The organism is Pandoraea anapnoica, from assembly GCF_902459765.1.
GTDB classification, from domain to species: Bacteria; Pseudomonadota; Gammaproteobacteria; order Burkholderiales; family Burkholderiaceae; genus Pandoraea; species Pandoraea anapnoica.
Map to the genome: position 1 here is coordinate 565,222 of NZ_CABPSP010000001.1, position 112,467 is coordinate 677,688.

Below are 112,467 nucleotides of genomic sequence, written 5' to 3' on the forward strand. Positions count from 1 at the left end.
GTCGCGACGCTCAACTATCTCTCGCGTGAAGACGAAGCGGGCATCGTTCTCGCACGCGTGCCGGAACTGGATAACGACGCGGGCCGCACGCTGATCGAGTCGATGGTCAGCGTGGCGGAACTCACGCGCAAGGGTTTTGCAACGGGCGATCTGTCTACGCTCATGTCGCCGCGCACGGTCATCAGCTGGGCGGAGAACGTGGGCATCTTCCGCGACGCCGGTCTCGCGTTCCGTCTCACGTTCCTGAACAAGTGCGACGAAGCGGAGCGCGCCTTGGTGGCCGAGTACTATCAGCGCGCGTTCGGCTGCGAATTGCCGTCGACCGATGGCGGCCGCTCGCTGCTGGCCGATGCATCATGACCCTCTCGGAGCGCGAGGCGGCCCGACGCGCCGCACGCGGCGAGGCGTTGTGCGCCGCCACCGTGCGCGCGCTGACCGGCGACGCCGCACTGCATTACAGCGGGGCGCGCCTGTGCCGGAATATGCGGCCGTTGCCGTTGCATGCGCCCCATCTGCAATCGCTGCCGCCGCCCGCCGACCCTTTGGCAACGTTGCGCGGTGCAGCGGACGGCGCGGCGTTGCGGCTGCGTCACAGCGACCCGGCATTGCATCGACGTCTGCAACCGGAGGCGCCGTTGGAGCGCCTGCTCTTCGAGCTGCTGGAGCAATTGCGCTGCGAGACGTTCATTCCCGCCGGTATGCCCGGCGTGGCGAGCAATCTGCGCGAGCGCTTCGAAGCATGGTCGCGCGCGATGCACGCCTCGGGCGTTGCGGACAGTCACGTGGGGTTGTTGCTGTACGCGGTAGCGCAGATGAGCTGGTCTCGACTAACCGGCTACCCGGTCATCGAAGAGACGGAAGGACTGATCGAAGCCACGCGCATGGCCATCGCCCCGCGCATTGGCGGCGCGCTCGCGGGTATGCGTCGAACGCGTACCGATCAGGCGGCGTTCGCGGCTTACGCGCTGGAACTGGCCGCCGACATCGCGGGCCTGATCCGTGCGGCGGGTGGTGAGCAGCCGGAAGACAGCGCCAAGGACGACGAAGACGAGAAGGGCGTGCGCAACGCCTTCTCGCTATTTCTCGACTTCGACGAGCAGGAAGACGAAGGCATCACGCTCGCGCACTCGGGCGACAGCCGGGTGCTGACGGCGTCGGAGCAAGGCTATCGCGTGTTCACCAATCGCTATGACCGAGAACTGTACGCGGGCACGCTTGTGCGCCGCGCATTGCTGACCGAGTTCCGCGAACGGCTCGACGAGCGCATCGTCGCTCAGGCGATCAACGTGCCGAGGCTTGCGCGCGCGCTCAAGGCGGCGCTCGCCGTGCCGCAGCGCGACGGCTGGTCGTTCGGCGAAGAGCAGGGGCGCATCGACGGACGACGGCTCGCGCAACTCGTCAGTTCGCCTGCCGAGCGGCGTCTGTTTCGGCTGGAGAAGCACACACTCATCGCCGAATCGATGGTGACCTTTCTCATCGATTGCTCCGGGTCGATGAAGGCGCAGATCGACGCCGTCGCGATGATTGTGGACGTCCTCTCCCGCGCGCTCGACGCCGCGGGCGTCACCAACGAAATTCTGGGCTTTACCACCGGTGCGTGGAACGGCGGACGCGCCCGCACCGACTGGCTCGCTCGTGGCAAACCGCGTTTTCCCGGTCGTCTCAACGAGGTCTCGCATCTCATCTTCAAGGATGCTGTCACCAGTTGGCGCCGCGCGCGGACCGACATCGCATCGCTGTACAAGGCGGACCTGTTCCGCGAGGGCGTGGACGGCGAGGCGCTCGAGTGGGCGTGTGAACGTCTGCGTTCGCGCAGCGCTAATCGACGCCTGCTGATCGTGATTTCCGACGGTAGCCCGATGGACGCCGCCACCAATCAGGTCAACGACGAGCACTATCTCGACCATCACCTTCGGGAAGTCGTGGCGCAGCAGCAGGCGCGCGGCGATGTAGAAGTGTTGGGCCTTGGCGTCGGCCTCGATCTCAGCCCGTATTACCGGAATTCGCTTGCGCTCGATCTCACGTCGTCGCCCGACATGACGATGCTGGCGAAGCTGGTCGACTGGATCGGCAGCGGCGGACGTCGATCCGGTGACTGACGCGGCACCTCCGACGCCGGACGACATCGGCGTCAGACCATCTCCATCACGGCGCTGACCATCAGATGAACGCCGAGCAGGATCAGCGTCATGAACGCGAGACGGCGTGTGGTGACACCTGAAAGCGGCGGGGGATGGCGTCGTGCGAACAGCGTGGCGAACGTGACGACGGGAAACGCGAACGCTGCTTGCCACCACATCGATGCCGGTAGCTGCCCTGCGAAGGCGCTATAGGTGGTGCGGATCGTCGCGGTGACGGCGAACAGTAGAATCAACGCGCAGCGAATCTGGACCAGCGTGAGCGGCTGACGATAGAAGTGGAAAATCAGCGGCGGCCCGGAGATACCGAACATCCCGCTCAGCAAACCGCCGAAGATGCCGCTCAAAAAGAAGCCCGTATCGGCGGAGCGCTCGGTCTTCGGTGCGGGACGCAGGGCTGAGCCGATGCCGCCATACAGCACGACCGCGCCCAGCAGCAGATGCAGCACGTTTGACGCCGTGCCATTCAGATAATCGAACAGCAGCACGCCGACCACGACCGACGGGATGATGCCGAGCGTTGCCGCCCGCACAGCCCGCCAGTCGATGAGATGCAGCGTGCCAGGCAACGCGAGCGCGCTGTTCACAAGCGTGACCAGACTCACGAGGATGGCGACGTCGGCCACGGGCGCGAGGCCGAAGCCACTGGCCCCGCCCAGCACGATCATCCCCAGCCCGAACCCGGTCACCGTCTGGAAGTACGTGGCGAAGCCCAACAACAACATCAACGGCAGATGGGCCAGCAGCCCGGTCAGCATGACTTGCCAGGTCATACCCGCGCATGCCCGCTCATACGCGAATGGCGAGCGGCGACACGCCGGTCAGCTTGGCCCGAGCGGCCTGCGCTTGCACGCAGGTCACGCCGATCACGTAGTAGATGTCGTCGGCGCTGCACCCGCGCGACAAGTCGTTTGCCGGGCGATTCAACCCTTGCAACAGTGGGCCGATGGCCTTCGCACCGCCGATGCGTTCCGCCAGCTTGTAGCCGATGTTGCCCGCGTCCAGACTTGGGAAGATCAGCGTGTTGGCGTGCCCTTCGATCTGCGAGTGCACGACTTTGCGCTGGGCGATTTCGGAGACGATGGCGGCGTCGAGCTGAACGTCGCCGTCGATGGCCAGTTGCGGCCGAGCTTCTTTGACGCGACGTGTCGCTTCCACCACCTTGTCGACGGCCGCATGCTTGGCGCTGCCGCTGGTGGAGAACGACAGCATGGCGACACGCGGTGGCTCCATGAGTAACGCAGCGGCGCTATCGGCCGCAGCGAGTGCGATCTGCGCCAGTTGCTCAGCGTCGGGGTCGACGACGAGGGCACAGTCCGAGAAGATCAGCCCGCCCTTCATCGTGTGGAACGGCTCGCAGAGCATCATCAGGAAGAAGCTCGACACGAGTTTGAACGATGGCTGCACACCGATGATCTGAATCGCCATGCGTACCACGTCGGCCGTGGTGTTCACCGCACCCGCGACGGAACCGTCTGCGTGGCCAAGGCGCACCATCATGTTGGCGAAGCCCAGCGGCGTGCGCATTTCCGCAAGCGCCTGCTCGCGCGTCATACCTTTCTTCGAGCGGATGCCGTACCAGATGTGCGAGAAGGCTTCGGTCATGTCCGACGTCGCCGGATCGATCAGTTCCATCCCGGCGAGATCGATGCGCGCCTCACTGGCGGCGCGCTGCGTTCGGGCGATATCGCCGATGAGCACGATGCGGGCAATGCCCTCACGCGTCGCGCGCGCGGCAGCCGCGAGCACGCGCGCGTCGTCCGACTCGCACAGCACGATGCGCATCGGGGCACGGCGCGCGGTATCGATAATGCGGTTGATGGCTTTCATGATGTCGAAGAAATAAAAAAAGCGCCCCCGGCACCCACAGAGCCGGGAGCGCTGTCACACGAAGAACCGCTACCGCGTCAGACGTAGTCCTTGTACTTGTCGAGCATGCGCACCGGCTTTGAGAGCGCGTCGCGACGGAACGGATCTCCCAGTTCGCGTGTGCACATGATTTCGATGATGGTCGTCTTTCCTTGATTCATCTGCATGTCGATGGCCTTCTTGAGCGCCGGGCCGACGTCTTCCAGACGATCGACCACGATGCCTTCCGCGCCCATCGCCCGCGCGATGTTGGCGAAGCTCGGGCTGTCCAGTTCACCGGCGACGAAACGGCGGTTGTAGAAGTCGACCTGATTCTTTTTCTCGGCACCCCATTGACGGTTGTGGAAGACCACGGCCGTGACCGGAATGTTGTGACGCACGCACGTGAGCGTTTCCATCAGGCTCATGCCCCACGCGCCGTCGCCGGCGTACGACACGGCCGGGCGGTGCGGTGCGGCCACCTTCGCGCCGATGATCGTCGGGAAGGCGTAGCCGCAGTTGCCCCAGCTCATGGCCGCGAAGAAGCTGCGCGGCTTGTTAAAGCGCAGGTAGCTGTTGGCCACCGAGTTGATGTTACCGATGTCGGTCGAGACCATGACGTCTTCCGGCATCGCCTTTTCGAGTTCGCGCAGCACCTGACGCGGGTGCAGATACTCGCCGCCGTTGAACGTCTTTTCGTTCTTCTGCTCTTCGATCATGTCGAGGCTGTACTGATCGCGCTCGTGGGTCCAGTCGTCGAGTTCCTTCTCCCAGGCGGCCTTTTCCGTAGCGATCTGGTCGGCACGGGCGGCGCGCGTAGCGTCGCAGGCGAGCGTGCGCTCTGCGAGACGTTGCGACAGGGCGACGGCCGCCGCCTTCGCATCGCCGCAGATGCCCACCGAAATCTTCTTCACGAGGCCGAGCATCTTGTGGTCGGCATCGATCTGAATGATCTTGGCGTTCTTTGGCCAGTAGTCCAGACCGTGCTGCGGCAGCGTGCCGAACGGTCCGAGTCGCGAGCCGAGCGCGACGACGACGTCGGCTTGTGCGAGCAGCTTCATGGCAGCCTTCGAACCCTGATAGCCGAGCGGGCCGCACCACAGCGGATGGTTGGCCGGGAACGAGTCGTTGTGCAGGTAGCTGTTGACGACCGGCGCGCCGAGGCGCTCAGCCAGTGCCTTGCACTCTTCGACGGCGTCGGCCATGACCACACCACCGCCCGAGATGATGACCGGGAACTTGGCTTGCGCGAGCAGCTCGGCCGCTTCGTTCAGACGCTCGTCGCCGCCAGCACCGCGATCGAGACGTTGCGGACGCGGAATCTCGGCCTTGATCTGGCCGTAGAAGTAGTCGCGCGGGATGTTGAGTTGCGTCGGGCCCATTTCGGCCATGGCGCGGTCGAAGCAGCGGCCGGTGAATTCGGCCATACGCGCCGGGTGCGTTACATGACCCTGGTACTTCGTGAATTCCTGGAACATCGGCAGTTGCTTTGCTTCCTGGAAACCGCCGAGGCCGATACCCATCGTGCCCGCTTCGGGCGTGACGATCACGACCGGGCTGTGTGCCCAGTAAGCGGCGGCAATGGCCGTTACACAGTTGCTGATACCGGGGCCGTTCTGGCCGATCACGACACCGTGACGGCCCGACACGCGAGCGTAACCGTCAGCCATGTGGCCAGCGCCTTGCTCGTGCACCACCGGAATCAGACGGATACCGGCGGGCGCGAAGATGTCCATCGCGTCCATGAAGGCCGAGCCCATGATGCCGAACATCTCGCTCACGCCATTGGCGACCATCGTTTCGACGAACGCTTCCGAGGGCGTCATCGTTTGCGGACCGGCGTCTGAAGCCGTCAGTTGCTGGGTGGCCGTAGCCGGATCTTTGGCGTTCATGGGGTGTCTCCAGTGAAAAATAAACGGAACAAATAATTCCGATTTAGTTGCTTGTTTCGAAATCTAGGGGATCAAACCGCCGTCGTCAATTGGTATTTTTATTATTTGGTACGTTTTGTATTGAAAAATGAAAATTAAGCGTATGTCGAGTGACGAAGGTGACCTGTCGCTGTCGTTCAGAAAAAAACGCCCCGTCAGGCGGGGCGGGCAATCCGGGCATTCTTCAGGGCGTGATCAGAACGCCGGGCGGTCCTTGCGGAACGCATTTTTCACTTCGATCTTGCCGTCGCGCAGGGTGAACACGTCGACCATGCGCGCTTCGACGCGCGAGCCATCCGCCTTCGTGCCTCGGAACGTCGATTCCGATACGGCGCGATCGCCGTCCACGAAGTGCACGCCCTCGGTCCACGACGCGTCGGGGAAGTTTTCCCACGCGGACTGAAACGCGGCGCGCACGGCTTCACGGCCTTCGAAGGTGCGCCCGAGCATGTCGGGGCCCGCGACGGCATGGAACACGCACGTGTCAGTCATGCAGGCCATGAGTGCATCGATGTCGTGGCGGTTCCAGGCGTCGTTGAACGTGGTGAGTAACTGGATGGCGGCGGTGTCGTTCTGAGTCGTCATTGCAGATTCCAAAATTCGAGAGGTAAGCGATACAAGCGGGATCAGCGGGCTTCGTCCTGCGCGTGATATCGCTGATAGAGAAAGCGCTGGCCGATGCGGCGGAATGGCGCGAAGCCTTGCCATTGCACCGTGCCGAACACATTCGGGTATTGCAGCGCGGAGTCGTAGATCGGCAGATCCCATGACGGGTCGCGCTGCCCGGCAATGCGTTGGGCGAGGCGGCGTCCGGCGTGCGCGGAGAACGACACACCATTGCCGCCGTAGCCCACGGCATAGAACAGGTTCTGACGTGGATCGGGTTGCGTGACGCGCGGCATCATGTCGTGACTCACGTCCACCCAGCCCCACCACGAGTAGTCGATCTGAATGCCCTTGAGTGCGGGGAATTTGCGATGCAGGCCTTCGACCAGCACGGCCATATGTTTCGGATTTTGCGCATCGGCCCCGGTGATCGAACTGCGGCTGCCGATCTGCAACCGGTTATCGGGCAGCAGACGGTAGTAATAGCGCAGCGTGCGCGTATCGGTGATGACTTCGTGCGTGCGGAAGTTCGTCGCGGCGATCTCGTCCGGTGTGAGTACGCGCGTGACGAGCGAGTTCGACAGGATCGGCATGATCTTCGAGCGCAGCGCTTTCGTGACGTCGTTACGTGTGTAGCCGCCGGTGGCAAAGGCGACGGCCTTGGCACGCACGACACCGCGCGGCGTGCGCACGTGATGCACGCCGTTGATCGTCTCCACGCCCAGTACCGGTGTCGACGGATGCACGCGCGCGCCGAGCGCACGCGCCATGCGCAGATAACCGAAGGCGAGTTTGAGCGGGTGCACGCCGATACCGTCGGGTTCGTGCAGTGCGCCGCAGTTTTCCTGGTCGTCGACGTATTGTTCGCGGACTTCGTCGCGCGAGAGGATGCGTGTGTCGTAGCCGAAGACATCGCGCATGACTTTGGCTTCGTTGCGCAGGAAATCCATCTTGCGATCGCGGTGGGCGATGTAGAGATGGCCGCCCGGTTGCGGGTCGCACTCGGGCACTTCGGCGATGAGCGATTTGAACGTGTTGAAGCCTTCGCGGATTTCGGCGTCCAGACGCAGCGCGGTGTCCTTACCCCAGCGATCGATCCATTGCGAGCGATAGAGACGTCCGCTGGCGTTCTGACCCTGACCGCCGTTACGGCTGGTGCAACCCCAGCACGTCTGGTTCGCTTCGAGCACGGTGGCCCGGATGCCGTGTTCGCGAGCAAGGAACAGGGCGGTGGACAGGCCGGTGAAGCCGGCGCCGACGATGACCACGTCGACATCGGCATCGCCTGCGAGCGGGCCGTCGTCTTCCGGCGGCTCGCCGGCGGTGGCAACCCAATAGGTCGGCGCATAGTCCATGCCCAGCCCGGGGTTGGACGAGACGAGCGGATCGTAAAGCGGATCGTATGGCGCTGCGGAGCGACGATCCAGCGCGAAGGATTCAATCGTACCCACGTTTGGCTCCTGAAGAGAATGAGCCAATACTGCCAAGAACAATTTCGTGGGATTAGTACCACCGGAGACTTGTGATGGTGCCAGCGCATCGCCGCACCGCTGCGGCTTGGACTTCGTCAGGGAAGTCCCTGACTGGCTCCACATTTTTCGTGGACGTGGCGCCAGCGTAGTGAAGTGATTACGCCAGCACAGCCAGTCCGTGTTTTTCGATGACTTGAAGCAGTTTTGCTGCGGCACCACTGGGCTTCTTTGTGCCCGCCTCCCACTTTTGAACCGTCGACGCACTGGTGTTGAGATATGCCGCGAGAACGCCCTGACTCACATGAACGCCCTTGCGAATCCTGATGATCGCGGTCTTTGTGTATTTGGGAACGGCGGGAACGCACAATTCGTCATATTCGCGCATCGTCCGTTTGCTGATGCCCCCAGCGGCGTGCATGTCTTTCGCAATCTCGTGGATAGTCGTCAGCGCGTCGGACTCATTGACGGAAGACCTGTTTCGTACTCTCGCAACGCGTGTTCGGGACGCGGCATCGGTCGTCTTGACGGCGGCCTTCCGGCCGGGTTTTGCCGCAGCTTTGGATTCCACAACTGGTTTGGTCATTTTCCGCAAATCTCCACTAAGGCGCCCGTCTGCAACATCGCTTCAAATGCCTTTCTCGGCAAACTCTTGAGGTCTTTGGCCAGCTTCTTGAAGCCCTTCAGCGCTTTCGGCCCGACGTTCTTTTCATCTTGCTTATCAAACAGATATGCAAAGATGATCCATACCTCTTCCTTCTCGACGAGGAGCGCTCGGAAATCGCCATTGCGTAGTCGCGCCTTGACGACACCAGCGCCCAGCGCATTACCGCAAACCCCTTCGCTGGCCCACCTCATCGCCACACGGTACAACTCGTCGTTGGATATTTCGGCAGTCCGGGCATCGCTTGAAAACCTTCGGGTTTTGAAGACCCGCACTCTCCTCTGACAGCTTTCGCTTACTCCCTTCCTTCCTAAAGGCATGTGGATTTCATGTGTGCATTATGGTCGAAAACTGTAGCACTGAGTGCTATAGATTGTAAGCTGGCACCAAGTTGCGGATATATGGGGCGCATCGCGCATCACGCCTCACTGGCACCAAACTTTTCTGGCATGTGGCTCTAAACGGCGCGATTTTTGGCTGGGGATACTGAATCCGACAAAAGGTCCGCGCCGCGCGACCGTAACGGCACATTGCCATGTGCCGTGCGCAATGGAGATGGGACATGCTCAGATTGCTGATTGGCCTCGGGTTGCCGTATCTCGGGGTTGTAGGACTGCTGCCCTGGGCAGCTTCCGTCGAGCGCTATGTGCTCGGTGTGCCGTTTATCTACGGCTGGATCTTCCTGTGGTTCGTGCTCACGTCCGTGTGCCTGTGGCTGTGCTGGACGCTCTTCGACCGCCATATCGTCGAGGACCCCGCGTGATGCGATGCGCCGCGAGCCACGCCACGCGCGCATCCAACGTCCTTCCTTAGCAACTTCGCCTCAGGCGCGTTTTTGCGCGCATTGAATCGGTGCTGCGCTCACCCGAGCCAGCGCCCACGGCACCCCGATCCCGCGTACGTGCCGAATTACGTTCCGAATTCCGGAGATTGCGTCGATGGCAACCCTCATCTTTGCCGGCTTCATTCTGTTATCGGTCTATCTTGCGTTGCGAGCGCGCGGCGGACGCGGCCCGCAGAGCATGCACGACTTCTTCGTCGCATCGCGCCAGTTCGGCGCGTGGCTCGTATTCTTCCTCGCCGCCGGTGAGATCTACAGCATCGGCACGATGGTCGGCTTTCCCGGCGGCATCTACGCCAAGGGGCCGACCTACGGCGTGTGGTTCCTCGGCTACATTCTGCTGGCCTATCCCGTCGGTTACTTCCTCGGCCCGAAGATCTGGGACGCCGGGAAGCGCTACAACGCGATCACGCTGCCGGACCTGTTCAAGGGTCACTTCCAGAATCGCTTTCTCGAACTGGTGGTCGCGATCACGGCCATCGTCTTTCTGCTGCCTTGGGGGCAGTTGCAGTTCACCGGGCTGGTGGCGGCGCTCAAGGGACTGGGATGGAATTTCCAGCCGCTGTGGCTCATCAGCTTCTCCGCGTTGCTGGCGTTCGTCTACATCGCGATTGCCGGGGTACGGGCGTCCGCCTACATCGCGGTGCTCAAAGACGTGCTGATGGTCGCCGCTATCGTGATCACCGGTGTCGCGGTGGCGTGGGAGTCCGGCGTGACGCCCGTGTTTCAGGCCGCGAGCCAGCACGTGAGCAATGCGATGAGCACGCAGCAACTCACCTTCGCGATGACGACCATCGTGTTCCAGTCGCTCGGCATGTACGTGATGCCCTTTGGCGTGCAGAACTTCTTCACGGCGAAGAGCGCGTCCACGATCCGGCGCACGCAGGTCGCCATGCCGCTGTACATGCTGATGTACCCGTTCCTGGTGCTGGCGTCGTACTACGCGATCAGCCAGAACATCCAGCTCGCCTCGCCCAACGAAGCATTCTTCGCCGCCGTGACGCAATTGCTGCCGTCGTGGCTCGTCGGCCTCGTGGCGGCAGGAGCGGCGCTCTCGGGATTGCTCGTTCTCGCAGGCATCTGCCTTGCGCTCGGCCCCATCGTCACGCGCAACATCCTCTCGGGCATGCCTGAGCATCGTCAGAAGGCCAGCTCGAAGGTGGTGATCGTGCTCTATCTGCTGGGCTCCATCGTGCTGACGTTGCTCACGCCGAACCTCATGCTTACGCTCATCAACATGGCGTATTACGGCGTGACGCAGTTCCTGCCGGGCGTGATCGCCGTGGTGTTCCGCATGCGCGTGCGTGCCACGGCCGTCGCCGCCGGCGTGCTGGCAGGGCAGGGCCTCGCGCTCGTGCTCTACTTCAAGAATCCGGACCTCGGCGGGGTCAACCTCGGGCTGATTTGCCTGGTCGTCAACGTCGTGGTGATGTCGGTGCTCAACCTGCTCCTCGGCGGCCATCGCGCCGCACGTTCGATGGACGCAGGTGTCGGCACGCTTTCCCCCTACAAGAAGTGAAGATGACAGACAGAGACAGCAGCACAGACAGCAGCAAAGCCAGCAACCAGGACAGCACCACCGCCAGCCGTGACGACATTCGCGTGTACGTCGCCCGCAAGATCGTGACGATGAATCCGGCGCAGCCTGTGGCCACACACGTTGCGGTGTGCGATGGCCGGATTCTCGCCGTCGGCGGCGCCGACGACATGCGCCGCTGGACGGATGCTGCGCCCATCGACACGTTGCGCGACAAAGTGCTCATGCCCGGTCTGGTCGAGGGGCATTGCCACCTGATGGAAGGCGCGATGTGGGACGCCGTCTATGTCGGTTATTACGACCGGCGCGGCCCCGACGGTCATCTGTGGGAAGGATTGAAGACGCCGTCCGACGTACTGGCTCGCCTGCGCGACGCCGAGCAACGCATGACGGACGACCACAAGCCGTTGCTCGCCTGGGGATACGACCCGATCTTCTTCGAAGACGCGCCGCTGGTTGCGCGCGATATCGATGCGGTGTCGATGACGCGCCCCATCGCGATCCTGCATGCCAGCGTCCATTTGATGAACGTGAACACGCCGATGCTCGAACTCGCGGGCATCGATGGCGACGCCGACGTTGACGGCATCGTCCTCGGTGAAGACGGCGAACCGACCGGCGAGTTGCAGGAGTTCGCGGCGATGTTTCCGGTGTATCGCGTCATCGGCGAGGGGCTGTCGATCGCGGCGAGCGAGAGTCCGCGCGCGATCTGGAATTTCGGTCGTGTCGCGCAACTCGCGGGCGTGACCACGGCGACCGATCTCGTCAACGACCTGACGCCGACCGGCAACGCGAATCTTCATGATGCGACGGCCGATGCGAAGTATCCGATTCGCATCGTGCCCGCCTTCGCACCGCAACGATGCCCTGAGGGCGGGCCGCAACGCGTGCTCGATGCGCGCGAAGGCAACACGGACAAGCTGCATTACGGACCGGTGAAATTCATCGTCGACGGGTCGATTCAGGGGTTCACGGCACGTCTGCGCTGGCCGGGCTATCACAACGGCAAGCCTAACGGACTGTGGCTGATCGCGCCGTCGCAACTCGTTGAGACATTCCTGCCGTTCCACGCAGCCGGGCTGCAAATGCACATTCATACGAATGGCGACGAAGCCACGGAAGTGGTGCTCGATGCCATTGAGAAACTGCTCGAAGTGCATCCGCGTACCGACCATCGTCACACGTTGCAGCACTGCCAGATGGCCGACGTCGCACAACTCACACGCGCGCTGCGTCTCGGCATGTGCGTGAATTTCTTCGCGAATCACGTCTACTACTGGGGCGACGCGCACTACACGCAGACGATGGGGCCGGATCGCGCCAATCGCATGGATGCGGCTGAGATCGCGCGTCGGATCGGCTTGCCGTTTGCGCTGCACTCCGACGCGCCGATCACACAACTCAATCCGCTGTTCACCGCGTGGTGCGCCATCAAACGCGAGACGTCGTCGGGCCGTGTCCTCGGCGAGTCGTTGCGCTTGCCGGTTGACGACGCCTTGCGTGCCATCACGCTGGGCGCAGCATTCTCGCTGGGGATGGATCATCTGATCGGCAGCGTCGAAGTCGGCAAGTACGCGGACTTTGCGGTGCTAGACGCCGATCCTTACGAAGTGCCGGTAGACGAATTGCGTCAGATGCCGGTGTGGGGCACCGTCCTTGGCGGGGATATCTTCCGCGCGCCGACATGATGACCGTCCAGCCGCCCGACGCACGAGTACAGGCCGAAGTCGCACGGCAACCGGTGCCGATGATCGTTCTCGGTGGCTATCTCGGCGCAGGAAAAACGACCCTCGTCAACGCGTTGCTGCGCAATGCGGATGGCTTGCGCGTGACGGTGCTGGTGAACGACTTCGGCTCGGTCAACGTCGATGCATCGCTCATCCGGGAGCGTAGCGACGACGTGATCGGATTGGAAAACGGTTGCGTGTGCTGCACCATCGGTGGGCGTCTTGTGGAGACGCTCATCGCCATCGGTGAGCGGGCACAGCGCCCGGACCTGCTTGTGATCGAAGCGAGCGGGGTGTCCGATCCCATGCGCATCGCGCAGGTAGGGCTGCTGGACAAAGCGTTTCGATTACACGGCATTGTGGTCGCGGTTGACGCGTGCGGCATCGAGGAAACACTCGCCGACCGCTACGTCGGCGACATCGCCCACAAGCAGATCATGGCGGCGAGCACGCTCGTGATGACGAAGACGGATCTCGTCACGCCCCACGCGTTGCGGGCGGTGCGGCAACGGCTGACCGAACTCGGTGCGACGCAGATCGTCGTGACGGCGGATAACGGCGTGGTGCCACCGGCGATTCTGTTTCCCGACGAAGCGCTTGCACTGCCCGGCTTGCTAAGCCCGAGGCCGCTGCGCGCGTCGGGTCACACGTTGCCGAGTGGTCTGCGCAGCTTCGTCTGGACGATGGACGGCGCGTTGGATCGCAATCGATTGCGGGCGGCACTGCTGATGTTTCGGGGCAAGCTGTTGCGAGCGAAGGGGTTTGTCGTGTCTTCGACTGGGGGCATGAGCGAGATGCATGTCGTGGGGTCACGGGTGACATTCAGAGCGCGCCCGGAGCTGCCTGTGCAGCCGTCGTCGATGGTTTTCATCGGCGTGTTGTCGGACGAAGAAATCTTGCAATTCAAAGGTGCGTTGCAATCGACGCGCCTGGAATCGTTGCCCTGTTTGACCTAGCCGGGCTTGTCGAAGGATGTGCTGCGGATCTGTGCTTACCGGATCCGTGGTAGAAGGCAGACGGTGCCGCTACGGCGAAAAGTGAAAGGTGGCATCGTGCGTTCGGACGCAGACTGATAGTCTTCCCACTCGGTCTACCCGACATTCATGAATTCGACCTCATGCCTCATCGGCGGCAACTTCCCCGTACGGCGCTACCCGGAATCCAATCTTAGCGAGCGACGGATGGCGTTGCTCGACAACTTCAACCGCCGTCTGGAAGGACGTAATTGTCCCGATGACGTCGAGTTTCGGGGCTTCCTGGCGCGGTTCTCGAATCTTGGACCGATCGATACCCTACGCAATTGCTTCACCGGCGGGGACAAGGCAGACATTCTGATCTGGGCCGCGCAATGTCACGTGTCGTCGTATGGCGCCGGACGGGATTTTCTGGTGCGAGATCAAATGTTGGACCACGCCACCGATGCCTCCCAAAAGTTGCTCGATGCGCTGCAGTCCGATGCCCGGGACCACATGCTGCGGAGCGCGCGGATTGGCCCTCGTTTCCAGATCGTTCTGTCATTTCCTGAAGTTGCGCTGAACCTTCCGCTGGGGCGTTCTTGCTTCGGGACTGAGCCGGGAGCGCTGTCGTACGACGAGGCCAGAGCACTGCTTCTTGGTCGCGACGGGGGGACGCCATCGCTTCTGGAGCGATTTTCCAGTGAGATGGACCGGACCCGTACGCCGTATTCCGACATGGACGTCTGGGCGGCATGGTACGCCTGCATCGAGCGCTGCATTGGCGGCAAACCGATCAGAGAATTCAGCGCAGATCCCACCGAATTCAGAACACTCGGATTCGCCTTGCGAGCGTTGGCAAGCCGGGTATCCGAATGTTCGAACGCGAGCGACCTTCCGCTTCTCCGGATGCTTGCCAACAGCCTGGAGGCATTCGATCACGCGCAGGATGGGAAGAACGTCGCATTAGGGTGGAGCAATATCGCGGGCTACCATCTGCAGGCCGGAGATGAACAACTCGCGAGCCGCGCGTACACGCATGCCGGGGGAAGGTTCACGCAGGCAGCCGAACTATTGATGGCGGAGAGGAAGTCGGCCGAGGGGAATCAATGCATGGTGCTAGCGCATGATGCCTATGAGAAGGCGGCGGTTTATCGCGCGAATGCGGCGGTGAACGGCGGCGCTTCCGGCTCGACCGTCGCGCAGGTGCACGCCGCCCTGAACGGAACAGACGCGCCCGATGGCCGGGCAAGGCCGCAGGACGTCTCCGGCATTACAGCGCCCGTAATGTCCTCGACCGAACTTGTAAATGTCTCGGAAATCAATAACGATAACCTAAGCGACCGTTCAAGATCGCACTCGCCTTCATGACGGATTCGCTGCGCCGAAGATGGGAATGCGATGATCCCCGGCGCGGCGAATACTGAAAGAGAACGTCTGACGCTCGGGCGCAGACTTGGTGGCTCCAAGCCTCCTTCGAGACGACGTTCATGCCAGAAATCTCTGCCACCTCCAGCCCGAACTTTCCGGTCCCGAAATATCCGAGCCAAAGTCTCAGTGAGCGCCGAATCGATCGGTTGTCGGGCTTCACCCGTATGTTCGATCGCGACGTGCCCTCGGACAGCGCCATCGACGCTTTCATGAGTCATTTCGCGCACATGGGACTGCGGGACATGGTGCTTGGCTGTCTGTCCGACGGAGAGAAGAAGCGAATATTGTGTCTTGCGGCGCGTTGTCACGTGGGGACGTTCGGCCCGGGCCGCGATTTCCTTGAGCGCCGGAGGCTGCTCCACCACGTTGATCAGGATGCTGCGGACCTGTTCGGAGCGCTTCCCGCATCAATCAAAGAGGCCATGATCACCAGCGCACTTATCGGTGATCACGGGCAGATCGTCTTTACGTTCCCCGGCAACGGGTTACGTATTCCCCTCGGGCGTACCCTGTTAGGTACGGGAGAGGGCGCATTGACGATGTACGAAGTCGGCCAACTGCTGATGTATCAGGAAGGGCAATTGGAATCGCTGCTGGAGCAATTCTCTGCCGGACTCGGGCGTGTCGATGCGGAGTACCCGGACAACGAGGCGTGCCATGTCTGGAACGACTTGATTGCGCGATGCATCGACGGCAAGCCGATCGAACAGTTCAGCAATGACCGGACGATGCTGGGCGTGTTGGCATTTGCACTGAGGGAACTGGCGGGTCGGGTATCGGCGCGCGGGCTTCATGACGAATTTCCAATACTACGCATGCTCACCGATAGTGCGATAGCGTATTTTCATGCCGACGATCCCAAATCCTGTGCGGAAAGCTTGATCCAAATGGGGCATTTTCACCAACAAAGAAGCGATTTTTGCAACGCGGCATGGGCGAACAAGATTGCGGCAAATGTCCGTGCGGGTGCTGCGCTCGACCTCTGGAACGTCGGGCGATATGCCGAGGCAGAGGTGTTCCGAGAATTGGCATACGCGGCCTATGTGACCGAAACGGCGTTTGCGGCGGCCACCGGTCAAGCGAGGGCCATTGCCCCGCCTGAGGGGGAAGGATCTCCGCCGCCTCTCATGCTCGGTAAAAATATCCCTCAATCCGAATTCGACGCGTTGTGGGCCGCGCGTAGTTCTCAGCCAATGCGATCGAGCGTTCCGCCGTCACCAACATGATCATCAATCGTACCGGAGGGCGAAGACGCGAATTCGGGCGCGTCTTTCTCCGACGCGAGGTCCAGCTTCAGAACCGAATCCGGATCCAGCTTCGGATTGAATCGCCGCGACGGGATAGGAAATCGATGATGGCGAGCGTGGTGAAATCTGAAAGTGCGCGCCCGGTGCTCCAACGCAGACTGGTGGTTCCGAGATTTCGATGAGACGACCTGTATGCCAAATGTTTCTGCAACGCCCGGTCATAACCCCCCGGTATCGGCCGCTTCGCACGAAAGTCTTCGCGATAGCGCCATCGATCAACTGAAAGACTTCACTCGTCGGTTCGACGATGACAACTGTCCTGCGGACCATGTGATCGACGACTTCATGCGGAACTTCGATTTCACGGAACTGTTGGGACCTGAGCTTCGCGGCCTGTCCGAAGAAAAAAAGGAGAAGGTTTTGCGCGCCGCAGCGCGCTGCCACGTGGCCTCGTTTGGTCGGGGCCGCGAATTTCTTGCGAAATGCAACCAGCTTCATCTCGCTGACGAGGATTCCGCAGCGCTGTTTGGCGCGTTGCCCGCCGAGTCCAGAGCGGCGATGATTGCCGACGCATGGGTGGGTGATCACGGGCAGATTGTCTTTCCCTTCCCGGATATCGAGTTGCGTATCCCTCTTGGACGCACCTCGCTAGGGACCGGGGAGGGTGCATTGACGATGCCTGAGATACGGCAACTGCTCATGGAGCATGAGGGGCAGTGTCACTGGCTGTTGGAAATATTCCCCGCCAGGATCAAGGGTCTTGACGCACACATCCCGGATACCGAGACGTGTCATGTCTGGAATGATCTGATCGATCAATTCATCGATCGCAAACCGATTGCGGAATTCAGTGAAGAGCGGGGGGTGCTGGGAGCGCTGGCGTCTACCCTGAAGAAGCTGACGGACTGTGCTGACGCACGGGGGTGCGGCGAAGAATTTCCAATGGTTCGGATGCTCACCAATAGTGCCGAAGCGTATTTTCTTGCCCGGAATCATAGGTCCTGTGGCACAGCCCTATTGGATCTCGCGACTTCTCATGTGCGCAAATTGGAATGCGACGCGGCCGTAGGCGCCATCAAACTTGCGGCAAGCGTGTTCGCCAGAAATGCGCTTGCACTTTGGGAAGGCGGTCGATATGCCGAAGCCGTCGTCAACCAGCAAATGGCAGTGAGCGCGTACTTGGGGGAAGCCGTCGTCATCCAGGATTTAGCAATGAACGGGTACCTGAGGAGAATCAAGTTAGGAGGTGCCAGCAGCATGTCCCCGGGGCCAACAACTGGGGCGGACGATGAAATCGTGCCGCTCCCCAAGCTTGTCGAACACATCAGCCAGTCTGATTTTAAGGTCGCGTGGGAAAATCGACGGGTAGAGACCGTGGAAATGGGTTCGCAACTTATGTGGGACCTAACAATGGAGGGAATGACGAGAAGGCTCGGGAAATTGAGGGCCCAAAAGTTTGTCCATGACCCGTCGAACTAAGCGAGCTGCGCCTTCGGGGGACACGTTGCGCAAGAGGGGGCGTGCATCGGTCCGGTAGAAGGCCATCCAGTGACGAGGTGGATGCCGTCACTTCCCGCGAACCGGTAGCAGTCAGATATCCCACAGCGAGGACGGCGATACTTGAAAGTGAGTCAGGAAGGGCGCGCGCAGACTGAATTCAATACGTGTCTCTGGAGACTCCATGACAATTCCACCGAATTCGTTGCTCAACGGCCCGAATCTGCCGATCGCGTCGCTTCCCGGTCATCATTTCAGCGACCGACGACTGGGTGAGCTGAGCCGGTTCAATAGCACGATCGCGGAGAATGCTCGCCCACCGGACTCGGTGTTTCTCGCATTCCTGAACAACTTCACGCACATGGGGCCGGTCGACATCATCCGTGACTGCTTTTCGAGTGGTGGAAAGAAGTCCGAAGTCCTATCCAGGCTGGCGCGTTGTCATGTCGCGACATCGAGCGCCGGTCGCGATTTCCTGGTCTGCAGGGATATGCTTCGACAGGTGAATCAGGACGCATGGGAGCTATTGCGCGGGCTGACACCTGCCGCCAGAGAAACGATGCTCAAAGGCGCCACGTTGGGCGCGCGTGACCTGATCGTCCTGACCTTCCCGGACTACGAATTGCGCATGCCGTTGGAGAGCGACTGCTTCGGTGACGGCGATGGCGCGCTCTCGGAAGCCGAATCCAGGCAATTGATGATGAAACGCGACGACACTGACCGAACGCTGATCGGTAATTTCGCAAGGGAGCAGAAGCGATCGCATGCAGGGTATTACGACTCGGGTGTGCTGCGTGCCTGGAGTTCCTTTCTTGAGCGCTGTCGCGGTCAAATGCCAATCGAATCGTTTGGCGGCCGAGATACGTTTGAGGCGTTGGCGCTTGCCTATCGGGCCGTTGCGCGAGGCGCTGCCACGCAGGCAAACCACGCCGGCATACCGTTGGTCTCAGCCCTGCGCATCAGCGCCAAACTGTTTGATGCCGCCGATAAGCCCAAGGCGAGCGGACTTGTCTGGCGGGACATTGCCAAGCACCACCACGAGGCGGGCGAGACATCGTGGAAAATCGATGCCCTCAACCGTGCCGGTGCCAAATTATCTCTCGCGGCCGATTTGTTTCTCACGCTAACGCAGGAGGGAAAGGCCAAAGAATGTCTGGAAATGGCATTCGATGTCTACCGAGAATCCGGCAACTTGGCGCAAACGATTCGCACGGGAATGGCGTTGTACGAGCGTCATATCGGCAGCAATTTTCAATCGGAAGCGCGTGCTGTTGCCGCCGTTGTCGCGAATACGGCGCGTCGTATGGGAGACAGCGCGGGATTCCGTCGATGGAACGCACTGGCAACGCAAGGGTTGCCAGTGAACGACGGCGTGCTCGGCGCAACGACTTCGACGCCGCCATTCGAATCCGGAGTCGCGCCGGAGTCGCTGTGAGTGTTGCGACCGCCGACGTTCCAGAAAGCAGCTTAAGCGAAACCGACCTTCCATCCAATCTACGAGGCCGACATGCCGCCAGTACCTCCCGTTTCCGGCGCGAATCCGTTGTTGTGCACGCCCCCTGAACTCCACCTCACCGATCGTCGACTGGATGTCCTCAAGCGCTTCGACGAGCAGATTAGCGCGACGACGATCCCGGCGGATCGGATATTCGAGGATTTTCTGAGCGGATTCACGCGTACAGGGCGTCTGGGCATATTGGGCGGCAGTTGCCTCGGCAATTCGGAGAAAGCGCAGATGCTGCACCGGGCCGCCCGGTGCCACATCGCAGCCTCCAGGGGCGGTGCCAGGTTCTTGCTCGCCCGACAACTGCTCGACCGTGTCGATCAAGACGCATTGACGCTGTTGTGCGAATTTGACTGCGATCACCGCGCGGAACTGCTGGGAAGTGCGATGCTGAGTGACGACGCTCGGATTGTGGTTGCGTTGCCCGGTAGCGAACTACGTATGCCATTGGGCCTGAGTTGCTTCGAGACGCTTAGCGGCGCGTTGAGTGTTGCCGAGGCGGGCGAGCTGGTGCTGCGTCGCGATGAGGAGGGCCGAACGTTGTTGAGCCGCTTCGTCGATGGGCACAATCTGTGCGACAACGGCGCCGACGGGCTGGATGTCGTACTCGCCTGGGCGACACTGCTACGTCAGGCGACAGACGGCGTCCTATCTGGCGATTTCAAGGTGACGCCGCCGGACATCAACGATATAGGAAGTGCCTATCGCGCGCTGGGCGAATGGGTGTCGATGCAAGAGGGTCATCGGGTGTTGCGGCGGATGCCTCTGTTGATTTCCAGCGCCGCATGTTTCGGCGTTGGTGACGTGTCTGCTAACGAGGCGTTTGTGTGGCGGGATTTTGCCGCCCATCTTGCGTTGACGAGGGACGAGGCAGGTGCCAGGACCGCATATCGGGAAGCCAGCGTCCTGTTTCTCGAGCTGTACCGCAAGCGCGCGGCGCGAAACGAGAAACGGTATCTCCGTCAACTTTTGCAGCTTGGATTTGAGTCGGCAAAAGCAGCAGGAGATAAGGCGTTGACGGCGTACGCAGGGGAGAGACTCTTTACGATCGACTGGATGATCGGGGACGCTCCGGAGGCGCGTGCCGTTGGCACCGAAATGGCGAAAATATCGGACGAATCCGGCGATCAGCGTAGCGCGACGCACTGGCGGAATCGGGCCGCGAGGCAAGTAGCACCAATCGATCTTCTAGAACAATACGGCGCCAATGATTCCACTTTTAGCGTGTACGAGTCCACGATGCGTCCGATGGACATGCGGATGTTGAAATCGGTGGAGGATGATCTGGCACTCTTGAACCCGACGAAGCGCGGACCGACGCAGTAGTGCCGTCGAATCGCTGAGGTAGGTGGTGAGCGGACGGCAGCGAGTCGTTACCGTCCATTTCGCGAAGCAGGATCAGAGATCGAACTCCGGATCCGAGGATCGCAGTTTGCGCCAGATCGAGCGCACCGTGAAGGCGACCAGCAGCACCGTCAGACTCACGACACCAAGTGCGAGGGGCGTGCGTTGGTCCGGGATGAAAGCCATCGCGCCGACAATCGACATCATGCCGATGATCGCGACCCACGTGAGGTACGGAAATCCCCACATGCGAATCTTGAGCCGGGCCGGTGCTTCACGTTCGAGCCGCTTTCGCAGCTTCAACTGCGAGAACGCGATCAGCACGTACACGAAGATCGCCACGGTGCCGTACGAGTTCACGAGGAACGCGAACACGGTATCCGGCGAAACGTACGACATCACCACCGCCGCGTAGCCGAACAGTGTGCCGACGAGAATCGCCCGCACCGGCACGCCACGTGAATTCAACTTGGCGAGTGAGCGCGGCGCGTCGCCACGACGCGTCAGCGCAAAGAGCATGCGCGAGGACGCGTAGAGCCCAGAATTCAACGCCGACAGCACGGCCGTCAGCACTACCGCATTCATGATGTGCGCGGCTGCCGGGATACGCATCGCTTCGAGCGCGCTCACATACGGCGTTGCCATGCCAGCCGAATTCCAGGGCACGAGCATCACAACCAGCAGGATCGAGCCGATATAGAAGAACAGCACGCGGCCGATGACCGAGTTTGTGGCACGTGCCACCGCCTGCTGCGGCTCGGCGGCTTCGGCGGCGGCAATCGTCACGATCTCGGCACCGAAGTAGAACCCTGTGGCCGCTACCGCCCCCGACATCACCGGACCGATGCCATTCGGCATGAAGCCGCCATGCGAGAGCAGATGTCCGGTGCTGGCCACTGCGCCCGGCCACATGCCGAACACGAATAGCCCGCCGAGGAACAGGAACACCACAATCGCCGCGACCTTGATCGATGCAAACCAGAATTCGAATTCGCCGTACGACGCGACCGACACCAGATTCGTCAGCGTGAGCACCACGAGCAGCACGAGGCTGATGGCCCATGCGGGAATGTCCGGCAACCAGAACTGGATCAGGTTCGCACCGGCCACAGCCTCGACGGCGACCACGATCACCCAGAAGTACCAATACATCCAACCCGTCAGAAAACCGGCCAGCTCACCGCCGACCGGCTTGTCGTTCCATGCCAGCCGTGCGTATTCGTAGAACGATCCCACAGCGGGCATCGCGCACGCCATTTCGCCGAGCATACGCATGACCAGCACCACCAGCGCGCCGGTGATCAGAAACGACAGCACCGCTGCGGGGCCTGCCGCGTGGACGACCACGCCGCTGCCGACAAACAGACCGGCACCGATCACGCCGCCCAGCGCGATCATGCTCATGTGACGTTGCTTGAGGCTCGATTGCAGATGCGTTCCGGTATCACGATTGGCCATGACGACCTCCTGTGAGCGGGTGCGCGAAGCGGGGAATCACTGCGAGGACTGCAACGAGGGGGGAACTGCCGATGAATGTCTCAACTGCCACACAACCTCCTTAACACCTTGTCTGACGTCAGGTGCGGCGCGGTAGGTACTGGGGGGCGCGCCGCCCTGCGTCTTTTTGTGATGACCAACGAAAACCGCTTCTGCCCGGTCAGACCTTGCCTTTCCAGGGCACGAGTACGCGCTCGAGATAGCGCATGATGAGATCGAACCCGAAGGCGAAGAAGCCGATCACGATGATCCCCATGATCACGATGTCCGACGCGAGGAATTCCGCCGCGTTGAGCACCATGAAACCGAGACCGCTCGATGCAGCCACCATTTCGGCGGCCACCAGCGTGGTCCAGCCCACACCGATACCGATGCGCATGCCGGTGAAGATTTCCGGCAGTGCCGACTTCACGATCACGTGCATCACGATCTGGCGCGGCGACGCGCCCATCGAATACGCCGCGTGAATCTGCTCCATCGAGACGGAACGAACGCCCGCCCGTGCTGCAATCGCCAGCGGCGCGAAGATGGCCAGATAAATCAGGAATACTTTCGAGAACTCGCCGATGCCGAACCAGATGATCACAAGCGGCAGATAGGCCAGTGGCGGCAGAGGGCGATAGAACTCGATGGGCGGGTCGAACACGCCACGTCCGATGCGTGAGACGCCCATCAGAATGCCGACGGGAATCGCCGTCACACATGCGAGCGCAAATGCGCCGAACACGCGATACAGACTGGCGAGCGTGTGTTGCCACAGCGTCGAGCCTGCAAAGCCCTCGGTCGATACCTGAATGAATTTCTCGACGATGGCGCGCGGTCCCGGCAGGAACAGCGGCTTGATCATTCCCGACGACGTAATGGCGACCCAGATCGCCAGTAGCGCGCACACAGTCACGACGCTGATCGCCAGGCTCGGCCCCTGACCGGGTGCGCCGAACGATTCACCGGCCTTCACGGGACGCGGGGCGAACATGCGGGCGAAGAACCCCTTGCGGCGCGGTGCACGCGGCGTGTTAAGGGGGGAGGACGGACGCTGCATGCCGCTGCCATTCGTGGCGGACGGTGCCTGCGGGGTAGTGACGGGTTTGGTCATCATGATGGCTCGTCTCCGGCTTCGATCAGGCACGTCAGGCCGCGACCGCACCGGCAGACGCAGTCTGCCCGGCACGCTCGTCACCGTAGATGATGCTGAGCACCGTCTCGCGCATGGCGATGAAATCGGGGCTCGACTTGATGGCGCGCGCATCGCGGTTTTCGAGATAGCGCTTGTTGAAGTCGAGTTCGTAGGTGTGGGTGATGCGCCCAGGCCGCGGCGACATCACGATGAGGCGGCTGGCGAGAAACAACGCTTCTTCCACGCTGTGCGTGATGAAGAAAATCATCTTCTGCGTCTCGCGCCAGACGTCGAGCAACAGTTCCTGAATGGTCTCGCGGGTGAGCGCGTCGAGCGCTGCCATCGGTTCGTCCATCAGCAACATCGACGGATTGCAGGTCAGCGCCCGTGCAATCCCCACGCGCTGCTGCATGCCGCCCGAGAGCTGGTAGATCATGTGATTGTGGAAGTCCTGCAAGCCCACGAGCGCCAGATTGCGTGCGGCGCGGGCGCGTCGCTCCGTCTTGGGAATGCCTTGCAGCTTCAAACCGAATTCGGTGTTTTCCATCACGCTCAGCCACGGCAGCAGTGCGTGCTTCTGGAAGACGACGCCACGGTCGGCGCCGGGGCCTTCGATGGGGGCGTCGCCGAGTAGCAATTCTCCGGACGTAGGGGCGATGAAGCCGGCCATCAGACTGAGCAGCGTGGTCTTGCCGCAGCCCGAAGCGCCGAGCGCCACAACAAAATCGCCGGGTGCGATGGTCAGATCGACGTGGGCGAGCGCCTGCACCTGCTCACCGGGACGCCGGCCGGGATATACGACGCTGACGTCGTTGACGATAAGTTGTTCCATGAAGCCCTTCTCCAGTCGATCCAGCTAATCCAGCGATCGGGGGAGGGGATGGCGCGCCGCACAACCGGCCGGCGCGTCGGCCCCGGTGCGGCTTACTTCAGTTTGAGCGCGGCGTCGACGTAACGCGACGTGACGAACGGCGTGTAGTCCGCCTTGACGGCATTGATCTTCTGCTGGCCCTTCAGGAAGTCGGCGGTATCTTTCAGTGCCTTCGCAGCGCGGCTGTCCTTGCCGCCGCCGAGCCATTCCGCAGATGCCTGTTGCTCGGCCGATGGATAGGCGTAGAGCGACAGTGCGCCCGGCACGTCTTCCGGCTTGCCGCCGATCATCTTGACGATGGACTTCACCTGCGCAGAGCCCGGCGTCCAGGCCGCCTGATTCTGACGGTAAGCCGCATCGGCGCTGGCGATCACTTTGACGAACTTCGCCATGAACTCGGCATTCGCTTCACCCCACTTGCGGTCCACGGCGATGCCATCGAACGTCGGTTTGCCCTGCTTCGACAATTCGCCCGACGTGATCAGCACATGACCGCTTTGCTTGATCTGCGCGAGTGCCGGATCCCACACGTAAGCCGCATCGATGTCGCCGCGCTCCCATGCGGCCACGATTTGGTTCGGCTGCATATTGAGGACCTGTACTTCGGTCGGCTTGATGCCCCATTGCTGCAGCGCAAACATCGTGTGGTAGTGGGTCGTCGAGACGAACGGCACGCCGATCTTCTTGCCCTTCAGGTCGGCGGGCGTCTTGATGTTCGACGCATTGCGCACGACCATCGCTTCGGCCTGGTTGATGTCGTCCAGGATCCAGAACAGTTGCAGGTCCAGTCCTTGCGAGACGGCCGCCGCCATGGGGCTGGAGCCAAGCACGCCGATCTTGATGTCGCCCGAGGCGAGCGCCGTAGCGACCTTGGCCCCCGATTCGAACTGGCGCCAGTGGATCTTGTAACCCGTCGCCTTCTCGAACTCACCGCTCGAAATGGCAACCAGCCACGGATCGACGATCTGCTGATACGCGATCGTCACCTCTTTCTCCTGCGCCTGCGCCGTTGCGGGCGCCGCCAATCCGAGCATCAGGGTTGCGGGCAAGGCCGCAGCCGCCAGTGCCGTTGCCGCGAATACCCGTCGCAGCCGGTTCGGAAGTCCAGTCATGGTTCACCTCAGTTCGAAAGGTTTTCGGTGGAACTCTCGGGTTGACGCATCTGGCATGACAAATCGGCGTCAAGTGAGTGCATCATTGCCGCGCGCATTTTTGTTCGTTAGAGCCAGTTGGCCGCATTTGATGATGCCAACTGGTCCAGTTGCCCCGTGATCGGCCCGTAAGCCGCATGAATGCTCGAATCTCGCCTGTTTTCGCTCGTCTGCGGATAAACCCCAATTCGGAATAAACGTCACCGTCTCATGAGTAATAATTGACGTTCTAGAAGTGACAGACAAAAAGGGGACGCGATGTCGAGCCGGATTTCTGCGGCGATGTGGAACCAGTTGTTTTTGGTGTCGGCGCGAGCGGGCATGAGTTTGCAGAGCCAGATTCGCCAGATGCTCGTGTCGGCGATTCTGGACGAGCGACTGATGCGCGGCGCGGCCGTGCCGTCGTCGCGCGAGCTGGCCGAAGGGCTGGGCGTAGCGCGCAACACGGTGGTGCTGGCCTACCAGCAACTGGTCGACGAGGGCTATCTGATCGCGCGGGAGCGGCGCGGCTACTTCGTCAATGGCGATATCCTCGCGCCGCGCGTCGGGTCGCAGCCCGCAAGTGCGCGGGACGGACGCGATAGCCGTGACGGGAAGCACGCGCCGGAAGGGCGGGCGGAGACGGAATTCGCTGGCACCATCGCGCCGCTGGATCCGTCCACGCCCGACTGGGAGGGACGCTATGTCGTGCGGCCTTCAGCGCAGCGCAACATCGTGAAACCCATCGACTGGCAGCAGTACCAGTACCCGTTCATTTACGGACAGTTCGATCCGACCATGTTCCCGACCGCCGACTGGCGCGAGTGCTGCCACAAGGCGCTCACCGTCATGGAGATTCGAGACTGGGCGCCGGACATGATCGCGCGCGACGATGAAACGCTGATCCAGCAGATTCGCACGCGCGTATTGCCGCGTCGAGGCGTGTGGGCCGATGCCGATCAGATCGTGCTCACCAATGGTGCGCAGCAGGCGCTGTATCTTCTCGCCGATTTGCTGGTGGGCGCGCGTACGACGGTGGGCGTCGAAGACCCCGGTTATCCCGATGCCAGAAACATCTTCGCGATGCGCACGCCGAAGCTGGTCGGACTGCCGGTCGACGAGCACGGGGTGCCGGTGGACGAGCGGTTGTCGCACTGCGATTACGTGTACGTGACGCCGTCGCACCAATGCCCCACGACCACCACCATGCCGCTGGCGCATCGCGAGGCGCTGCTGCGTCGCGCAGAGGCCGACGACTTTGTGGTGATCGAAGACGACTACGAGAGCGAGAACAGCTATTCGGACATTCCGATTCCGGCGCTCAAGAGTCTCGACCGCAGCGACCGGGTGATCTACATCGGCAGTCTGTCGAAGTCGTTCGCGCCCGGCTTGCGGCTGGGGTATATCGTCGCGCCGGCGGCGCTGGTCAATGAGCTGCGTGCGTTGCGCCGGTTGATGATTCGTCACCCGTCGGCGTTCATCCAGCGTTCGTTCTCCATGTTTCTCGCGCTGGGTCATCACGATGCGCTGTTGCGACGTCTGGCCGACACCTACGCCAAGCGTGCCGAAGTGCTGAGCGCTGCGCTCACGACGCACATGCCGGAAGCGTCGTTCGTGCGCGTGAAGGGTGGGGCGTCGTGTTGGGTGCAGGGGCCACCGCAGTTGAACGCGAACGTGCTGGCGGCGCGGGCAAAGTCGCGCGGCATTCTGATCGAGCCGGGCGATGTGTTTTTCATGGGGGATAACCCGCCGCGCAACATGTTCCGGCTCGGCTTTTCGTCGATCCGGCTGGAGCACATCGAAGCGGGTGTCATCGCCCTGGCCGAGGTCATGCGCGAGACGATGGCCGAGGCGACGTCAACCTCGCGCTAGTTCGCCGGAGCGGGCGACGATGTCAGGCGGACGTCGAAATGCCGACCGTCTGACCTTGATGGCGCGACATGATGTCCAGCGCCTGTTGCAAGCGCTTCGCGTTGGCCGGATCGTTCAGCGAGAGAGCGCCCGCGATGCCCTCACGTGCACGCTGCGCAAAGTCGATGCGCTCCGGGTCGAGCTCTGCCGGAATCTCGGCGCTGCCATCGACCGGCACCTTCATCGTCATCGCCATGAACGGCGAGCTATCGTCGAGCGACATCTGGCCGCTGCGAATCTGATCGTTAGCCCAGTCGCGCATCTGCTGACGTGTCATGTTGCCGAAGTCGATCTGACGAGTGGTCTGTTGCGCGTCGGCGTTCGCTTTGACAGGCTGTTGCGTCTTTTCGGCGAGTACGGCACGAAACGAATCGATGTCGGTGCGGCCATGCCCTGAAGCTATGCCCGACGACGCGCGTCCGGTGAGCGCCTGTGTGATTCCGTTATCGATCTTCATGGGGGAATGTCAGTCATCCTAACGGTGAGAATTTCACAGATTCAGCACTATGTGGATGTGACGGTATCCATTCCCTCATGTTTCGTCAATTAAAACGTCACGGCGTGCCATTGCGTCCGTAAAGGCGGAAGCCTTCACGTTCGGACAAGGTTTCGTAGTAGACCGACACGGCCTCCAATTGCGGACGCTCGATCGGCACGCTGAACCAGCGATGCACCGACAGGCCGACGGGGATGTCGGCGAGCGTGAAGTTGTCGCCGCTCACGAAGGCCTGCGTCGTTTGCAACTGACGGTCGAGCACGCGCATGAAGTCGTTCCAGCGCGCAGTGTTGGTGGCGAGCGCCTGCGGATCGTCGTAGCCGGGTGAGCGACGAATCAGCGACAGGAAAGAGTACTTCCACGCCGGGTTCAGGTCGGACGACTGCCAGTCGATCCACTGATCGACGCGGGCACGTTTGCGGGGGTCGACGGGATAAAGGTCCGTGCGTTCACGCGACGCGGCGAGATAACGCAGGATGCTGTTCGACTCCCAGAGAACGAAGCCCCCGTCTTCGATCACCGGCACCATCAGATTCGGATTGAGCGCCGCAAACTCCGGGCTATCGAGCTTGCGCGAGTTGTCGCCGTTGCCCCACGGTTCGTTGGTGAATGGAATGCCAAGCTCATGAGCGAGCCACAACACCTTGCGTACGTTGATGGAAGCGGGTCTGCCGAGAATGCGGAGCACGGAAATCCTTCATCGGTGGGAGGAGTGACCAGATTCTAGTCACGCCGCCACCTCAATAACAGATACAGATTCGCCACTTCCCGGCCAGAACAGTTCGGCGTCCTGTCAGAAGGTATGACGCAGCCCCAGCGAGACCCCGACCTTGCTACCGTAGGTGCCTTGCGAGGCGATCAGCGTGTATTTGCCGCTGATGTTGTTGTGATCGACTTCCAGATAGACGTCCGTGCGCTTGCTCAACTGGTAATCGGCCATACCGTAGACGGCGGTACGTTTGCCGCCCGGTTGCGCCTGCCAGTCGACGAATCCGCCGACCCCAAGCGTCAGCGCAGGCAGCGGGTTGTAGCTCAGGCCGAGCAGCATGACATTGTTGCGCGTCTCGACTTCGGTCAGTTGGCTGTGCAGGTAGCCTGCCGTCGCCCGCCATGCGCCGAACGCCGCGCCCGTTGAGAAGCCGAACGTGTTGCGCGACTGCGTGCCGTCCGCCGATGTCAGGCGCTGGTAAAGCAGCGTGCCGTTGACTCCACCCGCCGTATAACCGGCCGTCACCCCCACCCCCGAGTTCGCATGCGTATCGCTCGCGGCGTTGCCGAACGTGTAGGCCGTGCCCAGCGAGAAGCCACCGGCGTCGAGCGTGTACTTAACGGTGTTGTCGAGTCGGCTGCCGACATAGTTGCTCGCGACGATCAGAGTATCGAGGTTCGGATTGTTGAAGATCTGTGCTGCGCCCATCGCCGTATAGCCCACGCTGTACTGACGGCCGACCGATAACGCGCCGTAGCTGCCGCGCACGCCGACGAACGCCTGGCGGCCGAACAGCCGTCCCGCGCCGTTGGACGACGCCTGTCCGAAGCCCGCGCTCTTCGTGCCTTGCAACGACGTGCCGTCGTCGAGACTGAAACCGCTCTCCAGCACGAAGAACGTCTCCAGATCCGGTGCAAGTTTCTCCGTGCCCTTGATGCCCCAGCGCGACCCGGTAAACGAGCCTTGCGAGGCACTGAACAGCTTGCCATCGCTCGCGTTGGCATTGGTCTCGTAGCGGATGGCCGTGTCGATCAAACCATAAAGAGTGACTTCGGCGTGCGCACTCGCGGAGGCAAGTAGCAGCGGCGAGGCAAAGGACAGGCAGGCCGCGGCGTACCCGAGGCGGCGTCGTGTTGCGAAAGGCATGAAACGTGTCTCCGATGTGGTTTTTGTGGTGTTGCGGTGGTGGATCAGGCGGGTGGTGCGGCAGTCCGCGTTGCGACGGCAAACACGGCGCTGGCGGTAGCGAGCGGGCGGCCTTGCGCGTCGAGCACTTCGGCCTCGCAGAACGCGAGCGTGCGGCCGCTGCGGCGCACCCGTGCGTGTGCGGTGATTCGCCCGCGTGCGGGGCGCAGGTAGTTGATCGTGAGGCTGGCGGTGCCGAGGTTGTCGAACGCACCGCTCGCACGCGTGGCCACGCCCATCGCCGTGTCCAGCAGCGCCGCAATCAGGCCGCCGTGCGCGTTGCCGTGACGATTCGTATGCCGGTCGAGCACATCGCAGGCGAGTACGGCCGTGCCGTCTCCGGCGTCGACGAGTGCGAATCCGTTATCGAGACAGAACTGCGATTCGATGCGCAGTTCGCGGTCGAGGTCGGCGGCGTCCCGGCTCATTTCGTCGTCGCCGGACTGGCGCTTAGCTTCGGACGCAACATCGGATTGAGACCGGTGCGGGCCACGCGGCTCGCCAACTGGCGACCGAGCGCCGTCTCACAGGCTTGCGAGGCCGCCATCATGGCCGTCAGATCGATGCCGGTGTCGACGCCCATCGTTTCAAGCACGTTGACGAAGTCCTCCGTGCAGACGTTGCCGGTCACTCCACCGCCGTATTGCACCTTCGCGGGATGGCCGCCCGTGCCGCCAAAGGCGACGTCGAAGTGAGTCACGCCTGCTTCGAGCGCGGCGAGGTAGTTGACGATGCCGGTGCCGCGGGTGTCGTGAAAGTGCGCGATGGCGTGGACGTCCGGGAACGACGACAGCATCTGCGCGAACAGCGCCTTCGTCGACGCCTGCGTCGCCACGCCGATGGTGTCGCCGAGCGTGATGTATTTCACACCGAGCGATGCGAAGCGCGCCACATCTTCCATGACGCTGGCCGGATCGATCACGCCTTCAAAGGGACAGCCGAACGCCACGGAAATCGTACCGACCAGACGGAAACGGCCTTGCGCCGCTTTCGCCATCGCTTCGACGCGAAGCCACTGACCCGCACGCGACTGCTTGAGGTTGCGCTCCGAGTGAGAATCGCTCGCCGAGACCAGCAGGCTGATTTCGTTGACGCCGATCCCGGCGTCGAGATCGGTCAGCGCGCGCTCGACGGCGCGCGTGTTGGCACACGTCGCCTTGTAGTGAACGCCATCGACGCGCGGCAGCACGGCGAGCAACTCGCTCGCGTCGGCAAACTGCGGCACCACGGTCGGATTGGAGTAGGACGTGGCTTCCACGCGACGAAATCCGGCGCGCGCGAACTGATCGATCAGGTCGCGTTTGGTGTCGGTGGAGAGGAACGCGGTCTCGTGCTGCAGGCCGTCGCGGGCGAAGCATTCGCACAGGATCAGATCGGACATGACATGCGGCGCTGCGCGCCAGAAGTGAGTTCGGATGGAGCGCATGAAATCATTTAATGTGATGCAATGTCAAATAATTTATAAATCGACGCACAAGGGGTTTCCCGTAAATTATTCGAATAATTGCGGTGTATTCGAAGGTTCCGAACGAATATTGGATTATTTTGTTTGACGACGTCACATTTTGTGGATTAGGCTAGCCGCGATACCTTGTCTCACCTCTGGCTGATGAATCCGATGTCCCGAACCTCCCGAAACATGCCGTATCCCGACTCCCTGTTGATCGAAGATCGCGGCGCTGTACGCGTGATCACGATGAATCGCCCCGACAAGCGCAACGCGCTGAACAACGAACTGACGCAGGCGCTGCTGGCGGCGTTGCGTGAGGCCGATGCCGATCCCGAAGTGAACGCCATCGTGCTCGCCGGTGCAGGACAGAGCTTCTGTGCCGGGGCCGACGTCAAGGAATTCGGCGGCTTCGTGGCGGGCGGCAGCGATGCCGACGCCGCGCAGGCCGCGCTCAAGCGTGCGCACCTCACCACGTCGCTGCATCGGGCGTTCGTCGAGATCGGCACGCCGGTCGTCGGTGCGGCGCAGGGCTATGCAATGGGGGGCGGCGCGGGACTGGCGCTGGCGTGCGATCTGCTCGTGGTGGGCGAGAGCCTCAAGCTCGGCTATCCGGAACTGAAGCACGGCATCGTGGCGGCCATCGTGATGGCGAATCTGGTGCGTCAGGTGGGCCGCAAGACGGCGTTCGAGCTGGTGTCGACAGGCGATACCGTCGACGCGTCGCGCGCGCTGGCGCTGGGCCTTGCCAATCGTGTCAGCCCCGACAGCGCGCTGGTCGACGACGCCGTGGCGCTTGCCGCGCGTCTGGCAGACTACGATCCGGTGTCGATGACGGCGACCAAGCGTCTGTTCCATCGCGTGGCGGATTTGCCGCTTACGCAGGCGTTCGACGTCTCGCTCGATACGAACCTGATGATGCGCAGCTTCCCCAAGCGCGCCCCGAAGCCGTGAGCGCACCGATGAAGCCGCTGGCGGGCGTGACCATCCTCGAACTGGCGCGCGTGCTGGCGTGCCCGTTCGCCGACATGATCCTGGCGGAACTGGGCGCGACGGTCATCAAGATCGAGCAACCGGGCAGCGGGGACGAGACACGTACGTTCGAGCCGAAAGTCGGCGACGAGTCGGCGTACTACTTCGCCTGCAACCGCAGCAAGCAGTCCGTGACGGCGAACATGAAGACGGAAGCGGGGCGCGCGATCATTCGCGAGCTGGCGTCGCGTGCCGATGTGCTGCTGGAGAACTTCCCCGTCGGTACCCTCAAGCGCTACGGCCTCGATCAGGCGGCGATGCGCGAGGCCAATCCGAAACTCATCTACGTCTCGTGCACGGGATTCGGTCAGTCCGGCCCGTACGCGAAACGCAAGGGCTATGACACCGTCTTTCAGGCGATGGGCGGGCTGATGAGTCTGACGGGCGAGCGAGGCGGCGGTCCGGTCAAGCCGGGGCTGCCGATCGCCGATCTGTCGTCGGGCCTGTGGATCGCGATTGCGATTCTCAGTGCCTTGCAGGGGCGCACGCAAACGGGCGCAGGCTGCCACGTCGATTTCTCGATGCTCGACGGTCAGGTCAGTCTGCTAACTCTGGCCGCTGGCCGTTACTTCGCGTTGGGTGAGGTGCCGCCGCGTCTGGGAACGGAGCATCCGGGACGTGTGCCGTCAGCCACGTTTGAGTGCAGCGACGGGGCCTACGTCCACATCACGTGCAGCGATCAACACTGGCTGCCGTTGTGCGAGTTGCTCGGCCTCGACGAGCTGGCGGCCGACACCACGCTGTCGACCAATGCGGGCCGTGTCGAGCATCGCGACCGCCTGATGGCGGTGCTGACGGCTGCCATCGCTGGCAGAACGCGTCGCGAGTTGTGCGATGCGTGCGACGCCGCCGGTGTCCCCGCAGGCCCGATCCAGCATGTTGACGAAGTGCTCGCCGATCCGCACGTGCTGGCGCGCGGCATGGTGGGCGAGTTCGAACATCCGTCCATCGGCAAGTTCGGCGCGCTGCCGGTGCCGTTCAAGTTCGACGGCTTTGCCGATCCCGAAGTGGGACGTCCGCCGTTGCTGGGTGAGCACACTGAGCAGGTGCTGGCGACGCTCGGTTATGACCCGGCGCAAATCGCGGATTTGCGTCGCGAAGGCGCCATCTGAATTCGATTCGACGTTAGGAAAGACAAGCATGAAAAGTTGGGAGACATTAGAGATCGTGCGTCAGGACGCGGTCGTCGAAGTCGTGCTGAACCGGCCGCAGCAGCGCAACGCGCTGAACGCCGCGATGTGCGACGAACTGCGCGCCACCGTTCAGGCATTGCGCGGCGACGACTCGGTACGCTGCGTGATCGTTCGCGCCAACGGGCCGGTGTTCTGCGCGGGGGCGGATCTGAAGGAGCGTCAGGGCATGAGTCTTGACGATGTGCGCGCGCGCCGTATCAAGGCGTTTGCCGCTTACGACGCCATCGAGCAGATCGGCAAGCCGTGCATCGCGCTTGTGGAAGGTCCGGCTATCGGGTCGGGCGGCGAGATCGCCATGGCATGCGACTTCATCGTCGCGACCGATGCCGCCGCATTCCGCACTCCCGAAGCGCTTTGGGGGACGGTCGGCGCCACGCAGCGCATGCCGCGCGCTGTGGGAAAGCGTCTTGCCAAAGACATGGCCTTCACCGGTCGCACGTTGTCGGCGCAGGAAGCGCGCGAGGCCGGGTTGGTGTCGCGCATCGTGCCAGCGGACGGCGCGCTGGACGCCGTGCGTGTGATGGCGCAGACGATTGCCGCTGCGCCGCCGCTGGCGATGCGTCTCACGAAGGATTGCATCGACCGTGGCGTTGAGACGGACCCCGCCGGTGCGCTCGCCATCGAGCTGCTCGCCATCGACACGTTGCTGCAAAGTCCCGATTGGGGCAGCAAGATCGCGCGCTTCGGCAGTGGCACGAGCAACGACGTCGATCATGCGGCAAACCAGGATACGAAGCAGGGAGGCGGTCATGCCTGAAGTTCATGATGTGGGCCACGAAAGCTACGCCAGCCAGTTCGGGCTCCAAGGGCCGGTCACGCTGCCCGCCGTTCTTGAGGCGCGTGCGCGTGCAACGCCGGGAGCCGAAGCGCTGGTGATCGAAGGCGAGCGTGTCGACTATCGCACCTTGAGTGAGCGCGTCGCGCAGGCGGCCGCGCGCATGGTGCATCTCGGCGTTCGGCACGGCGAGCATGTCGGCATTCTGATGGGCAACTCGGTGGATTGGGTGGTGCTGTTTTACGCGGCGGCATCGATCGGTGCGGTCGCCGTACCCGTCAACACCCGATTCAAGTCCGACGAGCTGAACTACTGCCTGAGTCAGGGTGACGTGCGCGTGCTGTTCTATGTCGACACGTTCCTCAACATCGACTACACGAGCCTGCTGCGCGGTGTTGAGCCCGCCTTCGATGCGCAATTGCCGGGCGACTCTCTGCCGCTGCTGCGTCGCGCCGTGATGGTGGGCGATAGCGCGCGAGGTTTGCCGGAAGGTGTCGAGCATTTCGACGCATTGCTGGACACGCCTGCGTTGCGTGACGAAGTCGCGCGCCGCTCGGCGGCAGTCTCGCCCGACGACGTGCTGCTGATTCAGTACACCTCTGGCACGACGTCGTTCCCGAAGGGCGTGTTGCTACGTCATCGCAACATGCTGATGAATGCCGCCGCGTCGGCGCAGCGCATCGGTGTGCGTGCCGATGACCGCTACTTCAGCGTGCGTCCGTTCTTCCATGTGGCGGGCACGACGATGTCGCTGCTCGTCTCGCTGGTGACGGGGGCATGTCTGTTGTCGGTGCCATCGTTCGATGTGGCGCGTGTGCTGACCATTCTCGATGAAGAGCGCTGCACGCTGACGTCCGGCAACGACACGATTTTCCTGATGATGATGGGCCACCCCGAATTCCGTCGCGAGCGCATTCACCTGCGTGGCGGTTGGGCGGCGGCGGGGCCGGAAATCATGCAGAAGATTCACGACGTGATGGGCGTGCCTTACATGGTCGGCGCGTATGGGCAATCGGAAGCGTCGCCCAACGTGGTGCTCAACGATTGGCGCGATCCGCTCGAATTGCGCGTGGGCGGATGGGCGAGCCCGCATCCCGGTATCGAGATTCGCACGGTGTCCCCGGAGACGGGCGACGTGCTCGGTGCGGACGAACCCGGCGAGATTCAGGTGCGCGGCTGGAGCGTGATGAAAGGCTATTACAACAAGCCGAAGGAGACGGCGCAGGCCTTCAGCGACGATGGCTGGCTGCGCACGGGCGATCTCGGTGTGATTGACGGCGAAGGGCGCATGCGCATGCTCGGCCGTCTGAAGGATGTGTTCCGCGTCGGTGGCGAGAACGTGGCGCCCGCCGAAGTGGAAGAGACCCTGTTCACGCATCCGGCGGTGCAACTGGCGCAGGTCGTGGGGGTGCCGGATGCCCGTCTGGGCGAAGTGCCTGCGGCGTTCGTGGTGCTGCGCCCCGGAGCGGACGTCACGAGCGAGGCGCTGATCGACTGGTGTCGCGCGCGTGCGGCGAATTTCAAGGTGCCGAGATACCTGCGATTCGTCGATTCGTTCGACGGCATCGGCATGACGGGTAGCTCGAAAGTGCAGAAGAACAAGCTGCGCGATTACGCGATTCGGGAGTTCGGTTTGTCCTGACACCTGACGGCGGGACGTCGATGGACACGACGTCCGCCCCACGACCGAACCTCATCAAAAAATCAAGATTGGAGGAGACATGACTTCACATACGACGACGGCGTCACAGCCGTTCGGCGGGACAGACACGCCCGTTGCAAGTGCGGCCGGTCAGGTAGTCGAGGAATCGACCTACCGCAAGATCGCCTGGCGCACGCTGCCGTTGCTGTTCGTTTGCTACATCATCAACTACATCGACCGGGCGAACATCGGCATCGCGCAGATTCAGTTCAAGGCGGATCTGCATTTCAGCGATCTTGTCTACGGCATCGGTGCGGGTTTGTTCTTCGTCGGCTTTCTGCTGTTCGAGGTGCCGAGCAACCTCATGCTCGCCCGCATGGGTGCACGCAAGACGCTGTTGCGCATCATGACGCTCTGGGGCGCGGTCTCCTGCGCCATGATGTTCGTGCGCACGCCCACGGAGTTCTACGTCGCACGCATGCTGCTCGGTGCGGCGGAGGCAGGCTTCTTTCCCGGGCTGATCCTGTATCTCAGCTACTGGTTTCCGGCGGAGCGGCGTGCACGTGTGACGGCGTTGTCGTTCGTCGCGATTCCGATTGCGACGATGATCGGTGCGCCGACGTCGGGCTGGATCATGCGCAGCTTCCATCAGATTCATGGTCTCGCGGGCTGGCAGTGGATGTTCCTGCTCGAAGGCATTCCTGCCATCGTGCTCGGTATCGTGGTGTTCTTCGCGCTGGAGGATCGGCCGGAGCAGGCCAAATGGCTGAGCGACGACGAGAAGGCGCGGCTGACGCACGTGCTCAATGAGGAGCGTCGTCAAAAGGCGGGCAAGGGCGGTGGAGGTGGTCACGGTCACGGCGGTACGCTGGCGGCGCTGGGCGACTGGCGCGTGTACGTGGCGGGACTGGTGTCGTTCTGTGCGTATGTGCTGGCGAGCACCATCGCGTTCTTCGCACCACTGGTGATTCAGTCCACCGGTGTGAAAGATCCGTTCCACGTCGGTCTGCTCTCGGCGATTCCGCCGGTGGTCGGCATCGTGTCGATGCTGATCGTGAGTCGCCATTCGGACCGTCAGCGCGAGCGTCGCTGGCATGCTTCGGTGCCGCTGATGTTTGCGGCGGCGAGCCTCATGGTCATGCCGTATCTGTCGCACAACGTCGAGCTGGCCGTGGTCTTGCTGGCGGTGGCGACGGCGGGGCACCTGTCAAGTTTGTCCGTCTTCTGGACGATTCCGTCGACCTATCTCGCGCCCGCCAGTGCGGCAGCCGGGATCGCGGTGGTGAGCAGCATCGGTGCGTTGGGCGGGTTGGTCGGGCCGAGCGTGATCGGCTACGTGAAGACGACGACAGGCAGTCTCGCGCTCGGCTTGCAGGTCGCCGGATGCTTCGTGTTGTTCGGCAGCATTCTGTTGCTCGTGGGTATTCCTGCGCGGCTGTTGCCCAAGGGTGTTTCTCGCCCGTGATTGCGCCGGCGATTGCGTTCCGAAGGCGGTGCGCAATCCGTGTGGAGTCAAGGCATGTGCGGGTTTGACCGGGCACGGGCGAGGCGATAGCATGACGCCATTCCTTTCCCCGCCTACCGGCTGACTCGTCACATGCCCAAGCCCAACTCTTCGCGCTCGGCCGAACCGGTGAGCGCAGCACCGTCCGACTTGCGGCAGCTCACGTCGTTTCAACTGCGTCAACTGACGAACATCTACACGAAGGGTTCGTCGAGCGTGTACGAACGCAACTTCGGTCTGACGCTCAACGAATGGCGCTCTATCGCGTTGCTGCACAGCAGCGACGGTATGTCGCTCAATCGGCTTGCCGAGCAGGCGCAGTTCGACCGCGGGCTGATGAGCCGTACGGTGACGGCGCTCGAAGCGCGTGGCATTCTCCAGCGCAGCACCGACAGCGCGGACGCACGCGGTGTCGTCATCTCGCTCACGGCCCACGGCCGCGATCTCGTGAAGCAGGTGTTTCCTGTCGCCGAAGAACTCAACGACCGTCTGTTGTCTGTGCTCACGCGCGCAGAGCGCGATGCGTTGCCTAAAATACTTGACAAGCTCACGTATCAGGCGAGGATCATGCTAGACCAGGAGCGTGAAGAGGCTGGAGAAGGGCTTTGATCGAGTTGTTGGTTTTGCGGTAAATTGTTTGACAATGCATCATATGTCCCTTAGATTGACGAGCATCGTCAATGCGCGTCCGCGCGGTATTTCGAGGGACTTTTCATGCTTCAGACCCGCCTCACTCGGCTGTTGAATATCAAATATCCCATCATCCAGGCCGGGATGAGCTGGGCGTCGTCCAACGCGGCGCTGCCGATTGCCGTCTCGAATGCGGGCGGGCTCGGCGTGATCGCCGCAGGTCCGATGTATCTCGATGCCTTTCGCGACACCGTGCGCGAAGTAAAGTCCGCCACCGACGGTGCGTTCGCCGTCAACATTCCCTTGTACCGCCCGCAGGCCGAGCAGTTTCTCGACGTCATCGAAGAGGAAGGCGTGCCGGTGGTGATTGCGTCGCAGGGCGGCCCGAAAGCGCATCTCGAACGCTTTCAGTCGCGCGGCGTTCGCTGGATTCACGTGGTCTCGACCATGCCCCACGCGCGCAAAGCAGCGGATGCGGGCGTGGACGCCCTCGTCGTCGTGGGCGCAGAGGCAGGTGGGCATCCGCCGGTGAACGGTGTGAGCACGCTTGTGGCCGTACGTCGGGCGATCGTCGAATTCGATCTGCCGATCGTGGCTGGCGGTGGCGTGGCGGATGGCTATGGTGTGGCGGCGTTGCTGGCACTCGGTGCGGATGCCGTGCAACTCGGCACGCGGTTTCTTGCGACGCGCGAGGCGGGCGTGCATGAGAACTACAAGCGCGTGGTGCTCGATACCGATATCGACGGTACGACACTCGTCGGCGTGCGTGGCCTTCCCGTTCGCATGACGCGCAATCAATTCGCAGAGCGCGTGTTGCTGGCCGACAAGGAAGAGCCGGACGCGGCTGCGTACGATGCGCTGTTCAAGTCCAGTTCGCTCAAACAGGCGGCGCTCGATGGCGACGTTGAGTGGGGCAAGGTCGAACTCGGTCAGTCGGCCGGGCTGATCGGCGATCTGCCTGCAGCGGCGGATGTCTTGGCGCGGCTGGTGGAGGAGTGCGAGAGCGCGGTACGTCGGTTGGTGGGGTGAGCGTCGCACGACGCCATGCGTTTCGTATAATCCTGCGCTGGCCACTTACCTTCCATCGACGCAGGCAACCGCATGAACAGCAGGAACAAGGCGACACTCATTGGACTGAGCGCGGTGGTGCTCTGGGCGTCGATTGTGGCGCTGATTCGCGGCGTGAGCGAAAGCTTGGGTGCGACGGGTGGCGCTGCGGCGATCTACTCGGTGGCGTCGCTGTTCCTCGTTCTGACGGTCGGCTTCCCGAAACTCAGCACGTTCCCGCGTCGCTATCTGGTGTGGGGCGGTTTGCTGTTCGTCGCGTATGAACTGTGTCTGTCGCTGTCCATCGGCTACGCGAATACGGCGCGTCAGGCGATTGAGGTCGGTATGGTGAATTACCTGTGGCCGACGTTCACACTCGTTTGCGCCATTCTCTTCAACAAGCAGCGCGCGAACTGGCTGGTCGTGCCCGGTTTTGTGTTGTCTATGCTTGGCATCTGCTGGGTGCTTGGCGGCGATCAGGGGCTCGATCTGCCCGGCATGCTCGTCAACATTGCCGATAACCCGTTGAGCTATGGACTGGCGTTTGTCGGCGCGATTATCTGGGCGGCGTATTGCACGGTGACGGCGCGCATCGCCGAGGGCAAGAATGGCGTGACGCCGTTCTTCATGCTCGTGGCCGTCGCGCTCTGGATCAAGTATTTCGCCGGTGGCGGTGGTGCGATGTCGCTGGACCTGCACTCGGGCGTTTATCTCGTGCTGGCCGCCGCCGCGATGGGCTTCGGTTACGCGGCGTGGAACGTGGGTATCCTGCGCGGCAATGTGACGATCCTCGTCGGCGCGTCGTATTTCATCCCCGTACTGTCTGCGGCGCTCGCCGCATTGCTGTTGCACACGCCGCTGTCCGCGCCCTTCTGGCAGGGCGCGTGCATGGTCTGCGGCGGGTCGATCCTCTGCTGGCGGGCGACACGCGCGGGGAAGGCGCGCGTCGCTACGTCATCATGACGTCCGCCAGTCAGCTCAGGCCGCTTCTTTGACCATCACTGGATAGTCCGTCAGGCCGCGCGCACCGCCACCGAACAACGTGTCGCGATGATGCAAGGCCAGCGGTGCACCGACGCGCAGGCGCTCCGTCAGGTCCGGATTGGCCACGAACGGACGGCCGAAGCCGATGAGATCGGCCCATCCCTCCGAGACGGCTTCACGCGCGCGCTCCGCCGTGTAGCCGCCTGCGTAAATCAGCAAGCCCGGGTACACCGCACGTAACTTCAGCTTGAATTCCACCGGCATCACCGGCGCATCGTCCCAGTCTGCTTCTGCAATGTGGACGTAGCCGACGCCCAACTCACCCAGCAACTTCGCCGCTGCGAGGTAGGTCGTTTCCGGATCGGCGTCGACGCAGCCGTTGAGCGTGGTCAGCGGGGCGAGACGGATGCCGACGCGCTTCGCATCGCCCACGCCCTCGGTCAGTGCTTCGGTCACTTCGCGCAGGAAGCGCAGACGGTTTTCCAGCGAGCCGCCGTAGGCGTCAGTCCGCGCGTTGGCATTCGAGTCAATGAACTGGTTCACGAGATAGCCATTGGCGCCGTGCAATTCCACGCCGTCGAAACCCGCTTCGATGGCGTTGCGGGCCGCCGCGCGGTACTGATCGACGATCTCACCGATTTCCTTGATGCTCAGCGCGCGCGGTGCCGATGCCTGCACGAAGCCGGGCGTCGTGCCGTCTTCGCCAGCGATGAAGACGTTCACCCCTTCGGCCTGAATCGGCGACGACGACACGGGCTGACGGCCACCGAGCAGGCTCGTGTGGCTCAGTCGGCCCACGTGCCACAATTGCGCGAACATATGACCGCCAGCGGCATGCACGGCTTCTGTCACGGTGCGCCAGCCGTCGACCTGTGCTGGCGAATGAATGCCGGGCGTCCACGCATAGCCTTTGCCGAGCGGCGCGATGTACGTGCCTTCGCTGACGATCAGACCGGCACCGGCGCGTTGCGCGTAGTACTCGGCCATCAGGGCGTTGGGGATATCGCCGGGCTGGCTCGCACGCGAGCGGGTCATGGGCGGCATCACGATACGGTTCGGCAGCGTGATCGCGCCGAGTTGCAGCGGTTGAAACAGAGGATCCTGAGTCATGATGAGTGCGGTGTTGTCGTCGCGGCGCTTAGGACGCGACGTGAGGGTTGGATCGTGGGGATGACCGGCGCGATCAATCGTCCCACTTGGCGGCGAGTCCGTCCGGGCTGACTTCGCGGCCGTTGCGGTCGAGCGCGGCGATCTGCGCCATGTCGTTGTCCGTCAGACGCAGTGTTTGTGCCAGCAGATTGCTCGCCAGATTTTCACGCTTGGTCGACGACGGAATCACCGAGAAGCCGCGTTGCAGCGCCCAGGCGAGCACCACTTGCGCGGGCGTGGCCTGATGCCGTTGTGCGATCTTGCCAATCACGGCGTCGCCCAGCACCTTGCCGTAAGCGAGCGTCATGTACGACGTGACGTGAATGCCCTGTTCCTCAAGGAAACCCACGAGTTTCGGGTTTTGCAGATACGGGCTCAGTTCGATCTGGTTCGTCGCGATGGCGTCTTTGCCCACGGCGGCCATCGCCTGCTTCGTCAACTCGATGTTGAAGTTCGAGATGCCGATCTGACGCGTCAGACCTTTGGCCTTCGCGTCCGCCAGCGCAGTCATGAACTCGTCGAGCGACACGCCATTGTCCGGCGCGGGCCAGTGGATCAGCGTGAGGTCGACGTAGTCGGTGCGCAGCTTCGTGAGGCTGTCTTCGAGGCTCGCGGCGAGCTTGCCCTTGGCATAGTTCTCGACCCAGATTTTCGTGGTGAGGAACAGATCGTCGCGAGCGACGCCGGACTCGGCAATCGCCTGACCGACTTCGGCTTCGTTGCCATAGATCTGCGCGGTGTCCACAGCGCGATAGCCAAGTTCAAGGCCGGTACGCACTGAATCGATGACAACCTGGTCCTTGAGGCGGAACGTACCGAGACCGAAAGCGGGAATGTGGCTCATCGTGAGCTCCTTAATCTATTGGGTGACGAAAAACGTGCTGCTGTGTGTTGTGACGTGTTGCGAATGACGACCATTCTGGCGGCGCTGACTGATGAAATAAACGCCGTCAGAGGTCAATCATTTTTGAATTCGAATCGAGGGCGCGAAACCGGCGCTCAGTTCCCGACGGTCTGCATCGGCGTGCGGTGCATCGCCATTTGCAGCAGCACCAGCAAGAGGCCCGATCCGGCAATCAACGCCCCGACGATAGGCACCGCTGTGTAGCCATAGCCGGCGGAAATCACGGCGCCACCGGCGGCAGCCCCCACGGCGTTACCGAGGTTGAAGGCCCCGACGTTGACCGACGACGCGAGTCCCGGCGCTTCGGAGGCGGCGCGCATCACCCGCATTTGCAGCGGAGGCACGAGGGCGAACGTTGCGATACCCCAGACCACGACCGCGAGGGCGGTGCCGATATGCGTGCGGGCCAGGATGGGGAAGGCGAGCATGATCGCGACGAGCAGCACCAGAAAGACGATCAGACTGGTGTTGATCGATCGGTCGGCGAGTTTGCCGCCCGCGATGTTGCCGACTGAGAAGCCGACGCCCACCAGCACGAGCATCGCGGTGACGAAGCCGGGCGATGCGCCAGTGATGGTTTGCAGCGTCGGTGCGATGTACGTGTACAGGGTGAACATCGCGCCCGCACCGAGCACGGTCGTCGCCATCGCCATCAGCACGACCGGGCGGGTGAGCACCGACAACTCGCGGCGGATATCCGGCATGCGTCCGGCTTCGCCCTTGGGCAGCGCGAAGCGCAGCGTGAGCATGGTGATCAGGCCGAGTCCGGCCGTCGCGGCGAACGACATGCGCCAGCCGATGGTTTGGCCTAGCCACGTAGCGGCAGGTACCCCGCCGATATTCGCAATCGTCAGCCCCATGAACATGGTGGCGACCGCGCTGGCCTGCTTCTCTCGCGGCACCACGCTGGCGGCGACGATCGAGCCCAGCCCGAAGAACGCGCCGTGGTTCAGGCTCGTCACGAGACGGGCAAGCAGCAGCGTCGTGTAGTTCGCCGAGACTGCCGAGAGCAGGTTGCCGATGGTGAAGATGGCCATCAGCGCGATCAGTGCCGTGCGGCGCGACCAGCGCGACATGATGAGCGTCATGATGGGCGCGCCGATCATCACGCCGAGGGCGTAAGTCGTAATCAGCATGCCCGCCGTCGGGATCGAGACGTGGACGCCCTCGGCAATCACGGGGAGCAGGCCCATCGGCGAAAACTCCGTCGTGCCGATGCTGAACGCGCCGATGGCCAGGGCCAGAAGCGACAGCGTGGCGTGCGCCGACGATGTCGAGGTTTGGGGGGAGGACTGGTTCATGACGGGAATTCCCGGGTCGGTGAAGTTGAACGGCAGTCTGCGCGCTTTACTTTTGCAGAAAAAGTAGCCTATAAACGAAATTATTTTGATTTCAAATCAACAATGAAGATCACGCTCGACGAACTGCAAGCCTTTGTGGCCGTAGTGGATACGGGGTCGATCACGGCGGCGGCCCAGCAACTGGACCTGACGGTGTCGGCCACCAGCCGGACATTGGGGCGGCTCGAAGAGAAATTGAAGACGACGCTGCTGCGCCGCACGACCCGTCGGCTGGAGCTGACGGAGGAGGGCAACGCGTTCTTGCTGAACGCGCGCGCCATCATCGATTCGGTCGAGAGCGCGGAAGAGCAGATGGTCACGCGACGCGAAAAACCGTCCGGCCGACTGCGTGTCGATGCCGCGACACCGTTCATGTTGCACGTGATCGTGCCGCTGGTGCCGGGCTATCGTGAGCGTTATCCCGAGGTGGAGCTTGAGCTCAACAGCAACGAAGGCTTCATCGATTTGCTGGAGCGCCGCACGGATGTGGCCATCCGCATCGGCCGCCTGAAGGATTCGACGCTGCATAGCCGACTCATCGGTAACAGCCGCACACGCATGTTCGCGAGTCCGGCTTATCTGGAAAAGCACGGACATCCGCGCCGCGTGGAGGATCTGGCGAAGCACACGCTGCTTGGTTTCTCGCAACCGGAATCGCTGAACGTGTGGCCGATTCTTGGCGCAGATGGCGAGCCCTATCGGATCGAGCCGGATGTGATGTCGTCGAGCGGCGAGACGCTTCGGCAACTCGCGCTGGAGGGGGCAGGCATCGTGTGCCTGTCCGATTTCATGACGGCGCGTGACTGTGAGGCGGGCCGTCTCGCGCCAGTGCTGGCGCGTCAGGCGCAGGACGTGCGTCAGCCGATTCACGCCGTGTACTACCGCAACACCGCGATCTCGGCGCGCATCGCGTCGTTCGTCGATTATCTGGTGGCGGAGCTTCGCGCGCAGATGGCGTCGGGGCAAGCGAAAGGATGGGTGGCGCAGTGAATCAGTGTGCAGTGATGTGGGGGATGTCACTGCGGCACCGCTGTGCGCCAAGGACGTGTCTTGTCCCGGATGTTTCGACAGTTCTTGTCTCTGGTTCGGCGCAAACCCGATAGATAGAGTCCTGAGTGAACGACTATCGGAGAGACCATGAACACGTTGCTTACTTTCTATCACCTTGAGACCCGGGGCGCGGTGTGCGCAGCCTTTCCCATCATGAAAGAACTTCGCCCGCATCTTGCGAGCGCCGAGGCGTTCGCAGATCAGGTGGAGGCTCAGCGCAACGAGTCGTACCGCTTGTTGGGAGCGTTCGACGGCGAGCGTTTGCTCGGACTGGCAGGCTACCGTCACGTGACGAACCTGCTATACGGCCGGTTCGTCTATGTCGACGATCTCGTCGTGGCGGCCGACAACAAGCGCGGCGGCGTGGGATCGCAACTGCTAAGCGAGGTGAAGGCGATTGCGCGCGAGGCTGGGTGTGCCAATTTCGTGCTGGATACCGGGCTGCACATGGCGCTTGCGCAACGTTTCTACTTCCGCAATGGTCTGCTCGCGAAGGGCATGCATTTCACGGAAACATTGACGACGTCGGGGCAGGTGGGTCGATGAGAAGCCTTCTGCTCAACGCGAGTCCTCACGGCCCGGCCAGCCGCTCATTCGGCATGGCCCAGACATTTTTGGAAAACAACGCCCGGCGCTATGGCGATGGCCCGGTGATCGTTCGCGATCTGGTCGCGTCGCCCTTGCCGCCGATCTCGGTCGACTACGCGATGGCCATCACGTCGAGGGAGCCGGATCCGACCCATTTCGTCTTGTCAGAGCAACTGATCGAAGAGATTGAGACCACGTCGTTTCTCGCGATTGCCACACCGATGCATAACTTCACGGTGCCGGCGGCGCTCAAGTTGTGGATCGACTACGTGTTGCGCATCGGGCGCACGTTTGCGAACACGCCCGAAGGCAAAGTGGGATTGTTGAAGGACCGGCCGACCATTGTCATCATCGGGTCCGGCGGCTTTCACACCGGCGAGAATGCGCGTCAGCCGGACTTTCTCACGCCGTACCTCCGGCACGCGCTGGGCTGCATCGGCATCAAGGATGTGACGTTCTTCCCCATGCAGGGCATGGTCATGCCGCCGCAGGCCGAGCAGGCGATGCTCGACTGCGAACGGGATCTGAGCCGTTATCTCGAACGGTAAGACGAGGGGAGCGGTCTCACGAGCGTTTCGCGACGCGGGAAGCTCATCCCGGTGTTGAGCGCGCGGGTACGATGGCAGCCGTCTGTCACACGCTATTCTTGCGCGACGGGCATTGTTGGCCCATTCCTACGACACCTGTTCCTCCCCCGGGAAAGCGTATCCGCATGGCAAAGTTCATTCACATCACCGACACCCATCTCGTCACGCCGGGCGAACCGTTGTACGGGCTCGATCCCTACGCACGGCTGGTCGCGTGCATCGACGACATTATCGAGAATCACACGGACGCGCAGTGCTGTGTCATCACTGGTGATCTGACGCATCGCGGCGAAGCGTCGGGCTATGCCGCGTTGCGCGAGCAACTCGAGCGCCTGCCGTTCCCCGTCTTCCCGCTGATGGGCAACCATGATCTGCGCTCGGCGTTCACCGGATCGTTCCCGGATCGTTTGCGCGACGCAGACGGTTTCGTGCAGGGCCGCTTCGATCTGGGCGACGGCACGCTGCTGATGCTCGATACGCTGGACGAAGGCCAACATGGCGGGCTGTACTGCGAATCTCGACTGGCGTGGTTTGCGCGTGAGCTGGATGAGGCGAGAGATCGTCCGGTTTATCTGTTCATGCATCACCCGCCGTTCGACATCGGTATTCCGAGCCTCGATCACATCGGGCTCGCGAATCCAGAGGCGTTCCTGAAGTGCGTGAGCGGACACAAGAACATCCGACATCTGTTCTTCGGTCACGTCCATCGCCCGGTGTGCGGAAGTTGGCATGGCATTCCTTACTCGACGATGCGCGGCCTGAACCATCAGGTGCCGTTCGATATGCACACGGTCGACCTGGTCCGTCAGAGCCACGAGCCGCCCGCGTACGCGGTGGTGTTGCTCGCCGCCGATCAGGTGACGGTGCACTTCCACGACTATCTCGACAAGTCGGTGCTCGTGGACGAGGACGCGGGTATGCGCAGCATGTAGGTCGGAGGCAGGCGTCGGGCGGGTGTCGTGGAGAACCCTGGTCGGGCCGGGGCTTTCCATCAGGGCGCTGGCCATGGGATTTCGTTAGAATCTGTTCCAGACCGATTCACATAACTATTATCGGAGGCAGACATGCCAGGTTTACTCCCCGACGTCGATCGCGACGGCTTGCTCGAATACTCGGTCGTCTACACTGACCGCTCCGTCAATCACATGTCGCAGCGCTTTCAGGGCGTGATGCGCGATATTTCCGATGGCCTGAAGAAGGTCTACAACGCGACGTCGGTCGTTGTCGTGCCCGGCAGCGGCACCTTCGGCATGGAAGCCGTGGCGCGCCAGTTTGCGACCAATAAGAAGTGTCTGGTCATTCGCAACGGCTGGTTCAGCTTCCGCTGGTCGCAGATTTTCGACATGGGCAACATTCCGTCGGAGACGGTGGTGCTCAAGGCGCGTCCCATTCAGGAGGGACGGCAAGCGCCATTTGCGCCCGCGCCTATCCACGAAGTGGTCGCTGCTATCAAGGCAGAGAAGCCGGATCTGGTGTTTGCACCGCATGTCGAGACGGCCTCCGGCATGATGCTGCCCGACGCTTACCTTCGCGCCGTGGCCGACGCGGTGCATTCGGTCGGCGGCATGTTCGTACTCGATTGCATTGCATCGGGCACGGTGTGGGTCGATATGCAGGCGTGCGGCGTAGACGTGCTGATCAGCGCCCCGCAGAAAGGCTGGAGTGCATCGCCGTGCTGCGCGCTGGTGATGCTTGGCGCACTCGCGCGTGAGCGCATCGACAGCACCACCAGCACCAGCTTCGCGTGCGATCTTCGTCAGTGGCTTCAGATCATGGAAGCCTACGAGAAGGGCGGCTTCGCCTATCACGCCACGATGCCGACCGACAGTCTCGCCGTGCTGCGCGACGTCATCAAGGAAACCGAGGCCGACGGTCTCGAAAAGGTGCGCGACGAACAGCTCGAACTCGGCCGACGCATTCGTGCGCTGCTGGCGGAGAAGGGCTTTAAGAGCGTGGCGGCGGAAGGGTTCGAAGCGCCGGGCGTCGTCGTTTGCTACACCGACGACGACGGCATCCGCTCGGGGAAGAAGTTCGCCGAGGTGGGCGTGCAGACCGCCGCCGGTGTACCGCTGCGCTGCGACGAGCCGGAAGACTTCAAGACGTTCCGCATCGGCCTGTTCGGCCTCGACAAGCTCAACGATGTCGACGCCGCCGTGAACCGGTTCGCGAAGGCGCTGGACAGCGTGCTTAAGTAATTTGTGAAGTAGCGAATCACCGCAAGGGCGGGCTGAACATCAACAGCTTCGCCCTTGCGGAACGTCCGAATGTACGTCTGAAGTGCCAGCCTTTCAGGCCGTCTCCCCAACCGATTGCCCATCCGTCGAGTACGTGCGGACGCGCATTTGTCCGTGCGGGAAATGCATGTCGCGATACTTCACGAAATGCGACCCGCGCACCAGCCGGTAGCCCGCCCAGATCAACAAGAACAGGGGGATGCCGATGTACGTTGCCACCACGCCGCCCCAATCGATCCTGTCCTGAAGGAATGCCTCGTAGTTCTGGCCCAGCGTGATGATCAGGCACAGCATGAACGCGAAGATCGGACCGAACGGGAAGAACGGCGAGACGTAAGGCAGATTGGCCAGATCGTGGCCCTGCCGGACGTAGCCGCGACGGAAGCGATAATGGCTGATCGCAATGCCCAGCCACGCGATGAAGCCCGTCATGCCTGAGGTGTTGAGCAGCCAGATGTAGACGGCGTTGGGGCTGAATACGAACGTGAAGAAGCACAGGGCGGCGACGGCGGCCGTCGCCAGCAGCGCAGACATCGGCACCCCGTTGCGCGAGATCTTGCCGAAGATCTTCGGCGCTTTGCCGTCGCGCGCGAGGCTGTAGAGCATGCGCGTTGCGGCGTACATCCCCGAGTTGCCCGCCGAGAGCACGGAGGTCAACACCACGGCATTCATGACAGACGCTGCGCCCAGCAGTCCCGCGCGCTCGAAGATCAGCGCGAACGGGCTGACGCTGATATCGGTCACGTCATTGCGCAGTAAATGCGGGTCGGTGTACGGAATCAGCAGGCCGATCACGAGAATCGCCGCCACATAGAACAGCAGAATGCGCCAGAAGACCTGACGCACGGCGCGCGGCAGATTGCGCGCCGGATCCTTGGACTCGCCCGCTGCGATGCCGATGAGTTCGGTACCCTGGAACGAGAAGCCCACGACCATCGCTACACCGATTAGCGCTGCAAAGCCGCCAGCGAAAGGCGCGTCGCCCACCGTCCAGTTGGCCGCGCCACCGGTTTCGCCGCCGCGAATAATGCCCAGCAGCATCATCACGCCCATCGCCACGAAGGCCAGTACGGCAATCACTTTGATGAGCGCGAACCAGAATTCGGCCTCGCCGAAACCGCGTGCCGATAAGGCGTTCAGTCCGAAGGTAATCGCGAGGAAGAGAGCGCTCCAGTAGACCCCGGGAATATCGGGGAACCAGTACGCCATGACGAGTTGCGCAGCCACGAGGTCGACCGCCACAGTGACGGCCCAGTTGTACCAGTAGTTCCAGCCCAGCGCGAAGCCGAAGCCTTCGTCGACGTAGCGCGCGCCGTAGGTCGAGAAGGAACCTGACACCGGCATGGCGGCGGCCAGTTCGCCCAGACTCGTCATCAGGAAGTAGACCATGAGGCCGATCAGCACGTAACCGAGCAGCGCCCCGCCGGGGCCTGCCTGCGCGATGGTCGCGCCAGAGGCGACGAACAGGCCGGTGCCGATGGACCCGCCGACGGCGATCATCGTCAGGTGGCGCGCCGACAGGGAGCGGCGCAGTTCGGACGGTGCGGACTGGGCCGATGCGCCCGGCTCGCCGCCAGCGCGGGACGGGTCGTGTTCCGATGAAGCCAAAGTGGTGTTCCTCAAGTGCGAATAAGCGTCCCTCCGGCCCGGGTCGTCGGGCGTTTGCGCGCCTGACGAGGTTGCGCCAATCCCCGGCGTATGGACATCAGACGTCTTGTGGAAGTCCCGGGGGAGTGGCGTGCCCGGCTCGGAATCGCCGAACCGGCCAACGGAGGGGAATGCGGAGTGGGGGGATTGTACTGCGGGAGACCGGTGCGGGACTACTTTTCGCTACTGTGTGCCGCTTTGACGCAACAAATCGCCCTCTGGGGCGTGGGGCGCGACGGAATGGTGCGGTGGGGGTGGCAGGGGGCAGGGGGCGTGAGTTGAGCCATTATCGGCGTTGCTCGTGCATTCATCTCGTCATCCGAACCAACATCACCGCCCCAAGTCGAACGCGGCACCGCGCAAAATAAAAATGCGCGATGCCAGCGGCCTCACTTCCCTTTACGCCTGACGCGCGCTCAGGGCAGCAGCACCTTATCCACGACGTGAATCACGCCATTGGACTGGAACACATCGCCGATGGCGACGTTGGCGACATTGCCCTTGTCGTCGGTGACGGTCAGCCCATTACCGCTTTGCCTGACGGTCAGCGAGTCGCCTTCCACGGTCTTGAGCATCGCCTTGCCGCCGCCGCTTTTCACCATGCTCATCAGGTCTTGTGCACCCAGCTTGCCGGGGACGACGTGATAAGTCAGCACCTTGACCAGCGTGGGCTTGTTCTCCGGCTTGAGTAGTGTGTCGACGGTGCCAGCGGGAAGCGCGGCAAAGGCCTCGTTGGTCGGCGCGAAGACGGTGAACGGTCCCGGCCCGGACAGTGTGTCGACCAGGCCGCCAGCCTTCACGGCGGCGACCAGCGTGGTGTGGTCCTTCGAGTTCACGGCGTTTTCGACGATGTTCTTCGATGGGTACATCGCCGCCCCGCCCACCATGACCGTCTTTTCGCTGCCGTCCATCGACGCCGCCGTGGCGTGCATGCCCGGGAAGCAACCGGCTGCGAGAAGAACCAGCAGAAATCCACCAAATCGTTGCGTTCTCATGTCTTCACCCGTTCTATGGCGCTTCGCGAAGTGGAAGCAACGACAAATACGAGTCAATTTCGCCTGCGGATGCGAAGGAGCAAAAAGATGTTCTTGTCGTGGGGAGGACGGGCGAATGGCGGGTACCGTGCATCCGTGCGGGCTCCCCGTACGTATGTGTGGACAGGTATGCCGTTCCTTGCTCGTCGCGCGAACGGCTGGATTGTCGAAGCATCTCCCGACTGGAGGCGAAGGTGCTATATTCCGCTGAACCCCACCGCAGTGATTTTCGCGACTGCTTCACGCGCATGAACGAGTCCCGGGAAAGCGAAGATAGGCCAAGCCCAGCGTCTGCACGCCCGCCTGCGGACGAGGCAAGCATGGCTGCGCGCGAGGAGCTTGGTGCGATGCTGAGCGCCGTCGCGAACGAAGATCGCCAGGCGTTTGCTGCGCTCTATCGAAAGACGTCGGCACGGATCTTCGGTGTGATCGTGCGCATGGTGTCCGACCGTGCGGAAGCCGAGGATCTGCTGCAGGACGTCTATGTCAACGTGTGGCGGCGCGCTTCTGCATTCGACGCCACACGTGGCACGGCGATGACCTGGCTGATTACGCTGGCTCGCAACCGCGTGATCGACCGCCTGAGGCAGTCTCGCGAAGCGTCGCTCGACGAGGACCATGCCCTCAGTATTCCCGCCGACACACCCTCACCGCTGCGGATGGCGGAGGCCAGCGAAGCACGGCGTCGACTGGAACACTGTCTGCAACTTCTTCCACCACAACAACGTAACGCCGTGTGCGAGGCATTTTTCGGCGGGCTGGCTTACAGCGAGCTCGCGGAGCGTCTTGCCGTCCCGCTGGGCACTGTGAAGAGCTGGATACGTCGCAGTCTGTTGCAGCTAAAAGGGTGTCTTGAACCATGAACACGCCCGCGCACTCCGACGACGATCTGCGTTGCGCCGAGTATGTGCTCGGTGTGATGGAGGCGGACGAACGTCGCGCGCTGGAGCGGGATGCCCTGGCGAATCCGGGGGTGCAGGCGCGACTGGCGTTCTGGCAGAACCGTCTGACACCGCTGACCGAAGACTTGCCGCACGAAGCGCCACCGGATTGGGTATGGCAGCGAGTCGAGGAGGCGATCCGGCCGACGCAACCGAGTGCTACGACCCGTGCAACGCCCCATGCACCGCCGGGTGGGCTTTGGGACTCTCTGCCACTGTGGCGATGGCTGGGCATCGGCGCGAGCGTTGCCGCACTGGCGTTGCTCGCCGTGGCGCTTAGGTTCGCGTTGCCGGGGGGCGCACCGACGCAATCCGCCTCGCTCAACTACCGCGTGGCGACCATCGCCCGGCAGGATGGCGTTGCCCACTGGACTGCGACCCTCGCGTCGCAGCAGGATCAACTTCTTATCGTCCCCGCGACACGGCCAACGATTGCCGAGAACAAAGTAACCGAGCTGTGGCTGGTACAGGGCGATGCCAAACCCGTCCCGCTCGGCGTTTTCGATCCCGCGCAACCGGTAACGATCCCGCTTTCTCGCACGAATGCCGCCGCGTTGCGCGGTGCTGCTGCCATTCTCGCTGTCTCCCTCGAACCGCCGGGGGGATCCCCCACCGGGCAACCCACCGGCCCGGTCATCGCGACAGGGGCGCTCCACCCGGCTTGATGACGTAAAATCCCGGCATCGTAACGACATATGAATTTTGCTCATCCATCATGCTTGACCGTATCCATTTGTCCATCGTTCAGGAGGTGGAGAAGCAAGGTTCGCTGACCGCCGCCGCAGGCGTCCTGCATGTGACGCAATCGGCGCTCAGCCACAGCATGAAGAAGTTGGAGCAGCAGCTGGGCACCAACATCTGGTTGCGCGAAGGCCGGAGTCTGCGTCTGACGCAGGCCGGTCAATATTTGCTGGCGGTGGCCAACCGAGTGCTACCGCAGCTGGATCTGGCCGAGGAGCGCTTGCAGCAGTTCGCGCAAGGTGAGCGAGGCTCGCTGCGCATTGGCATGGAATGCCACCCTTGCTACCAGTGGTTGCTCAAAGTCGTGTCGCCCTATCTGGCCGCATGGCCGGACGTCGATGTCGACGTCAAACAGAAATTCCAGTTCGGTGGCATCGGTGCGCTGTTCGGTTACGAGATCGATCTGCTGGTCACGCCCGATCCGTTGGACAAACCCGGGCTCGTTTTTGAGCCGGTGTTCGATTACGAACAGGTGCTGGTCGTTGCCAGCAACCACAAGCTGGCCAATGAGGCATACATCAAGCCTAAGCACTTGACCAACGAGGTACTGGTGGTCTATCCGGTGCCGGTGGACCGTCTGGATATCTACAACATGTTTCTCACACCGGCGGGTATTACGCCGAAGCGCCATAAGCCTATCGAAACCACCGACATCATGATGCAGATGGTCGCGAGCGGCCGGGGCGTGGCGGCGCTACCTCGCTGGCTCGTGCTGGAGTATGCGGACAAGATGGATGTGGTGCCCGTCCGGCTGGGCAAGAACGGTATCGCCAAGCACATCTATCTGGGCGCTCGCGAAGCCGATATGGGGACCGATTATCTGCGCGCCTTTATCGAGCTGGCGAAGAAGCCCGCGAAAGTCTGACGTTTCGTTGCAGCGATCCACATGAATGGTATTCATGGAAATATGAGAATTTATCGATTTTCATAATGGTGGGTCGGACACCATAATCCGAAGCTCATAGTCCGGTGTACGCGGGCGTTATTCATGGAGCTTCTCGTGGTGTCCGCAACCGAACGCAAGCCATTGGCATTACCCGGCGGGCACAAGAAGGTGTTGTTGCACTCATGCTGCGCACCGTGCTCGGGTGAAGTCATGGAGGCCATTCAGGCGTCCGGTATCGACTTCACGATCTTCTTCTACAACCCGAACATCCACCCGCTCAAGGAATACGAGCTTCGCAAAAACGAGAACATCCGTTTTGCCGAGAAGTTCGGAATTCCGTTCGTCGACGCCGATTACGACCGCGACAACTGGTTCGAACGTGCCAAAGGCATGGAGCACGAACCGGAGCGTGGCGTGCGTTGCACGATGTGCTTCGACATGCGCTTCGAGCGCACCGCCCTGTACGCCCACGAGCATGGCTTCCCGGTCATCACGAGTTCGCTTGGGATCTCGCGCTGGAAAAACATGCAGCAGATCAACGATTGCGGCGTGCGCACAGCGTCTCACTACCCCGACATGCTGTACTGGGATTACAACTGGCGCAAAGGCGGAGGGTCCGCTCGCATGATCGAGATCAGCAAGCGCGAGAACTTCTATCAGCAGGAGTATTGCGGCTGCGTCTATTCGCTGCGCGACACGAACAAGCATCGTGTGGAAAGCGGTCGTGAGCGCATTCAGCTCGGCGTGATGTTCTACGGTGACGACACCGCAGAACAGGGCGAGTAAGTTTCAACTTCAGAATCAGAGCGTCAGATCATCATGAGTCAAGATTTCACATTCGCCATCAAGCGCATTAGTTTCGACGAGGACTATCGCCCGTCGGACAACACGCGCATCACGACCAACTTTGCTAATTTGGCCCGTGGCAGCAGCCGCCAGGAAAACCTGCGCAACACCCTCCGGATGATCGACAACCGTTTCAATGCGCTGGCGGATTGGGACAATCCGAAGGGCGACCGTTACAGCGTCAAGCTCGACATCATTTCCGTCGAAATGAGCATTGGCGGTGAAACCAATGGAAGCGCGTTGCCGCTGATCGAAATATTGAAAACCAGTATTTTCGACAAGAAGAACAACGTGCATATCGACGGCATCGCGGGGAATAACTTCTCCTCCTATGTACGCGATTACGACTTCAGCGTGCTATTGCTGGCGTACAACAAGGATCAGCCGAAGTTCGGCACACCGGAGAATTTCGGCGACCTGCATGGCAAGCTGTTCAAGTCGTTCGTGAATTCGGACACGTACAAGGCCAATTTCAACAAGCAGCCTGTTATCTGCCTGAGCGTATCGAGCACGCGCACCTACCGTAGAACGGCCAACGTGCACCCTGTGCTGGGCGCCGAATACTTGCAGGACGAATATTCACTGACCGACGAATACTTCGCGAAGATGGGCTTGAGAGTTCGCTATTTCATGCCCCGCAATAGCGTCGCGCCTTTGGCTTTCTATTTCTCCGGCGACTTGCTGGGCGATTACACGGATCTCGAACTGATCAGCACCATCAGCACGATGGACACGTTCCAGAAGATCTATCGCCCTGAGATTTACAACGCGAATTCCGCCGCAGGGGAATCCTATCAGCCGAGTCTGAAGCATCAGGATTATTCGCTGACTCGCATTGTCTACGATCGAGAAGAACGTAGCCGTCTGGCTATCGAGCAAGGAAAGTTTGTCGAGGAGCACTTCGTCAAACCGTACCGCGCCACGCTTGATCAGTGGTCCGCTAACTACGCTCATTGACTCACTTAAACGCAAGGTTATTCATCGTGAAAAAATTGTTGCCGACTTCGACTGCTGGTAGCTTGCCCAAACCGTCCTGGCTTGCAGAACCCGAGAAACTCTGGTCGCCGTGGAGGCTGGAAGGCGAAGAATTGGTGCAGGGCAAGCAAGATGCATTGCGTTTGTCTCTGCAAGAGCAGCAGCACGCGGGCATCGATATCGTCAGCGACGGCGAGCAAACGCGTCAGCATTTCGTGACGACGTTTATCGAACACTTGAGCGGCGTCGACTTCAATAACCGTCAGACCGTGCGAATTCGCGACCGCTACGACGCGAGCGTGCCGACGGTCGTGGGCGCTGTCGCGCGCCAAAAGCCGGTGTTCGTCGAAGACGCGAAGTTCCTGCGCGCGCAGACCAAGCAACCGATCAAGTGGGCGCTGCCCGGCCCGATGACGATGATCGACACGCTATACGACGATCACTACAAGAGCCGCGAAAAACTGGCCTGGGAATTCGCCAAGATTCTCAATGAGGAAGCAAAGGAACTGGAAGCGGCAGGCGTCGACATCATTCAATTCGACGAACCGGCATTCAACGTCTTCTTCGACGAAGTCAACGAATGGGGCGTGGCGACGCTGGAGCGTGCCATTGAAGGGCTCAAGTGCGAAACCGCCGTTCACATTTGCTACGGCTATGGCATCAGGGCCAATACGGACTGGAAGAAGTCGCTGGGCTCGGAATGGCGTCAATACGAAGAAGCCTTCCCGAAGCTGCAAAAATCCAGCATCGATATGATCTCGCTGGAATGCCACAATTCGCATGTGCCCATCGATCTGATCGAACTCATTCGCGGCAAGAAGGTGATGGTCGGGGCGATTGACGTGGCATCCGAAACCATTGAAACGCCGGAAGAAGTCGCCAGCACGCTGCGTAAGGCACTGAAGTTTGTCGATGCCGACAAGCTTTTTCCGTGCACCAACTGCGGCATGGCGCCGCTGCCCCGTGCGGTGGCACGCGGTAAGCTGGCTGCACTGAGTGCCGGTGCGGAAATCGTGCGTCGCGAACTGTCGAACTAAGTTCTGAGCCGTCAGGCACAAGCCAGCCCGGAATACGTTGTGACCGATCCGAATAGATCGGGTGGTACGACGGACGGGTTGGCTTGCGTCAATCGAAGTGCCCCCGGTATTTCCCTCCTCCAGCTATGTCACTTCCCAGTCCGGCCATCGAGCCATTGCGCTTTCGCGAAGCGCTCGGGCACTACGCCTCCGGTATCACGATCATTACGTCGCACATCGACGACGAGCCGCTAGGTTTCACCTGTCAGTCGTTCTATAGCGTGTCGACGAATCCGCCGCTGGTCTCGTTCAGCGTGATGGCCACGTCGGCCAGCTACCCCAAGATCCGTCAGGCGGGACGCTTCGCCGTCAACATCCTGTCGGGAGAGCAAGCGGAAATTTCCAACCAGTTCGCCCGACGAGGCACGGACAAATGGCGCGGCGTCGACTGGCAGGCCTCGCCGCTGGGCAATCCGATCATTCCGGGAAGTCTTCACTGGCTGGATTGCGAAATCTACGCGGAACACGCGGCAGGCGATCACGTGATTGTGATCGGTGAAGTCAAGGCGTTAGACGCACAGGATGCTGCGGCGAATCAGCCGTTGCTGTACTTCAAAGGGCAGTATCGCAACATCGCCGATCACAGCGGGGGGTGAGCGCCTGATATTAGTAATAAAAACGGTTACCACGACGAGTAGTAACTACTTGAAAACAATTGGATCGCCATTCCTCGTTCAAACGGTTACGGTCACGCCGCGGCGAGCGATCTGCGTAGTGCTGAGGAATAAAGTCGGTTACGCCGATGATAACGAACGGCGGTTTTCGACCCTTCTGCGTCACTGGGTTGCCCCGTCGTCAACGGCAGAAAACGACCGCACGGCAGACGCTCGTCGCCATAGTCCGGTAAGGTATCTTGAAGTCTGCCATGCCTCGCTTTTCTGAACCATTTGGTTAGCCCAATTGTGCTAAGGCAGCCTCTTGCAACCCATCGAGTCTCCAACGCTTGGCTTCTGCCAGCTTTGAGGTGGGGTGCGAACTGACGCGCCAAAGTTAGCGGGTAATGGACTTTATCCGCTGGTACCCCGGAGGAGCTCATCGATGCGGAGATGCTACCGTGGGTGGTTGCCCGCGGAGATTGCGACCGCAGGGGGGGCGGGGAACTGAAAATTGCCCCCCGTTTATCAGGGGGAGGGCATGCGGTGCTAGCGTTTCACTTCAGGCCGGAAGGAAGGCTGAATTTGAAAAGTTCTACCGGAAAGCGAATTGTCGACTGACCATGATTGAAGGGCGCTGCGCCATCGATCTGCGGTACGGGCAAGAAAATATGTCCTTTGCCGTCGAGGAACGGCGCGTCAACCCAGCGCAGACGATGGTCGCGTAGGAGCATGGAAACAGTCCCATCCGGTGCGCGCCGCATCAGGGAGTTGTCGGCCAAGGGGGGGTAATACAGGCTTCCATCCGCACCCATGGCTGTGCCGCCTACAGGCGGGTTGTCGAACCACGTGCTGACGTGCTTTGCCAGCGTCTTGTCGTCGAGCGTTTCGTCGTCCAGGTAGCGTGTTTCGATCTGCGACAGTGGGCCCGACAGAGGGCCGAAGTAGAAGGTACGACCGTCCGGGCTCAGTTCGAGAGGGTCGGCATTGACTTTCAACGGACCGTCATCCGAGCCGGTCAGGACCTTGCCATTTACGACGATCAAGTCATGCGCACGTGCGCGTGCGAATGGCATGCCGTCAAAGCGGCGCCGCACGTTGCCATTCTCCAGGTTAAGCACGAGAACCGCACCTTCTCCTGCATCGGTTATGTAGGCGTGACGTCCGTTGATTCGAATATCGTCGATATAGGTGTGGGCGCGGATCACATCTTTGGGAAATGCATACACACGCACCACAGTGTCGGTGCGGGGATCAACGTGTACGATCTTCGGGCCGCCTGCGACCGGTGTGCCGCCAAAGTCCGGCGAGCCGGTATCCACGATCCACAAGTCGCCGCGCGTATCAGCGTGAATAGCGTTCACGCTGACGAATGCTCGTGTCGCATCATCGCCAGCCTTCCATCTGTTCCAGCCAACGTCTGGATACGGTGTCAGTGAGCCGTTCTCCTTGGCGATTGCCACCGCGGGGCCGGTGTTTCCGGTCCATAGCGGTGAGCTGACGATGAACCGGCCGCGTGGGTCGACCACGACGGCGTTCCAAGGCATTTGGGTATTCTTCCGCACGGCTACGAGTTCATCGGTTTGCACCGCAGATGCGGCGGTAGAGGTAGATGCTGTACTGGCGATTAATGACATGGCACTGAGTATTGCAACGGCAATCAAGATCAGGGGGCGCTTCTTGAAGAGGTGCAGCACATTGTTCTCCAACATGGAATGAATGGGGGGCATGCCGGCTAATGCCTCGATGCAGCGTTACGGAGTCGTAGACCGGCTTCAACGATCAGGGGCCGTTGACTGGGAATGCGAATGGATTGATTTCAGTGCGCCGACCCACCAGAAGACGATTGCCACACCGATGCGCATCATCGGAATGCCGATGCAGTCGAGCCGACTCACAACGACAAGCAAATTCCGGAAATTCATTCTAGGGGGTCCTTATTGAGAACGTGCGAAGCAGTGGCGCTTCACGATGTCATATCAAGGATGGCGACGATGCTTGTCGCCGAGATCACATCACAGGCGTGAGCCTGCTGACCCCCAGCTTTGCGATGCCGGAAACGGCTTTCGCCAGTTGCGTGAAAGCTGGGGACTTGGCTGGGCCTCAAGGGCGGACTCACTGTGCCAACGTGCGCCCGCCTGCCAACTGAGTGTTCGATGGATTGGGCAATGCAGGTTGCAGCGTTACTTCACCGGTGGGAAGTCAAGAGTTGTGTCGTTGACACGATTGAAGATATTGGTCGTCAGGATTGCGGTGACTGCGAAGATGGCTTCCGTCACCTGCACGTCGCTATATCCCGCCTGGCGGACGCTATCCAACGTGATCTGCGGCACCGTTCCCGATGTGCGTACCAGCGTCAGCGCAAACTTGACGAGGGCGTCGATCTTTGCATCGGCGCTCAGACCACCGGCGCGTAGTTCCCGCATCTGCTCGGCGGTATAGCCTGCCATTTTTCCCGCCAGCGTATGTGCGGCGAGGCAATAGTCGCAGCCGCTGTTTTCGCTAATGGCAAGGTTGATCGCTTCCAGTTCCTTCGCCGACAGCGCACCGCTTGATTTCAGGGCCGCGTTGGCGGTCAGCAACGATTGGAGCGCGACGGGCGATTGCGAGCCGAGGGTCGCGTACGCATTCGGCACTTTGCCAAGGCCGCGCTTGATGCTGGTGAAAAGCTCCGCGGTCAGGCCGGTAGCGGATGCAACATCGATCGTGGACATGCGAGTCATCTTTTGGTCCTTTTCTAAAAAGAGTTTCACTGTTCATCTGAGTTGCGTCGGAAAAATCAGTCAGATTGAAGAAACGCCGCCGCTCAAATGCAACTGCTACAACCCTAATGGAAGCAAGCTGTCGTTGGGAGAGTCTTCGGCAAACATAGCTTTCGGTCAGGCGTGACAATCCATCCGGGCGTATCAGCTTGCTCGTTGATAGAACTTTTCATTGGAGGCTGTGACACGACTATCGCGAGGAAGCCAGAGAGGGGAGGGACGCGAGCCGGAGTACAGGATTCTTTGTCGCGATGGGATGGATACTGATGACGTTCATGCTGGCCGCGGCGGCATCACCATGGCTGGTCCCGTGACCTCGCACGATAAAGAGTCTCAGGCGAACCTCGGCGGTGCCTTATGACGTCGAGTCACTTCTGTCTTGTGTTTAACGATTCGGAGCGGTGCGACGCATGAAGTCGAACAAAAACCGTCAATCGTCAACAATTCCGATGAAAAATGACAGTTCTCAACGGCTTGAATTCCGTTATCGCCTGCGTGTGGCGGGCGTAGAGGGCCTGGCAGGGTTCGTCGGTGCAGCAGCACGGGATTCAGCGTCCTGCAAATCGGCGGGATACGCGCTGCTATCACGATGACGGTCATAGCCCGCAGCCTCGATCTGCACGAGCCCCTTTTGCAGTTGCTAGCGCGTGACCGGGATCGACTCCTTTTCGGTCTGATCGATGGCGATCAGGGCAGTCGTCACGGCGATGCCGAGGATCATCCGCGGGTAATGGGACGTGTTTTCACGGAATCCTCGCGTGGTTTGGGAGAGATATAGATCGATCCCAAATGACGGGAATGTATAGAGACCCAATCCGAAAAACAATATCCAACGAAAGCAAATGGACTGGATCGAGCATCTTCGATAAAAGCCGTCAATGCGACGTTGGAAAATTCAATCGTTCTGCAAACGGGGCGAGCCTGTTGTCCCGGCCGGAGCAGATACTTCTGCCTGTCGCCACTGGCCCTGTGAAAGGTCTGCTGCGATAGTGCTCAAGAAGGAAGCGAAGAGGGCCCACAAGGGGAGCGGAGCGACCGTCCCGCTCCAGCTTGTTAGGCGGCAACGGGGGTCCTGGCATCTCTGCGCAATTCCTGAGGGCTTACGCCATAGGTGCTGACGAAGACCTCGCGGAGATGGCTGCGATCACGAAATCCGGTTTCTCGCGCAATGACTTCTAGGGGGTGGCGGCCGCGCTCGATCATGGTGCGTGCCGTTTCGATGCGTAGCTGTTTCACCGCCTTTGCAGGGGATTGGCCCGTTTCAGACTGAAATATGCGCAGGAACTGCCGTGTACTGAGATGCGCGGCGCGTGCCAGTTCTTCTACCCGCAATGGTCGCGCCAGATTTTGGCGCGCGTATTCGAGCGCAGTCTGGATACGGTCCGATTTCGGCGCGAGCTTCAGCATCTCGGACTGCTGGGACTGGCCTCCGGTGCGGCGCTGGTTCATTACCATGACGCGCGCGACTTTGGTTGCCACTTCATTGCCCAGGTCTTTCTCGACCAGACCAAGCGCAAGGTCCATGGCAGCGGTCAAGCCTGCTGACGTCCAGATGGATCCGTCCGTGACGAAGATGTGGTCGGGTTCGATCTGTGCGCTGGGGCAGCGTGCCTGCAGCGCATCGGCGTAGGCCCAATGGGTTGTCGCGCGCTTGCCGTCTAGCAGGCCGGCGTCTGCCAGTACGAATGCGCCGGTACAAAGCCCGGCAGTCCGGCGCGAACGTTCCGACGCCGCGCGGACAAAAGCCAGTTCCGCAGCGGTGCTGGAGCGCTGGGTCGGATCGACGATGCCACTAATCATCCAGGTGTCGGCTTCGGTGCTCTTGTGAATGGGTTCAGTCCTGACAGAGACACCCAGCGACGCCTGCACGTCCCCCCCCGAAAGCGAGTAGTTGGTCACGGCGTAGACGCGCTCGCGGGCCACGACGTTGGCGAACTCGAACACGGATTGTGTCCCGATTGCCATGACCTGAAATCCGTCCGTCAGAAAATACCCGATTCGATGCATTCGCTCCACCGCACTGCTGTCCGAGAAGTCGGATTATAGAGGGGGTGCGAAATATATGCCGGCCGGAAAAAATCGGCATGGGACCATTGTGGCGTTCGCCGTATTAGAAGCCTCGGCCTCTTCAGGCTGCGGTGCAGTTGGAGTCCAACTCTGTGCGCCGTTCGTCTTCAGACCTTGGTTGGGGGCAGGGTGTCTGGCAGCTTTCCAGCGCCGAGGACAGCCAGTCGACAAAGACGCGTAGCGCCATCGATTCACGCGTCCGGCATGCATAGACGGCATGGATCGGTCTGGCTCGCGGGCGGCAATGCGCGAGTACTTCCTTGAGCCGTCCGCTGGCAAGATACGGCGTTGCCACGGTATCCCAAACCTGAATGACCCCGCCATTCTGCAAACCATATTGAAGAAGCAGATCCATGTCGTCGAAGGCGATGGATTCGGGCAAGGGGTGCCGGGTGCTGCGGCCGTCCAGTGCAAAGCTGAATTCCCACGGTCGGCCATCGCTCTGATGGGAAGCGTGTGCCGTGCGATGTCCCGACAAGCTCTGCAACGTATCGGGGCATCCATGCCGCGAAACATAAAGGCGGCTCGCCACCGTGATCAGATGGTAACTGCCAACCTGACGGCTGAAATGGTACGAATCCTCCAGATCGCCCAGCCGAACCGCGCAATCGATGCCATCGCGGATCAGGTTCGAGGAATGCCGTGGTGTGGAAATCTGCAGGCTGACATCCGGATACTGGAGGCGGAATAGGGTTATGTCGGGCATCAAGTGGCGCGCAATGTCGCCCGGCAGCTCCACGCGTAACCTGCCACTCGCCTGTTCCGCAGCCGATCCGATCTTGGATTTGAGGTCGGTGATGTCGAGCAGAATCTTGTGGCAATGCTCGTAGAAGGTCATGCCGGCGGCCGTCGGCCGAACCTGGCGTGTCGTACGGTGAAGCAGTTTTACTTGCAGATGGAGTTCAAGCTGCTGGATCAGCAAGCTTGCGGACGCCTTTGGAATCCCCAGAAGATTGGATGCTCGCGTGAAATTTTCGCATTCGACGATCCGCGCAAAGACTTCCATCGCTTGTAGCATGCGTTCCATGGAACTTACCTCGTGTGTCACCCTTTGACGATTGTTCGAGTGTATGGGCAGCCGTATCGATGCAACAGTCGCAATTGGCGCATGGTGCGCGACACATTCGTATAGTTCACCTACTTCGGCGAGGCAGTTGTGTCAGGGGACAGCGTTCAAAACGCGAGACAGCCAGCCGATCAGGTCGTCGGGGTCCACCGGTTTGTCGAGCATGCAGACTGCGCCATGCTGCCTGGCCTGTTCTCGGCAATGCGGCGTGGCATGGGCGGTAACAAAGATGCACGGCGTTTGAAGGCCTGCGGCGCGTAGTCGGCGCAGCAGTTCGACGCCGGAAATGGCTTCCAGCGCGATATCGCAGATCAGGCAGTCGTAGTCACTGTTACTCGGATGGGCCATGAAGCCTTCCGCAGAGGAGAAGAAGGCTGCGCCCCAGCCAAGTGAACGAATCAGCGCGCCGGTGGATCTACGAACGGATGGTTCGTCATCTATGACACAAACAATCTTGGCAGGCACGGGCATCGGCGTCAGAAGGGGAAAAACATGCGGAAAGCGCCCTGCATCGGTGAGGGCGCTTGACGGGACATTAGCGCAATCTCGGTACGAGGACACTTATACGGGAGTATCGCGTTGCATACGCCATCGCACATCGGGTTTGCACCGAAGGGTGTCGCGATGCCGCGCTTGCCAACGGAGTGAGCGCCACAGCCGCCGGCGCTTGAGGCTACACATACGTGTAGTTGCCGACACAATCGCTGCTACCATGGCGGACGCAGACCCGCCGCAACAATATTCCTCTCTATGCGCCATCCCGATACCGACTTTTCCGAGCGTCGCTGCAAAATTGAATCGGAGGGAAGTGAACGTGTGGACTCCACCAGCCAGATCGTGGACGAGACCTTTCGCTTCGCGCCGATTCCCATCCTTGTGGAAGATTGGTCCGGCATACGGCAGTGGGTCGATGAACGCAAGGCCGAGGGGGTGCAAGATCTCGACGGCTATCTGGACGAAAATCCCACGGCGATCCAACAGTTGCGCGACTGCCATCACCGCTTCGTGGATGCAAACGACGCAGCATTGAAGTTGTTCGATGCCGCATCGCGCGAAACGTTCTTCGCCGCGGCAAAGGCACTGCTACCGGCCAGCCGCCCCAGCAATTCAAAAGTGCTCAAGGCCATGTTCGCCGGTGAGGCCGCCTGCCAGGGGGAACGTACCCTCACATCGCTGACGGGCCGGACGGTTCCAATCGTGTGGCGTTGTTCGTTGCCTACGGACCCCGCCAGCTATACGCGGCTGCACTTCTACGCATTCGATATCTCCGAGTATCAGGAGAACATTAACCGCCTGCAGGTCATGCGTGCGGAGATGGCGCGCGCGGGACGCATCGCACTGGTGGGGCAACTGGCCGCATCGATCACGCACGAGATCAGCCAGCCGCTGTCTGCCACGAGGACATCGATCGAAGCCGCTGCGCGGTGGCTCGATCGTGATGGGCCCGATATCGCGGAAGCCATGGCGTCCGTACGTGACGCGCGGCGCTGGGCGCGGGATGCTACCGACATCTGCCACAGGCTGCGCGGATTCATGACGCACACGCCCGTGCAGGCGCGGTTGCAGTCCGCAGCCGAAGTGGTGGCATCGGCGATCTACCTGATCTTGCCAGAAGCGCGAGCCAGGGCCATCGAGGTCGAGACGTCGGTGGACGAGGGCCTGCGCGTGATGGTGGATCGTGTGCAACTACAGCAGGTACTGGGCAACCTGCTGTTGAACGGCATACATGCCATCGCCGCCACGTCGGACGCGCGGGCACGCAAACTGACCGTGCACGTCGAACCGGAGGGTGATGCCAGCCTGCTGTTCAAGGTGGCGGACACCGGCCATGGCATCGATGCCGCGTCGCACGAAACACTGTTCCAGCCGTTCTCCACATCGAAGTCAGAAGGCATGGGCGTGGGACTCTCCATTTCCAGATCCATCATCGAAGCGCACGGTGGACGCATATGGGCCGAATCGGTCGAGGGAAAAGGCGCGACGTTGTGCTTCACCCTACCCGGCGCATAGTCAGTCGCGGACGCGCGTCTGATGATGCTGTAGCGCCCTCACCGCCACGATAGCGCCCAGGGCCGCGGCCGAAATCGTCCAGGCTGCAGCCATCCGACTTCCCGCCCATGCGTTCCATGTGGCAACCAGTGCCGGGGCCGTGCCGCCGAACACCGCGACACCGACTGCATAGATAAAGGAAAGCGATGTGGCGCGCGACCTGCTGCGCACTGTCGACAGCAGCAGGGCGACAGTCGGCCCGGCGGCCAGACAACTCGCTGCCGTCACCGCGATAATGCCTGCGACAAAGAAGCCGTTGCCCAAGCCATACATTGCAGCGAGGTAGGTAGGCACCACGGCGATGATCGAAGCCAGCCGCGCCAAGATGACGACGGTGGGATATCCGAGACGATCGGCAAGCCTTCCACCCACGATGGATGCCGCGGCCGTGATCGCGCCCAGGGCGATCGTTACGAGAAACGATTGCCGCAGCGTTGGCATGGTGCCCGCCATTTCGAACGGGGCAGTGAAGGTAGCGACATAAGTTGGCACGGTGCCGCCGGCGATCAGAAGTGTCCCGAGTGCAAGGACTTTCCAGCCTTGCAGGTGCCCGTCATCAACCTCAGCAGCAACTGGCTGTGGTATGTCGTGAGCCAACAGGCGCCGACGCAACAGCACCTGGACCGGAATCATCATGACCGCCAGAAGAAAAGGGATTCGCCATCCCCAAGCGCCGAGCTGCGCAGCGGTGAGCAGGTCATTCATCAGCAAGCCACAAGCGCCGATAGCCAGCAACGCGAGTCCCTGACCAGCAAGCAGCCAACCGCAGTATAGGCCGCGGCGCGCAGGCGCACATTGTTCGATCAGGTACGCACCTGCCGCGCCAATTTCTCCGCCAATGGCAAATCCCTGAAGCATCCGGCAAGCCAGCAGCAGAAGCGGTGCTGCAACGCCCAGCACGTCGTAGCCTGGCAGTAAAGCCATGCCAAGCGTGCCCGCGGCGACCAGTGTGATGTTGAGCAACAGCGCGGGCTTGCGTCCCACGCGATCGGCATAGGCGCCCAACACCAGCGCACCGATCGGACGCATCAGAAACCCCGTGGCAAAGGTGCCGAACGCGGCCAGCGATGCGACACCGGCGTCGCCATGGGGGAAGAATGCCGCGCCGATGAAGCGGGCAAACGTGGCATACGCGAAGTACTCGAAGAACTCCAGTGCATTGGCAAGGACTACCGTCGCCAGCGCGCGTGGATTCAATGTCTTTGTCACGGGCACGGCGCTGTGCTAGCGGGACATCGGCTCGATGCCGAGCACCTGCGCCTTGCGCACCAGATCGGCAACGGAGTTCGATTTCATCTTCTTCATGGCGGCGCCGCGATGGACCTTGACGGTAATCTCGCTGATGCCGATGCCGGCGGCGATCTGCTTGTTCAATGCGCCGCCAACCACGTAGGCCAGCACTTCGCGCTCGCGCGAGGTCAGGGATTCGTAGAGATCGATGAGGGTGCTGCGCTGGTAATCGGCCTCAAGCCGCTTCTTGTCTTGCGCCAGAGCGGCCGTGACGGCATCGATAACGTCCTGCTCGGCCAGCGGCTTGAGCAGGAAATCAGCGGCGCCCGCTTTCATCGCCTTGATACAGATGCTCACGTCTGCAAATCCCGTCATGAAGATGATGGGCATCTGCTGGTTGGCCTTCTCCTGCTGCTGGAAGAACAAGCCGCTTTCTCCGCGCAGGCGAACGTCGAGCAGCATGCAGTTGGGTCCAGCATTCTTCTCCGACGCCTTGAATGCCGCCGTACTGTCGAAGCTACGGACCGTGAATCCGACGGAGCGCAGAAGGTTATGCAATGACGAGCGGGTGGATTCCTCGTCGTCGATGATGTAGACGACTGAAGTCACATCCTGGCTTTGGGCATTACTAGACATTCTTCAATTCACGGGTTTGGTAAGACTGTCGAATCGCGTTGGCAAAGACGTGATTGCAAGCGTCACGGTCGCGGCGATTGTCGCATAACCGTCACGCGCAGGTTGACCGAAAACGGCGTCAAAAACACCTGTCGAAGCGGATCACGCAACGTCTCCCCTGAACGATTGTTCGGCTTGGATGGAAATACTGTTCAGGTGTCCTCGCTTTATCAGCTCTGGCTTTGCGGCTAACTTTCATATCGAAGCAGCGCTCGGAAATGATGCTGCCGATGGGTGAGCACGACGCTCCTGTATGCGTTTCGATGTCCGAAAACCTCACGATAAATGTCGTTTCCGATGGATCGGAAAAGGGCAATGATGGGGGCTGGAATACGTGCTCACGTCGCATCGATGGTCAATGCAAGGTTGGACAAAATGAATACGTCAATGGCCGAAGCCTCGGCAAGCCTTAACGCGAGAACCCAGTTCGTCGACGTGCCGGGACGGCGTCTTGCCTATCGCACGATCGGCAGCGGTAAGCCGATTGTCCTTTGCGTACGATTCCGCGGCACCATGGACGCTTGGGACCCGCTGTTCCTAGATAACCTGGCAGACCAGGGCTTCCAGGTGACTGTGTTTGACTACAGCGGGTTGGGACAATCAACAGGTAACCCGACCTATCAGCCCGCGGCACTGGCCCGCGATGCGATCGATCTCATCACTGCGCTCGACCTGAGCAGCGTCATCATTGGCGGATGGTCGGTGGGTGGCATTGCCGCACAGCTTGTGATGACGGTGGCGCCGCAGCTCGTCAGCCACACGGTGTTGATCGGCACCACGCCGCCGGGCAATCTGGTCAAGGACGGCGAAGCGCTGTTCTACACGCTGGCGAAGCGCGAGAACGACTTCGATGACTTTGTCAGTCTGTTCTTCGAGCCATCCTCGGCGGAGAGCACGGATGCTGCCAGGCGGTCCGCCGATCGGCTTGCTGCACGCAAGCCCGACCTCAGCCCGGAAGTGCCGTGGCAGTGGGCCGGAACCCAGCTTGGCGATGGTCCAAAGAATCCGGTCTTTCCAGTGGATGCCGTGCTTGAGGCGCTTAAGTCCACGCGCATCCCTGTCCTGCATATCGGTGGCGATCACGACATCGTTTTCCCGGTGGAGAACTGGTATGCGCTCAACAACCAGCTACCGACCTTGCATCTTGTGACCTTTCCGCGCGCTGGACACGGGCCACAACTTCAGTATCCCCAGGCATCCGCGCGACATATCGCCGCGTTCGTCGCCGCCCACGTATAGCGGAATCCAGTTGATTTCGGCGCGTCAACGCGCCACTCAAGTACTTCGAGAGCCCAGCCTCGAAGGGGATTGTCTCGCCCTCCAGTTAGCAAACCAAGCAGAAGGTAAATCATGTCTGACCTGATCCATTTCGTCATCGATGCCGCAGGCGGTCTCGAACGCTTCCAGAGCTTCAAGCGCGTCTCCGCGCGTCTGCACCACACCGGCATCCTGTGGAACCTGAAACAGCGGGTAGGTGTACTGACGGATTCGCGCGTCACGGTGGACCTGCACGCGCAACGGGTCTCGCACGAGCCGTTCGCACCGACCACCGATCATTCCGTTTTCACGCCGGATCGTGTTGAAATCCGGCAAGCAGACGGCACGCTCGTCGAATCGCTCGATCGTCCCCGAGCATCGTTCGCTGGTTTTGAACTCGAAACACCGTGGTCGAATCCGCAACTGGCGTATTTCGCGGGCTACACGATGTGGACGTATCTGACGTCGCCGTTCGTGCTGCGCCATCCCGGTGTGGTGGCAACCGAAATCGAGCCGTGGGTGGTCGATGGTCTGTCCTGGCGTCGTCTGCGTGTGACGTTCCCGGATTCGGTGGCGACGCATAGCGCGGAGCAAACCTACTACTTCGACGCGGACGGACTGCTGCGCCGTCACGACTACGAAGTGGACATCCAGGGCCGCAATGCAGCCGCTCGCTACCTCAGTGATTATGTCGAGGTGCAAGGCATTCGCATGCCGACTCGCATGCGTATCTATCCGCGCACGCCAGAGAATCTCGCGATGCCTGAGCCGCTGATTGTAGGCGTGGACCTTTCCGACTTCCACTTCGAGTGAGGCCATGACGATGACTGCAAATCAAACCTATCGCGCTGCCGTAGTCGTGGCACCTGGCAAGTTGTCGATGATCGATCGGCCGATCGAGGAGCCCGGCTTCGGACAAGTGCGCATTCGCGTGGAGGCCTGTGGTGTCTGCCACTCGGACAGTGCGACGGTTGCGCGGGTTCCGGCCAATCCGGAGCACGGTCTGACTCCCGGTCATGAAGTCGTCGGCCGCATCGAAGCGCTCGGCAACGGCGTCGAGGGCTGGCATGTAGGCCAGCGCGTAGGCGTGGGCTTCCTGGCTGGCGAAGACCGGACTTGTCCGTCGTGCCGCCAGGGCGACGTGGTGAATTGCCAGAGTCCGGTGATCACGGGCATGACGACCAACGGCGGCTATGCCGAAAGCATGCTGGCAGAAGCACGCGGCCTCGTGCGTGTGCCGGATGAACTCGATGCCGCTGAAGCGGCGCCGCTGCTGTGCGCTGGCCTGACTACGTTCAACGCCTTGCGCAATGCGAATGCACGGGCTGGCGATGTGGTGGCGGTGCATGGCCTTGGCGGCCTGGGTCACCTCGCCGTGCAGTTCGCGCGCAAGATGGGTTTCCATACGGTGGCGATTGCGCGGGGCGCAGACAAGGCGGAACTCGCGGCTCAACTCGGCGCGCATCGCTACATCGATTCCGAAAGTGAAGATGCGGTGGAGGTACTGCGCAGCCTGGGAGGTGCGAAGGTGGTATTGGCGACGGCACCGACCGGCGCCGGCATGTCCTCTCTCGTTCCGGGATTGGCGGCTCGTGGCCAGTTAATCGTCGTGGCCGTGGCGGGAGATCCTCTCTCGTTGACCGCTACGGACCTCGTGTTCGGTGCGCGCGCCGTCGTGGGTGCACTGACCGGTACGGTCTTCGACAACGAGCAGACGTTGGCCTTTGCCAATCTGCAGGACATTCGTCCCATGATCGAAACGTTCCCGCTGGAACAGGCCCAGGTGGCGTACGACCGAATGATGCGTGCCGATGTGCGGTTCCGCGCGGTGCTGGTCATGCCGGCCTACGACGGCCCCTCTGCGGCTTGAAGGAGGCGACGATGACACTCATGACTTCCTCGAATGCCACGACCCAGTATGTCGAAGCGGGTGGCGTGCGCTATGCGTATCGCCGCTTTGGCAACGCCAATGGCGGACTGCCGCTGCTTTGCCTGCAGCATTTCACGGGTACCCTCGACAACTGGGACCCGGCCATCGTCGATGCGCTGTCGGCGGATCGCGAAATCATCCTGTTCGAAAACGCCGGGGTCGGTAGATCCGGTGGCGCCGTACCGGCATCGATCACAGCGATGGCGGAGCATGTCCTGCAGTTCGTTACTGCGATCGCACTGTCGAAGTTCCATATCCTGGGCTATTCGCTCGGCGGATTTCTGGCGCAGGAGATTGCCATCACAAAGCCTGGTCTGGTAGAGCGCATGGTGCTTTCCGGTAGCGCACCCGAAGGCGGGAAAGGAGCCGGCATGGATCGACCGGAACTGATCGCCATCTATACGGATGCTGAGATGCCGATGCAGGAGAAACTCAAGCGGCTTTTCTTCCCGGAGACGCCCGAGGGCAAGCAAGCCGCAGAAGCCTTCGTGAATCGCCTGGCATCGCGAACCGGCGAAGCCGATCTACCGGCCAATGCCGAAGTCGCGCCGGCACAGCTTGGCGCAATGATCGCCTGGGCGAACTGGCCGGGTGATGTGGCACGCAAGCTGGCAACGATCCCGCATCCAGTGCTGGTTACCAATGGTGACAACGACACCATGATTCCCACGCGAAACAGCTTCGTGCTCGCGGAGGGTTTGCCGAATGCCACGTTGATCATCTATCCGAACGCTGGTCACGGCGCGCTGTTCCAGTATGCGTCCACGTACGTCGCACACGTGAGCGAGTTCCTGCGTGGCGCCTGAGCGCGCTGCATTTCCCTATCGAGGAGTCAAGCAGAATGAAAGCGATTGTTTACGACAAGGCCGGCCTGCCGATCGATGATCCGCGCGCCCTGTACGAAATGGAACTGCCCCGACCGGAACCGCAAGCGCGTGACCTACTGGTCAGGATCGAGGCAATTGCCGTGAATCCGGTGGACAGCAAGCTGCGTCTCGGCGTGCAACCGAATGGTCCTCGCGTTCTGGGTTGGGATGCGGTAGGCACCGTGGAAGCGGTCGGCGAAGCGGTGGAGCTATTCAATGTGGGCGACAAGGTCTGGTACGCGGGCGATATTACGCGACAGGGTAGCTACGCGGAGTACGGACTAGTGGACGAACGCATTGCCGGCCATTCCCCCAAGTCGTTGAAGACTGCCGATGCGGCGGCCCTACCGTTGACGAGCATTACCGCCTGGGAACTGCTGTTCGATCGTCTGCGCATTGCGGAGGGCGGCGCGCACGGACAAAGCCTGCTGGTGATCGGCGCCAGTGGCGGCGTGGGCTCCATCCTTGTCCAGTTGGCACGCAAGCTCACTGGCCTGACTGTGATCGGCACGGCGTCGCGCCCCGAAACCCAGAAGTGGGTGACGGATCTGGGTGCGCACCTCGTAGTCGACCATAGCCAGCCCTTGCAGCCGCAACTTACGGCGATGGGCATCCACCAGGTGGACCACGTCATCAGCCTGACGCATACGGACAGCTACTACGTGCAGATCGTGGAACTGCTCAAGCCTCAAGGTCAGTTGGCACTGATCGACGATCCCGCCACCCTGGATGCGATGCCTCTCAAGCGCAAGTCGATATCGTTGCACTGGGAGTTCATGTTCACGCGTTCGATGTACCGTGCGGCCGACATGGTCGAACAGCACAAACTGCTCGACCGTGTGGCTGCATTGCTCGATGAGGGAGTCCTCAAGACTACGGTCGGCGAACACTTTGGCGACATCACGGTCGACAACCTGCGTCGCGCGCATGCAGTACTGGAGAGCAGCAAGGCCGTAGGGAAAATTGTCCTTGCACGTAGCTGAACCAAGCGATCTGGGCCCGTCCGCCGGGCCTGGCACGCAGTCCTTCAGGGACCGGCGGCGGCACTGGGCACGCGACGTTCGAGACCCTTGGTAGACCATGGAGGCGATCTTGCAGACTGATCGGCCCTCCGCGCGGGACATGTCCGCAGATGACTTGTGCAGGGCGGCAGGGCCCGCCACTTACGAACCATGAATTGGCAATATGACTTCGACGATGGTACAGACAAACCTTTCGGTGACACACGTCAGCGAGGTCTTCGAAATTGCGCCGGATAAGTTCTGTTGGCTGTTCGAACAACAACTTGGAAAGCTGGATCATGGCGCGTTGGAGTTGATGTACCAAGATCCGGCCGCCGCTGAAGCGTGGATGGCGGAGATGGAAGGTCCGCACGGACTGATGCTGTTCGACAAGCTGGATCACGGCGTGCTGTTCGCACTGGGCGGCGAGCCACGCGTTTCCATCCGCTATCACATCGGCAATCCCCTCGTGGCGTGGCGCATGACGCGGCATGATGTGCGCGCCGCGTTGTACGCGCCGCTGACCTTGCTCGTCTTTGGCAATGGTGACCATCTCACGCAGGTCGAGTACGACCTGCCCTCATCGCTCTTCAGTCAGTTCGGTGATGCCGTCGGCACCGTTGGCAAGTTCCTCGATGAAAAGCTGCGGGCGATCTTCAGCGCATTGGCCAGCCAGGAGGCACGATGACTTCGCCGACGACGAAAGGGTTCTCGATTCCGGCTTCCGCTATGGGCATTGTGCTCGGCATGGCCGGTCTGTCGAACTGTTGGCGAGTTGCCCACACGTTGTGGGGCGTCAGGGCAACGGTATCCGATGTGCTGTTTGCAGTTACCACGTTGATCTGGGCGGTGCTCGTGCTCTCATTCGTCGCCAAATGGCTCGCGCACCGCGATGAGGCCCTCGCCGAAGCCCGGCATCCGGTAGCTTGCTGCTTTATCGGTCTGATACCGGTGGCGACGCTGCTGGTCGCGGTCTGGCTGCACGGCTTCGCTCCGGCGATTGGGACGACATTGATCGTCATCGGTGTGATTGCCCAGCTTGCCTTCTCCACGTTTCGCAGCGGCGGCATGATGCGGGGCGGCCGCAAGCTTGGAGACACTACTGCGGTCATGTATCTGCCGACGGTGGCGGGCAACTTTGTCTCCGCGATGGCCATGGCCTCGCTTGGTTGGATGGATCTGGCCAAACTGTTCTTCGGGGCTGGACTGTTTTCATGGTTCACCCTTGAGTCGATTGTCACTTATCGCCTTTATCTGGGCGACGAACTGGCACCTGCGGTTCGGCCGACGCTGGGTATCCAGCTTGCGCCACCAGTGGTCGGCGCGACGGCATATCTTGCGGTGACGGGCGGCAGGCTTGACTGGCCTTTCTATGCGATGGTCGGCTACGGATTGCTGCAACTGCTGTTCCTGATCCGGCTCTCACGTTGGCTTCTGGTATCTGGCGCGACGCCAGGGTTCTGGGCGTTCAGCTTTGGAATCACAGCGTTGGGGATTTCGTGCATGCGTGCAGCAACCTTTGCGCCGGATTCCCTGTTCGCGAGCATTGCATTGCCGGTGTTTATCTTTGTCAATGTGGCAATCGGCTCGTTGGTCTTGTTGACGCTGGGGCTGCTGTTGAGAGGACGCCTGTTTCCTCGAGCTGGTTGACCGATGTGAAGAAGGGATGGGCACCGCTGAGACGGTAGAAATTGTGTAGGTGCGACACGCTGCACGATCACCCGTTCCACGTGCCTGTTCGTGTGTAAAAGATGGCATTCCTTTCCATTCCTATGAAGGACATTGGAAGGAAGCTTGTTGGCAGAACCGAAAAAATGCGCGCGCAATGCTCCAGAGGCAGCGCCGCGCATCAAAAAACTCTTATGAAAAAGCTCACGACATCTTTCGGCGCACCCGTCGTCGACAACAACAACATCCAGACGGCCGGCCGGCACGGCCCGGCGCTGCTCCAGGATGTCTGGTTCCTGGAAAAGCTTGCCCACTTCGACCGCGAAGTCATCCCCGAGCGTCGCATGCACGCCAAGGGGTCGGGCGCCTATGGCACGTTCACCGTCACGCACGACATCACCCAATACACGCGCGCCAACTTGTTCTCCGAAATCGGCAAGAAAACCGAGTTGTTCGTGCGCTTCTCGTCGGTGGCCGGCGAGCGCGGCGCCGCCGATGCCGAGCGCGACATCCGTGGCTTCGCCATCAAGTTCTATACCGAGGAAGGCAACTGGGACCTGGTGGGCAACAACACGCCGGTGTTCTTCCTGCGCGACCCGCTCAAGTTCCCCGACCTGAACCACGCCGTGAAGCGCGACCCGCGCACTGGCATGCGCAGCGCCGAGACCAACTGGGACTTCTGGACCAGCCTTCCCGAGGCCTTCCACCAGGTCACCATCGTGATGAGCGACCGCGGCATTCCGCGTAGCTGGCGCCATATGCACGGCTTCGGCAGCCATACCTACAGCTTCATCAGCCAGGACATGCAGCGCTACTGGGTGAAGTTCCATTTCGTCACCCAGCAGGGCATCCAGAACCTGACCGACGCCGAGGCGGCCGAGGTGACCGGGCAGGACCGCGAGTACCATCAGCGCGACCTTTACGAAGCCATCGAGCGCAAGGAATTCCCGCGCTGGAAGCTGTTCGTGCAGATCATGCCCGAGGCCGACGCCGGCAAGTATCGCTACAACCCGTTCGACCTGACCAAAGTCTGGTCGAAGAAGGACTACCCGCTGATCGAAGTGGGCGTGATGGAGCTGAACCGCAATCCGGAGAACCATTTCGCCGAGGTGGAACAGGCCGCGTTCGCGCCGTCGACGATCGTTCCGGGCGTCGGCTTCTCGCCGGACAAGATGCTGCAAGGCCGCCTGTTCTCGTATGGTGATGCCGAGCGCTATCGCCTGGGCGTGAACCATCACCTGATTCCGGTGAACGCGCCGAAGGCAGCGAAGTACGTCAACAGCTATCACCGCGATGGCCGTGGCCGCACCGATGGCAACGCGGGCGGCACCATCGGCTACGAGCCGAACACGCGCGGCGAGTGGGCCGAGCAGCCCGACTTCCGCGAGCCGCCGCTTTCGGTGGAAGGCGCGGCCGACCACTGGAACCACCGCGTCGACGATGACTATTTCTCGCAGGCCGGTGACCTATTCCGCCTGATGTCGCCGGCCCAGCAGCAGGCGCTGTTCGACAACACGGCCCGCGCCATCAAGGGCGTGTCCAAAGCTGTGCAGCAACGGCACGTCAACCACTGCACGCAGGCCGAGCCGGCCTACGGCGCCGGTGTCGCGGCCGCTATCGAGAAGATCGAATCGAAGTAATCATCCCTGGATGACCCGTGATCGTTGTATGAACTGGCGTTGTGCGCCGGCAATCCGGCCAAGGTTGGCAAGCCTGCCCCGTACACCGACGGTTCACGCAAAACACAAAAGTAAGGGCCGGTGACGGCGTAATCAAATAACTTGAATCAAATTTTGAAGGAAAAGCTCATGTCAAACATCATCCCCCAACAAAACGCTGAACAACTGGACCAACCGGGCGCCGCGCGCCGCAAGCTGCTGGTCGGCAGCACGGTGGGTGCCGCCGCTGCATCGGTGGCTTCGATCGCCGCGCTGACGCCGGCCGCCGCAGAAGCAGCGCCGGCCGCCGGCCGCCCGTCGAAGCAGGGCCACTTCGTGACCACCAAGGACGGCACGCGCATCTTCTACAAGGACTGGGGTTCGGGCCGTCCAGTGGTGTTCTCGCACGGCTGGCCGCTCGATGCCGACGCCTGGGACGCCCAGATGCTGTTCCTTGTGCAGAAGGGCTTCCGCGTGATCGCCCACGACCGCCGCGGCCATGGCCGCTCGGATCAACCGGCCCATGGCAACGACATGAACACCTACGCCGATGACCTGGCCGCCGTGCTCGACGCGCTGGACATAAAGGGCGCCACGCTGGTCGGCCATTCCACTGGCGGCGGCGAAGTGGCCCGCTACATCGGCCGCCATGGCACGAAGCGCGTGGCCAAGGCCGTGCTGATCGGTGCTGTGCCGCCGACCATGGCCAAGAGCGCCGCTTACCCGAACGGCCTGCCGCTGGAAGTGTTCGACAACATCCGCAAGGGCGTTGCCCAGAACCGCTCGCAGTTCTACAAGGACTTGGCCACACCGTTCTTCGGCTTCAACCGTCCCAACGCCAAGGTCTCGCAGGGCACCATCGACGCGTTCTGGGCGCAGGGCATGGCCGGCGGTATCTTAGGCCAGTACCTGTGCATCAAGGAGTTCTCGGAAGTGGACTACACCGAGGACCTGATGAAGATCGACGTGCCCACGCTGATCCTGCATGGCGACGACGACCAGATCGTGCCGATCGACAACGCGGGCAAGCTGTCCGCCAAGATCGTCAAGAACGCCACGCTGAAGGTCTACCCGGGTGCCTCGCACGGCATGTGTGTGGTCAACGCAGACCAGGTCAATGCCGACCTGCTGGCTTTCCTTGGCGCCTGACTCCCGCAGATGCACTAACGCCATGTGCGAAACGAATCGGTCGTGCTCGGCGGGCCCGCGACCGTTTCTCTAGTTTCATCTTCTTCGCCGAGTTGGACCGCCAGTAGCAGTGGGAACGCGATCGTAAGGTCGCGTTACCGGTGTCTCCCGGGCATCGGATTTTTCGCCCTTATGAGCGATCGAGCGAGCGACACTGTCGGGTTCACCATCGGTCATTGAACTCGCAGTTTGGCGATGCCCCCTTGTCTGCGACGATCTCAGCCTGCCGGTTTTCGAAGTCGCGCAGGGTGAGATCTCGGCCCAGTACCACTTCGAGTCATCGAGAAACGTCAGCTGGAGCATGCGCAACGAGTACCTCAGAAGGTACCTCTGGATACGCGGTGCCGTAGGCGCGCGCGCGTTCTACTATCAGGCGAGCCTTGCCGACGGCCTGGAGCTGCGAGAGCTCATGAACGGCCAGGACCACTTCCTCACGGAGCCAGAAGGCGGTTGGTATCAGATTGATCTGCGTGAGAACGAGGGGCGTCTCCTCCTCCAGGTCTGGGCGACAATTGTCGCCCTAAGCTGTGCGCAAACTCCCGAGCGAGGGGCTGACGGGCTCGCCTAGCCCGGAATCGAAAATCCAGTGACGCATGCTTGGGCGAACGCTCAGCTGCATGGAAGCATCGTCTACCTGGACGACCGGTTCCTTGAGAGATACGAGCAGAACGAGCACTTCGACTCCATGCCGGGGCGGCGAGGCTCGTGCAACCCGTCCTACGGTGGCCAGTGGGCATTCTCTTGGTGCGAGTGCATCGGATGCGACCTGATTCGAATTCCCATCCGCGAGCTCTACAAACCCACGCCCGGCTGGGAAATCCTGCACGCCCACCAGCATGCAGTGGCACCTTGGCGAGTCGAGGCAGTGGACCACGCAGAGGAGCACATCGCGTCCAAGACTGCCCGTCTCGTCGAGCAATTGCTTGACCTCGCCGACAACCTCGTACAACTCGGAGCGACGGTCGGGGTGGAGGCGAATGTCGACGATGTGCTGAAGTTCTCTCGCGGCGAGATCGCGGCCAACTGGTGGCATCGATATCCCCAGTTGAGCCGCCTCATCGGTCGCGTCATGTGGGACCTGCGCTACGAGGAGCTGAAGATCACAGACCATCTTGAGCTATCGAGGTACTTCGAGAACCCACGCGAGTATGAGCCCAAAGGCGGATGGCGATTTTCGACTTTCGCAAACATGGACTAGCAAGCCCCCCAACAGCCGTTTTTCTCGAGCCAAGGGAGCGCCGCGGTCACATCTTGGTGATCACACCCGTTGGCGCCGCGGGAGCGGGAAGGGGGCTGCTAACAAGCTGACCTGCTCCCCCTGAATAGTCCGCAGACGGTGTAGAGTCCGTTCCAACGAAGGGGAACGGAAGTGAAGAAGCGATTCAGTGAAGAGCAAATCATTGGCGTGTTGAAGGAAGGCGAGGCAGGTCTCAAGCCGGCCGAGTTGTGCCGTAAGTACGGAATCTCGGAAGCGACCTACTACAACTGGAAAGCCAAATTCGGCGGGATGACCGTGTCGGATGCGCAGCGTCTTAAGGAGCTTGAGCAGGAGAATGGCCGGCTGAAGCGATTGCTGGCCGATTCGATGCTGGACAACGCAGCGCTGAAGAACCTGCTTGCCCGAAAGTAGCAAGCCCGCAAGCCAAACGCGAAGCGGTCCGAACGTTGATGACCGAGCGCGCGATGGGTGTCACCCGGGCTTGCGGGCTGGTGGGAATTTCGCGGTCGTTGTTCCGTTATGAGTCGAGCCGAACCGACGACGTGGAGTTGACGAGCAGAATGGTGGCCATTGCGGCGCAGAAGCGCCGGTATGGCTATCGCCGCATTCACGTGCTGTTGCGTCGGGAGGGTTGGCTGGCGAACCACAAGCGGGTTTGGCGGCTGTACAGCCAGGCGGGACTGAGCGTGCGCAAACGAAGGCGCAAGCGCATTGCCGCAGTCGAACGGACCCCTCGACCGCTACCAACAGGACCGAATCAAAGCTGGTCAATGGACTTCGTCTCTGACGGCTTGGCGTACGGTCGGCGGTTTCGGTGCCTGAATGTAGTCGACGATTACACGCGTGAATGCCTTGTCATCGAGGTCGACACTTCACTGCCAGGGCAGCGCGTGAGGCAAGTGCTGGAGCGTTTGCGGGAGATGCGCGGATTGCCGTTATCCATCACCTTGGACAACGGGCCGGAGTTCGCTGGCAAGGTATTGGATGCCTGGGCGTACGAGGTCGGCATCACGCTGTCGTTCATCCGACCCGGCAAACCTGTGGAGAACGCCTACATCGAGAGCTTCAACGGGCGGTTCCGTGACGAATGTCTGAACGAACACTGGTTCGTCTCGCTGCGTCACGCCAAGCACTTGATTGAATCGTGGCGTATCGAGTACAACACAGACCGGCCTCACAGCTCTCTCGGCTACCTGACGCCCGAGCAGTTTGCTCGGGCGCATGAAGAACAGAAGTTTTTAACCTCGGACTCTAAAAGCGTTTCGGACTAAAACCGGGGGCAGGTCAATTCACTAACGCAGTTCCTGCTCGCGTCATAGTGCATTCGGAGACTCGACGACGCGACATTCAGTTGGGAAATCTGACAATCGTGTTCAAATTAACGGCGCCAAGTCGGTTGTTCTGGGCTGGAAGGCCTGCCATGCGATTGATCCAAGCTATCTATTGGTTGCGCGGTACAGACGCGTTCGAGTCGGAAAAGTTTTACCGGCAATTGGACCGAATCTTGAAAGAGCAGCATCATGGGCAGGCCATCATCGAGGACCTCCGCGAGGGGTTCCACACGTTACCTGCTTGGATACAGTCATTGGTACGCGAATACATTTGATGGGACTTGAGCCGCACGAAAGAGATACGGTGAATCAGTTTGAAAATTTTCTCATCATTTTTTGACGTCAGCAGTTTCGATTTCATGCCCCACTATCATTGGGTCCCTCTCGTCGAGCAAAGCGTCAGTCGGTGCGGCTGTTGCGGGATTTATTCTTTATAAGCGCGACGCCAACTGCAATGAGCATGCCCCCGAAAATAACTGTGACGGCGATGAGACCCATAAGATGATCATATTTCCCAAAAAACAAATCGATCAGACCTGTTGTGCTCACGCAAGTGCTTGCTTGAGACCGAAAATCTTTGTCTGAGTGTGAGGCACCTTATTCCACGCTAGATCGTACGACATGAGTCCTCAAGCTGCGAGGAAAGCGCAGCCTTTTCTTTGTCGTCTCACAAGATGAATCCGAGTTAGGGCTACTTCTTACGCATGCTATTGGTGTAGCGCGCCAGGGATTCTGTTAGCGAAGCAGCGGATTTTGGCGGAAGCTTGCGTCGCAAACCCGCCCCAATCTTCTAATCCTAAGTATCGTCGGGAAAAACCAGAGCCGATGAAGAGAAAGGCTCCAGCGTTACGTGATTTCAGAATTTCGGTCAGCTGCGACTCAATACTCATTTTGCTCTTACCCCCGAACGACAGAATGCCAACAGTGTCCCACACAGCAGAGACTTGAACACTTTCTTACCGATTTCTGAGCAATGCAAAGTCAAGGCAGGCGTCGATGCGGTCATCTACCGCCATTCCCTTGGTCCCTCTGGATGACCGAACTTGGCCGAAAGCGGTCGTAACACTTTGCCGCTATATGACCCGTGCCCGGCAGTGTGGCCTACGGGTCACCCTGACCCCGCCACGCCGTTACCGTTTTTATTCCCAATTACCGTTTTTATTACTATTAACACCCGCCCGAATCCGCTACGCAACAAACGTGCTAGAATCGTTGACTGATCAAACATTGATCCATCCAAAAAATGGCTCCCAGTCCTAGCACCCCGCACTCGGCGGGGCAGGTGTTGCCCTTCCGGCAGTCGCTCGTGGCGATGCTCGGCCTTTGTTTCTGCACGATGATGGTGGCGCTCGACCAGACCGTGGTCGGGACCGCGCTGCCGACCATCGTCGCGGAACTCAAAGGGTTCGAGTACTACGCGTGGGTCGCAACGTCGTATCTCCTCACTTCCGTTATCACCGTCCCCATCTTCGGACGCCTCGGCGATTTCTACGGCCGCAAGCGCTTCGTCATGGCGGCGATCATCGTCTTTACGGCAGCGTCGGTTCTCTGCGGGGCGGCGAACAGCATGCCGTTCCTCGTCTTCGCCCGCGCCCTGCAGGGCATCGGCGGCGGTATGCTCGTCGGGACCGCGTTCGCGTGCGTGCCGGAACTGTTCCCCGATCCTCACGTGCGTCTGCGCTGGCAGGTCATGCTCAGCTCGGCCTTCGGCATCGCGAACGCCATCGGGCCCTCGCTCGGGGGCTTCCTCACCGAAGCCTACGGCTGGCGCTCGGTCTTCTACGTCAATCTGCCCGTCGGCTTGCTCGGCATCTGGTTCATCGGACGCCACCTGCCGCAAATGCGCGCGGAAGAACACAGCAAGGCCAGCATCGACTGGCTCGGCGCTGTGCTCATCACCGCAGCGCTCGGTAGCTTGCAGATGCTCGTCGAATGGCTGCCTGCCGACGGTCTCTCACGCGGTGTGGTGACACTGGCTGTCGTGCTGGTCGTCTCGTCGTTCGCGCTCTATCGGTGGGAACAGCGAACCTCGCATCCGATCGTGCCGTTCGAGATGTTCCGCGACAAATCGCTCGCGCCGCTGTTCGTGCTGTCCGTTTTCGCCGGATTCTCGATGTTCGGGCTGCTGTTCTACGCGCCGCTGCTGCTGCAAGGCGGCTTCGGACTCTCACCGCGTGAAACCGGTTTGCTCATCACACCGCTGGTCGTGTGTATCACCGTGGGAAGCATTGTGAACGGGCGCCTGATTACCCGTCTGCGGAATCCGAACGTGATGTTGTACGGTGGCTTCCTGCTGCTCGCGTTGGCCTGCGCAGGCATCATCACAACGCATCGCGGCACCTCGCATCTGCTGATCGCTGCGTACATGTTCCTTGCGGGTCTGGGCCTTGGCTTCGTAATGCCGAACCTGACGGTCTTTGCGCAGGAAGTCGCCGGGCGTGCGCACCTCGGGATCGCCACTGCGCTGATGCAATCGCTGCGGATGATCGGCGGGATGCTCGGCACGGCTATCGTCGGCACGCTGGTGAATCACAGCTATACGGCACGTGTCTCCGATGCGCTGGTAGCCAACGAAGGCACGCGTTTCACGTCGCAGCTGTCCGATCCGCAGATCCTTGTGAACGCCACGGCGCAGAGCGATTTTCTGACGACGCTCGCACACATGGGCCAGAACGGCGCGCTGTTTATCGAATCGGCACGCACGTCGCTCGTCGCCGCCATTCACAACGGGCAGATGGTGTCACTCGCGGCGGCGCTTGCCGGGTTGTGGTTCGTGCGACGCGTGCCGCTCATTCGTCTGACGCGCGGCGCAAAGCCGCAGCCGCCAGCGGGGGAGTGACGCGATGCCGACCGCTTTGAAACGTAACGTCATTCAGCAACTGAGTCTGACCTACCGCGCGATGATGCTCGCCTTCGACGCGCAGGTCGGACATCCGCTGCCGCGCTGGCGCATCATTCTCGCGCTGGCCGAACGCGGCACCTGCTCGCAGAAGTTTCTTGCCGAACATTGCCGTCTCGATCCGGCGTCGTTGACGCGTCAGCTTCAGTCGATGGAAGCGCTCGGCTGGCTGTCGCGCGCGACCGACCCGGACGATAATCGTCTGACGAATGTCACGCTGACGGATGCGGGAATGGCTGTGCACGACGAGGCGACGCCGCGCCGTCAGGCTTTCTTCGACGACACGCTGGCAGGCATGACGCCGGATGAGATCGCCACGCTGGAGAGCGCGCTCGTGCACCTGGAGGCGCAGTTCAAGTCGGTGGCGTCCAGAGCGAAGTCGGGCGCTGCTGCACCTGATACACCGAACGCTACGGATACCACGCCCGCACGAAAGCGAGCCTCCAAAAACGCGTCATAGGTCGCTCGACCCTGCGGACGTCGGCCACGAAAAAGCCGCTTCGGATTCGAAGCGGCTTTTTCTTTGAGACGGTGAAGAGGAGCGGTGTGACGGCGATCAGAAGAACGTCTGCACGATCTCGACGACGTTGTAGTCACCGTCGACGACCGGCAGATGACGCCACTTGTCGAACGTCAGACACGGGTGCGAGATGTCGAACGCAATCATGTCGCCCACGCGGATGTCGTCGCCCGGCGCGATGCGCAGATAGGCGTGCTGGTCCATCATGCCGGTGACTTCCCAATGCTCGGGCGTTGCCTTGGGCGACTTGCTTTCGCCCGGACGGAACTGCTGTGCCGGTTCTGGCATGCCCGCATCGAACGCGGCGTCGCGCTTGCCCAGCGCAATGATGGCGCGCTCGGGTTCGGGAATCGATTGCACGTACGCCCACAGTTGCAACGCCGGTTGCAGTTGCGAGCGCATCTGCTTTGCGATGGGATTGCGCGTCGCGATCTGTGCCTGCGCCGCCTTGTAGATACCCACGTCATGCGTGAGATAGCAGCCGGGACGTAGCGCCACGTCCAGCGGCGCGCCCACGTCCTTGTGCGCGAATTCGTCCGCGACTACGTCGTACCACGCCGAACCCGCACCCGAGAGCACTGCCGGGTTGCGTTCAACGCGACCGGCTTCGACCAGCTCGCGCGTGATGCTCACCGCGCGTTGCAGGAAGGCGCGGATGTCGGCTTCCGTGCTCAGCACGCCTTCGTACACTTCCACGCCTGCGAGTTTGACGGCGTCGTGATACTGCGTGAGTGCATCGAGCACGGCTTGCTGCTGCGCAGCGTCGCGCACGCCCGTACGACCACCTGTCACACCGAGTTCGATCAGCACCTGAATCGTCTGACCACGCGTACGGAAGAACTCGCCCAGATGCGCCACCGCAGCAGCCGAGTCCACCAGACAGAAGAATTCGAAGTCGGCGTCCTTCAGCAGGTCGGCAATCATCGTCATGTTGCGTTTGCCGACGAGCTGGTTCGCCATGAGCACGCGGCGCACGCCGTGGTGATACGCCGCGTACGTCTGCTGTGCCGTGGCGAGCGTGATGCCCCACGCGCCACCGTCCAACTGGCGACGGAACAGCTTCGGGGCCATCGTCGTCTTCCCGTGCGGAGCGAGCTTCACGCCATATTCGTGCACGAAACGCTGCATCCAGGCGAGGTTGTGACGGATCTTGTCCTCGTAGAGCACCGCCGTCGGCAGGCTCAGGTCTTCGTTCAGCAGATTCCAGCCAAGACCGGTGGTGGCCGACGGCGCGAGCGGCGCGTCCAGCGCACCCAGCCCCTTGTTGAGGGTATCGATCATGCCGTGCTGATAGTTTGTATCATTCATTCCCATCTCTCCTCATTTCTGTGCGCCGAAGGCCGCCGGATAGCTCCCATAATAGCGTTTAATTACCAGCGTTTGACAGTTTTGTTATAAAGTAACAAATATTGGGCGTCCGACTGTTGAGACGCCGCACAGACCGGATATATGGCCGAAACCTTCGATATCGTGACCCGCGTTGCCGAACGCAGCGACGCCCTGAGTCAGGCTGAACGCAAAGTCGCGCAGGTCGTGCTGGAAGACGTGGCGGGCGCCGCAGCGGCGTCGATCAACGTGCTTGCAGAGCGCGCTGGCGTGAGCGAGGCGAGCGTGACCCGCTTTGCCAAGGCGATGGGCTGCCGCGACGTGCGCGACCTCAAGCTGCGACTGGCGCAGGCGGCGGTCGTCGGCCAGCGCTTTCTGGGCGCGAGCGCGGCCAACGGGCAAGACGGCGGCGAAACCATCGACCGGATTGCCGACGATATTCAGACGACGTTGCAGGTGCATCGTGGACTCATCAAGCCCGATACCGTGCGACGTGCCGCTACGCGACTGCTCTCTGCACGCATGGTGTACGCGTTCGGGATGGGCGGCGGGTCGTCGCTGCTGGCCGACGAGGCGCGCTACCGCCTTGTGCGTCTGGGCCGACCGGTCGCCAGCTATCAGGACGCCGTGCTGGCCCGCATGGTCGCGGGTACGCTCGGACGCGACGACGTCGTACTCGCCTTCTCGGTGAGCGGTCACACGCCGGAGCTGTTATCTGCCTGCGAAATTGCGCGCGAATACGGGGCGCAGGTTGTGGCCGTCACCGCGACGGGGTCGCCGCTGGCAGCGCTCGCCGACGAGGTGTTGCCGATCCGCGCGCTGGAAACCGATTTCATTTTCAAACCGTCGTCGTCGCGTTACGCGATGCTGCTTGCCATGGACGTGCTGGCTACGGAACTGGCGTTGCTCGCCAAGCCGCAGAGTCAGGCGCTGCTGCGACGAATCAAATATGTGCTCGACACACATCGGGGCGGCGGCGATCGCCAGCCTCTGGGAGACTGACCATGACTGACCGCACCGAAAATCTTGCCGATCGCACGGTCGACACGCTGATCACCGACGTTCGTCTGGCGGACGGCTCCGGCGCGCCCATGACGGACGACCGCTTCGATGTGGCGTTGCGCGGCGGCCGCATTCACGCGATTACGCCTGCGGGCGAGCGCTCAGGCTGGCAGGCGACGCAAGTCGTCGCAGGCAACGGCAACGTGCTGAGCCCCGGCTTCATCGATGTCCATACGCACGACGACACGAACGTCGTGCGCGCGCCCGAAATGACGCCGAAGCTGTCGCAGGGCGTGACAACGGTCGTCGTCGGCAACTGCGGCATCAGCGCGTCGCCGGTCACCCTCAAGGGCGATCCACCCGATCCGATGAACTTGCTGGGCGAGGCGAACGCCTTCCAGTACCCGACATTCGCCGCGTACGTCGAAGCGCTGGAGAAGGCGCAACCGTCAATCAATGTGGCGGCGCTGATCGGTCACACCGCGCTGCGCAACAACCATATGGATCATCTCGACCGCCCGGCGACCGAGGGCGAAATCGAAGGCATGCGCGCACAGCTTCGCGAAGCGCTCGCCAATGGCGCGCTGGGCTTGTCGACAGGACTGGCTTATGCGAACGCGAATGCCGCACCGACCGAAGAAGTTCTCGCGCTGGCCGAACCGCTGGCTGAAGCGGGCGGTCTTTACGCCACGCACCTGCGTACCGAATTCGCCGAGATTCTCGAAGCGCTCGACGAAGCCTTCCGCATCGGACGTCATGCGCGCGTGCCGGTGGTTGTCTCGCACCTGAAGTGTGCGGGCGTCGACAACTGGGGGCGCAGCACCGAAATCCTCGAAGCGCTCGACCGCGCGCAGCGTTTTCAGCCGGTCGGCTGCGACTGCTATCCGTACACGGCCAGTTCGTCGACGCTCGATCTCAAGCAAGTCACCGACGACTTCGACATTCTCGTCACGTGGTCCCAGTCGCATCCGGATCAGGGCGGCAAACTGCTCGCGACGATTGCCGCCGACTGGGGCGTCGATCTGATGGAAGCGGCGAAGCGCCTGCAACCGGCCGGTGCTGTGTATCACTGCATGGAAGAAGACGACGTGCGCCGCATTCTGCGTCACCCGGCGACGGTGGTCGGCTCGGACGGGCTGCCCAACGACCCGTTGCCGCACCCGCGTCTGTGGGGCGCGTTCCCGCGCGTGCTGGGACGTTACAGTCGCGAGCAGGCACTGTTCCCGTTGGCGGAAGCCGTCCACAAGATGACGGGGCTTTCTGCGGAACGTTTCGGCCTGAGCGAGCGCGGATTCGTGCGCGAAGGCTATTGGGCCGACCTGGTGTTGTTCGATCCGGCGACCGTGGCCGATGCCGCGACGTTTACCGATCCGATGCAACCCGCGTATGGCATTTCGGCGGTGTGGGTCAACGGTGTGCTCTCGTGGCAGGACCGCGCACCGACGCAGAACGCGCGCGCCGGACGCTTCGTGCGTCGCGGCACGCCTCAGCCGGTGCTTTGAACTGTTGTCATGAGCCGGTGTTGTTGAAAACGATTTGTTGAAAGGAGCGATGATGAGCATCAAACGATATGGCGTGGAAGGCGGGCAGGGCACCGGTGGCCAACGCATGCCCTTTGCACGTGCGACCGAAGCCGATGGCTTCCTGTTCGTCTCGGGTCAGACCCCGATGAAAGACGGCGAAGTGATCGACGGGGGCATCGTCGCCCAGTCGCATCAGGCGATCCGGAATATGATCGCGATTCTGACTGAAGCCGGTTATGGCACTGAGCACGTCATGCGTATTGGCGTGTGGCTGGACGACCCGCGTGACTTCGCGTCGTTCAACAAGGTGTTCAAGGAGTACTTCGGCGACCATCCGCCCGCACGCGCCTGTGTCGTGTCGAGCATGGTCATCGACTGCAAGGTGGAAGTGGACTGCGTGGCGTACAAGAAGCCTGCTGCGTAAGTCACCGCTGCTGAACTACCCCCGTGTACGGAGAAAGCCGACGATCATCGTCGGCTTTTTTATTTCGACGCTGTGCCTTCCGGTTGACCGAGACGGACGTTACCGTTTCGCAAAGTCTGCGGTATGCCTTCGATGGTCCGTTGTCCCGGAAGCGCGCAATCTTCAGCCTCCTAACCTGAAAGGAGGTCACCGTGAGATCAGGAGCCATTGGCGGGACGGGGCCCAGTGCACCGACTGTGTCTACGTACCGGGCTGCCATCGAGTCCGCAGAAGACGCTCGCATTACGATCGAATTCCCCGTGACGCCGGATGACGTCCGCTTACGCTCTCAGACCATGAGCCGGTTGCAGCGCGGTGGAATGTCGGGTGGACTGACCGGCGTGGCCATTACGGTGCTCGGCACGCTGGGGCTTGCGTGCGGCGTCTACTATTGCTTTGAAGCCGCCCTTGCGGACGACGCGTCGTCCGCCGCACGGCAGGACCGGTGGAGCGCGGTGGGTGTTGGCGGCGGAATGGCGCTGCTGTCGTCGATTGCCGTGACGTTCGGTCTCGCACAGGTCTGCCGGTGCATGAAGAAGCAGCGTGAAGCCGGACGGGAGATGACGACGCTCAGCACGCGCGTGCAATTCGAAGCCGCGCGGGAGGTGGAGCTTCGTGACTATGCTTGACGATCCGTCGGGACGCCCGCCCTCGTCTGCGTTCGTGGCCGGAAAGATCGAGGCAGCGCTCGCGGCGGTGCGCGATGCCGAGGCGCAACGTGAGGCGATGGATCTGCCGCGTCCCGGTGCGTGGGACGCCGCGCAGTGCGACGCCGTCTATCGCTGTGGCTACGGGGCGTTTGAGCGCGGCGACTTTGCTCAGGCCATCGAGTGCTTTGCGCCGCTGCTGTCCGCGTGTCCACTGGAAGCGGACTACGCGGTGGCGCTGGCGCTATCGATGCAACGTCAGGGCGAGCCTGAAGCCGCGCTGCCGCTGTTCATGGCGGCGGCACTCCTGGACGAAGACGCCCCCGGGCCCATGTATCGCGTGGGGGAGTGTCTGATCGAGCTGCGGCAGTTCGACGGCGCATGCCAGGCGATGAAGCAGACGCTGGCGCGTTGCGGCGGCGAGCCGAAATACGCCAACGTCAGAAACGCCGCGTCGAGACTGATGGCCAAGTTGGGCTATCTCGGCTGACGGCTCTGGTATCGCTTACTGACGCGCCGTACGTGCGTTGTCCGGCATCGGCAACGTGAAGTTGGTACGGAACGGATTGATATCGAGTCCACCGCGTCGCGTGTAGCGGGCGTAGACCGCCAACTGGGTCGGCTTGCACTGACGCATGATGTCCATGAAGATCCCTTCCACGCATTGCTCGTGAAAGCCGGTGTGGCGCCGGTACGAAATCACGTACTTGAGCAAGCCTTCCTGATTGATCGGCGGGCCGACGTAACGGATCTGCAAGCTACCCCAGTCGGGCTGGCCGGTGACCGGGCAGTTCGATTTGAGCAGGTTAGACACAAGCGTTTCGTCCACGGGCGCTTCGTCGAACGCGGCGGTGAGCAGCGATGCATCCGGCACGTAGATGTCGGTATCGATGTCGAGTCGGTCGACGAGCAAGCCGTCGAGTTCGTCGAGTTCGAGCTTGCCAAATCCGCTCGGCTCCACGAGTCGCACCTGGACCGGCGCGCCTGCGGCTTCCGACAGGTCTTGCTGGATCAGGGCGCGCGCGGCGTCGACATTCGCCAGCTTCGTCTGCGCGAACGAGCCGAGGTAGAGCTTGAACGACTTCGACTCGATGATGAACGGCGAATCGGCGGGCACCATGGCGGTCAGCAGGGCGATTTGCGGCTTGCCCTTTTCGTTGAGCCACGAGAGTTCGTAGCCGTTCCAGATGTCCGCGCCGAAGAACGGCAGGGCGTCGGGTACGCCGATTTCCGCACGTGCGGGCGCACGGGCGATCGGAAAAAGTTGGGACGGGTCGTACTGCTCGGTGTAGGCAACTTCCTTGCCCAGCGAGGATTGTTCAGGCGTGGTCATGATTGGCGATGCCACTGATGACGTGACCGGTCGGGGAGACGCGGGCCGCCGATTCGCAGTGGCGTGTCTGATCGTCGAAGAAGAAATCGGGCTCGAACTCGCGCAGAAATGCGCCTTTGTCCAGCCCGCCCAGGAACATCGCCTCGTCGATGTCGATTTTCCAGTCCATCAGCGTGCGAATGGCACGCTCGTGCGCCGGGGCCGAGCGCGCTGTGACCAGCGCGGTGCGGATTTTGACCGGCACTTCATGGCCTGCGAGGGTTTGCAAACGGTGCAGCGCGAGCAACAGCGGCTTGAACGGGCCGGGAGGCAATGGCGTGGCGGCGCGCTCGATTTCGTGCTGCTGGAAGGCGTCGAGGCCATTGCGCTGGAAGACCTGCTCGGCCTCGTCGGAGAAGAGCACCGCGTCGCCGTCGAAAGCGATGCGGATTTCGTCGGGATGCAATTCGGCTTTTTTCGCAGAGTCCGGATACACGCGTGCGGCCGGGAAGCCGGCGGCAAGCGCACCGCGCACATCGCGCTCGTTCGCCGACAGGAACAGATGCGCCCCCAGTGCGTTGAGATAGCCGAACGGGTCGCGTCCGCGCGTGAACACACCGCGCTCGATCTTGAGATCGAGCTGTCGCGCCGAGCGGAACACGCGCATGCCGCTCACGGGATCGTTGCGCGAGAGCACCACGACTTCCACACGATGTTTGTCTTTCGTGTCACCGGCACCACCGGCTCCATTGGCCCCATTGGCACCGCTGGTATCACCGCCCTGATTGAACGCGAGCAGCTTCTGTACGAGCGGGAAAGCGACGCCCGCCGGCGCGGGCGTGTCGAGGCGGTCGAGCTGATACTGCATGTACGACTGATCGTCGCCGCTCGCCACGCCAGCGTCGAACACGCGATTCTCTTCTTCGAAGTCGAACAGCGCGCGCGACGAGATCGCGACAACGAGTTTGTTCTCGAGCGTGATGGGCATGGCGGCGGCGATTTCCTGTCGTGTGTCGGTGGCTGAGTGCGTCGCGACTTACCCGAGAAACAGCTTGTACACGGGGTTATCGCTTTCGTCCCAGTAAGGATAGCCGAGCGTTGCGAGGAAGTCGCGGAACGCGGCCTTCTCGTCGTTCGGGACTTGAATCCCCACGAGGATGTTGCTGTAGTCCGCGCCCTGATTCCGGTAATGGAACAGGCTGATGTTCCAGTTCGGGCTCATGGCCGAGAGGAACTTCATCAGCGCGCCCGGACGCTCCGGAAACTCGAAGCGGTACAGCACTTCGTGACTGGCCAGCGCCGAGCGGCCGCCCACCATGTAGCGGATGTGCTGCTTGGAGAGTTCGTCGTTCGACAGATCGAGCGTCGGGAAGCCGTGACGCTCGAAACCGGCCTTGATACGCTCGCCTTCGTCGCGGTTGTGCATCTGGATACCCACGAAGATGTGGGCGCTGGACGCTTCACTAATTCGGTAGTTGAACTCGGTCACATTGCGGCTGCCCACCACTTCGGTGAAGCGCTTGAAGCTGCCGCGCGCTTCGGGAATGGTAACGGCGAACACGGCTTCGCGCGCTTCACCGACCTCGGCGCGTTCGGCGACGAAGCGCAGGCGGTCGAAGTTCATGTTGGCGCCCGAGGTGATCGCGACGAGCGTTTCGCCCTTGAGCTTTTCGCGCTCGGCATACAGCTTCGCGCCCGCCACGGACAGTGCGCCGGACGGCTCCAGCACGCTGCGCGTGTCCTGGAAGACATCCTTGATGGCGGCGCAGAGCTGGTCGGTGTCGACACGCACGACTTCGTCGAGATACTCGCTGCACAGGCGGAAGGTTTCTTCGCCGACGTATTTGACGGCGGTGCCGTCAGCGAACAGACCGACGTCGTTCAGCAGGATGCGCTCGCCAGCGTGGATGGATTGCGCCATCGCGTCGGAGTCGACCGATTGCACGCCGATGACTTTGATTTCAGGACGCACGGCTTTGACGTAGGCCGCGACACCGGCCGCCAGTCCACCGCCACCGATGGGCACGAAGATGGCATGCAGCGGGCCCTGATGTTGGCGCAGGATCTCCATGCCGATAGTGCCCTGACCGGCGATGACATCGGGGTCGTCGAACGGCGGCACGAAGGTCAGGCCGCGCTCGGCTTGCAGCGTCATGGCGTGCGCGTAGGCGTCGCTGTAGGAGTCGCCCGCGAGCACGACTTCGACGGCGCGTCCGCCGTGGGTTTTCACGGCGTCGATCTTGACCTGCGGCGTGGTGACCGGCATGACGATGACGGCCTTGCAGCCCAGACGCGCCGCCGAGTAGGCCACGCCCTGCGCGTGGTTCCCGGCGGACGCGGTCAGCACGCCGCGCTCGCGCTCGGCCTCGCTGAGGTTGGCCATCTTGTTGTACGCGCCCCGAATCTTGAAGGAGAACACCGTCTGGTTGTCTTCGCGCTTGAGATAAATTCGATTGTGCAGCCGCATGGAAAGCGTGCGAGCCGGTTCGAGTTCGCTCTCAAAGGCGACGTCGTAGACTTTGGCGGTCAGGATCTTCTTCAGATAGTCGGGAGCTGCGTCAGACATGATTTAGGGCTTCTTCAGGTTAGGCACATCAAGGAACAAAAGGACAATGATAGACCAGCACTTCCGCCGGGGCGGTCGCGCTTGGTCTTTCGGGGGAAAACTGGAAAGGGGAGTGCGCGCCCTAGCGTAGGTCGTCTGGGGTGTCGATGTCGCGCACGATTCCGGCGTCGTCGACATCGACGATCGTAATGTGCTCGCTAATCAACAGGTCGCGCGCGCCGATGTCGCCATCGAGGGCGGCAAGACGTGAGGTATAGGCGGAACCGAACGCGACGGGATGGCCGCGCTGTCCCCGATAACTCGGGGCGACGATGGCTTCGGGCGACGTGAGGCCGTTCGCAATCGCGCGCAGGGTATTCGGGTGGATGTAGGGCATGTCGGCCAGCGCGACGAGCCAGCCGTCGAGATGTTCGAGGCCCGGGGGCGGTTCTTCGTCGGAGGCGGCATTAATGCCAGCCGCGAGCGTCGCGCCCATGCCGCGCTTGGTGGCGTGGCTCATGACGACCTCACAACCCGCCTGCAACAGCACGTTCTCCAGCTCGGCCGAGTCCGGGCGCACGACCGCGATCACGCGCGGCAATGCGGCCAGCAGCGCGTGGGCGCTGGCGAGGGCAACGGGTCGGTTCAGGGGATCTCCGGGCAGCGGCGCGAGCAGCTTGTTCCGGCGCCCCGCCGCGTCGAAGCGGGTACCGAGTCCGCCTGCCAGTAGAATGGCCACGGGCGGCGTCGAGGGTCGGGTCATGGGCATGCATTATGCGCCAGACTTTTTGTTTCTGCCAAACGCGTGTGTCCGCATTCGCCGTGTCGTTGGCCGACCGTCTGGTCGGTTGGGGACGGTGGCGTTGCGGTGTTTTTCGGTCGGATCTTGCTTTCTGCGGAGCTGCATGGAGTCGTTCATCACCTGGCTACTGGGCGTGTTGGCGTTGCCCGGCGTGGGCCTGCCCGCCATTTTTCTCGTGTCGTTTCTCTCCGCCACGCTGCTGCCGATGGGCTCGGAACCCGCGCTCTTCGGCTACGTAGCGCTCAATCCGCATATGTTCTGGACGGCTATTGTCGTGGCGAGCGTGGGCAATACGCTCGGCGGCATGCTGGACTGGTGGATGGGGTTCGCGGCGCGTCGCGCGTTCGTGCGGCTCAAGGCGCGCCGACGGGCGCATGCGCGGGCCGCGGCTGTCGGTGGTGTGACGCTCGCGGTGGAAGCTTCGGTTGGGAAAGGAAAGGTAAGCGATGCGGCGGCTGCGGGAGACGGCAACCCGCCGATGAGCGAACGCTACACGCGCTGGATGCGCCGCTTCGGCCCGCCACTGCTCCTGCTCTCATGGCTGCCCGTTGTCGGCGATCCGCTGTGTACCCTTGCCGGATGGCTGCGACTCTCGTGGCGTTCATGCCTCGTCTACATAGCGATTGGCAAGACACTCCGCTACATCGCCATCACCTACCTGATGCTGCGTGTGCCCGAATCGTTCTGGCAAGGCATCTTCGCGCCGTTCAAGCATCTGCTCGTCGGGTGACATTGCCCCGGTTCGGCAAGTGATTTGCCGAACCGGGTTTTCGTCGAAAAAGGCTGCTTACGCGGTCGTGACTTCGAACGGCAGGGCGCGCTGACGCTTGCCAGTCAATGCAAAGACGGCGTTCGCATACGCCGGTGCCAACGGCGGCAGACCCGGCTCTCCCATCCCGGTCGGTGCGTCGCCCGAGCTGACCACGTGCACATTGATCGCGGGCATGTCGGTCAGACGCGCCACCGTGTACTGGTGGAAGTTGCTCTGCTCGACTTCGCCATCCTTGAGCGTGATCGCCGCACCCGGCAGTGTCGTGCCGAGTCCCATCAATGCCGCACCTTCGACCTGCGCTGCAACCGTCAACGGATTGACGGCGAAGTTGCAATGCACGCCCGCCGTGGCACTCACCAGACGCGGTGCACCGTTGCGCATCTCCGCCACCACCACGTAAGCGACCACCGAGTCGAACGACTCATGCACGGCCACACCCCACGCCTGTCCCTCAGGCAGTTTGGTCTTGCCGTATCCCGAACGCTCCACAGCCAACGCCAACGCCTCACGGTGACGCGGATGCTTGTCGCCCAACAACGCATAGCGGTACGCGACCGGGTCCTGGCCCGCATTCTTCGCCAACTCGTCGATCAACGTCTCCATCACGAACGCCGTGTGGGTGTTGCCCACCGAACGCCACCACAACACCGGCACGTTGACCTTCGGGCTGTGTAGCGTCAGGCGCAACGGCACCGCGTACGGGGTGCCCGAGACACCCTCGACACTCGTGCCGTCGATGCCGTTCTTCACCATCATCTTCTCGAACGGCGTGCCCGCCAGAATCGACTGGCCGACGATGGTGTGATTCCACGCAAGCACGTTGCCCTTGGCGTCCAGACCGATCTCGGCACGGTGCACGTACATCGGACGGTAGTAGCCACCGTGAATGTCGTCTTCCCGGCTCCAGATGACCTTGACCGGCTCGCGATGGCCCGCACGACGCCACGCCTTCGCGACTTGTGCCGCCTCGACACCGTAATCGGACGTCGGCACCGCACGACGGCCAAATCCGCCGCCCGCCATCAGCGTATGCAGCTTGACCTGCTCAGGCTTGAGGTCGAGCGTGCGAGCAATCGCTGCCTGATCGACGGTCTGGAACTGCGTGCCGGTCCATACTTCCGCGCCCTTGTCCGACATCTGCACGGTGCAGTTCAGCGGTTCCATCGGGGCATGGGCAAGGTAAGGGAAGCTGTACTCGGCCACCAGCGTCTTGGGTGCGCCCTTGAGCTTGGAGACGTCGGTGTCAATGGCGACGGTGCCCGGCGTCTTCGCCATTTCCTTGTACTTGGCCAACTGCGCCGTGGTGTCGACATGCTCGACGCCGCTGGTGTCCCATTCGGCCTTGAGCGCATCGCGGCCGGTCTTCGCCTGCCAGTAGCCATCGGCGATGACGGCGACGGCGGTGCCGCCACGGTCGTCAGGAATTTCAAGGACGTCACGCACGCCCTTGACGGCCTTTGCCGCCTTGGCGTCGAACGTCTTCACCTTTGCGCCGAACACCGGTGGACGCGCCACGACCGCTACCTTGAGGTTCGGCAGCTTGAAGTCCATGCCGTACATCGGCGTGCCGGTCGACTTGGCTTTGGCATCCAGACGACCCGTCGGCTTGCCGAGCAGGCGGAAGGCGGACGGATCCTTGAGCGCAACATTGGCCGGTACCGGCATGGCCTGCGCCTTAGCGGCGAGGCTGCCGTATGTAGCGCGCTTGCCGTTCGGGCCGAGCACGACACCCTTTTCGGTGCGCAACTGGTCGGCCGGGACTTTCCATTGCTCGGCCGCCGCTGCAATCAGCATCGCGCGCGCCGACGCGCCAATGCGCCGGTACTGCATCCACGAGTGCGCAATGGAGCCGGAGCCGCCCGTCATCTGGATGCCGAACATCGGGTCTTTGTAGACGTCGGCGGCCGGGGCCAACTCGCCACGGACCTTCGACCAGTCGCAATCGAGCTCTTCGGCGACGAGCATCGGCAGCGCCGTTTGCACGCCTTGTCCGAAATCGAGTCGGTTGACCTGAATGGTGACGGTGTCGTCCGGGGCGATGTGCAGGAAGGCGGACGGCACGACCGCTGCCGGGGCCGCACCCTGCGCACTGGCCGTGCGCATCATGCCGGGCAGCGACATTTCCAGCATCAGGCCGCCCGCTGCAATGGCGGACGTCTTGAGGAAGCCACGGCGGCTCACGCCGGTGAAGTCGCCCACGGGCACGCCGGGACGTTGGGAGAAACGAAGTTCACGCATGTTGGTGTCTCCTCGCCTCAGGCCAGCGACGATGCGGCGTCTTTGATGGCCGCGCGAATGCGGGCGTACGTGCCGCAACGGCAGATGTTGCCCGCCATTGCGGTATCGATCTGCTCGTCGTTCGGCGTCTTGTTATCGCGCAGCAGGGCGGTAGCCGACATGATCTGGCCGCTCTGGCAGTAGCCGCACTGCGGCACGTCGTGCTTGACCCACGCGGCCTGCACGGCTGCGCCGACCGGATCGGCACCGACGTTCTCGATGGTGGTGATCTTCTTGCCTTCGACGGCAGACACAGGGGTGACACAGCTACGGATAGGCTGGCCGTCGAGGTGGACGGTGCAGGCACCGCACAACGCCATGCCGCAGCCGAACTTGGTGCCGGTCATGTTGAGCGCGTCGCGCAAGGTCCAGAGCAGGGGAGTGGCGGGGTCGACGTCGACCTTCACCGTTTTGCCGTTCAGTTGGAACGAAGCCATGAAAGCACCTCTTGATGGGTGGATAAGTCGGGGGACGGCTAGAACATACTCCCATTCCATGGAAATTTCAGTTCAGAAGTGCGACGCAAGTCGTTGTATCCAAAGGAATATAGCGATCTGCTTTTATGGTGAAAGTTAGGGGTGGGGCTAGCATTGGCGTCGTTGTGAAGCCGTCGTCAACGTAGCGATGAAGCGCGCCGCAGGTTCACCCGCGGTGGAAAAGAGTGGATCCACGCGTCACGCAGGGGTTTTCGGCGCGGCGCCGACGTGTTGCGGTGCAATGAAGTACAATTCGACCTACATTCCCCTACCAACACTTTCCCAAGCCGGAAGAAAGATCTGGGCATGCGCACTAACTGCCTCACCCCTCTGTGCTTCTGCCCGATGACCGAGCACGATTCGTCATCGGCGTCCTTGCACGGCAGTCGTCGATCTCGTTGACCGCAGATTGACCGTTGCCGGCCCGCGCGCACCCCTTGCGCCTGCGGTCGGCACGCCCAGCGCATACCCTATTTTGACTTTCGGCGCGTCCCGCGAGACGAACGCCGACGGCGGATGCACCGCCGCAATGACGAGCCCGACAAGATGAACGCACCCTTGCCTGCCTTCGAGCCGCACGACGCTAAGCATGCCGTAGCCGCTCAACCTCCGCGTCTGCGTGAAATTCCCTACAACTACACGTCGTTTTCGGACCGCGAAATCGTCATGCGCCTGCTCGGCGCGGACGCCTGGGCGATCCTCGACGAACTCCGTGCCGAACGCCGTACCGGCCGCTCGGCACGCATGCTGTACGAAGTGCTCGGCGACATCTGGGTGGTGCGCCGTAACCCATATCTGCAAGACGACCTGCTCGACAATCCGAAGCGTCGCAAGCTGCTGATCGACGCGCTCGACCACCGTCTGAACGAGATCGACAAGCGTCGCCGTGCCGACGTGGCAGAACACGCCGATGCGCATGGCCGCGAGCGCGCAGCCCGCGTCGAACAACTGGAAGTGGCCGCGCGCCGCGCCGTGGCGGACTTCGCCGCCGAGTTCGAGAAGATGGCGGAATTGCGCCGTCGCGCGAAGAAGGTGCTCGGCCGCACGACCGCCAGCGACAACATCAAGTTCGACGGTCTGTCGCGCGTCTCGCATGTGACGGACGCGACCGACTGGCGCGTGGAATATCCGTTCGTGGTGCTGACCCCGGATAGCGAAGCCGAAATGGCGTCGCTGGTGAAGGGCTGCTTCGAACTGGGGCTGACAGTGATCCCGCGTGGCGGTGGCACTGGCTACACGGGCGGCGCGATTCCGCTCACGCCGTTCTCGGCCGTCATCAATACGGAAAAGCTGGAACAGCTCGACGAGGTCGAATACTTGCAACTGCCGGGCGTCGACAAGCCGGTCGGCACGATCTTCTCGGGTGCTGGCGTGGTCACGCGACGTGTGGCCGAAGCCGCCGAGCGCGCCGGGTTGGTGTTTGCAGTGGACCCGACGTCGATCGACGCTTCGTGCATCGGCGGCAACGTCGCCATGAACGCCGGTGGCAAGAAGGCCGTGCTGTGGGGCACCGCGCTGGATAACCTCGCCTGGTGGCGCATGGTCGATCCGCAGGGCAACTGGCTGGAAGTCACGCGTCACGATCACAATCTCGGCAAGATTCACGACATTCCGGTCGCCCGCTTCGAACTGAAATGGTTCGACGGCAATCAGGCACCGGGTGAAGTGCTGCTCAAGACCGAGATGCTTGAGATCGAGGGCAAGCGTTTCCGCAAGGAAGGCCTGGGTAAGGACGTGACGGACAAGTTCCTCGCCGGTCTGCCGGGCATTCAGAAGGAAGGCTGCGACGGCCTGATCACGAGCGCGCGCTGGATTCTGCACAAGATGCCCGCGCACACGCGTACGGTCTGTCTGGAATTCTTCGGCCAGGCGAAGGAAGCGATTCCGAGCATCGTCGAAATCAAGGACTACATGTTCGCGCAGACGGCTGCGGGCGGCGCGATTCTGGCCGGTCTGGAGCATCTGGACGAACGCTATCTGCGCGCCGTGGGCTATGCCACGAAGTCGAAGCGCAACGCGTTCCCGAAGATGGTGCTGATCGGCGATATCGTCGGCGACGACGACAACGCGGTCGCACAAGCGACGTCGGAAGTCATTCGCATGGCCAACGGCAAGAGCGGCGAAGGGTTCGTCGCCGTGTCGGCCGAGGCGCGCAAGAAGTTCTGGCTCGACCGCTCGCGCACGGCGGCCATCGCCCGCCACACGAACGCCTTCAAGATCAACGAAGACGTGGTGATTCCGCTGCATCGCATGGGCGAGTACACGGATCACATCGAGCGCATCAACATCGAGCTTTCGCTCAAGAACAAGCTGCAACTGGTCGACGCGCTCGAAACGTTCTTCGAAGCGGGCAATCTGCCGCTCGGCAAGACGGACGACGCGAATGAAATTCCGTCGGCCGAAATTCTCGAAGATCGCGTGCAGACCGCGCTCACGATGCTGCGCGAGGTGCGCGCTCGTTGGGAGTATCTGCGCGACAACTTCGAGATGTCGCTCGCCGACGCCATTCCGCTGCTCAACCGTCACGGCATTCGCGATATCAACGTCGCGCTGAACGACCGTCTGAACAAGCATCCGGAAACGCGCCTCATCGATCTGCTGCAAGACCGCACGGTGCGCATTTCGTGGAAGCAGGAGATTCGCGCCGAACTGCGTCAGATCTTCACCGGCGGCGAGTTCAAGCCGATCCTCGACGAAGCGCAGGCGATCCACAAGCGCGTGCTGCACGGTCGTGTGTTCGTAGCACTCCACATGCACGCTGGCGACGGCAACGTGCACACGAACATCCCGGTGAACTCGGACAACTACGAGATGCTCCAGGATGCGCACAAGGCCGTGGCCCGCATCATGGACATCGCGCGCTCGCTCGACGGCGTGATCTCGGGCGAACACGGCATCGGTATCACCAAGCTGGAGTTCCTGACGGAAGCGGAAATCGGCGAATTCCGCGCGTACAAGATGCGCGTGGACCCGGAAGGGCGCTTCAACAAGGGCAAGCTGCTCAATCTGCCCGAACTGCCCGCCGATTTGCGCAACGCCTATACGCCCAGCTTCGGGCTGATGGGTTACGAGTCGCTGATCATGCAGCAGTCGGACATCGGCGCGATTGCCGACAGCGTGAAGGACTGCCTGCGCTGCGGCAAGTGCAAGCCGGTATGCGCCACGCACGTGCCGCGCGCAAATCTGCTCTACAGCCCGCGTAACAAGATTCTCGCAACGTCGTTGCTCATCGAGGCGTTCCTGTACGAAGAGCAGACGCGCCGTGGCGTGTCGATCAAGCATTGGGACGAGTTCAACGACGTGGCCGATCACTGCACGGTCTGCCACAAGTGCGTCACGCCGTGCCCCGTCAAGATCGACTTCGGCGACGTGACGATGAATATGCGCAACCTGCTGCGCAAGATGGGCAAGAAGAAGTTCAATCCGGGCGCCGCCGCCGGTATGTTCTTCCTGAACGCGACCAATCCCGAGACGATCAACATCACCCGCAAGGTGATGATCGACTGGGGCTATAAGGCGCAACGCTTCGGTGCGGACATCTTCAAGAAGATCGCCAAGAAGCAGACGGCCCATCCGCCTGCAACGGTCGGCAAGCCGCCGCTGCGCGAAGAGGTGATCCACTTCGTCAACAAGAAGATGCCGGGCAACCTGCCGAAGAAGACGGCACGCGCGCTGCTCGACATCGAAGACAACAAGGTGGTGCCGATCATTCGCAATCCGAAGGCCACCACGGTGGACTCGGAAGCGGTGTTCTACTTCCCGGGCTGCGGCTCGGAGCGTCTGTTCTCGCAGGTCGGTCTCGCCACGCAGGCGATGCTCTGGCACGTGGGCGTGCAGACGGTGTTGCCGCCGGGCTATCTTTGCTGCGGCTATCCGCAACGCGGATCGGGGCAGGGCGAGAAGGCCGAGAAGATCGTGACGGACAACCGCGTGCTCTTCCATCGCATGGCCAACACGCTGAACTACCTCGATATCAAGACGGTCGTGGTGTCGTGCGGCACTTGCTACGATCAGCTCGCGGGCTACGAATTCGAGAAGATTTTCCCGGGCTGCCGAATCGTGGACATCCACGAGTACCTGCTTGAGAAGAACGTGAAGCTCGAAGGTGTGAACGGTACGCGCTACATGTATCACGATCCGTGCCACACGCCGATCAAGACGATGGACCCGGTCAAGCTCGTCAACCAGTTGATGGGCAGCGAGAACGACGGCTACAAGATCGAGAAGAACGATCGGTGCTGCGGCGAATCGGGTACGCTGGCGGTCACGCGTCCGGATATCTCGACGCAGATCCGCTTCCGCAAGGAAGAGGAGATGCGCAAGGGTGCGGCGAAGCTGCGGGCGGACGGCAAGGTGGAAGACGTCAAGATCCTGACGAGTTGCCCGTCGTGCCTGCAAGGTCTGTCGCGCTACAACGACGACGCCGATGTTACCGCCGACTACATCGTCGTCGAGATCGCGAAGCATATTCTGGGCGATCAGTGGCTGGTGGACTACGTCAAGGATGCAAACAACGGCGGCATCGAACGCGTGCTGGTCTGATGCACCTCTCACCCCTCGTGCGCCTCTGGGGGACGCGGCCGATGCCTGAGCATTGGACTCGACGGACCACGGAGGTGGCATGGAGGTAGTCTACACAGCACTGATCCTGCTGTTTGTGGTGGCGCTGACCGGCGTGCTGGTCAGCTTCGTCAGATTCCTGCCGGTCCCGCTCGTGCAGATCGCCGTGGGCGCCGCGCTCGCCTATCCGGGCGCGGGCCTGCACATCGATCTCGATCCCGAGATCTTCTTCCTGCTGTTCATCCCGCCCTTGCTGTTTGCCGACGGCTGGCGCATGCCCAAACGCGAGTTCTGGCACCTGCGCGTGCCGATCGTCGCCATGGCGCTCGGTCTCGTGATCTTTACGGTGCTAGGCGTGGGCTACTTCATCCACTGGATGATCCCGTCGATTCCGCTGGCCGTGGCGTTCGCGCTCGGTGGCGTGCTCTCGCCGACCGACGCCGTCGCCGTCTCCGCGCTCACCGGGCGCATGCGCATGCCCACTCGGCTCATGCACGTGCTTGAAGGCGAGGCGATGATGAACGACGCGTCGGGCCTCGTCGCGTTCAAGTTTGCGCTGGTGGCCGCGACCACGGGCATCTTCTCCATTGGCAACGCCACGTTCTCCTTTTTCGTCATCGCGCTGGGCGGCCTGCTTGCGGGTTGGGCGGTGACGTGGCTTTTCACGCAATTCCACCGCCGTGTGCTGGACGCCTCCACGGAAGAGCCGGCGACCGTGGTGCTGCTTCTGCTGCTGATGCCGTTCGCCGCCTATCTGCTCGCGGAGCACTTCGGTTTCTCGGGGATTCTGGCGGCCGTGGCGGCGGGCATGACGGTGAGTTCGACCGATCTGCTGAATTCCCGTACTGCGACGCGCATTCTCGGCAACGGGGTGTGGTCGATGCTCGAATTCGTCTTCAACGGCTCGGTGTTCGTGCTGCTCGGCCTGCAACTGCCGGACATCGTGCGCGCGGCGCTCCGTCCGAGTGAGCATCTGTGGGGAACGCTGTCGAATCTCGGCGAGCTGATGTTCTACGTCGGCGCGATTTCAGCCGTGCTTATCGTCCTGCGCTTCTGCTGGGTCTGGGTGGCGTGGCGCGTGATGTATTTCCTCGGCATGCGTCGCGGCGAGATCACGATGAAGCCGGGCATGCGCTTCACCGGCGTGACGGCGCTCTCCGGTGTGCGCGGCGCAGTGACGCTGGCCGGTGCGCTTTCCGTGCCGCTGGCGCTGCCGGGCGGCGCGCCGTTCCCGGGGCGCGATCTGTTGATCTTTCTCGCGGCCGGTGTGATTCTGCTTTCGCTCATCGGTGGCAGCCTCGGGTTGCCGATCCTGCTGCGCGGTGTGCGCTGGCCGGTCGAAGACCCGCGCAATCGCGAGATGGGCGAGGCGCGGCTGGCAGCGTCCGAAGCGGCGATCCGAGCGGTGGAGTCGCTGCAGAAGATGATTGCCAAGTCGGGCGACGAATTGGATACGGCCGTGTGCGCGGAAGCGGCGGCGCGGGTGATGGGGCGGTATCGCCGCACGCTCAATGCTGCGACGGCGACCGAAGAAATGCGTGAGCGCGCGGTGCGTGAGGTCGAGGTGGAGCGGCGCCTGCGGGCCGCCGCGTTGCAGGCGGAGCGCGTGGAGTTGTCGCGTCTGCGCATTACCCACCGCATCAACGACGAAACACTGCGCGAGCTGCTCAGCGAGATCGACTTCGCCGAACTCGCGCTGGGGCCGGTCGATCCGGCCACTGGCAAGCGTCGCAAAGGAAAGAAGCACTGACGTGTGCTGTCCTTTTATTGCTTTCATCGCGTTTGGGACGGCGCCACGACAGGCCAACGGGAGGGAGAATCATCATGGAATGTCCGTTTTGCGCCGGTGACGGCGGCGAAGTGGTGTGGCGCGACCCGGTGTTGCGCGTGGTGCTGGCGAGCGAGCAGGGTTATCCGGGCTTCGCCCGCGTGATCTGGAGCGAGCACGTCGCGGAGATGAGCGATCTGCCGCAAGCGGCGCGCGAGCATGTGATGCGCGCCGTGTTCGCCGTCGAGACCGCACAGCGCACAGTGATGTCGCCGCACAAGGTCAACGTAGCGAGTCTGGGCAATATGGTGCCGCACGTACATTGGCACGTGATTCCGCGCTATCGCGACGACATCCACTTCCCGGGTTCGGTATGGAGCGCGCCGCAGCGCGAGCTGCCGGACACGGTGATCGCAGAGCGATCGGCATGGCTGCCGGCGTTGCGCGAGGCCATCGTGGCAGAATTGGAACGCATGCCGGGCTGGCCTGCCTGATTCAGCGACCTGACTGAGCACGCCTGAGCGGCTATACTGCCCGCCGATGTGCCGTATGTGGCACTCGCGCAGCATGTGCGCGCGGCGACCGAATTTTCTGGAGCAAGATCATGGCTGGGCTGGAGAAAGACACGCCGATTCCCGTTTCCCTGACGCTGCATCGCGCATCCAAGGTGCTGGAACTCGGTTACGAAGACGGCAAGACCTACCGCCTGCCGTTCGAAATGCTGCGCGTGCTCTCGCCGTCGGCGGAAGTGCGTGGTCACGGGCCGGGGCAGGAGACGCTGCAAACCGGTAAGCGTGACGTCACGCTGAACGGTCTGGAGCCGATCGGCAATTACGCCGTGCGTCCCGTCTTCTCGGACGGTCACGACACCGGCATCTATTCGTGGGATTACCTCTACGAACTGTGCGTGCGTCAGGACGCGCTGTGGCAGGAATATCTGGACAAGCTCGCGGCAGCGGGTGTCGATCGCGACACGCCGATGGTGTCGCCCGCGGCCGGTGGCTGTCACCACCATTGAGGCCCCGGCGCCGCACACACCCGAGTGTGTGCCCGCTTACCTGATTTTGGAGATGTGCAATGGGTGATCAGACCCACTTCGGTTATACGACCGTCGACGAAAAGGAAAAGGCTGGCAAGGTTGCCGAGGTGTTCCATTCCGTCGCGAGCAAGTACGACATCATGAACGACCTGATGTCGGGAGGCCTGCACCGCATCTGGAAGGCGTTCACCATCGGACGCGCCGCCGTGCGCCCCGGCTTCAAGGTGCTCGACATCGCTGGCGGTACGGGCGACTTGTCGAAAGCGTTCGCACGTGCGGCGGGCCCGACAGGCGAAGTCTGGCACACCGACATCAACGAATCGATGCTGCGTGTGGGCCGCGATCGCCTGCTCGACGAGGGGATCGTCACGCCGTCGCTGCTGTGCGACGCCGAGAAGCTGCCGTTCCCGTCGAACTATTTCGACGTGGTGACCGTGGCGTTCGGCCTGCGCAACATGACCCACAAGGACGCTGCGCTCGCGGAAATGCGGCGCGTGATCAAGCCGGGCGGCAAGGTCATGGTGCTGGAGTTTTCGAAGGTCTGGCAGCCGCTGGAAAAGGCATACGACGCGTATTCGTTCAAGGTGCTGCCGTGGCTGGGCTCGCGCATCGCGGGCGACGCCGACAGCTATCGCTATCTGGCCGAGTCGATTCGTATGCACCCGGATCAGGAAACACTCAAGACGATGATGGAAGACGTCGGGCTGGAGCGCGTCGAGTATCACAACCTGACCGCCGGTGTCGTCGCCCTGCACATCGGGCGTAAGTTCTGAGTACATACTTACTTACCTGATCGTCCAGACGACATGCAGCGCCCCGGATTGCGGTGAAACGCCTCGCCGGGGCGTTTTGTTTGCCATCCCCTAAGTACAAGCTAATTTTGCTGTGGCAGAATCGCCCATCGCCTTATCTGGTTTCAGTACGTAAAAAACGTCTGAACCATTTGGGTTGACGTCTGTCAGTACACAGCAACCTATAACTCCACGGAGAGACCAGAACGATGTTCCAGTTCCTGAAAAACAAGCTGTTGTTGGGCGTTGTGGCCGGCGTAGTGGCGGTCGGCATGACGATCGCGGACGCTGACGCCAAGCGCGTTGGCGGCGGCCGGAGCATCGGCAAGCAGTCCAACACCGTGACGCAACGCCAGGCAACGCCGCAGCAGCCGGCGCAAGCCGCCCCGGGCGCAGCCCCGACTCAGGCCGCTCCGGCGGCCGCTGGCGCGGGTGCCGCAGGCGCGGCCGCAGCCGCCAAACCGGCCAACCGCTGGCTCGGACCGATCGCCGGTCTGGCCGCAGGCCTCGGTATTGCCGCTCTGTTGTCGCACTTCGGCATGGGTGGCGCGTTCGCCAGCATGATGGCCAACGTCATCATCATCGCGTTGATCGCGTTCGCCGTGATGTGGCTGATCCGCCGCTTCCGTGGCAATAAGTCGCAGTCCCAGACGCCGGCTTATGCAGGCGCGGGCAACGACGCATCGTCGAACAATTCGCTGCGTCAGCAATGGGATAACCAGCAGCAGCCGCAGCAACCGCAGCAGACCGCCTTCCAGACGGCTGCCCCGGTCGCCGCAGGTGCCGCAGCCGGTGCCGCTGCAGCCGAGTCGTTCGGTGTGCCGGCCGGTTTCGACGCGGAAGGTTTCCTGCGCAGCGCGAAGGTGTACTTCAACCGTCTGCAAGCCGCCTGGGACAAGGGCGATCAGGCCGATATCAACGAGTTCACCACGCCGCAGATGTTCGCGGAAATCAAGATGGATCTCGAAGAGCGCGGTAAGTCGACCAACCGTACGGACGTCGTGCAACTGGACGCCGAACTCCTCGGCATCGAGCAATCGACCAGCGAGTACATGGCCAGCGTTCGCTTCTCGGGCCTGATCCGTGAAGCGGAAGGTGCCGCCGCCGAGCCGTTCAACGAGGTGTGGAACCTGACCAAGCCGGTGACCGGCAACGGTGGCTGGGTGCTCGCCGGGATTCAGCAGCTCGCTTAAGCTGGCGACGTTTTTGGCGTAACCTGCCTTACAATGAGAGCCCGCGCGTCAAAGCGCGGGCTCTTTTGTTTTTGCCGTCCGAAGGTTGTCTGCGGACGGCGTCTATCGGTGCGACCGGTGTTCAGCGCCGGCCGGCCGCCAAGCCCATGACCGTAGCCGCCAAAGCCTTTGCCGCCACCGTGAACCATTTGCTTGCCCGCGAACCGTGGGCACGCGACCGTCTGCGCCATCATGTGGGCGCGTCCGCCCGGCTGGCCATGTCGGCAATCGACGTGCGCCTGCGAGTGGGCGACGACGGCTATCTGGCCGCCACTGAGGCGGACTTCCCCTGCGACGTCAGCATCTCGGTGCCCCCGGCAGCGCTGGCCGACTTCGCGGGCGGCGGACAGGCCGCCGTGATGCGTCACGTCAAGATCGAAGGCGACGCCGAGTTCGCCAATACGGTGTCCTATCTGGCGCAACATCTGCGCTGGGAAGTGGCCGAAGACCTCAGCAAGGTCATCGGCGACGCCGCAGCCCATCGCGTGACGGAGACCGGCCGCGCGGCCGTCGCCGGCGCTCGCCGCACGGGCGGCACGCTGATGCGCTCGCTGGCTGATTACCTCGTGGAAGAGAACCCGCTGCTGGTGGCGCGTCCGCGTCTGGATGCGATGCGCACCGACATCGGCACACTGCGCGACGACCTCGCGCGGCTGGAAAAGCGTATCGAGAAGCTGGAACGTCTGAAGGGCTCGCCCGATGCGGCGTCCCGCACTACCGGAGGCCGTTGAGTGATGCGTCTCCTGCGTCTCATCAAGATTTTCTTCGTCTGCTATCGCTATGGACTCGACGAGCTGGTGCTCTCGAGCATTCCGCATCCCTTTACGCGCGGGTTGCTGCGCGTGCTCACGATCGGACGTAGCGGGCTGAAGGCGCCGCGCGGCGAACGCTTGCGTCTGGCGCTCGAATCGCTGGGTCCGATCTTCGTAAAGTTTGGGCAGGTGCTCTCGACGCGTCGCGATCTGATGCCGCCGGACATCGCACAGGAACTGGCGCGCTTGCAGGATCAGGTGCCGCCGTTCGATCCGCAGGTCGCACATGCGAGCATCGAAAAGTCGCTGGGTCGTCCGCTCGACGAAGTGTTCGTCGAGTTCGAGCGCACGCCGGTGGCGAGCGCATCGATTGCGCAGGTCCACTTTGCGCGGGTTCGCGATGGCGAGCACGCAGGCAAGGAGGTTGCGGTCAAGGTGCTGCGTCCGAACATGCTCAGCGTGATCGATAGCGATCTGGCGCTGATGCGTGATCTGGCCGGTTGGGTGGAGCGTCTGTGGCCGGACGGCAAGCGCCTGAAGCCGCGTGAGGTCGTGGCCGAGTTCGACAAATATCTGCACGACGAACTCGACCTGATGCGCGAAGCCGCCAACGCGGCGCAACTGCGTCGTAACTTCATCGATTCCGGCATGTTGATGGTGCCGGAGATCTATTGGGAATTCAGTTCCAGTTCCGTGCTCGTGATGGAGCGCATGCACGGCGTGCCGATCAGCCAGATCGACGTGCTGCGCGAAGCGGGCGTCGATCTGAAGAAGCTGGCGCGCGAAGGCGTCGAGATATTCTTTACGCAGTTCCTGCGCGATGGCTTCTTCCACGCCGACATGCACCCGGGCAACATTCTCGTGAGCCTGGATCCCGCAACGTTCGGACGCTACATCGCGCTCGATTGCGGCATCGTCGGAGCGCTGTCCGAATTCGACAAGAACTATCTCGCGCAGAACTTCCTCGCGTTCTTCCGTCGCGACTATCACCGGGTGGCGTCGCTGCATCTGGAGTCGGGCTGGGTGCCGCCGGACACGCGTGTGGAAGAACTCGAAGGTGCCATTCGCGCGGTGTGCGAGCCGTACTTCGATCGTCCGCTCAAGGAGATTTCGCTGGGGCTGGTGCTGATGCGTCTGTTCCAGACGTCGCGTCGCTTTAACGTCGAAATTCAGCCGCAACTCGTGTTGCTGCAAAAGACGCTGCTCAACATCGAAGGGCTGGGACGTCAGCTCGATCCCGATCTGGATCTCTGGAAGACCGCCAAGCCGTTCCTGGAGCGTTGGATGGCCGAACAGATCGGGCCGCGCGGCTGGCTGGAGCGTTTGAAGGCGGAAGTGCCGCAGTGGAGCAAGACGATGCCGCAACTGCCGCGGCTCATTCATCAGGCGCTGGCGGCGCATGCACGTCCGCAGGACGACACGCTGCTGCTCGCGCTCCTTCAGGAGCAACGCCGCACCAACCGCCTGCTGACGGGCGCATTCTGTCTGGTCGGCGGGATCGCCATCGGTGTGCTGACGGCGTTTGTGTGGTTGTATAGCTGAGCGTTGAGCAGGGGACGGACGTGGTCGTGAATCGTAGACATTCGATAGTGCTCCACGCCTCGCGCGAAGGAGATTCGCCAGAGAAGAGCGGGGCGACGCTTGTTCCCTCGTTTGCTCATCGCGATCCGTCGCGCGCGGAATTCTGGGACGAACGTTTCGCCAGCGCCTTCATGCCGTGGGACGCCGCCGGTGTTCCACAGGCGCTGCGCGAGTTCGTGGCAGGCGAGGGGGCGGCACGCGCCACGCTGATCCCCGGCTGTGGCGCTGCGTACGAAGCCGCGTGGCTCGATGCGCAAGGCTGGCCGGTGCGGGCCATCGACTTTGCGCCAGGGGCCGTCGATGCGGCCAAGGCGCAATTGGGCGCGCGGGCGTCGCTCGTCGAGCAAGCCGACTTTTTCGCCTACACGCCACCGTTCGCGCTCGACCTGATCTATGAGCGCGCATTCCTCTGTGCGTTGCCGCGTGATCTCTGGGCAGGCTACGCCCGTCGTATGGCGCAACTGCTGCCGTCGGGCGGACGTCTCGCCGGATTCTTCTTCCTCAAGGAAACGCCGAAGGGGCCGCCGTTCGGCATCGCGCCGGAAGCCCTCGACGCATTGTTGTCGCAGGATTTCATTTGCGAAGCCGACCGTCTCGTCGACGACTCGGTGCCCGTCTTTGCCGGGGCTGAACACTGGATGGTCTGGCGGCGGCGCTGATGTCTCGCGCCGGGCGACTGGGTCGTCGAGGCCTCTTGGCGACGCATTTGCGCAACACGTCGCTGACGTCAACTGCGCCTAACCGCCGACAGTCACTCGGTATTTCCCGATACTTGCTACGATCCATCCGGGGATTTGTGACTTTTTTCCCCGCGCATCCCGCGCGCCGCTATAATCGGCCCAAAATTTTTTCCCCAGGTGGCAAAAACGGGCGCTCCCGAGCGCTGAATCGCATCAGCCCCGTCATGCACGACCTGATTTTCTGTTGCCCGGAAGGCTGCGGCCCAAGGCTCGGTTTCGTTGGCTTGCGCGGCGGCTTCTGTCGGCCGGATCACGCCCGCCTTTGACGTTTCCCTGCCGCAACCGTCGCTCTGGGGCTTGGCTGGGGCCGCGTTATGCTGATCTGGTTTGTCATTCTGTATTGGGTCATTTCGGTGGCTATCGGGCTGTTGGCCGCCCTCAAGGTCCGCAATACCAAGGATTTCACCGTCGCTGGCCGTCGTCTGCCTTATGGCATGGTCGTGGCTGTCGTGTTCGCGACCTGGTTCGGCTCGGAAGCAGTGCTCGGCATTCCTGCGACGTTTATCGGCGAGGGCCTGCGCGGCGTGGTCGCCGATCCGTTCGGCTCGTCGATGTGTCTGGTCCTCGTGGGCATGTTCTTCGCCCGCAAGCTGTATCGCATGAACCTCATGACGATCGGCGACTTCTACAAGCTCAAGTACAACCGGACGGTCGAAGTGGTGACATCGGTCGCCATCGTCATCTCGTACCTCGGCTGGGTCGGTGCACAGATCAAGGCGCTGGGCCTCGTGTTCCATACGGTGTCCGGCGGCGCGATGTCGGAGCCGACGGGCATGATCATCGGCGCGGTCTCGGTGCTGGCTTACACGCTGCTGGGCGGCATGATTTCGGTGGCCGTGACCGACTTTATCCAGATGATCATCATCGTCGTGGGGCTGGTCTACATCGCCGTGGTCGTGTCGGGCATGGTGCCGGGCGGGGCGAGCGCAGTGATTGCGCACGCCTCCGAAGCGGGCAAGTTCGTGTTCCTGCCGGAGATGAATCCGGCGGATGTCTTAGCGTTCATAGCGGCCGGCGTCACCATGATGTTCGGCTCGATCCCGCAGCAGGATGTGTTCCAGCGTGTGATGTCGTCCAAGTCGGAGAACATTGCCGTCTCCGGTTCCGTGACGGGCGGCGTGCTGTACTTCTTCTTCACGTTCATTCCGATTTTCCTCGCCTACTCGGCGCTGCTGATCGCCCCGTCTATGGTGCAGAAGTACATCGGCACGGACCCGCAACAGATCCTGCCGCAGTTGGTACTCACCAGCGTGCCGATCGTCGCCCAGGTCATGTTCTTCGGGGCGCTGCTCTCGGCCATCAAGAGCTGTGCGTCGGCGACGCTGCTGGCACCGTCGGTGACGTTTGCGGAGAACATCATTCGTCCGATGCTCAAGGGCCGGATCGACGACAAGCATCTGCTGCGTCTGATGCGTATCGTCGTGCTCTGCTTTACGGCGCTGGTGCTGGTGTACGCCATGAACTCGAAGGCGTCGATCTTCCAGATGGTCGAGAGCGCGTATAAGGTCACGCTCGTGTGCTGCTTCGTGCCGCTGGCGTTCGGTCTGTACTGGAAGCGCTCCAGCTCGCTGGGCGGTACGCTGGCCGTGTTCTTCGGGCTGATCGTGTGGATTGCCTGCGAAGCCCTCGCACCGGAAGCGCTGGTGCCGCCGCAACTGGCCGGTCTGCTGGCGTCGATCGCGGGGATGGTCGTCGGCTCGCTGCTGCAACCGGCCTCGGAACGCGGTCAGCCGCCGGAGCAGCAGGTCTCGACGATCTGACCCTGGCGGACTGAGTCTGCCGCTGCGGTGCATGTGAGTGCTCGCTGGGGCAGGGCAAGAGGGCGGCGGCAGTCGCCCTTTTCCATTGATGGCGCGGCTTGCCACGCGGATCGCGGCGACGCCCGGTATTGATCTTGCCCCACGACGCCCCCATTTATCTCCGTACAAATCCCGAAAGCCTTGTTAAGCGGTTATAATTCAAGGCTTTGCGCGCCTTTTTCCGTCGAAAAGAATCATGCCTATCTATGCCTATCGTTGCGAAACATGCGGTTTCGCCAAGGATGTGCTGCAAAAAATGAGCGATGACCCGCTCACCCAGTGCCCCGAATGCGGCAAGGACTCGTTCCGCAAGCAGGTGACTGCTGCCGGGTTCCAGCTCAAGGGCTCGGGATGGTATGTGACCGATTTCCGCGGTGGCTCCGGCGGCACGAGCGCACCGGCAGCGGGCGCAGCAGCATCGGCCGCCCCGGCAGCCGCTTCGTCGGGCGAGAGCGCCTCCGCATCGTCGAGTGCAGCTTCGGCTGGTGGCGAGTCGTCGAGCGCCCCGGCAGCGAGCTGCGGTGGCGGTTGCGCCTGCCATTGAGCCGAATATTCCCTGACCCCCAGTAGCCGACCACATTCGCGAGTCCTGCCATGAGCGTCAAAAAACCCGCGTTGAAGACGATTTTCCTCACCGGCCTGCTGGTGCTGGTGCCCCTCGCCATCACGCTTTGGGTGCTCGGCCTGATCATCGGCACGATGGATCAGACGCTGCTGCTGCTGCCCGATGAGTGGCAGCCGTCGCGTCTGCTTGGCTTGCGCATTCCGGGCTTCGGGGTGATCGTCACGCTCGCCTTCGTGTTCGTCGTCGGCCTTCTGACGCATAATTTCATTGGCCAGAAGCTGGTCGGCTGGTGGGAAGCCATTCTGACGCGCATTCCCATCGTTGGACCCTTGTACGGCAGCGTCAAGCAGGTCTCCGACACACTGCTCTCGAGCAGCGGCAACGCGTTTCGCAAGGCGTTGCTCGTGCGTTATCCGCACGGCGAGTCCTGGACCATCGCTTTCCTGACCGGCGCGCCGGGTGGCGACGTGGTTAATCACTTGCAGGGCGAGTATGTGAGCGTCTATGTCCCGACGACGCCGAATCCGACCTCGGGCTTCTTCCTGATGATGAAGGCGAGCGACGTGATCGAACTCGACATGACGGTCGACGCTGCATTGAAGTACATCGTATCGATGGGCGTGGTGGCGCCCGCCCACAACCCGCGCCAACAACGTCCCGGTCCGCTCCTGTGAGTCACCGGGGTCTGTCGACGCCATTTTTTGAAAATCGGAACAGCAAAATGTCCATGCGTACCTCCTACTGCGGTCTGGTGACCGAGCAACAACTGGGCCAGACGGTCAAGCTTTGTGGCTGGGTCAATCGCCGTCGTGATCACGGCGGGGTCATCTTCATCGACCTGCGCGATCGCGAAGGTCTGGTGCAGGTCGTGTGCGATCCGGACCGCGCTGAGATGTTTAAGGCCGCCGAAGGCCTGCGCAATGAGTTCTGCGTGCAGATCACGGGTCTCGTGCGCAGCCGTCCGGCTGGCACCGAGAACGCCAACCTGACGAGCGGCAAGATCGAAGTGCTGTGCCACGAGCTCCAGGTGCTCAATCCGTCGGTCACGCCCCCGTTCCAGCTCGACGACGAAAACCTGTCGGAAACCACGCGCCTCACGCATCGCGTGCTGGATCTGCGTCGTCCGCAGATGCAATACAACCTGCGCCTGCGTTACAAGGTGGCGATGGAAGTGCGCAAGTATCTCGACGCGCAAGGCTTTATCGACATCGAAACGCCGATGCTCACGAAGAGCACGCCGGAAGGCGCGCGCGACTACCTCGTGCCGTCGCGTGTGAACGCTGGTCAGTTCTTCGCGCTGCCGCAGTCGCCGCAGCTGTTCAAGCAGCTGCTGATGGTGGCTGGCTTCGACCGCTACTACCAGATCACCAAGTGTTTCCGCGACGAAGACCTGCGCGCTGACCGTCAGCCGGAATTCACGCAGATCGACTGCGAAACCTCGTTCCTCTCGGAGCAGGAAATCCGCGATCTGTTCGAGAACATGATCCGTCACGTGTTCAAGGAAGCCATCGACGTCGAACTCGACGCGAAGGTGCCGGTCATGAAGTACTCGGAAGCGATGCGCCGCTTCGGTTCGGACAAGCCGGACCTGCGTGTGAAGCTCGAATTCACCGAGCTGACCGACGTGATGGGCGACGTGGACTTCAAGGTGTTCTCGGTGCCGGCCACGACCGAAGGCGGCCGTGTGGTCGCCCTGCGCGTGCCGGGTGGTGCAGAAATCTCGCGTAGCGAAATCGATGCGTACACCGACTTCGTGAAGATCTACGGCGCGAAAGGTCTGGCCTGGATCAAGGTCAACGAAGTGGCCAAGGGCCGCGACGGTCTGCAAAGCCCGATCGTGAAGAACCTGCACGACGCCGCAGTCGCTTCGATCCTTGAGCGCACTGGCGCGCAAGACGGCGACATCATCTTCTTCGGCGCGGACAAGGAAAAGGTCGTCAACGACGGTATCGGCGCACTGCGTCTGAAGATCGGTCATTCGGAATTCGGCAAGTCGCACGGCCTGTTCGAAGCCGGCTGGCGTCCGCTGTGGGTCGTCGACTTCCCGATGTTCGAGTACGACGAGGAAGACGCCCGCTGGGTCGCTTGCCACCACCCGTTCACGAGCCCGAAGGACGAGCACATCGATTACCTCGAGACCGACCCGGGCAAGTGCCTGGCGAAGGCCTACGACATGGTGCTCAACGGCTGGGAAATCGGCGGCGGTTCGGTCCGTATCTTCCAGGAAGACGTGCAGAGCAAGGTGTTCCGCGCGCTCAAGCTGGGTGAAGAAGAGGCGCGTGCGAAGTTCGGCTTCCTGCTCGACGCCCTGCAATACGGCGCACCCCCGCACGGCGGTATCGCGTTCGGTCTGGACCGCGTCATCACGATGATGGCCGGTGCCGATTCGATTCGCGACGTGATCGCTTTCCCGAAGACGCAACGTGCACAGGATCTGCTCACGCAAGCGCCGTCGCCGGTCGACGAGCGTCAGCTGCGCGAACTGCACATCCGTCTGCGTCAGCCGGAAGCGCCGAAGGCGTAAGCCGACGCGTCGCATCCGCAAGCTACTGCCGAGACCTGTGTCCCGGCGTGGCGAGCCGGTTGAAAAACCCCCTTTGCCGCGAGGCGA

At 61.9% G+C, this 112,467-nt stretch carries 100 protein-coding genes (1 of these 100 only partly in view); 65 read left to right on the plus strand and 35 right to left on the minus strand.

Annotated features, from left to right (window positions below):
* A protein-coding gene (locus tag PAN31117_RS02670; RefSeq protein WP_150736809.1) for an AAA family ATPase crosses the window boundary here: on the plus strand, nucleotides 1–360 show its final stretch. It extends 627 nt beyond the left edge of the window; only the last 360 of its 987 coding nucleotides appear in the window; the start codon falls outside the window, past its left edge; the stop codon is at nucleotides 358–360.
* Nucleotides 357–2,099 carry a cobaltochelatase CobT-related protein gene (locus tag PAN31117_RS02675; protein ID WP_150736810.1) on the plus strand — a complete coding sequence of 581 codons (1,743 nt, stop codon included), beginning with the start codon at nucleotides 357–359 and terminating at the stop codon, nucleotides 2,097–2,099. Before PAN31117_RS02670 ends, PAN31117_RS02675 begins: the two co-directional genes overlap by 4 nt.
* Nucleotides 2,100–2,131: 32 nt before the next feature.
* Here PAN31117_RS02675 and PAN31117_RS02680 read toward each other — a convergent pair whose 3' ends face one another.
* The 7 genes from PAN31117_RS02680 to PAN31117_RS02710 all read right to left on the minus strand — a co-directional run bounded on the left by PAN31117_RS02680 (nucleotide 2,132) and on the right by PAN31117_RS02710 (nucleotide 8,976).
* Nucleotides 2,132–2,911, minus strand: a complete 780-nt coding sequence (locus PAN31117_RS02680) for a sulfite exporter TauE/SafE family protein (RefSeq protein WP_246188873.1) — start codon at nucleotides 2,909–2,911, stop codon at nucleotides 2,132–2,134.
* Between the two features lie 16 nt (nucleotides 2,912–2,927).
* Nucleotides 2,928–3,968 carry a phosphate acetyltransferase gene (gene pta, locus PAN31117_RS02685; RefSeq protein ID WP_150736811.1) on the minus strand — a complete coding sequence of 347 codons (1,041 nt, stop codon included), beginning with the start codon at nucleotides 3,966–3,968 and terminating at the stop codon, nucleotides 2,928–2,930.
* Between the two features lie 77 nt (nucleotides 3,969–4,045).
* The gene (gene xsc, locus PAN31117_RS02690) at nucleotides 4,046–5,878 is read right to left on the minus strand and encodes a sulfoacetaldehyde acetyltransferase (protein WP_174990773.1); all 1,833 of its coding nucleotides are present in this window, start codon (nucleotides 5,876–5,878) and stop codon (nucleotides 4,046–4,048) included.
* Between the two features lie 234 nt (nucleotides 5,879–6,112).
* On the minus strand, nucleotides 6,113–6,502 hold the full coding sequence (locus PAN31117_RS02695; RefSeq protein ID WP_039395939.1) for a nuclear transport factor 2 family protein: 390 nt from the start codon (nucleotides 6,500–6,502) through the stop codon (nucleotides 6,113–6,115).
* A 41-nt stretch (nucleotides 6,503–6,543) separates the two neighbouring features.
* Nucleotides 6,544–7,974: an NAD(P)/FAD-dependent oxidoreductase gene (locus PAN31117_RS02700; protein ID WP_174990775.1), complete on the minus strand. Its 1,431-nt coding sequence runs from the start codon at nucleotides 7,972–7,974 to the stop codon at nucleotides 6,544–6,546.
* Nucleotides 7,975–8,152: 178 nt separating this feature from the next.
* Nucleotides 8,153–8,413 (minus strand): helix-turn-helix domain-containing protein, encoded by a 261-nt coding sequence (locus tag PAN31117_RS27400; RefSeq protein WP_246188890.1) that lies wholly within the window; start codon nucleotides 8,411–8,413, stop codon nucleotides 8,153–8,155.
* 161 nt (nucleotides 8,414–8,574) lie between these two features.
* A complete protein-coding gene (locus PAN31117_RS02710; protein ID WP_150736813.1) occupies nucleotides 8,575–8,976 on the minus strand; it encodes a type II toxin-antitoxin system RelE/ParE family toxin in 402 nt (133 codons plus the stop codon).
* Between the two features lie 242 nt (nucleotides 8,977–9,218).
* Between PAN31117_RS02710 and PAN31117_RS02715 the strand changes: the two genes are divergently transcribed.
* The 9 genes from PAN31117_RS02715 to PAN31117_RS02755 all read left to right on the plus strand — a co-directional run bounded on the left by PAN31117_RS02715 (nucleotide 9,219) and on the right by PAN31117_RS02755 (nucleotide 20,719).
* Nucleotides 9,219–9,419 carry a DUF3311 domain-containing protein gene (locus PAN31117_RS02715; RefSeq protein WP_039395941.1) on the plus strand — a complete coding sequence of 67 codons (201 nt, stop codon included), beginning with the start codon at nucleotides 9,219–9,221 and terminating at the stop codon, nucleotides 9,417–9,419.
* Nucleotides 9,420–9,594: 175 nt separating this feature from the next.
* On the plus strand, nucleotides 9,595–11,016 hold the full coding sequence (locus tag PAN31117_RS02720; RefSeq protein WP_150736814.1) for a sodium:solute symporter family protein: 1,422 nt from the start codon (nucleotides 9,595–9,597) through the stop codon (nucleotides 11,014–11,016).
* A 110-nt stretch (nucleotides 11,017–11,126) separates the two neighbouring features.
* Nucleotides 11,127–12,722: an amidohydrolase gene (locus tag PAN31117_RS02725; protein ID WP_246188891.1), complete on the plus strand. Its 1,596-nt coding sequence runs from the start codon at nucleotides 11,127–11,129 to the stop codon at nucleotides 12,720–12,722.
* Nucleotides 12,719–13,717: a CobW family GTP-binding protein gene (locus PAN31117_RS02730; protein ID WP_246188874.1), complete on the plus strand. Its 999-nt coding sequence runs from the start codon at nucleotides 12,719–12,721 to the stop codon at nucleotides 13,715–13,717. Before PAN31117_RS02725 ends, PAN31117_RS02730 begins: the two co-directional genes overlap by 4 nt.
* Nucleotides 13,718–13,864: 147 nt before the next feature.
* On the plus strand, nucleotides 13,865–15,085 hold the full coding sequence (locus PAN31117_RS02735; protein ID WP_150736816.1) for a hypothetical protein: 1,221 nt from the start codon (nucleotides 13,865–13,867) through the stop codon (nucleotides 15,083–15,085).
* A gap of 119 nt (nucleotides 15,086–15,204) precedes the next feature.
* Nucleotides 15,205–16,371, plus strand: a complete 1,167-nt coding sequence (locus PAN31117_RS02740; protein WP_150736817.1) for a hypothetical protein — start codon at nucleotides 15,205–15,207, stop codon at nucleotides 16,369–16,371.
* A 213-nt stretch (nucleotides 16,372–16,584) separates the two neighbouring features.
* Nucleotides 16,585–17,871: a hypothetical protein gene (locus PAN31117_RS02745; protein ID WP_150736818.1), complete on the plus strand. Its 1,287-nt coding sequence runs from the start codon at nucleotides 16,585–16,587 to the stop codon at nucleotides 17,869–17,871.
* A gap of 223 nt (nucleotides 17,872–18,094) precedes the next feature.
* A complete protein-coding gene (locus PAN31117_RS02750) occupies nucleotides 18,095–19,324 on the plus strand; it encodes a hypothetical protein (RefSeq protein ID WP_150736819.1) in 1,230 nt (409 codons plus the stop codon).
* 72 nt (nucleotides 19,325–19,396) lie between these two features.
* On the plus strand, nucleotides 19,397–20,719 hold the full coding sequence (locus PAN31117_RS02755) for a hypothetical protein (RefSeq protein WP_150736820.1): 1,323 nt from the start codon (nucleotides 19,397–19,399) through the stop codon (nucleotides 20,717–20,719).
* Between the two features lie 72 nt (nucleotides 20,720–20,791).
* On the opposite strand, the gene PAN31117_RS02760 is transcribed toward PAN31117_RS02755, so the two are convergent.
* The 4 genes from PAN31117_RS02760 to tauA form a co-directional block, all read right to left on the minus strand.
* Nucleotides 20,792–22,195, minus strand: coding sequence for an amino acid permease (locus PAN31117_RS02760; protein ID WP_150736821.1), 1,404 nt, complete (start codon nucleotides 22,193–22,195; stop codon nucleotides 20,792–20,794).
* A 199-nt stretch (nucleotides 22,196–22,394) separates the two neighbouring features.
* The gene (locus PAN31117_RS02765; protein ID WP_150736931.1) at nucleotides 22,395–23,210 is read right to left on the minus strand and encodes an ABC transporter permease subunit; all 816 of its coding nucleotides are present in this window, start codon (nucleotides 23,208–23,210) and stop codon (nucleotides 22,395–22,397) included.
* A gap of 154 nt (nucleotides 23,211–23,364) precedes the next feature.
* The gene (locus tag PAN31117_RS02770; RefSeq protein ID WP_150665506.1) at nucleotides 23,365–24,183 is read right to left on the minus strand and encodes a taurine ABC transporter ATP-binding protein; all 819 of its coding nucleotides are present in this window, start codon (nucleotides 24,181–24,183) and stop codon (nucleotides 23,365–23,367) included.
* Between the two features lie 92 nt (nucleotides 24,184–24,275).
* Nucleotides 24,276–25,334: a taurine ABC transporter substrate-binding protein gene (gene tauA, locus PAN31117_RS02775; RefSeq protein WP_150736822.1), complete on the minus strand. Its 1,059-nt coding sequence runs from the start codon at nucleotides 25,332–25,334 to the stop codon at nucleotides 24,276–24,278.
* Between the two features lie 297 nt (nucleotides 25,335–25,631).
* Here tauA and pdxR point away from each other — a divergent pair, with 297 nt between their 5' ends.
* Nucleotides 25,632–27,224, plus strand: coding sequence for a MocR-like pyridoxine biosynthesis transcription factor PdxR (gene pdxR / locus PAN31117_RS02780; protein WP_150736823.1), 1,593 nt, complete (start codon nucleotides 25,632–25,634; stop codon nucleotides 27,222–27,224).
* A 22-nt stretch (nucleotides 27,225–27,246) separates the two neighbouring features.
* Here pdxR and PAN31117_RS02785 read toward each other — a convergent pair whose 3' ends face one another.
* From PAN31117_RS02785 to PAN31117_RS02805, 5 genes are all read right to left on the minus strand, one after another.
* Nucleotides 27,247–27,720 carry a hypothetical protein gene (locus PAN31117_RS02785; protein ID WP_150736824.1) on the minus strand — a complete coding sequence of 158 codons (474 nt, stop codon included), beginning with the start codon at nucleotides 27,718–27,720 and terminating at the stop codon, nucleotides 27,247–27,249.
* A gap of 97 nt (nucleotides 27,721–27,817) precedes the next feature.
* Nucleotides 27,818–28,447, minus strand: a complete 630-nt coding sequence (locus PAN31117_RS02790) for a glutathione S-transferase family protein (RefSeq protein WP_150736825.1) — start codon at nucleotides 28,445–28,447, stop codon at nucleotides 27,818–27,820.
* A gap of 105 nt (nucleotides 28,448–28,552) precedes the next feature.
* Complete coding sequence (locus tag PAN31117_RS02795) at nucleotides 28,553–29,614, minus strand: porin (RefSeq protein ID WP_150736826.1); 1,062 nt, start codon at nucleotides 29,612–29,614, stop codon at nucleotides 28,553–28,555.
* 44 nt (nucleotides 29,615–29,658) lie between these two features.
* Nucleotides 29,659–30,081, minus strand: a complete 423-nt coding sequence (locus PAN31117_RS02800) for a PaaI family thioesterase (protein WP_150736827.1) — start codon at nucleotides 30,079–30,081, stop codon at nucleotides 29,659–29,661.
* Complete coding sequence (locus tag PAN31117_RS02805; RefSeq protein WP_150736828.1) at nucleotides 30,078–31,034, minus strand: hydroxymethylglutaryl-CoA lyase; 957 nt, start codon at nucleotides 31,032–31,034, stop codon at nucleotides 30,078–30,080. The genes PAN31117_RS02800 and PAN31117_RS02805 overlap by 4 nt, the downstream gene beginning before the upstream one ends.
* Before the next feature lie 237 nt (nucleotides 31,035–31,271).
* Between PAN31117_RS02805 and PAN31117_RS02810 the strand changes: the two genes are divergently transcribed.
* The 8 genes from PAN31117_RS02810 (at nucleotide 31,272) to yddG (ending at nucleotide 39,886) form a co-directional block, all read left to right on the plus strand.
* Nucleotides 31,272–32,054, plus strand: coding sequence for an enoyl-CoA hydratase/isomerase family protein (locus tag PAN31117_RS02810; RefSeq protein ID WP_246188875.1), 783 nt, complete (start codon nucleotides 31,272–31,274; stop codon nucleotides 32,052–32,054).
* Entirely contained in the window at nucleotides 32,051–33,244 is a 1,194-nt protein-coding gene (locus PAN31117_RS02815) for a CaiB/BaiF CoA transferase family protein (RefSeq protein ID WP_246188876.1), read from the plus strand. Before PAN31117_RS02810 ends, PAN31117_RS02815 begins: the two co-directional genes overlap by 4 nt.
* A gap of 28 nt (nucleotides 33,245–33,272) precedes the next feature.
* Nucleotides 33,273–34,082: an enoyl-CoA hydratase/isomerase family protein gene (locus PAN31117_RS02820; protein WP_150736829.1), complete on the plus strand. Its 810-nt coding sequence runs from the start codon at nucleotides 33,273–33,275 to the stop codon at nucleotides 34,080–34,082.
* On the plus strand, nucleotides 34,075–35,742 hold the full coding sequence (locus tag PAN31117_RS02825) for an AMP-binding protein (protein WP_150736830.1): 1,668 nt from the start codon (nucleotides 34,075–34,077) through the stop codon (nucleotides 35,740–35,742). Before PAN31117_RS02820 ends, PAN31117_RS02825 begins: the two co-directional genes overlap by 8 nt.
* 79 nt (nucleotides 35,743–35,821) lie before the next feature.
* Nucleotides 35,822–37,207, plus strand: a complete 1,386-nt coding sequence (locus tag PAN31117_RS02830; protein ID WP_150736831.1) for an MFS transporter — start codon at nucleotides 35,822–35,824, stop codon at nucleotides 37,205–37,207.
* 132 nt (nucleotides 37,208–37,339) lie between these two features.
* The gene (locus PAN31117_RS02835; protein WP_150736832.1) at nucleotides 37,340–37,855 is read left to right on the plus strand and encodes a MarR family winged helix-turn-helix transcriptional regulator; all 516 of its coding nucleotides are present in this window, start codon (nucleotides 37,340–37,342) and stop codon (nucleotides 37,853–37,855) included.
* Nucleotides 37,856–37,960: 105 nt separating this feature from the next.
* The gene (locus tag PAN31117_RS02840; RefSeq protein ID WP_150736833.1) at nucleotides 37,961–38,905 is read left to right on the plus strand and encodes an NAD(P)H-dependent flavin oxidoreductase; all 945 of its coding nucleotides are present in this window, start codon (nucleotides 37,961–37,963) and stop codon (nucleotides 38,903–38,905) included.
* 72 nt (nucleotides 38,906–38,977) lie between these two features.
* On the plus strand, nucleotides 38,978–39,886 hold the full coding sequence (gene yddG / locus PAN31117_RS02845) for an aromatic amino acid DMT transporter YddG (RefSeq protein ID WP_150736834.1): 909 nt from the start codon (nucleotides 38,978–38,980) through the stop codon (nucleotides 39,884–39,886).
* A gap of 15 nt (nucleotides 39,887–39,901) precedes the next feature.
* Here the strand turns inward: yddG and PAN31117_RS02850 are convergent, their stop codons facing one another.
* From PAN31117_RS02850 to PAN31117_RS02860, 3 genes are all read right to left on the minus strand, one after another.
* Complete coding sequence (locus PAN31117_RS02850; protein WP_150736835.1) at nucleotides 39,902–41,017, minus strand: alkene reductase; 1,116 nt, start codon at nucleotides 41,015–41,017, stop codon at nucleotides 39,902–39,904.
* A gap of 73 nt (nucleotides 41,018–41,090) precedes the next feature.
* Entirely contained in the window at nucleotides 41,091–41,900 is an 810-nt protein-coding gene (gene dkgB / locus PAN31117_RS02855; protein WP_150736836.1) for a 2,5-didehydrogluconate reductase DkgB, read from the minus strand.
* 155 nt (nucleotides 41,901–42,055) lie between these two features.
* Entirely contained in the window at nucleotides 42,056–43,261 is a 1,206-nt protein-coding gene (locus tag PAN31117_RS02860) for an MFS transporter (protein WP_150736837.1), read from the minus strand.
* A gap of 102 nt (nucleotides 43,262–43,363) precedes the next feature.
* Here PAN31117_RS02860 and PAN31117_RS02865 point away from each other — a divergent pair, with 102 nt between their 5' ends.
* The 5 genes from PAN31117_RS02865 (at nucleotide 43,364) to PAN31117_RS02885 (ending at nucleotide 47,720) form a co-directional block, all read left to right on the plus strand.
* Nucleotides 43,364–44,290: a LysR family transcriptional regulator gene (locus tag PAN31117_RS02865; protein ID WP_150736838.1), complete on the plus strand. Its 927-nt coding sequence runs from the start codon at nucleotides 43,364–43,366 to the stop codon at nucleotides 44,288–44,290.
* Nucleotides 44,291–44,437: 147 nt separating this feature from the next.
* The gene (locus PAN31117_RS02870; protein WP_150736839.1) at nucleotides 44,438–44,896 is read left to right on the plus strand and encodes a GNAT family N-acetyltransferase; all 459 of its coding nucleotides are present in this window, start codon (nucleotides 44,438–44,440) and stop codon (nucleotides 44,894–44,896) included.
* A complete protein-coding gene (locus PAN31117_RS02875) occupies nucleotides 44,893–45,486 on the plus strand; it encodes an FMN-dependent NADH-azoreductase (protein ID WP_150736840.1) in 594 nt (197 codons plus the stop codon). The genes PAN31117_RS02870 and PAN31117_RS02875 overlap by 4 nt, the downstream gene beginning before the upstream one ends.
* 164 nt (nucleotides 45,487–45,650) lie before the next feature.
* Complete coding sequence (locus PAN31117_RS02880; RefSeq protein ID WP_150736841.1) at nucleotides 45,651–46,457, plus strand: phosphodiesterase; 807 nt, start codon at nucleotides 45,651–45,653, stop codon at nucleotides 46,455–46,457.
* A gap of 132 nt (nucleotides 46,458–46,589) precedes the next feature.
* The gene (locus tag PAN31117_RS02885) at nucleotides 46,590–47,720 is read left to right on the plus strand and encodes an aminotransferase class V-fold PLP-dependent enzyme (protein ID WP_150736842.1); all 1,131 of its coding nucleotides are present in this window, start codon (nucleotides 46,590–46,592) and stop codon (nucleotides 47,718–47,720) included.
* A gap of 93 nt (nucleotides 47,721–47,813) precedes the next feature.
* Here PAN31117_RS02885 and PAN31117_RS02890 read toward each other — a convergent pair whose 3' ends face one another.
* Nucleotides 47,814–49,292 (minus strand): amino acid permease, encoded by a 1,479-nt coding sequence (locus PAN31117_RS02890; RefSeq protein ID WP_370855719.1) that lies wholly within the window; start codon nucleotides 49,290–49,292, stop codon nucleotides 47,814–47,816.
* Between the two features lie 530 nt (nucleotides 49,293–49,822).
* Nucleotides 49,823–50,338, minus strand: a complete 516-nt coding sequence (locus PAN31117_RS02895; protein ID WP_246188893.1) for a fasciclin domain-containing protein — start codon at nucleotides 50,336–50,338, stop codon at nucleotides 49,823–49,825.
* A 422-nt stretch (nucleotides 50,339–50,760) separates the two neighbouring features.
* Between PAN31117_RS02895 and PAN31117_RS02900 the strand changes: the two genes are divergently transcribed.
* The 7 genes from PAN31117_RS02900 to PAN31117_RS02930 all read left to right on the plus strand — a co-directional run bounded on the left by PAN31117_RS02900 (nucleotide 50,761) and on the right by PAN31117_RS02930 (nucleotide 56,501).
* Nucleotides 50,761–51,303, plus strand: coding sequence for a sigma-70 family RNA polymerase sigma factor (locus PAN31117_RS02900; RefSeq protein WP_246188877.1), 543 nt, complete (start codon nucleotides 50,761–50,763; stop codon nucleotides 51,301–51,303).
* Nucleotides 51,300–52,046 carry an anti-sigma factor gene (locus PAN31117_RS02905; protein ID WP_150736845.1) on the plus strand — a complete coding sequence of 249 codons (747 nt, stop codon included), beginning with the start codon at nucleotides 51,300–51,302 and terminating at the stop codon, nucleotides 52,044–52,046. The genes PAN31117_RS02900 and PAN31117_RS02905 overlap by 4 nt, the downstream gene beginning before the upstream one ends.
* Nucleotides 52,047–52,096: 50 nt before the next feature.
* The gene (locus PAN31117_RS02910) at nucleotides 52,097–52,987 is read left to right on the plus strand and encodes a LysR family transcriptional regulator (RefSeq protein WP_150736846.1); all 891 of its coding nucleotides are present in this window, start codon (nucleotides 52,097–52,099) and stop codon (nucleotides 52,985–52,987) included.
* Nucleotides 52,988–53,122: 135 nt separating this feature from the next.
* Entirely contained in the window at nucleotides 53,123–53,794 is a 672-nt protein-coding gene (locus tag PAN31117_RS02915; RefSeq protein ID WP_150736847.1) for an epoxyqueuosine reductase QueH, read from the plus strand.
* A 33-nt stretch (nucleotides 53,795–53,827) separates the two neighbouring features.
* Nucleotides 53,828–54,811: a DUF1852 domain-containing protein gene (locus PAN31117_RS02920; RefSeq protein WP_150736848.1), complete on the plus strand. Its 984-nt coding sequence runs from the start codon at nucleotides 53,828–53,830 to the stop codon at nucleotides 54,809–54,811.
* A 26-nt stretch (nucleotides 54,812–54,837) separates the two neighbouring features.
* Nucleotides 54,838–55,866 carry a methionine synthase gene (locus PAN31117_RS02925; protein ID WP_174990779.1) on the plus strand — a complete coding sequence of 343 codons (1,029 nt, stop codon included), beginning with the start codon at nucleotides 54,838–54,840 and terminating at the stop codon, nucleotides 55,864–55,866.
* Between the two features lie 125 nt (nucleotides 55,867–55,991).
* A complete protein-coding gene (locus PAN31117_RS02930) occupies nucleotides 55,992–56,501 on the plus strand; it encodes a flavin reductase family protein (RefSeq protein ID WP_150736849.1) in 510 nt (169 codons plus the stop codon).
* Between the two features lie 554 nt (nucleotides 56,502–57,055).
* Here the strand turns inward: PAN31117_RS02930 and PAN31117_RS02935 are convergent.
* The 5 genes from PAN31117_RS02935 to PAN31117_RS02955 form a co-directional block, all read right to left on the minus strand.
* Complete coding sequence (locus tag PAN31117_RS02935; RefSeq protein ID WP_246188878.1) at nucleotides 57,056–58,210, minus strand: L-dopachrome tautomerase-related protein; 1,155 nt, start codon at nucleotides 58,208–58,210, stop codon at nucleotides 57,056–57,058.
* A 471-nt stretch (nucleotides 58,211–58,681) separates the two neighbouring features.
* Nucleotides 58,682–59,221, minus strand: a complete 540-nt coding sequence (locus tag PAN31117_RS02940; RefSeq protein WP_150736850.1) for a carboxymuconolactone decarboxylase family protein — start codon at nucleotides 59,219–59,221, stop codon at nucleotides 58,682–58,684.
* 1,092 nt (nucleotides 59,222–60,313) lie between these two features.
* On the minus strand, nucleotides 60,314–61,267 hold the full coding sequence (locus PAN31117_RS02945) for a GlxA family transcriptional regulator (RefSeq protein WP_150736851.1): 954 nt from the start codon (nucleotides 61,265–61,267) through the stop codon (nucleotides 60,314–60,316).
* Nucleotides 61,268–61,388: 121 nt separating this feature from the next.
* Complete coding sequence (locus PAN31117_RS02950) at nucleotides 61,389–62,354, minus strand: LysR family transcriptional regulator (protein ID WP_150736852.1); 966 nt, start codon at nucleotides 62,352–62,354, stop codon at nucleotides 61,389–61,391.
* Nucleotides 62,355–62,486: 132 nt separating this feature from the next.
* On the minus strand, nucleotides 62,487–62,858 hold the full coding sequence (locus PAN31117_RS02955; RefSeq protein WP_174990781.1) for a response regulator transcription factor: 372 nt from the start codon (nucleotides 62,856–62,858) through the stop codon (nucleotides 62,487–62,489).
* Nucleotides 62,859–63,143: 285 nt separating this feature from the next.
* Between PAN31117_RS02955 and PAN31117_RS02960 the strand changes: the two genes are divergently transcribed.
* A complete protein-coding gene (locus PAN31117_RS02960; RefSeq protein ID WP_150736854.1) occupies nucleotides 63,144–64,403 on the plus strand; it encodes a sensor histidine kinase in 1,260 nt (419 codons plus the stop codon).
* Here the strand turns inward: PAN31117_RS02960 and PAN31117_RS02965 are convergent, their stop codons facing one another.
* Nucleotides 64,404–65,651: an MFS transporter gene (locus PAN31117_RS02965; RefSeq protein ID WP_174990783.1), complete on the minus strand. Its 1,248-nt coding sequence runs from the start codon at nucleotides 65,649–65,651 to the stop codon at nucleotides 64,404–64,406. It lies immediately after the preceding gene.
* A gap of 15 nt (nucleotides 65,652–65,666) precedes the next feature.
* Entirely contained in the window at nucleotides 65,667–66,308 is a 642-nt protein-coding gene (locus PAN31117_RS02970; RefSeq protein WP_150736856.1) for a response regulator transcription factor, read from the minus strand.
* A 426-nt stretch (nucleotides 66,309–66,734) separates the two neighbouring features.
* On the opposite strand from PAN31117_RS02970, the gene PAN31117_RS02975 reads away from it, so the two are divergent.
* The 13 genes from PAN31117_RS02975 to PAN31117_RS03040 all read left to right on the plus strand — a co-directional run bounded on the left by PAN31117_RS02975 (nucleotide 66,735) and on the right by PAN31117_RS03040 (nucleotide 81,824).
* Nucleotides 66,735–67,586, plus strand: a complete 852-nt coding sequence (locus PAN31117_RS02975) for an alpha/beta fold hydrolase (RefSeq protein WP_150736857.1) — start codon at nucleotides 66,735–66,737, stop codon at nucleotides 67,584–67,586.
* Nucleotides 67,587–67,697: 111 nt separating this feature from the next.
* Nucleotides 67,698–68,417 (plus strand): hypothetical protein, encoded by a 720-nt coding sequence (locus PAN31117_RS02980; RefSeq protein ID WP_150736858.1) that lies wholly within the window; start codon nucleotides 67,698–67,700, stop codon nucleotides 68,415–68,417.
* A gap of 10 nt (nucleotides 68,418–68,427) precedes the next feature.
* Nucleotides 68,428–69,474, plus strand: coding sequence for an alcohol dehydrogenase catalytic domain-containing protein (locus tag PAN31117_RS02985; RefSeq protein WP_150736859.1), 1,047 nt, complete (start codon nucleotides 68,428–68,430; stop codon nucleotides 69,472–69,474).
* A gap of 20 nt (nucleotides 69,475–69,494) precedes the next feature.
* On the plus strand, nucleotides 69,495–70,340 hold the full coding sequence (locus PAN31117_RS02990) for an alpha/beta fold hydrolase (protein ID WP_246188879.1): 846 nt from the start codon (nucleotides 69,495–69,497) through the stop codon (nucleotides 70,338–70,340).
* A gap of 35 nt (nucleotides 70,341–70,375) precedes the next feature.
* Nucleotides 70,376–71,383: a zinc-binding alcohol dehydrogenase family protein gene (locus PAN31117_RS02995; RefSeq protein ID WP_150736861.1), complete on the plus strand. Its 1,008-nt coding sequence runs from the start codon at nucleotides 70,376–70,378 to the stop codon at nucleotides 71,381–71,383.
* 202 nt (nucleotides 71,384–71,585) lie between these two features.
* Nucleotides 71,586–72,089: a DUF302 domain-containing protein gene (locus PAN31117_RS03000; RefSeq protein WP_150736862.1), complete on the plus strand. Its 504-nt coding sequence runs from the start codon at nucleotides 71,586–71,588 to the stop codon at nucleotides 72,087–72,089.
* Nucleotides 72,086–73,051, plus strand: a complete 966-nt coding sequence (gene tehA / locus PAN31117_RS03005; RefSeq protein WP_150736863.1) for a dicarboxylate transporter/tellurite-resistance protein TehA — start codon at nucleotides 72,086–72,088, stop codon at nucleotides 73,049–73,051. The genes PAN31117_RS03000 and tehA overlap by 4 nt, the downstream gene beginning before the upstream one ends.
* A 212-nt stretch (nucleotides 73,052–73,263) precedes the next feature.
* Complete coding sequence (locus PAN31117_RS03010; protein ID WP_150736937.1) at nucleotides 73,264–74,709, plus strand: catalase; 1,446 nt, start codon at nucleotides 73,264–73,266, stop codon at nucleotides 74,707–74,709.
* 168 nt (nucleotides 74,710–74,877) lie between these two features.
* Nucleotides 74,878–75,876 carry an alpha/beta fold hydrolase gene (locus PAN31117_RS03015; RefSeq protein ID WP_150736864.1) on the plus strand — a complete coding sequence of 333 codons (999 nt, stop codon included), beginning with the start codon at nucleotides 74,878–74,880 and terminating at the stop codon, nucleotides 75,874–75,876.
* Between the two features lie 625 nt (nucleotides 75,877–76,501).
* Nucleotides 76,502–77,113: a hypothetical protein gene (locus tag PAN31117_RS03020; protein ID WP_150736865.1), complete on the plus strand. Its 612-nt coding sequence runs from the start codon at nucleotides 76,502–76,504 to the stop codon at nucleotides 77,111–77,113.
* 171 nt (nucleotides 77,114–77,284) lie between these two features.
* A protein-coding gene (locus PAN31117_RS03025) for an IS3 family transposase (RefSeq protein WP_370855712.1) occupies nucleotides 77,285–78,405 on the plus strand; the annotation gives its coding sequence in 2 pieces (ribosomal slippage) (nucleotides 77,285–77,525 and nucleotides 77,525–78,405; 1,122 coding nt in all).
* Between the two features lie 1,303 nt (nucleotides 78,406–79,708).
* A complete protein-coding gene (locus PAN31117_RS03035; RefSeq protein ID WP_150736868.1) occupies nucleotides 79,709–81,304 on the plus strand; it encodes an MDR family MFS transporter in 1,596 nt (531 codons plus the stop codon).
* A gap of 4 nt (nucleotides 81,305–81,308) precedes the next feature.
* Nucleotides 81,309–81,824, plus strand: a complete 516-nt coding sequence (locus PAN31117_RS03040) for a MarR family winged helix-turn-helix transcriptional regulator (RefSeq protein ID WP_150736869.1) — start codon at nucleotides 81,309–81,311, stop codon at nucleotides 81,822–81,824.
* A 96-nt stretch (nucleotides 81,825–81,920) separates the two neighbouring features.
* Here the strand turns inward: PAN31117_RS03040 and PAN31117_RS03045 are convergent, their stop codons facing one another.
* On the minus strand, nucleotides 81,921–83,192 hold the full coding sequence (locus PAN31117_RS03045; protein ID WP_150736870.1) for an amino acid deaminase: 1,272 nt from the start codon (nucleotides 83,190–83,192) through the stop codon (nucleotides 81,921–81,923).
* A 141-nt stretch (nucleotides 83,193–83,333) separates the two neighbouring features.
* Between PAN31117_RS03045 and PAN31117_RS03050 the strand changes: the two genes are divergently transcribed.
* The 5 genes from PAN31117_RS03050 to PAN31117_RS03070 all read left to right on the plus strand — a co-directional run bounded on the left by PAN31117_RS03050 (nucleotide 83,334) and on the right by PAN31117_RS03070 (nucleotide 87,335).
* Nucleotides 83,334–84,212 carry a MurR/RpiR family transcriptional regulator gene (locus PAN31117_RS03050; RefSeq protein ID WP_150736871.1) on the plus strand — a complete coding sequence of 293 codons (879 nt, stop codon included), beginning with the start codon at nucleotides 83,334–83,336 and terminating at the stop codon, nucleotides 84,210–84,212.
* Nucleotides 84,213–84,214: 2 nt separating this feature from the next.
* Nucleotides 84,215–85,714: an N-acyl-D-amino-acid deacylase family protein gene (locus tag PAN31117_RS03055; RefSeq protein ID WP_150736872.1), complete on the plus strand. Its 1,500-nt coding sequence runs from the start codon at nucleotides 84,215–84,217 to the stop codon at nucleotides 85,712–85,714.
* A 58-nt stretch (nucleotides 85,715–85,772) separates the two neighbouring features.
* Nucleotides 85,773–86,159, plus strand: coding sequence for a RidA family protein (locus tag PAN31117_RS03060; protein WP_150670149.1), 387 nt, complete (start codon nucleotides 85,773–85,775; stop codon nucleotides 86,157–86,159).
* 335 nt (nucleotides 86,160–86,494) lie between these two features.
* Complete coding sequence (locus PAN31117_RS03065; protein WP_150736873.1) at nucleotides 86,495–86,827, plus strand: hypothetical protein; 333 nt, start codon at nucleotides 86,495–86,497, stop codon at nucleotides 86,825–86,827.
* Nucleotides 86,820–87,335 (plus strand): tetratricopeptide repeat protein, encoded by a 516-nt coding sequence (locus PAN31117_RS03070; protein ID WP_150736874.1) that lies wholly within the window; start codon nucleotides 86,820–86,822, stop codon nucleotides 87,333–87,335. Before PAN31117_RS03065 ends, PAN31117_RS03070 begins: the two co-directional genes overlap by 8 nt.
* 15 nt (nucleotides 87,336–87,350) lie before the next feature.
* Here the strand turns inward: PAN31117_RS03070 and queF are convergent, their stop codons facing one another.
* The 4 genes from queF to PAN31117_RS03090 all read right to left on the minus strand — a co-directional run bounded on the left by queF (nucleotide 87,351) and on the right by PAN31117_RS03090 (nucleotide 91,465).
* Nucleotides 87,351–88,178, minus strand: a complete 828-nt coding sequence (queF, locus tag PAN31117_RS03075) for an NADPH-dependent 7-cyano-7-deazaguanine reductase QueF (RefSeq protein WP_150736875.1) — start codon at nucleotides 88,176–88,178, stop codon at nucleotides 87,351–87,353.
* A complete protein-coding gene (locus PAN31117_RS03080; protein WP_150736876.1) occupies nucleotides 88,165–89,145 on the minus strand; it encodes a 5'-nucleotidase in 981 nt (326 codons plus the stop codon). The genes queF and PAN31117_RS03080 overlap by 14 nt, the downstream gene beginning before the upstream one ends.
* A gap of 48 nt (nucleotides 89,146–89,193) precedes the next feature.
* Complete coding sequence (gene ilvA, locus PAN31117_RS03085; protein WP_039396068.1) at nucleotides 89,194–90,723, minus strand: threonine ammonia-lyase, biosynthetic; 1,530 nt, start codon at nucleotides 90,721–90,723, stop codon at nucleotides 89,194–89,196.
* A gap of 121 nt (nucleotides 90,724–90,844) precedes the next feature.
* Nucleotides 90,845–91,465 carry a nucleotidyltransferase family protein gene (locus tag PAN31117_RS03090; RefSeq protein ID WP_150736877.1) on the minus strand — a complete coding sequence of 207 codons (621 nt, stop codon included), beginning with the start codon at nucleotides 91,463–91,465 and terminating at the stop codon, nucleotides 90,845–90,847.
* A 142-nt stretch (nucleotides 91,466–91,607) separates the two neighbouring features.
* Here PAN31117_RS03090 and PAN31117_RS03095 point away from each other — a divergent pair, with 142 nt between their 5' ends.
* Complete coding sequence (locus PAN31117_RS03095; RefSeq protein WP_150736878.1) at nucleotides 91,608–92,234, plus strand: YqaA family protein; 627 nt, start codon at nucleotides 91,608–91,610, stop codon at nucleotides 92,232–92,234.
* A gap of 57 nt (nucleotides 92,235–92,291) precedes the next feature.
* Here PAN31117_RS03095 and PAN31117_RS03100 read toward each other — a convergent pair whose 3' ends face one another.
* On the minus strand, nucleotides 92,292–94,514 hold the full coding sequence (locus tag PAN31117_RS03100; protein ID WP_150736879.1) for a xanthine dehydrogenase family protein molybdopterin-binding subunit: 2,223 nt from the start codon (nucleotides 94,512–94,514) through the stop codon (nucleotides 92,292–92,294).
* 17 nt (nucleotides 94,515–94,531) lie between these two features.
* The gene (locus tag PAN31117_RS03105; protein WP_150661316.1) at nucleotides 94,532–94,990 is read right to left on the minus strand and encodes a (2Fe-2S)-binding protein; all 459 of its coding nucleotides are present in this window, start codon (nucleotides 94,988–94,990) and stop codon (nucleotides 94,532–94,534) included.
* Nucleotides 94,991–95,575: 585 nt separating this feature from the next.
* On the opposite strand from PAN31117_RS03105, the gene PAN31117_RS03110 reads away from it, so the two are divergent.
* The 13 genes from PAN31117_RS03110 to aspS all read left to right on the plus strand — a co-directional run bounded on the left by PAN31117_RS03110 (nucleotide 95,576) and on the right by aspS (nucleotide 112,380).
* Nucleotides 95,576–99,571, plus strand: coding sequence for a DUF3683 domain-containing protein (locus PAN31117_RS03110; RefSeq protein ID WP_150736880.1), 3,996 nt, complete (start codon nucleotides 95,576–95,578; stop codon nucleotides 99,569–99,571).
* A gap of 79 nt (nucleotides 99,572–99,650) precedes the next feature.
* On the plus strand, nucleotides 99,651–101,339 hold the full coding sequence (locus PAN31117_RS03115; RefSeq protein ID WP_150736881.1) for a Na+/H+ antiporter: 1,689 nt from the start codon (nucleotides 99,651–99,653) through the stop codon (nucleotides 101,337–101,339).
* 74 nt (nucleotides 101,340–101,413) lie between these two features.
* Nucleotides 101,414–101,851, plus strand: a complete 438-nt coding sequence (locus PAN31117_RS03120) for an HIT family protein (RefSeq protein ID WP_150736882.1) — start codon at nucleotides 101,414–101,416, stop codon at nucleotides 101,849–101,851.
* Between the two features lie 110 nt (nucleotides 101,852–101,961).
* The gene (locus PAN31117_RS03125; RefSeq protein WP_150575642.1) at nucleotides 101,962–102,375 is read left to right on the plus strand and encodes a gamma-butyrobetaine hydroxylase family protein; all 414 of its coding nucleotides are present in this window, start codon (nucleotides 101,962–101,964) and stop codon (nucleotides 102,373–102,375) included.
* A gap of 59 nt (nucleotides 102,376–102,434) precedes the next feature.
* Nucleotides 102,435–103,169: a bifunctional demethylmenaquinone methyltransferase/2-methoxy-6-polyprenyl-1,4-benzoquinol methylase UbiE gene (gene ubiE / locus PAN31117_RS03130; protein WP_150736883.1), complete on the plus strand. Its 735-nt coding sequence runs from the start codon at nucleotides 102,435–102,437 to the stop codon at nucleotides 103,167–103,169.
* A gap of 227 nt (nucleotides 103,170–103,396) precedes the next feature.
* Nucleotides 103,397–104,380: a Tim44 domain-containing protein gene (locus tag PAN31117_RS03135; protein WP_150736884.1), complete on the plus strand. Its 984-nt coding sequence runs from the start codon at nucleotides 103,397–103,399 to the stop codon at nucleotides 104,378–104,380.
* Nucleotides 104,381–104,526: 146 nt separating this feature from the next.
* Complete coding sequence (locus PAN31117_RS03140) at nucleotides 104,527–105,150, plus strand: ubiquinone biosynthesis accessory factor UbiJ (protein ID WP_174990785.1); 624 nt, start codon at nucleotides 104,527–104,529, stop codon at nucleotides 105,148–105,150.
* Between the two features lie 3 nt (nucleotides 105,151–105,153).
* Nucleotides 105,154–106,713 (plus strand): ubiquinone biosynthesis regulatory protein kinase UbiB, encoded by a 1,560-nt coding sequence (gene ubiB, locus PAN31117_RS03145; protein WP_150736886.1) that lies wholly within the window; start codon nucleotides 105,154–105,156, stop codon nucleotides 106,711–106,713.
* Nucleotides 106,714–106,760: 47 nt separating this feature from the next.
* Nucleotides 106,761–107,411, plus strand: a complete 651-nt coding sequence (locus tag PAN31117_RS03150) for a methyltransferase domain-containing protein (protein ID WP_150736938.1) — start codon at nucleotides 106,761–106,763, stop codon at nucleotides 107,409–107,411.
* A gap of 395 nt (nucleotides 107,412–107,806) precedes the next feature.
* Nucleotides 107,807–109,252 (plus strand): high affinity choline transporter 1, encoded by a 1,446-nt coding sequence (locus PAN31117_RS03155; protein WP_150736887.1) that lies wholly within the window; start codon nucleotides 107,807–107,809, stop codon nucleotides 109,250–109,252.
* A 235-nt stretch (nucleotides 109,253–109,487) separates the two neighbouring features.
* A complete protein-coding gene (locus tag PAN31117_RS03160; RefSeq protein ID WP_150665570.1) occupies nucleotides 109,488–109,835 on the plus strand; it encodes an FmdB family zinc ribbon protein in 348 nt (115 codons plus the stop codon).
* Nucleotides 109,836–109,885: 50 nt separating this feature from the next.
* Nucleotides 109,886–110,530: a DUF502 domain-containing protein gene (locus PAN31117_RS03165; protein WP_039396100.1), complete on the plus strand. Its 645-nt coding sequence runs from the start codon at nucleotides 109,886–109,888 to the stop codon at nucleotides 110,528–110,530.
* 47 nt (nucleotides 110,531–110,577) lie between these two features.
* Nucleotides 110,578–112,380, plus strand: coding sequence for an aspartate--tRNA ligase (aspS, locus tag PAN31117_RS03170; RefSeq protein WP_150736888.1), 1,803 nt, complete (start codon nucleotides 110,578–110,580; stop codon nucleotides 112,378–112,380).
* The last annotated feature ends 87 nt before the right edge of the window (nucleotides 112,381–112,467 follow it).

Bases quoted from the DNA above. Each gene is read 5' to 3' on its own strand.
- PAN31117_RS02675 (WP_150736810.1), top strand. From the start codon at position 357: ATGACCCTCTCGGAGCGCGAGGCGGCCCGACGCGCCGCACGCGGCGAG.
- PAN31117_RS02680 (WP_246188873.1), bottom strand. From the start codon at position 2,911: ATGACCTGGCAAGTCATGCTGACCGGGCTGCTGGCCCATCTGCCGTTG.
- pta (WP_150736811.1), bottom strand. From the start codon at position 3,968: ATGAAAGCCATCAACCGCATTATCGATACCGCGCGCCGTGCCCCGATG.
- xsc (WP_174990773.1), bottom strand. From the start codon at position 5,878: ATGAACGCCAAAGATCCGGCTACGGCCACCCAGCAACTGACGGCTTCA.
- PAN31117_RS02695 (WP_039395939.1), bottom strand. From the start codon at position 6,502: ATGACGACTCAGAACGACACCGCCGCCATCCAGTTACTCACCACGTTC.
- PAN31117_RS27400 (WP_246188890.1), bottom strand. From the start codon at position 8,413: ATGCACGCCGCTGGGGGCATCAGCAAACGGACGATGCGCGAATATGAC.
- PAN31117_RS02710 (WP_150736813.1), bottom strand. From the start codon at position 8,976: ATGCCTTTAGGAAGGAAGGGAGTAAGCGAAAGCTGTCAGAGGAGAGTG.
- PAN31117_RS02715 (WP_039395941.1), top strand. From the start codon at position 9,219: ATGCTCAGATTGCTGATTGGCCTCGGGTTGCCGTATCTCGGGGTTGTA.
- PAN31117_RS02720 (WP_150736814.1), top strand. From the start codon at position 9,595: ATGGCAACCCTCATCTTTGCCGGCTTCATTCTGTTATCGGTCTATCTT.
- PAN31117_RS02725 (WP_246188891.1), top strand. From the start codon at position 11,127: ATGAATCCGGCGCAGCCTGTGGCCACACACGTTGCGGTGTGCGATGGC.
- PAN31117_RS02730 (WP_246188874.1), top strand. From the start codon at position 12,719: ATGATGACCGTCCAGCCGCCCGACGCACGAGTACAGGCCGAAGTCGCA.
- PAN31117_RS02735 (WP_150736816.1), top strand. From the start codon at position 13,865: ATGAATTCGACCTCATGCCTCATCGGCGGCAACTTCCCCGTACGGCGC.
- PAN31117_RS02740 (WP_150736817.1), top strand. From the start codon at position 15,205: ATGCCAGAAATCTCTGCCACCTCCAGCCCGAACTTTCCGGTCCCGAAA.
- PAN31117_RS02745 (WP_150736818.1), top strand. From the start codon at position 16,585: ATGCCAAATGTTTCTGCAACGCCCGGTCATAACCCCCCGGTATCGGCC.
- PAN31117_RS02755 (WP_150736820.1), top strand. From the start codon at position 19,397: ATGCCGCCAGTACCTCCCGTTTCCGGCGCGAATCCGTTGTTGTGCACG.
- PAN31117_RS02760 (WP_150736821.1), bottom strand. From the start codon at position 22,195: ATGGCCAATCGTGATACCGGAACGCATCTGCAATCGAGCCTCAAGCAA.
- PAN31117_RS02765 (WP_150736931.1), bottom strand. From the start codon at position 23,210: ATGTTCGCCCCGCGTCCCGTGAAGGCCGGTGAATCGTTCGGCGCACCC.
- PAN31117_RS02770 (WP_150665506.1), bottom strand. From the start codon at position 24,183: ATGGAACAACTTATCGTCAACGACGTCAGCGTCGTATATCCCGGCCGG.
- tauA (WP_150736822.1), bottom strand. From the start codon at position 25,334: ATGACTGGACTTCCGAACCGGCTGCGACGGGTATTCGCGGCAACGGCA.
- pdxR (WP_150736823.1), top strand. From the start codon at position 25,632: ATGTCGAGCCGGATTTCTGCGGCGATGTGGAACCAGTTGTTTTTGGTG.
- PAN31117_RS02785 (WP_150736824.1), bottom strand. From the start codon at position 27,720: ATGAAGATCGATAACGGAATCACACAGGCGCTCACCGGACGCGCGTCG.
- PAN31117_RS02795 (WP_150736826.1), bottom strand. From the start codon at position 29,614: ATGCCTTTCGCAACACGACGCCGCCTCGGGTACGCCGCGGCCTGCCTG.
- PAN31117_RS02800 (WP_150736827.1), bottom strand. From the start codon at position 30,081: ATGAGCCGGGACGCCGCCGACCTCGACCGCGAACTGCGCATCGAATCG.
- PAN31117_RS02805 (WP_150736828.1), bottom strand. From the start codon at position 31,034: ATGTCCGATCTGATCCTGTGCGAATGCTTCGCCCGCGACGGCCTGCAG.
- PAN31117_RS02810 (WP_246188875.1), top strand. From the start codon at position 31,272: ATGTCCCGAACCTCCCGAAACATGCCGTATCCCGACTCCCTGTTGATC.
- PAN31117_RS02820 (WP_150736829.1), top strand. From the start codon at position 33,273: ATGAAAAGTTGGGAGACATTAGAGATCGTGCGTCAGGACGCGGTCGTC.
- PAN31117_RS02825 (WP_150736830.1), top strand. From the start codon at position 34,075: ATGCCTGAAGTTCATGATGTGGGCCACGAAAGCTACGCCAGCCAGTTC.
- PAN31117_RS02830 (WP_150736831.1), top strand. From the start codon at position 35,822: ATGACTTCACATACGACGACGGCGTCACAGCCGTTCGGCGGGACAGAC.
- PAN31117_RS02835 (WP_150736832.1), top strand. From the start codon at position 37,340: ATGCCCAAGCCCAACTCTTCGCGCTCGGCCGAACCGGTGAGCGCAGCA.
- PAN31117_RS02840 (WP_150736833.1), top strand. From the start codon at position 37,961: ATGCTTCAGACCCGCCTCACTCGGCTGTTGAATATCAAATATCCCATC.
- yddG (WP_150736834.1), top strand. From the start codon at position 38,978: ATGAACAGCAGGAACAAGGCGACACTCATTGGACTGAGCGCGGTGGTG.
- PAN31117_RS02850 (WP_150736835.1), bottom strand. From the start codon at position 41,017: ATGACTCAGGATCCTCTGTTTCAACCGCTGCAACTCGGCGCGATCACG.
- dkgB (WP_150736836.1), bottom strand. From the start codon at position 41,900: ATGAGCCACATTCCCGCTTTCGGTCTCGGTACGTTCCGCCTCAAGGAC.
- PAN31117_RS02860 (WP_150736837.1), bottom strand. From the start codon at position 43,261: ATGAACCAGTCCTCCCCCCAAACCTCGACATCGTCGGCGCACGCCACG.
- PAN31117_RS02865 (WP_150736838.1), top strand. From the start codon at position 43,364: ATGAAGATCACGCTCGACGAACTGCAAGCCTTTGTGGCCGTAGTGGAT.
- PAN31117_RS02870 (WP_150736839.1), top strand. From the start codon at position 44,438: ATGAACACGTTGCTTACTTTCTATCACCTTGAGACCCGGGGCGCGGTG.
- PAN31117_RS02875 (WP_150736840.1), top strand. From the start codon at position 44,893: ATGAGAAGCCTTCTGCTCAACGCGAGTCCTCACGGCCCGGCCAGCCGC.
- PAN31117_RS02880 (WP_150736841.1), top strand. From the start codon at position 45,651: ATGGCAAAGTTCATTCACATCACCGACACCCATCTCGTCACGCCGGGC.
- PAN31117_RS02885 (WP_150736842.1), top strand. From the start codon at position 46,590: ATGCCAGGTTTACTCCCCGACGTCGATCGCGACGGCTTGCTCGAATAC.
- PAN31117_RS02895 (WP_246188893.1), bottom strand. From the start codon at position 50,338: ATGCACGCCACGGCGGCGTCGATGGACGGCAGCGAAAAGACGGTCATG.
- PAN31117_RS02900 (WP_246188877.1), top strand. From the start codon at position 50,761: ATGGCTGCGCGCGAGGAGCTTGGTGCGATGCTGAGCGCCGTCGCGAAC.
- PAN31117_RS02905 (WP_150736845.1), top strand. From the start codon at position 51,300: ATGAACACGCCCGCGCACTCCGACGACGATCTGCGTTGCGCCGAGTAT.
- PAN31117_RS02910 (WP_150736846.1), top strand. From the start codon at position 52,097: ATGCTTGACCGTATCCATTTGTCCATCGTTCAGGAGGTGGAGAAGCAA.
- PAN31117_RS02920 (WP_150736848.1), top strand. From the start codon at position 53,828: ATGAGTCAAGATTTCACATTCGCCATCAAGCGCATTAGTTTCGACGAG.
- PAN31117_RS02930 (WP_150736849.1), top strand. From the start codon at position 55,992: ATGTCACTTCCCAGTCCGGCCATCGAGCCATTGCGCTTTCGCGAAGCG.
- PAN31117_RS02935 (WP_246188878.1), bottom strand. From the start codon at position 58,210: ATGTTGGAGAACAATGTGCTGCACCTCTTCAAGAAGCGCCCCCTGATC.
- PAN31117_RS02940 (WP_150736850.1), bottom strand. From the start codon at position 59,221: ATGACTCGCATGTCCACGATCGATGTTGCATCCGCTACCGGCCTGACC.
- PAN31117_RS02945 (WP_150736851.1), bottom strand. From the start codon at position 61,267: ATGCATCGAATCGGGTATTTTCTGACGGACGGATTTCAGGTCATGGCA.
- PAN31117_RS02950 (WP_150736852.1), bottom strand. From the start codon at position 62,354: ATGGAACGCATGCTACAAGCGATGGAAGTCTTTGCGCGGATCGTCGAA.
- PAN31117_RS02960 (WP_150736854.1), top strand. From the start codon at position 63,144: ATGCGCCATCCCGATACCGACTTTTCCGAGCGTCGCTGCAAAATTGAA.
- PAN31117_RS02970 (WP_150736856.1), bottom strand. From the start codon at position 66,308: ATGTCTAGTAATGCCCAAAGCCAGGATGTGACTTCAGTCGTCTACATC.
- PAN31117_RS02975 (WP_150736857.1), top strand. From the start codon at position 66,735: ATGGCCGAAGCCTCGGCAAGCCTTAACGCGAGAACCCAGTTCGTCGAC.
- PAN31117_RS02980 (WP_150736858.1), top strand. From the start codon at position 67,698: ATGTCTGACCTGATCCATTTCGTCATCGATGCCGCAGGCGGTCTCGAA.
- PAN31117_RS02985 (WP_150736859.1), top strand. From the start codon at position 68,428: ATGACTGCAAATCAAACCTATCGCGCTGCCGTAGTCGTGGCACCTGGC.
- PAN31117_RS02990 (WP_246188879.1), top strand. From the start codon at position 69,495: ATGACTTCCTCGAATGCCACGACCCAGTATGTCGAAGCGGGTGGCGTG.
- PAN31117_RS02995 (WP_150736861.1), top strand. From the start codon at position 70,376: ATGAAAGCGATTGTTTACGACAAGGCCGGCCTGCCGATCGATGATCCG.
- PAN31117_RS03000 (WP_150736862.1), top strand. From the start codon at position 71,586: ATGACTTCGACGATGGTACAGACAAACCTTTCGGTGACACACGTCAGC.
- tehA (WP_150736863.1), top strand. From the start codon at position 72,086: ATGACTTCGCCGACGACGAAAGGGTTCTCGATTCCGGCTTCCGCTATG.
- PAN31117_RS03010 (WP_150736937.1), top strand. From the start codon at position 73,264: ATGAAAAAGCTCACGACATCTTTCGGCGCACCCGTCGTCGACAACAAC.
- PAN31117_RS03015 (WP_150736864.1), top strand. From the start codon at position 74,878: ATGTCAAACATCATCCCCCAACAAAACGCTGAACAACTGGACCAACCG.
- PAN31117_RS03035 (WP_150736868.1), top strand. From the start codon at position 79,709: ATGGCTCCCAGTCCTAGCACCCCGCACTCGGCGGGGCAGGTGTTGCCC.
- PAN31117_RS03040 (WP_150736869.1), top strand. From the start codon at position 81,309: ATGCCGACCGCTTTGAAACGTAACGTCATTCAGCAACTGAGTCTGACC.
- PAN31117_RS03045 (WP_150736870.1), bottom strand. From the start codon at position 83,192: ATGAATGATACAAACTATCAGCACGGCATGATCGATACCCTCAACAAG.
- PAN31117_RS03050 (WP_150736871.1), top strand. From the start codon at position 83,334: ATGGCCGAAACCTTCGATATCGTGACCCGCGTTGCCGAACGCAGCGAC.
- PAN31117_RS03055 (WP_150736872.1), top strand. From the start codon at position 84,215: ATGACTGACCGCACCGAAAATCTTGCCGATCGCACGGTCGACACGCTG.
- PAN31117_RS03065 (WP_150736873.1), top strand. From the start codon at position 86,495: ATGAGCCGGTTGCAGCGCGGTGGAATGTCGGGTGGACTGACCGGCGTG.
- PAN31117_RS03070 (WP_150736874.1), top strand. From the start codon at position 86,820: ATGCTTGACGATCCGTCGGGACGCCCGCCCTCGTCTGCGTTCGTGGCC.
- queF (WP_150736875.1), bottom strand. From the start codon at position 88,178: ATGACCACGCCTGAACAATCCTCGCTGGGCAAGGAAGTTGCCTACACC.
- PAN31117_RS03080 (WP_150736876.1), bottom strand. From the start codon at position 89,145: ATGCCCATCACGCTCGAGAACAAACTCGTTGTCGCGATCTCGTCGCGC.
- ilvA (WP_039396068.1), bottom strand. From the start codon at position 90,723: ATGTCTGACGCAGCTCCCGACTATCTGAAGAAGATCCTGACCGCCAAA.
- PAN31117_RS03090 (WP_150736877.1), bottom strand. From the start codon at position 91,465: ATGACCCGACCCTCGACGCCGCCCGTGGCCATTCTACTGGCAGGCGGA.
- PAN31117_RS03095 (WP_150736878.1), top strand. From the start codon at position 91,608: ATGGAGTCGTTCATCACCTGGCTACTGGGCGTGTTGGCGTTGCCCGGC.
- PAN31117_RS03100 (WP_150736879.1), bottom strand. From the start codon at position 94,514: ATGCGTGAACTTCGTTTCTCCCAACGTCCCGGCGTGCCCGTGGGCGAC.
- PAN31117_RS03105 (WP_150661316.1), bottom strand. From the start codon at position 94,990: ATGGCTTCGTTCCAACTGAACGGCAAAACGGTGAAGGTCGACGTCGAC.
- PAN31117_RS03110 (WP_150736880.1), top strand. From the start codon at position 95,576: ATGAACGCACCCTTGCCTGCCTTCGAGCCGCACGACGCTAAGCATGCC.
- PAN31117_RS03115 (WP_150736881.1), top strand. From the start codon at position 99,651: ATGGAGGTAGTCTACACAGCACTGATCCTGCTGTTTGTGGTGGCGCTG.
- PAN31117_RS03120 (WP_150736882.1), top strand. From the start codon at position 101,414: ATGGAATGTCCGTTTTGCGCCGGTGACGGCGGCGAAGTGGTGTGGCGC.
- PAN31117_RS03125 (WP_150575642.1), top strand. From the start codon at position 101,962: ATGGCTGGGCTGGAGAAAGACACGCCGATTCCCGTTTCCCTGACGCTG.
- ubiE (WP_150736883.1), top strand. From the start codon at position 102,435: ATGGGTGATCAGACCCACTTCGGTTATACGACCGTCGACGAAAAGGAA.
- PAN31117_RS03135 (WP_150736884.1), top strand. From the start codon at position 103,397: ATGTTCCAGTTCCTGAAAAACAAGCTGTTGTTGGGCGTTGTGGCCGGC.
- PAN31117_RS03140 (WP_174990785.1), top strand. From the start codon at position 104,527: ATGACCGTAGCCGCCAAAGCCTTTGCCGCCACCGTGAACCATTTGCTT.
- ubiB (WP_150736886.1), top strand. From the start codon at position 105,154: ATGCGTCTCCTGCGTCTCATCAAGATTTTCTTCGTCTGCTATCGCTAT.
- PAN31117_RS03155 (WP_150736887.1), top strand. From the start codon at position 107,807: ATGCTGATCTGGTTTGTCATTCTGTATTGGGTCATTTCGGTGGCTATC.
- PAN31117_RS03160 (WP_150665570.1), top strand. From the start codon at position 109,488: ATGCCTATCTATGCCTATCGTTGCGAAACATGCGGTTTCGCCAAGGAT.
- PAN31117_RS03165 (WP_039396100.1), top strand. From the start codon at position 109,886: ATGAGCGTCAAAAAACCCGCGTTGAAGACGATTTTCCTCACCGGCCTG.
- aspS (WP_150736888.1), top strand. From the start codon at position 110,578: ATGTCCATGCGTACCTCCTACTGCGGTCTGGTGACCGAGCAACAACTG.